Annotated in this window: 87 protein-coding genes, 1 tRNA gene and 4 pseudogenes (2 of these 92 only partly in view); 57 read left to right on the top strand and 35 right to left on the bottom strand. The window is 32.1% G+C overall.

All coding sequences use genetic code 11. The annotated features are described in order from the left end of the window. Positions 1-144, bottom strand: the beginning of a protein-coding gene (locus AAGD36_RS01295) for a hypothetical protein (RefSeq protein WP_341755608.1). 3123 nt of this gene lie to the left of the window's left edge; only the first 144 of its 3267 coding nucleotides appear in the window; the start codon lies at positions 142-144; its stop codon lies off the left edge, out of view. Positions 145-436: 292 nt separating this feature from the next. On the opposite strand from AAGD36_RS01295, the gene AAGD36_RS01300 reads away from it, so the two are divergent. After that, positions 437-652, top strand: a complete 216-nt coding sequence (locus tag AAGD36_RS01300; protein WP_341755609.1) for a hypothetical protein — start codon at positions 437-439, stop codon at positions 650-652. Between the two features lie 134 nt (positions 653-786). On the opposite strand, the gene AAGD36_RS01305 is transcribed toward AAGD36_RS01300, so the two are convergent. From AAGD36_RS01305 to AAGD36_RS01315, 3 genes are all read right to left on the bottom strand, one after another. Beyond that, entirely contained in the window at positions 787-1602 is an 816-nt protein-coding gene (locus AAGD36_RS01305; protein ID WP_341755610.1) for a MobA/MobL family protein, read from the bottom strand. 566 nt (positions 1603-2168) lie between these two features. After that, positions 2169-2879, bottom strand: coding sequence for a hypothetical protein (locus tag AAGD36_RS01310; protein ID WP_341755611.1), 711 nt, complete (start codon positions 2877-2879; stop codon positions 2169-2171). A gap of 266 nt (positions 2880-3145) precedes the next feature. Further along, positions 3146-6154 (bottom strand): hypothetical protein, encoded by a 3009-nt coding sequence (locus AAGD36_RS01315; protein WP_341755612.1) that lies wholly within the window; start codon positions 6152-6154, stop codon positions 3146-3148. A gap of 315 nt (positions 6155-6469) precedes the next feature. Between AAGD36_RS01315 and AAGD36_RS01320 the strand changes: the two genes are divergently transcribed. The 8 genes from AAGD36_RS01320 (at position 6470) to AAGD36_RS01355 (ending at position 27167) form a co-directional block, all read left to right on the top strand. Then, positions 6470-9076, top strand: a complete 2607-nt coding sequence (locus tag AAGD36_RS01320; protein WP_341755613.1) for a hypothetical protein — start codon at positions 6470-6472, stop codon at positions 9074-9076. 142 nt (positions 9077-9218) lie between these two features. Next, complete coding sequence (locus tag AAGD36_RS01325; RefSeq protein WP_341755614.1) at positions 9219-11306, top strand: ankyrin repeat domain-containing protein; 2088 nt, start codon at positions 9219-9221, stop codon at positions 11304-11306. 41 nt (positions 11307-11347) lie between these two features. Beyond that, on the top strand, positions 11348-14326 hold the full coding sequence (locus AAGD36_RS01330; protein ID WP_341755615.1) for a hypothetical protein: 2979 nt from the start codon (positions 11348-11350) through the stop codon (positions 14324-14326). Further along, complete coding sequence (locus AAGD36_RS01335) at positions 14313-14810, top strand: hypothetical protein (RefSeq protein WP_341755616.1); 498 nt, start codon at positions 14313-14315, stop codon at positions 14808-14810. The genes AAGD36_RS01330 and AAGD36_RS01335 overlap by 14 nt, the downstream gene beginning before the upstream one ends. A gap of 20 nt (positions 14811-14830) precedes the next feature. Next, the gene (locus tag AAGD36_RS01340; protein ID WP_341755617.1) at positions 14831-16894 is read left to right on the top strand and encodes a hypothetical protein; all 2064 of its coding nucleotides are present in this window, start codon (positions 14831-14833) and stop codon (positions 16892-16894) included. Between the two features lie 49 nt (positions 16895-16943). Beyond that, positions 16944-24683: a Ulp1 family isopeptidase gene (locus tag AAGD36_RS01345; protein WP_341755618.1), complete on the top strand. Its 7740-nt coding sequence runs from the start codon at positions 16944-16946 to the stop codon at positions 24681-24683. Positions 24684-25015: 332 nt separating this feature from the next. Beyond that, positions 25016-26863, top strand: coding sequence for an AAA family ATPase (locus AAGD36_RS01350; RefSeq protein WP_341755619.1), 1848 nt, complete (start codon positions 25016-25018; stop codon positions 26861-26863). A gap of 142 nt (positions 26864-27005) precedes the next feature. Then, on the top strand, positions 27006-27167 hold the full coding sequence (locus AAGD36_RS01355) for a hypothetical protein (protein ID WP_341755620.1): 162 nt from the start codon (positions 27006-27008) through the stop codon (positions 27165-27167). 55 nt (positions 27168-27222) lie between these two features. Here the strand turns inward: AAGD36_RS01355 and AAGD36_RS01360 are convergent, their stop codons facing one another. The 6 genes from AAGD36_RS01360 to AAGD36_RS01385 all read right to left on the bottom strand — a co-directional run bounded on the left by AAGD36_RS01360 (position 27223) and on the right by AAGD36_RS01385 (position 42320). Then, positions 27223-27618: a hypothetical protein gene (locus AAGD36_RS01360; protein ID WP_341755621.1), complete on the bottom strand. Its 396-nt coding sequence runs from the start codon at positions 27616-27618 to the stop codon at positions 27223-27225. 105 nt (positions 27619-27723) lie between these two features. Continuing rightward, entirely contained in the window at positions 27724-28260 is a 537-nt protein-coding gene (locus AAGD36_RS01365) for an SMI1/KNR4 family protein (protein WP_341755622.1), read from the bottom strand. Continuing rightward, entirely contained in the window at positions 28250-28444 is a 195-nt protein-coding gene (locus AAGD36_RS01370) for an HNH endonuclease (RefSeq protein WP_341755623.1), read from the bottom strand. Before AAGD36_RS01370 ends, AAGD36_RS01365 begins: the two co-directional genes overlap by 11 nt. Positions 28445-28614: 170 nt before the next feature. Then, positions 28615-28926 carry a hypothetical protein gene (locus tag AAGD36_RS01375; protein ID WP_341755624.1) on the bottom strand — a complete coding sequence of 104 codons (312 nt, stop codon included), beginning with the start codon at positions 28924-28926 and terminating at the stop codon, positions 28615-28617. Then, on the bottom strand, positions 28923-40835 hold the full coding sequence (locus tag AAGD36_RS01380; protein WP_341755625.1) for a hypothetical protein: 11913 nt from the start codon (positions 40833-40835) through the stop codon (positions 28923-28925). The genes AAGD36_RS01375 and AAGD36_RS01380 overlap by 4 nt, the downstream gene beginning before the upstream one ends. Positions 40836-42059: 1224 nt before the next feature. Then, positions 42060-42320, bottom strand: a complete 261-nt coding sequence (locus tag AAGD36_RS01385) for a transposase (RefSeq protein WP_341755626.1) — start codon at positions 42318-42320, stop codon at positions 42060-42062. Positions 42321-42346: 26 nt separating this feature from the next. On the opposite strand from AAGD36_RS01385, the gene AAGD36_RS01390 reads away from it, so the two are divergent. After that, positions 42347-42514, top strand: coding sequence for a hypothetical protein (locus tag AAGD36_RS01390; protein WP_341755627.1), 168 nt, complete (start codon positions 42347-42349; stop codon positions 42512-42514). A gap of 551 nt (positions 42515-43065) precedes the next feature. Here AAGD36_RS01390 and AAGD36_RS01400 read toward each other — a convergent pair. The 3 genes from AAGD36_RS01400 to AAGD36_RS06930 all read right to left on the bottom strand — a co-directional run bounded on the left by AAGD36_RS01400 (position 43066) and on the right by AAGD36_RS06930 (position 45771). Continuing rightward, positions 43066-44466, bottom strand: coding sequence for an ankyrin repeat domain-containing protein (locus AAGD36_RS01400; RefSeq protein WP_341755628.1), 1401 nt, complete (start codon positions 44464-44466; stop codon positions 43066-43068). Positions 44467-44663: 197 nt separating this feature from the next. Then, a complete protein-coding gene (locus tag AAGD36_RS01405; RefSeq protein ID WP_341755629.1) occupies positions 44664-44891 on the bottom strand; it encodes a hypothetical protein in 228 nt (75 codons plus the stop codon). Positions 44892-45423: 532 nt separating this feature from the next. Continuing rightward, the gene (locus AAGD36_RS06930) at positions 45424-45771 is read right to left on the bottom strand and encodes an ATP-binding protein (protein ID WP_410521247.1); all 348 of its coding nucleotides are present in this window, start codon (positions 45769-45771) and stop codon (positions 45424-45426) included. Positions 45772-45793: 22 nt separating this feature from the next. Here AAGD36_RS06930 and AAGD36_RS01410 point away from each other — a divergent pair, with 22 nt between their 5' ends. The 3 genes from AAGD36_RS01410 to AAGD36_RS01420 all read left to right on the top strand — a co-directional run bounded on the left by AAGD36_RS01410 (position 45794) and on the right by AAGD36_RS01420 (position 48434). Further along, a complete protein-coding gene (locus AAGD36_RS01410; protein WP_341755630.1) occupies positions 45794-46060 on the top strand; it encodes a hypothetical protein in 267 nt (88 codons plus the stop codon). Continuing rightward, complete coding sequence (locus AAGD36_RS01415) at positions 46050-46520, top strand: hypothetical protein (RefSeq protein WP_341755631.1); 471 nt, start codon at positions 46050-46052, stop codon at positions 46518-46520. The genes AAGD36_RS01410 and AAGD36_RS01415 overlap by 11 nt, the downstream gene beginning before the upstream one ends. A gap of 66 nt (positions 46521-46586) precedes the next feature. Further along, positions 46587-48434 carry an AAA family ATPase gene (locus tag AAGD36_RS01420; RefSeq protein WP_341755632.1) on the top strand — a complete coding sequence of 616 codons (1848 nt, stop codon included), beginning with the start codon at positions 46587-46589 and terminating at the stop codon, positions 48432-48434. Here the strand turns inward: AAGD36_RS01420 and AAGD36_RS01425 are convergent. Continuing rightward, positions 48431-49081 (bottom strand): hypothetical protein, encoded by a 651-nt coding sequence (locus tag AAGD36_RS01425; protein ID WP_341755633.1) that lies wholly within the window; start codon positions 49079-49081, stop codon positions 48431-48433. The two genes, AAGD36_RS01420 and AAGD36_RS01425, sit on opposite strands and share 4 nt — an antisense overlap. 944 nt (positions 49082-50025) lie before the next feature. Further along, positions 50026-50100, bottom strand: a tRNA-Gln gene (locus tag AAGD36_RS01430). A 235-nt stretch (positions 50101-50335) separates the two neighbouring features. On the opposite strand from AAGD36_RS01430, the gene AAGD36_RS01435 reads away from it, so the two are divergent. From AAGD36_RS01435 to AAGD36_RS01480, 10 genes are all read left to right on the top strand, one after another. After that, a complete protein-coding gene (locus tag AAGD36_RS01435; protein WP_341747699.1) occupies positions 50336-51037 on the top strand; it encodes a VirB8/TrbF family protein in 702 nt (233 codons plus the stop codon). Then, on the top strand, positions 51034-51780 hold the full coding sequence (gene virB9 / locus AAGD36_RS01440; protein WP_341751979.1) for a P-type conjugative transfer protein VirB9: 747 nt from the start codon (positions 51034-51036) through the stop codon (positions 51778-51780). The genes AAGD36_RS01435 and virB9 overlap by 4 nt, the downstream gene beginning before the upstream one ends. 36 nt (positions 51781-51816) lie before the next feature. Continuing rightward, complete coding sequence (locus AAGD36_RS01445; RefSeq protein WP_341755978.1) at positions 51817-52173, top strand: Na+/H+ antiporter subunit C; 357 nt, start codon at positions 51817-51819, stop codon at positions 52171-52173. Next, complete coding sequence (locus tag AAGD36_RS01450) at positions 52170-53573, top strand: proton-conducting transporter membrane subunit (RefSeq protein ID WP_341755634.1); 1404 nt, start codon at positions 52170-52172, stop codon at positions 53571-53573. Before AAGD36_RS01445 ends, AAGD36_RS01450 begins: the two co-directional genes overlap by 4 nt. Next, entirely contained in the window at positions 53573-55042 is a 1470-nt protein-coding gene (locus tag AAGD36_RS01455) for a proton-conducting transporter membrane subunit (RefSeq protein WP_341755635.1), read from the top strand. Before AAGD36_RS01450 ends, AAGD36_RS01455 begins: the two co-directional genes overlap by 1 nt. Before the next feature lie 139 nt (positions 55043-55181). After that, positions 55182-56054 carry a type II CAAX endopeptidase family protein gene (locus AAGD36_RS01460; RefSeq protein WP_341755636.1) on the top strand — a complete coding sequence of 291 codons (873 nt, stop codon included), beginning with the start codon at positions 55182-55184 and terminating at the stop codon, positions 56052-56054. Between the two features lie 40 nt (positions 56055-56094). Beyond that, the gene (locus tag AAGD36_RS01465) at positions 56095-57711 is read left to right on the top strand and encodes a proton-conducting transporter membrane subunit (protein ID WP_341755637.1); all 1617 of its coding nucleotides are present in this window, start codon (positions 56095-56097) and stop codon (positions 57709-57711) included. 7 nt (positions 57712-57718) lie between these two features. Beyond that, complete coding sequence (locus AAGD36_RS01470) at positions 57719-59773, top strand: S9 family peptidase (protein WP_341755638.1); 2055 nt, start codon at positions 57719-57721, stop codon at positions 59771-59773. 108 nt (positions 59774-59881) lie between these two features. Beyond that, on the top strand, positions 59882-60325 hold the full coding sequence (locus AAGD36_RS01475) for a phasin family protein (RefSeq protein ID WP_341755639.1): 444 nt from the start codon (positions 59882-59884) through the stop codon (positions 60323-60325). 102 nt (positions 60326-60427) lie between these two features. After that, positions 60428-60682: a hypothetical protein gene (locus tag AAGD36_RS01480; protein ID WP_341755640.1), complete on the top strand. Its 255-nt coding sequence runs from the start codon at positions 60428-60430 to the stop codon at positions 60680-60682. 155 nt (positions 60683-60837) lie between these two features. On the opposite strand, the gene AAGD36_RS01485 is transcribed toward AAGD36_RS01480, so the two are convergent. The 3 genes from AAGD36_RS01485 to hslV are packed head-to-tail and all read right to left on the bottom strand — an operon-like array spanning position 60838 to position 64282. Further along, positions 60838-62358, bottom strand: coding sequence for a YifB family Mg chelatase-like AAA ATPase (locus AAGD36_RS01485; RefSeq protein ID WP_341755641.1), 1521 nt, complete (start codon positions 62356-62358; stop codon positions 60838-60840). A 2-nt stretch (positions 62359-62360) separates the two neighbouring features. After that, positions 62361-63725 (bottom strand): ATP-dependent protease ATPase subunit HslU, encoded by a 1365-nt coding sequence (gene hslU / locus AAGD36_RS01490; protein ID WP_341755642.1) that lies wholly within the window; start codon positions 63723-63725, stop codon positions 62361-62363. Then, positions 63722-64282 carry an ATP-dependent protease subunit HslV gene (gene hslV / locus AAGD36_RS01495; protein WP_341755643.1) on the bottom strand — a complete coding sequence of 187 codons (561 nt, stop codon included), beginning with the start codon at positions 64280-64282 and terminating at the stop codon, positions 63722-63724. The genes hslU and hslV overlap by 4 nt, the downstream gene beginning before the upstream one ends. Positions 64283-64372: 90 nt before the next feature. On the opposite strand from hslV, the gene AAGD36_RS01500 reads away from it, so the two are divergent. The 5 genes from AAGD36_RS01500 to AAGD36_RS01520 all read left to right on the top strand — a co-directional run bounded on the left by AAGD36_RS01500 (position 64373) and on the right by AAGD36_RS01520 (position 69732). Next, positions 64373-64738, top strand: a complete 366-nt coding sequence (locus tag AAGD36_RS01500) for a DUF2628 domain-containing protein (protein ID WP_341747711.1) — start codon at positions 64373-64375, stop codon at positions 64736-64738. 51 nt (positions 64739-64789) lie between these two features. Further along, positions 64790-65140 carry an HIT domain-containing protein gene (locus AAGD36_RS01505; protein ID WP_341747712.1) on the top strand — a complete coding sequence of 117 codons (351 nt, stop codon included), beginning with the start codon at positions 64790-64792 and terminating at the stop codon, positions 65138-65140. Between the two features lie 25 nt (positions 65141-65165). Next, positions 65166-66191 (top strand): aspartate-semialdehyde dehydrogenase, encoded by a 1026-nt coding sequence (gene asd / locus AAGD36_RS01510; protein ID WP_341755644.1) that lies wholly within the window; start codon positions 65166-65168, stop codon positions 66189-66191. A gap of 244 nt (positions 66192-66435) precedes the next feature. After that, on the top strand, positions 66436-68193 hold the full coding sequence (locus tag AAGD36_RS01515; RefSeq protein ID WP_341751967.1) for a type I secretion system permease/ATPase: 1758 nt from the start codon (positions 66436-66438) through the stop codon (positions 68191-68193). A gap of 9 nt (positions 68194-68202) precedes the next feature. Next, positions 68203-69732 (top strand): HlyD family type I secretion periplasmic adaptor subunit, encoded by a 1530-nt coding sequence (locus tag AAGD36_RS01520; RefSeq protein ID WP_341755645.1) that lies wholly within the window; start codon positions 68203-68205, stop codon positions 69730-69732. 375 nt (positions 69733-70107) lie between these two features. Here the strand turns inward: AAGD36_RS01520 and AAGD36_RS01525 are convergent, their stop codons facing one another. Continuing rightward, positions 70108-70950 (bottom strand): DsbA family protein, encoded by an 843-nt coding sequence (locus tag AAGD36_RS01525; RefSeq protein ID WP_341755646.1) that lies wholly within the window; start codon positions 70948-70950, stop codon positions 70108-70110. Between the two features lie 432 nt (positions 70951-71382). Between AAGD36_RS01525 and AAGD36_RS01530 the strand changes: the two genes are divergently transcribed. Continuing rightward, complete coding sequence (locus AAGD36_RS01530; protein WP_341755647.1) at positions 71383-73131, top strand: hypothetical protein; 1749 nt, start codon at positions 71383-71385, stop codon at positions 73129-73131. A gap of 129 nt (positions 73132-73260) precedes the next feature. Here AAGD36_RS01530 and AAGD36_RS01535 read toward each other — a convergent pair whose 3' ends face one another. Further along, entirely contained in the window at positions 73261-74166 is a 906-nt protein-coding gene (locus AAGD36_RS01535) for an aminoglycoside phosphotransferase family protein (RefSeq protein WP_341755648.1), read from the bottom strand. A gap of 261 nt (positions 74167-74427) precedes the next feature. Here AAGD36_RS01535 and AAGD36_RS01540 point away from each other — a divergent pair, with 261 nt between their 5' ends. Continuing rightward, positions 74428-74583, top strand: a complete 156-nt coding sequence (locus tag AAGD36_RS01540) for a Sec-independent protein translocase subunit TatA (RefSeq protein ID WP_341747719.1) — start codon at positions 74428-74430, stop codon at positions 74581-74583. A gap of 371 nt (positions 74584-74954) precedes the next feature. Here AAGD36_RS01540 and AAGD36_RS01545 read toward each other — a convergent pair whose 3' ends face one another. Both AAGD36_RS01545 and AAGD36_RS01550 read right to left on the bottom strand, forming a co-directional pair. Further along, complete coding sequence (locus AAGD36_RS01545; RefSeq protein WP_341755649.1) at positions 74955-76838, bottom strand: DUF3857 domain-containing protein; 1884 nt, start codon at positions 76836-76838, stop codon at positions 74955-74957. A gap of 206 nt (positions 76839-77044) precedes the next feature. Then, complete coding sequence (locus tag AAGD36_RS01550) at positions 77045-77269, bottom strand: DUF2674 domain-containing protein (protein WP_341751960.1); 225 nt, start codon at positions 77267-77269, stop codon at positions 77045-77047. 621 nt (positions 77270-77890) lie between these two features. Between AAGD36_RS01550 and AAGD36_RS01560 the strand changes: the two genes are divergently transcribed. The 8 genes from AAGD36_RS01560 (at position 77891) to AAGD36_RS01595 (ending at position 84696) form a co-directional block, all read left to right on the top strand. Beyond that, positions 77891-78778 (top strand): Rpn family recombination-promoting nuclease/putative transposase, encoded by an 888-nt coding sequence (locus AAGD36_RS01560; protein ID WP_341755651.1) that lies wholly within the window; start codon positions 77891-77893, stop codon positions 78776-78778. A gap of 83 nt (positions 78779-78861) precedes the next feature. Next, entirely contained in the window at positions 78862-79104 is a 243-nt protein-coding gene (locus tag AAGD36_RS01565; RefSeq protein WP_341751957.1) for a Holliday junction ATP-dependent DNA helicase RuvA, read from the top strand. Positions 79105-79107: 3 nt separating this feature from the next. Further along, positions 79108-79710: a Holliday junction branch migration protein RuvA gene (gene ruvA, locus AAGD36_RS01570; protein ID WP_341755652.1), complete on the top strand. Its 603-nt coding sequence runs from the start codon at positions 79108-79110 to the stop codon at positions 79708-79710. Next, positions 79703-80686 (top strand): Holliday junction branch migration DNA helicase RuvB, encoded by a 984-nt coding sequence (gene ruvB / locus AAGD36_RS01575; protein WP_341755653.1) that lies wholly within the window; start codon positions 79703-79705, stop codon positions 80684-80686. Before ruvA ends, ruvB begins: the two co-directional genes overlap by 8 nt. 24 nt (positions 80687-80710) lie before the next feature. After that, the gene (locus AAGD36_RS01580; RefSeq protein ID WP_341755654.1) at positions 80711-81811 is read left to right on the top strand and encodes a tetratricopeptide repeat protein; all 1101 of its coding nucleotides are present in this window, start codon (positions 80711-80713) and stop codon (positions 81809-81811) included. Between the two features lie 239 nt (positions 81812-82050). Continuing rightward, positions 82051-83049, top strand: coding sequence for an FKBP-type peptidyl-prolyl cis-trans isomerase (locus AAGD36_RS01585; RefSeq protein ID WP_341755655.1), 999 nt, complete (start codon positions 82051-82053; stop codon positions 83047-83049). An 11-nt stretch (positions 83050-83060) separates the two neighbouring features. Next, positions 83061-83954 carry an FAD-dependent thymidylate synthase gene (thyX, locus tag AAGD36_RS01590; protein ID WP_341751953.1) on the top strand — a complete coding sequence of 298 codons (894 nt, stop codon included), beginning with the start codon at positions 83061-83063 and terminating at the stop codon, positions 83952-83954. A gap of 10 nt (positions 83955-83964) precedes the next feature. Further along, positions 83965-84696, top strand: coding sequence for an N-acetylmuramoyl-L-alanine amidase (locus tag AAGD36_RS01595; RefSeq protein WP_341755656.1), 732 nt, complete (start codon positions 83965-83967; stop codon positions 84694-84696). Between the two features lie 126 nt (positions 84697-84822). Here the strand turns inward: AAGD36_RS01595 and AAGD36_RS01600 are convergent, their stop codons facing one another. Continuing rightward, positions 84823-86139 (bottom strand): porin, encoded by a 1317-nt coding sequence (locus AAGD36_RS01600; protein WP_341755657.1) that lies wholly within the window; start codon positions 86137-86139, stop codon positions 84823-84825. A gap of 315 nt (positions 86140-86454) precedes the next feature. Here AAGD36_RS01600 and rimP point away from each other — a divergent pair, with 315 nt between their 5' ends. The 5 genes from rimP (at position 86455) to AAGD36_RS01630 (ending at position 92879) form a co-directional block, all read left to right on the top strand. Further along, positions 86455-86943: a ribosome maturation factor RimP gene (rimP, locus tag AAGD36_RS01605; protein WP_341752283.1), complete on the top strand. Its 489-nt coding sequence runs from the start codon at positions 86455-86457 to the stop codon at positions 86941-86943. 486 nt (positions 86944-87429) lie between these two features. Further along, entirely contained in the window at positions 87430-88926 is a 1497-nt protein-coding gene (gene nusA / locus AAGD36_RS01610; protein ID WP_341755658.1) for a transcription termination factor NusA, read from the top strand. Between the two features lie 580 nt (positions 88927-89506). After that, the gene (infB, locus tag AAGD36_RS01620) at positions 89507-92005 is read left to right on the top strand and encodes a translation initiation factor IF-2 (protein ID WP_341755659.1); all 2499 of its coding nucleotides are present in this window, start codon (positions 89507-89509) and stop codon (positions 92003-92005) included. Further along, complete coding sequence (rbfA, locus tag AAGD36_RS01625; RefSeq protein WP_341755660.1) at positions 92006-92401, top strand: 30S ribosome-binding factor RbfA; 396 nt, start codon at positions 92006-92008, stop codon at positions 92399-92401. A 7-nt stretch (positions 92402-92408) separates the two neighbouring features. After that, on the top strand, positions 92409-92879 hold the full coding sequence (locus AAGD36_RS01630) for a GNAT family N-acetyltransferase (RefSeq protein WP_341755661.1): 471 nt from the start codon (positions 92409-92411) through the stop codon (positions 92877-92879). Positions 92880-92900: 21 nt separating this feature from the next. On the opposite strand, the gene AAGD36_RS01635 is transcribed toward AAGD36_RS01630, so the two are convergent. Next, positions 92901-93146 (bottom strand): hypothetical protein, encoded by a 246-nt coding sequence (locus AAGD36_RS01635; RefSeq protein ID WP_341755662.1) that lies wholly within the window; start codon positions 93144-93146, stop codon positions 92901-92903. A 3-nt stretch (positions 93147-93149) separates the two neighbouring features. After that, positions 93150-93206: pseudogene (locus AAGD36_RS01640) on the bottom strand (hypothetical protein); the annotation flags it as partial. A 147-nt stretch (positions 93207-93353) separates the two neighbouring features. On the opposite strand from AAGD36_RS01640, the gene AAGD36_RS01645 reads away from it, so the two are divergent. The 7 genes from AAGD36_RS01645 (at position 93354) to AAGD36_RS01675 (ending at position 101030) form a co-directional block, all read left to right on the top strand. Next, entirely contained in the window at positions 93354-95327 is a 1974-nt protein-coding gene (locus AAGD36_RS01645) for a hypothetical protein (RefSeq protein WP_341755663.1), read from the top strand. Then, positions 95308-97461, top strand: coding sequence for a hemagglutinin repeat-containing protein (locus tag AAGD36_RS01650; protein ID WP_341755664.1), 2154 nt, complete (start codon positions 95308-95310; stop codon positions 97459-97461). Before AAGD36_RS01645 ends, AAGD36_RS01650 begins: the two co-directional genes overlap by 20 nt. 82 nt (positions 97462-97543) lie before the next feature. Then, entirely contained in the window at positions 97544-98290 is a 747-nt protein-coding gene (locus tag AAGD36_RS01655) for a hypothetical protein (protein WP_341755665.1), read from the top strand. A 4-nt stretch (positions 98291-98294) separates the two neighbouring features. Beyond that, entirely contained in the window at positions 98295-98888 is a 594-nt protein-coding gene (locus AAGD36_RS01660; RefSeq protein WP_341755666.1) for a hypothetical protein, read from the top strand. 46 nt (positions 98889-98934) lie between these two features. Further along, positions 98935-99357, top strand: a complete 423-nt coding sequence (locus tag AAGD36_RS01665) for a hypothetical protein (protein WP_341755667.1) — start codon at positions 98935-98937, stop codon at positions 99355-99357. 581 nt (positions 99358-99938) lie between these two features. Further along, a complete protein-coding gene (locus tag AAGD36_RS01670; RefSeq protein WP_341755668.1) occupies positions 99939-100625 on the top strand; it encodes an IS110 family transposase in 687 nt (228 codons plus the stop codon). A 39-nt stretch (positions 100626-100664) separates the two neighbouring features. Then, the gene (locus tag AAGD36_RS01675; protein ID WP_341755669.1) at positions 100665-101030 is read left to right on the top strand and encodes a transposase; all 366 of its coding nucleotides are present in this window, start codon (positions 100665-100667) and stop codon (positions 101028-101030) included. A gap of 55 nt (positions 101031-101085) precedes the next feature. On the opposite strand, the pseudogene AAGD36_RS01680 reads toward AAGD36_RS01675, so the two are convergent. Beyond that, positions 101086-101181, bottom strand: a pseudogene (locus tag AAGD36_RS01680) (IS5/IS1182 family transposase); the annotation flags it as partial. Between the two features lie 81 nt (positions 101182-101262). Beyond that, positions 101263-102432 (bottom strand): FAD-dependent oxidoreductase, encoded by a 1170-nt coding sequence (locus AAGD36_RS01685; RefSeq protein WP_341755670.1) that lies wholly within the window; start codon positions 102430-102432, stop codon positions 101263-101265. Positions 102433-102702: 270 nt separating this feature from the next. Between AAGD36_RS01685 and AAGD36_RS01690 the strand changes: the two genes are divergently transcribed. Further along, positions 102703-103356, top strand: coding sequence for a queuosine precursor transporter (locus AAGD36_RS01690; RefSeq protein WP_341755671.1), 654 nt, complete (start codon positions 102703-102705; stop codon positions 103354-103356). Positions 103357-103366: 10 nt separating this feature from the next. Here AAGD36_RS01690 and AAGD36_RS01695 read toward each other — a convergent pair whose 3' ends face one another. Next, positions 103367-103561 carry a hypothetical protein gene (locus AAGD36_RS01695; protein ID WP_341755672.1) on the bottom strand — a complete coding sequence of 65 codons (195 nt, stop codon included), beginning with the start codon at positions 103559-103561 and terminating at the stop codon, positions 103367-103369. After that, positions 103543-103884, bottom strand: a complete 342-nt coding sequence (locus tag AAGD36_RS06935; protein ID WP_410521239.1) for a helix-turn-helix domain-containing protein — start codon at positions 103882-103884, stop codon at positions 103543-103545. Before AAGD36_RS06935 ends, AAGD36_RS01695 begins: the two co-directional genes overlap by 19 nt. A gap of 128 nt (positions 103885-104012) precedes the next feature. On the opposite strand from AAGD36_RS06935, the gene AAGD36_RS01700 reads away from it, so the two are divergent. Continuing rightward, positions 104013-104519: a pyrimidine dimer DNA glycosylase/endonuclease V gene (locus AAGD36_RS01700; protein ID WP_341755673.1), complete on the top strand. Its 507-nt coding sequence runs from the start codon at positions 104013-104015 to the stop codon at positions 104517-104519. Between the two features lie 119 nt (positions 104520-104638). Here the strand turns inward: AAGD36_RS01700 and AAGD36_RS01705 are convergent, their stop codons facing one another. From AAGD36_RS01705 to AAGD36_RS01720, 4 genes and pseudogenes are all read right to left on the bottom strand, one after another. Continuing rightward, on the bottom strand, positions 104639-104797 hold the full coding sequence (locus AAGD36_RS01705) for a hypothetical protein (protein WP_341755674.1): 159 nt from the start codon (positions 104795-104797) through the stop codon (positions 104639-104641). 13 nt (positions 104798-104810) lie between these two features. Then, a pseudogene (locus AAGD36_RS01710) lies at positions 104811-105197 on the bottom strand (helix-turn-helix domain-containing protein). Positions 105198-105482: 285 nt separating this feature from the next. After that, positions 105483-107726 carry a tetratricopeptide repeat protein gene (locus AAGD36_RS01715; protein ID WP_341755675.1) on the bottom strand — a complete coding sequence of 748 codons (2244 nt, stop codon included), beginning with the start codon at positions 107724-107726 and terminating at the stop codon, positions 105483-105485. A gap of 1019 nt (positions 107727-108745) precedes the next feature. Next, the gene (locus AAGD36_RS01720; RefSeq protein ID WP_341755676.1) at positions 108746-110203 is read right to left on the bottom strand and encodes an alkaline phosphatase family protein; all 1458 of its coding nucleotides are present in this window, start codon (positions 110201-110203) and stop codon (positions 108746-108748) included. Positions 110204-110842: 639 nt separating this feature from the next. Between AAGD36_RS01720 and AAGD36_RS01725 the strand changes: the two genes are divergently transcribed. Beyond that, positions 110843-112303, top strand: coding sequence for an alkaline phosphatase family protein (locus tag AAGD36_RS01725; protein ID WP_341755677.1), 1461 nt, complete (start codon positions 110843-110845; stop codon positions 112301-112303). Between the two features lie 128 nt (positions 112304-112431). Here the strand turns inward: AAGD36_RS01725 and AAGD36_RS01730 are convergent. Together AAGD36_RS01730 and AAGD36_RS01735 are read right to left on the bottom strand one after the other, a co-directional pair. Continuing rightward, a pseudogene (locus AAGD36_RS01730) lies at positions 112432-112671 on the bottom strand (IS481 family transposase); the annotation flags it as partial. 38 nt (positions 112672-112709) lie between these two features. Continuing rightward, positions 112710-112874: a hypothetical protein gene (locus AAGD36_RS01735; protein ID WP_341755678.1), complete on the bottom strand. Its 165-nt coding sequence runs from the start codon at positions 112872-112874 to the stop codon at positions 112710-112712. Positions 112875-113151: 277 nt separating this feature from the next. Here AAGD36_RS01735 and AAGD36_RS01740 point away from each other — a divergent pair, with 277 nt between their 5' ends. The 4 genes from AAGD36_RS01740 to AAGD36_RS01760 form a co-directional block, all read left to right on the top strand. Further along, entirely contained in the window at positions 113152-113670 is a 519-nt protein-coding gene (locus AAGD36_RS01740) for an IS110 family transposase (protein WP_341755679.1), read from the top strand. A gap of 353 nt (positions 113671-114023) precedes the next feature. Further along, the gene (locus AAGD36_RS01750) at positions 114024-114164 is read left to right on the top strand and encodes a hypothetical protein (RefSeq protein WP_341755680.1); all 141 of its coding nucleotides are present in this window, start codon (positions 114024-114026) and stop codon (positions 114162-114164) included. Beyond that, entirely contained in the window at positions 114145-114390 is a 246-nt protein-coding gene (locus tag AAGD36_RS01755; RefSeq protein ID WP_341755681.1) for a hypothetical protein, read from the top strand. Before AAGD36_RS01750 ends, AAGD36_RS01755 begins: the two co-directional genes overlap by 20 nt. 602 nt (positions 114391-114992) lie before the next feature. Continuing rightward, positions 114993-115343, top strand: partial view of an AAA family ATPase gene (locus AAGD36_RS01760; RefSeq protein WP_341755682.1) — the 5' portion only. It continues 1500 nt past the right edge of the window; only the first 351 of its 1851 coding nucleotides appear in the window; its start codon is at positions 114993-114995; the stop codon falls past the right edge of the window.

The raw sequence follows: 115343 nt of genomic DNA on the forward strand, positions 1-115343 counted from the left end.
ATTAAGAGTAGTAATAGAATGATTAATCTTTAGGGCTTCTGCTAGATCCTTTGCCTCAACATCTTCTATCTTCTCATAACTCAGGTCAACAGTAGTAATAGAGTTAGTTGTTATTTGTCGTATAATTGCTTCTAGATGGCTCATTTTCTCCTCTCTTTGTATCTCGATTCAAAGTGACTAGTGCTTTTAATTATCAATAAAGTACTGTTGTTATTTCATTTGTCTCCTCGCAATGACGTTTTTTAGACTTACACAGTCCTGTTCTATTATTAAAGTTATATACTTTGTATAAAATATATAATATATTTTTATATGTAAAGTGTGTTTATAAAGAATTTTTGGGAATATAAAATTTGGTGGGAATAAAATATGATGCAAATTGTGATTTTTTATGATATAATAACTCCCCTACAATACAGATACTACAGGGGATTATATGCGAAGAATTGTTGTCAAATTTAACAAGTCAAAAGATATCGAAAATCTTAAAAAAATCATGCAAAATGTTTACGCAAGTAATAGTAATCATTTACCGGATATCGCTAAATTTCACTTAGGCGAGAAGATTTTTATACCGAATCAGGTAGATAGAACAGAGTTACACATAACAACTGCAAGCGGCACTGAAATTATAATATTTTCTAACTGCTAAAATAGTTAAATTTTGGACAGGACTTTCCTTAATATTTTCTGTTGCTAAATCTTCTGCTACTAATTGTTTACTTATCTCTCTTAAACGTTGCTGAAATCCTTGTTTATCCGCTTGCCCTGACTCAAGATCTACAGCTAACGTATCGGCACTATAGCAATTTCTTCCTTAGTAAAAACTGGCTTGTTAATTGATAATTTCTGAAAAACTAATTCTATATCTTCTCTAATCTTTGCGGCATTTTCTTTTAGTATTTGCACATTTGTTAATTTTAGCTTCGAATCTTTTATATACCACGCTGTTCCTTCATGGATAGTCGGTATTAAATCAATTCCTCTTGCTTTATGTGATAAATGCGATACCTTAGCTAAATGACCATATTTTTCTAAATATTGGTTGATGAAATAGGCTACATTTTCCCGATAATAATATAAAAAATTTCTTCTTCCCCAATCACGTCCTTTCTCACCAAAAATTACTTCGCCATTTTCTAAACGTAATAGTTTTCTAGTAGTCATCTGAATGTGGGCATGAGGATTATTTGGATTGTCATAATGAATGTTTATATCTGCTATCATGCCATGGCTAACTAGGCACTCAGAAGCAAAGTGTTCGGTAAGTTCAGTATTCTGTTGTTGAGTTAATTCTTTTGGTAAGGCTATGGTTAGCTTTCTAGCGGTCTCAGCATTTTTTCTTGTTTCACTACTTTCTGCTCTATTCCATAATTCTTGTCTATCATACACCCAACTAGGAGAACCCTCTAGATCTAGAATTACGCTATGAACAAGTCCTTTCTTGCTGCTAAAATTATAGGTAACAGTACGTTTTTCTCCTGTTTTACGGTCAGTTGTAAAAAACTGCAATTTACTTCTTGAAATATAGCTACTTGCTGCAACTGCATTGTGTCCTTTGCTTCTTTGTACTTCTGATTTGCTACAGTGATATATTGCCATACTATCTAACTAAGCCGTGAGTTTTGGGTAATAGCATGACAAGAACCGAATCTTTGAGCGCAGGCAAACTAGGTTTACCTAGTTTGCCCAAGTGCGGGTAGAGGGATTCTAAAAGCAAATGCTAAAACCTAACTTGTAACTACCTAGTTTATTTTATTGGTAAGCTTCATATAGGCAGCAGAATCTCCCTGATAGGTTTAGGTAGGGTGGGTGGGAATAGAAGAAAGAGTATTAAAAAAAGAAAAATGCTTTATCTAAAAAATAGCTATAGGTAGAAAATATGAGTTAGGTGTAAAAAAAGAACGGTATAAATCTAAACAAAATTTGAAAAGATATAAATTACAAATATACTGGAAATACTTAATGATTTTGTAATAATATAAAACTGCTTTAAAGGCAGATTGAACTAGTAAAAGACTACTTTTGGTGGGTGATTTTTTATCTGAAATTTGCTAAGGTAAGTAAGATCGGTAATAAAACCAATAAATTTAGATTTCAGTTAGTCTTCAGGAAAATAACAATACAAGACTAACTGAAAAAGTAGTGGAATTTTTTCTAGTTTATATTTATTCTATGTAGTTATTATAAGTCTCGGTTAATAACTCTAATAGTTTATGATAATTAGAATTCATATCATATTTTTCGTGGTCATAAAAACTTAACATTATTTTGCTGACAATCTTTTTATTCTTTAAACTTTTTACAAGCTCCTCTGCCTCATTATGATACAACAAAGTGCCATTAAGCGTTATTTCGGTTAGAGTACTATTAAGTTCTAAAGCTTTACAAAGTTTAAAACTCCCACTAGGACCAATATGATTATTATCGAGATGTATTCGCTTGAGAGTCCTATTATTTGCTAAAAATTTGGCTAGTATGTCTGCTCCTTGATCGTTAATATAATTATCTGCAAGGTTCATTTCGTCCAAAGTATTATTACTCTTTAACACTGGGACAAGGTGACTTACTCCTTCACAGCTAATATTGTTGTTGCTTAAATCTATTTTGGTTACTATATTGTTGTTTTGCAAAAACTTCGCAACTATCTTTGCTCCTTCATCGTCAATGTTACTATTACGAAGATTTATGTGAGTTAGCGTTTTATTATTTTCTAAAGCATTTTCCAAAGCTATGTTAAGTAGATTGATATGTGCAAGGTTTATTTTGTCTAAATTATTAATCAGTTTTAACACAGCTTGTTCTAGTTCAAAAGAAATATCACTTGTTAATTTATCTTGTTTATTATTATTTTGTTGATTTTCAGTATCACTCAACATAGAATTAACTCCTATTTTTTGGGTTTCGAAAAGTAGACACTGAGGTTAGAACTAAAAAATTTCCGTTTCTTTGCTTCTAACCTCGGTACTTGAACACCACACCACGTGGGTCACTACTAATATACTACCCTAATCACTAGTAGAGTCCAGAGAAGTTTTAGCACCTAGAGTATTTTTTTTGAAATTCGATAGATCAGCGGTAAAACGGAGACAGTGGGTAAATTTATTGTTATAGTTCGGGGATAAATGGCTATAGTAAAATGTAGTTAACTTTTTTGTAATAACATTTTAATAGTTTTTTCCTTATGATGAATGTGATTTAGTTCTTGTTCAAGATGTAGTTTTTCTGCTTGTTGTTTTGCCTTGTTGCAATAATTCAAGGCTTTATTGTAATCTCCACTGCTAAAATAAGCATCAGAATAAGTTAAATAAAAAAATATTTTTGTGCTATCATCAGCTATTTCCTCAATTAGGTTATTATATTTATTAAACTCTATTATCACTTTATCAGCTTGGTTTGTTAACATAAGTAGTTTCCCATACAATGCTATTGATCGCAAAAAACCTCTAGTGTTATGAGTCTTGTTAAATAGTGTTATTGCTTCTTGAATTGATTTAATGAAAATCTCTATTTCTAGTTTATTCCTATTAGTCTTAGTTGTTGTGTTATTTTTGACTAAACCAAGAGTAGCCTTATTAAACAATAAGTTTGCCTTTAAATTTTTTAGATCATTATCCTTTATTGACTTACTTACTTTTATATTATTATATCTGTTAATTGCTGCATTTATTTTTTCGTCAGCCTTTTGATAATTACCGATTTTACAAAAATATGCTGAGTATAAATATAGAATTTTACATTTTAACATTTCTAAGCCATTAGTTTTCTGCAAATATCTATTGACCTCATCAAGAATCTTTAGAAATTCTTGATATTTTTCTTGATGAAAATAGACAGAAGAAGTCATTAAATCCATTGCCGCAAGATTTTTATTATAGTTATCCTTAAATTTACTTTTAAACTGTTGGTTAGTTTCAATAAGTTGTTGAAAGGAATTGGTAAGTTTAAATTCATGTTCATTATCTATAAAAAACTGCAATAATGACTCAAACCATCTTAAATTTAATGTAGAACAAATATTATTTTTACTATCTATGGTTTGCTGGAGTTGGTGACGTAACACTGCCTGCACTAAGCGATGAATAGCAATATGATCATTATCATTACAATTGATCATGGAATATTGCCACAGTAAAGCAATGTGCTTGTTTAATGTTAGTTGTGGAGATGATAAACTAGGATAAGCGGTTTGAAGCCATGCAAGCAATAATTTACGAGATATTTTATCGGGTGCTAGGTAGGCACATACTGTTAAAAGCTCAATAGCTATTGGTGGTTCATTATTAATCTTAGTCTCTCTAACAATTGCTTCTAAACTAATGTTCCATGTTATGGCAACAGGATGGTTATTTGTACCTTCCGGCAAAATATTGCTTGCTAGTAATTCTGCTTCATGACTCTTATAAATATCTAAATATTCTAGGATAGTTATATGATTTTGCCTAATATAAGCACCAGCTTGTACCAGTGCTAATGGTAAGTATCCTAAAATTTCTACTAATTTTTTTATTTCATTTTGTTCTTCGGCTGTATCTTGCTGTATTAAGAACCTTATTGTTTTTACAGCCTCCTGTTCTGTCATAACATCAATAGGCAGTATTGAAAAATTGGTTGGCCAATTACGTTGACGAGTTGTTAAAATAACATATCCGCCAGCTTTTGGTAAAAATGCTTCAATTTCACGATAGTTGTTGACATTGTCATAAACTAAAAGCCATCCAGGATTGTCAATTAGCCATTGTTTAACATAAGCAATAATGCTTTCTTTGGTATAGTTGACTTCCGCATATCCTAATAATTTGGCAAATTCAACATATTTGTTGTATAAATGATCAACATTCTCTGCAGGAAACCAAACTTTAAGTGTATAAGGATATTTTGTATGAGTAATATATTGCAAGGCTAATTGTGTCTTGCCGATTCCCCCAAGCCCAGCACATGCAGTAATTGCTAAACTACTAACTGTTTGTGGTGTATGATTGTGATGTAATTTATTATATAGATCATCCAATAATTTTTCTCTGCCGATAAAAATATGATCTTGTCTAGGTATATTCCAAGTCGTCAGGTTTTTAGTATATATTGTTGGCTTTTGTGCTGTAAGCGATAGTGATTCTTCTCCTTGACTACTAATAGTTTTATTAACTTTTGCTTTAGGTTCAAGTGTAAAAAAGCAAAGACAAAACATTACCAAAGCAATTATGCTAATTACACTGAATACTAATATATAAATATTTTTTGTGTTACCTTGTACATCTCTATTTACCGGAGGAGGTATAGGATAAATTGAACTAGAGTTTTCTATTATATTACTATATCTTTCCTTAAACTTACGGATAATATTCTCGATATTTGTGTTAGGGAAAAGTCTTGTGATGATTTCAAGAAACAAAAAATGATATTGTTTGTATCGTGAGGGATTAATATATTCAAAATTAGTTTGACTTGTTTGTTTAGATAACATTTTTATACACTGTTCTTCTTTTGCTAAAAGGAAGAACACTTTAGATATCTCTTTATCATCATCTACAATGATAGAACTATGTCCCTCTTGGTCAGGTACATTAGCTTCATTTACAGCTAGAGCATAGATTGTGCATTGTTTTAATTGTAGACCTGTAGCACTGATCTCCTTATGCTTTAAGCATACTACTATAGGAGTATTATTAAAATCTTCTTGAAACTCTGTAGAAACTGTTATGCCTATAAGTCGCAAATCAGTACATAGTTTATTGATCAGCAAGTTTAAGCGATCGTTTCCTAACCTTTGTAAAACAATAAGAAATAATCGCTTATCAGACTTTGTTAATATTAAAATGTCCTTCAAGATTTTCTTAAATTCTTGTTGAATTAACAAACTTAAATAATAATTCCGTAATAATTTATATTTATCTGATTTTTCTATGAAATTAATAATTCCTTCTCGGGCATTTTCTCCTATTTTTCGTTTAATATTAAGAATGTGACTCTCAATAGTTCTAGTTTCAAGAGGGTTATTTTCGCTTGATAGAAAACTAGCTATTCCTTTGGTGTTTTTCCCATGCATAATGCATGCTGTTATATCTATTTCCCTTGGCGTGAATCTTATGCCATCAATAGTCATCAGATATTTTTCATAAATTTCTTGTGGACACAGTATCTCTTTGTCTTCCATAAAATCTAATTTATTTTAACTATTATTATCCTACAAGGTTAAAAATTTCCAATTTAAGATTATAGGTATCTGTTTTAAATGCAAAGATAAATAGAAAGATTTTTAAAATTATCTCTAAGTATTTTTTACTTACGTACAGTACCTACTGATTTTGTGAGCATTGGTAATAATAATTTCCCAATTTAATATTTTGAAAATGGACAAAGTTAAAGCTGTCTATTCAAACTTATAGAGAACTAATGCTTTGAAAAAAACACATTTAAGTAATTTTTTACAAGTGTAATAATTTTAATTATCATTTTATAGGTATAGAACATGAAATCACAGGAACATAAAGAACTAAAGGATTTTAAAACACCAATTTTAAGAAGTAGAGCAAACTCCTTAGAATTACAAAGTCAGGACAAATTAGTAGTAAGAATAGAATTGCCGGATGGTAAAAATTATAGTGAGAAAGAGTTAATAGATTTTGTAGAACATGGCAAAAAGGAAATGGATGAGTTTGCAAAAGCTGATTATCATCTTATCAAAAAAGATAGCGAAGTATTAATAGTGGGTACTAGTGGTGTAGGAAAAAGCACATTAATAAATTATTTAAATGGTAGTGAGTTAGCAGGAGAATATATAGATGGTAAACTAAAAATAAAATTAATAAGCAACAGCTTGCCAGGAGGATTTAATATAGGTCATAGTACTAATATATCGGAAACTTTGTATCCAGAAGTATATTCTCCAGATGGTGCTAATTATAGTTTTGTCGATAGTCCTGGTTTTGGTGATAGCAGGGGAGCAGCTATCGATATTGCAAATTTATTTTTTCGTAAATATGTAACAGAGGGGGTATCAAATATAAAAATATTATTAGTTTGTTCTTATAGTGATTTAACTGATCCTACGGGCAGAGGTGCGAATTTTTTTAAGAGCTATAAAGCTTTAGGTAATTTTTGTGGAGCATTCAAAAATCAAAAAGCACTAGAAGAATTAAGTAAATCTATAGGAATAGTAATAACTCAAGTTACAGATGAACTAGCTAATAAAATAAAAAAGCTTGAAAAAGATATTTTAAAAAATAAAAAATTAATAAAAATTTCAGATTCAGAAGATGATATACAGGACTGTTTGAAAGAATTGCAAGAATACAACAGAGAGCTAGAATCATTAAAAGAAAAGCAAACTAGTCAATCATCAGAAATTCTTGTGAAATCAAAATTAGAGGAATTTATTAAATCTAAGTCTGAAGGATTGTCTAAAAACGAAGTACAAGTCTTAGAGTATATTATTAAGAATAATATATTTGCTACTTTTAAATCTCCAAACAAAGAAGGTCCTATAGATGTTGATCAGAAATCTAATATTTTGGATATTATTAACAATAAACTAGAATTTATGTCTCATGAGACTGCCAATATAAAAATTGTGGTGTCTAAGGAACATAGTGGTCAGTTAGGGGATTATATTAATCATGTGCAACAAAAACTGTATGAAAAATTATCGGATGAAATCAAGAAAGGGATAGATAAATCTATAAGTAAAACACTAAAGGAAACTCATAATGTAGATGAGATAAAAAAAATTCAAAAATCTTTAGAGAAAATTTCTAAAATGGGTACTACTCCAACAAGTTTAATAAAATTTTTAGAGGTAATAGATGATGATATTTTGAGTCCAAAGACTAAAGAGCAATGTGAAAGTACTAATAAGGTGATTGATACTTTTAATACTCTTATGGAAGAAAGTAACAATAAGAGTTTTAGTCCAACACAAAAATATATAGAGGTATTACCTGAATTAGGTACATATTTAGCTAATTCCTTAAAGGAATTGTTTGAGCTTTCTAAAAAGCTAGAACCTGTTTTTGAAAGTGGAACAATTATTTGTAAAGGACATTTTATAGAGATGTCTTCTATAAAGGCTAAGATTGAAAGAGACGAAAGCATAACAGTAGAAAATTTAAAAGCAATAAAAGTTTATTCCTTAAATAGTTTTATTTTAGATGATGACCTTACTTCAGAAAAACTCCAATCATCTAATTTTACTATTGTAGCTCCTAAATGGGTTGTGACTAAAAGTAGTGTAACAATTAATATAAGTGGTTCAAGCCAAGAATCCTACCCTAATGGTGTGGAAAAAGCTTCTAATGGCTCAAATAATGGAGACTGTGGTGAGCATGGACTCAAAGGTTTATTTGGTTTAGCTGGAGGAAATTTTTTTGGTTTAGGAGAAGAATTTGACCAAATTGAGAATTTACAGATAATATCTAATGGTGGCAAGGGAGGAAATGGTCAAAAAGGTGGAGATGGGGCAGAAGGGGCAAAAGGAGTAAATGCAATGCTGGATAATATACAAAATGCGGATCGTTCGTTTGATTTACCAGTAGGCAAAGGAAAAAATACATATTACCTTAAAAGTGGTGCTGTAGGTGGAAAAGGTGGAGATGCAGGTCTTGGAGGAGAAGGTGGAGATGGTGGCATTGGAGGTAGAATTAGAATTTTTGATCTTGCAGGAAAAGATATAGTTATAAAGCAAGAAATAAACGAAGGTACAAAAGGTGATGCTGGTGCTGATGGGCAGGTAGGAATTGGAGGATATTATGGTGATACCGTAGTAGAAGTATTTTATAGTTTTGTACAAAATTTAGCACAAATTTCATTAATAAATTGTGGCCATAAAAGTAGTTATATGATGGCTAGTGAAAAAAGAGCAGAAAATGGTGGTATTAGAAAAAAAGGAGAAATTAAAGAAACTGTAGAAAAAACAAGAGAAAAACTTTCTTTGGATATAGAGGAAATTATTAACGAGTATGTTTCTTTTGAAGAAAATGTTCAGGAAAGCTTTGAAACTTTGAGATTACCATTTTTTGGTAAAATAAATTGTGAATTAGTAGGAAGTATATCACCTGTTTATGGTGAAGATATTATGTAATCAGATTAAGTTTTAGTAATCACAATTAACTATAAATTATGATAGCAAATAGCATACATAAAATCTAGATTTAATCAGTAAATTATATACTAGGTTTTATAAATTTGGAGATTTTAACAATTTTATTGTATAGGAGGATGATATGGGTAATAGATTATATGATGCGGCACACCACGGGGATATTAATTTAGTAAAGTCATTACTGAATCAAGGGTATAATATTAATGAGCAAGATAGTGATGAGGGTATTACTCCTTTACATTTGGCAGCATGGTTTGGACATATTGCCATAGCAGAGTTACTAGTGACTAGGGGGGCTGATATTAATATGAGAAATAACTATGGTAAGACTCCTTTACATGATGCAGCAGAGAAAGGTTACACTAACATAGTAGAGTTACTACTAGATAAGGGGGCTAATGTTAATATGCAAGAATTTCAGTATAGTAATACTCCTGCACATTTGGCAGCATTCTTTGGACATGGTAACATAGTACGGTTACTAGTGGATAAGGGGGCTGATCTTACTATTACAGATATTTATAATCACACTCCTTCACAATGTGCAGCAAAGAATGGCAAGACTCGTATAGTAGAGTTACTAAGAGAACAACAAGAAAAAAAAGAACAAAGAGAGCAGCAAGAAAAAAAAGAACAAAGAGAGCAGCAAGAAAGAATAAAATTAGCAGAAATAGCAGCAAAAGAGCAAAGAGAGCAGCAAGAAAAAAAAGAACAAAGAGAACAGCAAGAAAGAATAAAATTAGCAGAAATAGCAGCAAAAGAGCAAAGAGAGCAGCAAGAAAAAAAAGAACAAAGAGAGCAGCAAGAAAGAATAAAATTAGCAGAAATAGCAGCAAAAGAGCAAAGAGAGCAAAGAGAGCAGCAAGAAAGAATAAAATTAGCAGAAATAGCAGCAAAAGAGCAAAAAGAACAAAGAGAGCAGCAAGAAAGAATAAAATTAGCAGAAATAGCAGCAAAAGAGCAAAGAGAGCAAAGAGAGCAACAAGAAAGAGATAAGCAAGAAAAGATTAAACAGGAAGCTGAGAAATTATATAATAAGTCTATTGCAGAACAAACAAAAGAAAATTACGACCAAGCTTTTGATCTGGCAAACCAAGCTTATGAAGTATTTCCTTCAGAAAAAATAAAAATCTTACAGACTACTCTTACTAAAAGAATTAAAAACGAGAATAATTTTAAAAAATTCATGGATGCTGGTCAGAAGAGTCATGGTGAATACAAATACGAAAACTCTCTTGAAGAATACCAAAAGGCATTAGAAATGAAACGAGATGATCAGCTTTGTAACTTTGGAGTTTGTAGAGCACGGGCTTATATCCATCAAGAACTAGACCCTACGGCTGCAATAACATATTTTGAGCAAGCTCTAGCATTAAAACCACATGATACTGATTGTAGTATACAGATAAGTAAATTATTAATGAAGTCAAATGAGTTTGAGAAGGCATTAAGTTATTTGGAACCATTAAGCTTACGAAATCAAGAAATAGATCAGTTAAAATGCGAACTTTATACAGAGAAAGGCATTAAATCTTATAACAATGAGAATTATAAGGAAGCTGATTCTTTCTTTCAAAAAGCACTTGAGTATAGTGAAGGTGATAATAAGAAGCTAGTATTAATTAATTTAGCTTGGTGTTGTTTAGGTGAAAAAGAATTAGATAAATTAGATAAATCAATCTCATATTTAGAAGCGGCACAAAAACTTAATCCTCAAGACGAAAATATTAAAGATATTATGTCATTAGTTTTTAATAGAAGAGGAGAAGAATATTTAGAACAAGGAAACAATAGGGCTGCAGAAGAAAGTTTCAAGAAAGCAACAGAGTTATTAAAAGATAATATATATCAAAATAATTTATGTACAGCCTATCTAAATCAAAAATCATATAAAGCAGCATTAGAAGCATCACAAAACATCGAGGGTCAAGAGACAGAGTATTTCAAGTATATATCTACTCGTACAAATATACTTGAAATGTTAACACAAAATTTTCATGTAACAAAGGAAGAGAAAGAAAAATACCATGCTCAACTAACTGAACTACATCCTCAAAGCAGTAAATATTTGCATCAACATGCGAAGTTTTTAGTTGATCATAATTATGAACCAACCATCTATGTACCTATAATCAAGCAAGGTCTCGTTATTGATCCTAATAATACGGATCTTATTGGATTAGCGACAGACCAAGGTATGGAGCTTTAATGTTACAATTTATTACAAAAAAGAACAATAAGAGGTAAATTATGACTTTTGAAATAATTGTAAAAAAAAATAGTGCTTGGGCTGGTATTGCAGGGGCTGGTGGTTCTAATCATAAAGGTAAGACTCATTGGAGACACTATGAAAATCCTAGTGATATAAGGTCTAGAATTAATTGGGATTATGGAGTTTATGATCATAAAAAAGGAACAGATGAAGATGGGGTATTTAACCTAGAGTGGTTAGAAGAACCCACACCAGCTGCTAAGGCAGGAGCTATAATTGGAGCTATAGCGGCTGGCTTAGCAGTTGGTGCAGTAGCAATTGCTTTGAGTTTTGGTGCAGCAATACCTATAATTACAGCAACTGCTACTGCAGTAGCAATTGCTGCTCTTAACATGAGAAAAAGAGAATTAAAGACCATATTTATAACAGAATCATTGCATATGGTTAATACGAATGAGGCGAAGAAAATTAAACAACTTAATAAAAGCAAGATTCAAGAAAAACTTTCTGAAATAGCCAATCTTTTGGATGATAAAAAGGCGGAAAGTTTTGATTTAGACAAAGCAATTAATGAATTAAAAAATCTATCTACGGAGAAAATCACTTTTGATGATGGACAAAAATTAGATTTAAAAGATATTTTCTCTAAAAAAAACAAAGCACAGTTTGAAAAATTACAAGAAGAACACGTAAAAAAATTAGAAGAATATACAAATATAACAACTAATAATTTTAATGAAGAATTAGAATCGATAAATAAAATTAAAGTTGATTTAGAGAAGAATTTTAAAAAGTTAAGTGAGGATATGACAACTAATTATCAAGCACAAATGGATAGTTTTAATGATATTTTTGTTAAACTTGATGAAAATGAAGAAATTATAGGAAAATTCCAAGAAGCTTTTGATGATATGAGAGAGAAGTATGATGAACTCATTACAAAAGAAGGGGATATTCAAGATTCTATAGAAAAGTTACAGCAAGAATTTCAAGAAGAATTTAATTTTACGAAAGAAAAAATAACTGAATTAAATGAAAGAATTGCAGAAGAAATGGAAGAATTATGCAATGAAATTGGTACTTCAAGAGAGGCAATGGAAAAGCAGTTTAGCAATATTCAGGAAGCAAGAAATTCTAGATTCGAAATTAGTAAAGCACAATTTAACAACCTAATAGAAAAATATTCTGAACATGCTAAAGGAATGGAAGAAAACTTTGCATTAGCGAAAGATAATAGGCAGAAAATTTACGAAAGTAATCATAAGATTTCAGAACAATTAATTATTGATATCAAACAATATAGACAGGATTTTATAGAAAAGTGTGAATCTGCATCTAAGCAGAGACATGAACAAAATTCCAATCAGGTCAATATTATTAAAGAACTAAAAGTGTCAAGTGGAGAATTATTTGTGCAGGCGATTAATGATTCAGACAAAAAATCAAGAGAGATAGAGAGTGAAATTTTAGAAGCTAGCAAAGAAGCAGATGATGCTTTTGAGGCAGCAGCAAGGGAAAGACAAGAGCAATTTGAAGCTCAAGAAAATAAATTACAGACAATAGAAAATGAAATTTTGCAACAGAGAGAGGAAGCAAATGCGGCTTTTGAGGCAGCAGCAAGGGAAAGACAAGAGCAATCTGAAGCTCAGGAGAAGAAATTACAAACAATAGAAAATGATATTTTGGAACAAAGAAGAGAAGCAGATGCGGCTTTTGAGAAAGCTGCAAAGGAGAGACAAGAGCAATACAAGGAAGGAGAAGAGAAATTAACAGTAGTTTTAGAAGAAGTTTTAGAAGCAAGAAACGAAGTGGAACAAGGATTTTTGGCAGCGAAAGCTCAAAGGGAACAATTTTATGAAGAAAACAAGGGATGCTTAGATAAGTTAGATGAGTGGCAAATAGAGATAAAAGAGAGATTAGACAAAGGTTTTGTGGAAGCAAAAGCAGATAGAGAAAGAATTTATGAAGAGACAAGTGCTAAAATACAAAAAGTTAATGAGAATGTAAATACAGCTAGAGAAGAGATTAATGCAAACTTCAAGCAAGCAGAAGAACATAGAAGTGAGATTTACAATAAGACCTCAGTAGAGCTTAAGTTAGTTAATGAGAAGGTAAACACATCTATAGAGGAGATTAATGCAAATTTTAAACAAGCAGAAGAGCGTAGAAATGAGACTTACAATAAGACCTCAGCAGAGCTTAAGTTAGTTAATGAGAAGGTAAACACAGCTAGAGAAGAGATTAATGTAAACTTTAAGCAAGCAGAAGAGCATAGAAATGAGACTTTTGCAGAAGTAAATAAAAAACTAGAGGAATTGCAATCTACTATTGTGCAAAGAGATGCATGTATAAAGTTATTGCAATCAAGAAAGGAAAACTTTGACTCGCTTGAAGATCAGTTACAAAAGAATACTCATCCAAAAATTTTAGAAATTAAGAGTAAGACAAAAGATGAGAACGGATTAGCTTTATTTAACATGTCTAAGGCAAAAACAGAAATAAGAGAGTTAATCGTTAAAATCAAAAATGTGGAATCCTTAGATCAAGCAGAAAAATTACTGAACCAAGCTCTCGAAATGAGTATTAAAGGTGCTTCACTACTTGGTAGTACATATCAACTAGAAATAGCTGATCCATTAAGAGTCAAAGAGTTGCTTGGTTTAAAGAATAAATTAGATTTTGATAAACATGTTGAAAAAACTTTGCAGAGTATTAATAGTAACTCTTCGGATATACTATCTTTCATCCTTAATCAGGTAGTGGTAGCGGAAGAGCATCGTAATGAATTAAATGATCTACTAGAAAATAAACCAAAAGAGTTAAAGAAGATGATAGAAGTCATGATGTCAGAAAATTCTGAGTTGCAAAAGTTAATTGCTACTTCAGAAATAGATAGAGAAGAGCTTAAAACAGAAATACAAGAGATATTTAAATCATTTTCTGCAAATGAAGGAAATACATACTTAGAGAATATACAAACAAAAATAATGGGAGAGCTGTTACATGAGAGTTCCTGATAATATAGATAGGCTTGAATTTAAAAAAGTAATTAAGGAAATTTTATTAATTAAGAAGGTAGCAGATGATACGTTGGAAATTATTTCTAAGCAAAGGATTAAAGTTTATGAGGAAACAGAAGAAGAAATTAGAAAGACGATGCAAAAGGTTTTTCATTTAAGAGCTGAGGCAGAAAAAAAGTTAGAAAATTTAATATGTGAGAGTAATAGCTATTTAGATAATGATAATATGCTAAAGAGGAAAATTTTAAATAAAAAAATTAAGGATAGCTTATTAGAAAAGAAAAAAATTTATTTAGAAACACAAAATGTATTAGATAAAGTTAACAATAATATAGAGAGTGAAAGAGCTTTTTTGAATGCAAAATTTGAAAGAACATTAGAATATAAAAATAAGGTTTATAAGGAAATTTTGGAAAAAGCTAAAGGAGTAAGTAGCATATTCTATCAGTCTGTAAAAGAAGAGTTAGAGTTTAATTATTAAATTGAAAAAGGTACAAAATAATGAAAAGAATCATAGATAATAATCATACAGAAGTAATGAAAATGCTTGAAGAATTACGAAAAAAAATGGAATCAGAGTTTAAAAAGCTCCTTGAGCAAAACAGTAAAAATCATCAACAGATAATAGAAAAGAATACTACTATTATAAAGAAAATGGCAGATAACCAAACAAAAATAATAGAAAATTTTAATAAGGCCAGTGAAGATCGAAAGGCTAAGTTTGATGCAATGATTGCAAAAGCTAATGTTACGCAAGAAATGCTTAGTAAATTTCAACAGGAAACTAAAAGTAATTTTGAAAAGTTAGAACAGGAAAATAAAAAGAACTTTGACGCAATAAAAGTGGGATTAGAGAAGAATCATCAACAGATTGTAGAATCAAACAATAAGTTTGATATGAGATTTGGAGAATTATTACAAGATATGGCTAATAAGCACCAAGAACTAATGGGAAAAACTAAAATTTTAGATGAAAATATACTGAAGGCCAAAGAAGAAGCAGACCAGCATTTTAAGGAGGCAATTAATCATAGAAAAAAAATTCAGCAAGATTTAGAGAATAAATTGCAAGAAGTTAAAGATGGGGTACAAAGGTTAGGAGAGGAAACTGAAAAAAATTTTCAAGAGGCAATGGAAGACAGGAGGGCAAAGCATGAAGAACAAAAGCAATCCCTTACAGGACTACAAGCATTTCAAGATTTAAAATTTGAAGAAGCAATGCGAGATAGAGAAGGAAGATTTGAACAACAGAAAGCAGAATTATTAAAATCAAGAGAAGAAATCAATACAAGATTTGAACTAGCATCCTCAGAGAGACAAGAATTATATCAAAAAACAGAAGATAAATTAAATAAAATTCAAGATGAAGTAGTAGTGTCAAGAAAGGATGCGGATGAGAAGTTTGCAAAAGCACAAGAACAAAGAGATATTATTTATAAATTACAACAAGAAAAATTAGATAAATTAAATAAAGAAGTTCAGATTTCAAGAGCTGATGCTAAAGCAAAATTTGAGGAGGCATCAATAGATAGAATTGAAAAACACAAGGTAGCTCAGGAATTATTAAACAAAACTCATCAAGAGGTTAAGGAATCAAGAGAAGAGGCTAACAAAGGATTTTTGGAAGCGAAAGCTCAAAGGGAACAATTTTATGAAGAAAATAAACTACGATTAGATGAGTTAGATGAGGGACAAAAGAAGATAAAAGAAGGATTAGATAAGGGGTTTGCGGAAGCAAAAGCAGATAGAAAAAGAATTTACGATAAGACGAGTACTCAGATACAGGAAGTAAGTGCTAATGTAAATCAGTTAAGAGATGAATGTGATACAAACTTCAAAAAAGCTGAAGAACATAGAAATGAAATTCATGCAAAGTGCATGGCAAAGATGGAGGAAATTAATTCAGAATTTGATTTGGGAGCAATAAGGGAAGGATTAGTAGCAAATAAAGAAAAGTTTGATGTAATTCAGGAATCTATAAATAACTATGAGCATCAGGTGTTTAAAGATATTAAAGGTAAGGTAAAAGATGAAAATGGATTAGCTCTATTCAATATGCCTAAGGCAAAAACAGAAATAAGAGAGTTAATCATTAAGATCAATAATGAACAAACCTTAGAGCAAAGAGAAAAATCACTAAATCAGACTCTTGAAATGAGTATTAAAGGTGCTTCTCTACTTGGTAGTACGTATCAGCCAGAGCAAGCAGATCCATTAAGAGTAAAAGAACTGCTTAGTTTAAAGAATAAATTAGATTTTGATAAGGATAATCAGAAAATTTTGACAAAATTATATGGTGGAACAAAAATATCTAGTTTAACCATCTCATCGACATTTTTTGACAAAAATAATGCAACAGGAGAACTAGAAAATAATTATCAAAAATTAGTAAAGGAAAATAAAACACTAAAAGATAAACAAGCTGAGTTAGAAAATAGTAATGCACAGTTAGGTAATATTTTAGATGAGTTATATGCGAGTAATTCAGTTGCTCAAGAAAGCGTACTTGCTGGTGACATTGGAGTAGAAAGTAGATCTAGTGCTGATATATGGTATGGTGAGTAAAAGTTGATAACTTTGCTTTTAAATATTTGTACATATTACAGGTGTTTACATGAAAGAAAAATCAAAAAAGTCAATAAGTTCATTTTTAGTGAAAGCTAAGGAAGATGTAGAATTTATGAGATACTATAATGCTATTCAAAATAATGATAGTATTAGTGAGTTAAAAGAATCTCTTAAAGGCATAAAAAGTAAATCAAAAGACGATTTAGAAAAAATAAAAGAAAAATCAAAAAAATTACAGATAGAATTAGAGGAGTTAAAAGAGAAATATAAAAACAATAACAACGTTCAAGAGTTTAATGAGCTTTTTAAATATGGCAAAGGAGATTTAGATTTTGTTAGTATTGAAAGTATTAAGAACATAAGCATTATTACTAAAGGAATTTTAGACCCTAATAAATCTCAATCTTTACCAAGTGATAGCCTCAAACATTCCGATGCTGTTGAAATAATAAAATGCTTAGCAAAAAAAGGTTTTAAAGAAAATTTATTATCTCAAGAAGAAATTTCAGAGAATGATTTAAATAGTATAAAGCAAATATATAAGTTTTATGAAACATTATTACCTCCACAAAAGCACATTTTTTTCAAAAGAAATTTAGAAAAAATCATTGATAATGAATCTCAATTAAAAAAAATATGTGGAGAAAAAGCAAAGCAAATAAGTGATGATGAGTGGTATAATGATGATCACATGCGGATTATAGGTAAAAAGATACTAGCACCTTATTGTGACGTAGGAACTTATCAATATATAGAAAGATTAACTTATAGTTTAATAGATAATGATTTTATAAAAACTATAAATGTTGGAGTTCAAGAGGTTTTAAGCATACCAAAAGATACTATAGTATTTGAGAGAAAGGAGTCGCTTGAAAGTAAGGAGTCAGATTATAACCACAAAAAAGAATTACAATACAATAATTACTCAAAGATTGAGGCTAATACCAATCAACCTTTTATAAATTCTCCTAAATATATTTCTTTTAATGTTAATAATAATCATTGGATAGCTATATGTATTTTAAATTACAAAGGAAGAGTTAAATTTTTATTCAAGGATTCTCTTGGTAATACACACAAATATGTCGCTGAAAAATTTAAAAGGGAATTTAAGGAAATAGGGATAGATTTAGCAGATACCGATTTTATTCACAGTGAAATAAAGGATCAAAAAGATAGTTATAATTGTGGTCCTATGTGTCTTGAAAACCTTAAGATCATAGCAAGAACTATCCAAGAGAGTGGAGAAGAATACTTAGTTGATAATTTTCAGAGCATTAAATTTTGTACTGCAAAAGATGCTTATTTTGTAAGGAAAAATCACAATGCAATAATTACTCAACAAGTTGAGCAAGGTAAAAAAGAAGCTCAAGACTTATTCAAAAATGTTCAAATTCAATTTGAAGAAGTTGAAAAAGATTTAGTGATTGATGAAGACTTTGACTCTTATAAACAAGAGGCTGAAAAAATATTAAAAGAACTTGATAAGTTAATTAAATTAGATAGATCAAATACTGAGATAAAAACTTATAAATCAGAAGTTTTGTATACTATAGCCCATAAAAGCTTTGAACTAAAAAATTACAAGGAAGCATATCGTTACGTTGAAGAGCTTAGTATACATGGTACACATCCAAATAGTAAAGAATTAAGAGATACAATAAAAAAAGAATTACCTGATTCTTTAGCTGTAGAAGATCAGGATAGATTGACAGAATTAAAACAATTAAATAAAGATGAGAAATTTCATAAACAGCTTGAAGTACTAATAACGAAGCTAAAAATAGTAAAAAATGAAATAACTAAATATAAAAATTTTTCAAAAGATGACATTCTTAAATGGAAAGAAACTGATATTAAAACGAAGTCAATAGAAGAATGTATAGCTGTAGTTAATAGAGCTAATTATATAGATACCTTTGAGCGAGGTGGTAATGGTCATACTTTAAGAGATACACAGATAATATCTGTATTATCATTTTTTGATGCTGAGAAAAATGGAAGACTTGAACAAATAAAAACAGGAGAGGGAAAATCAACCATAGTATCTGTACTTGCAATTATTAAAGCTCTTCAAGGTAAGAAGGTAGATGTTTTAACTAGCTCAGGAATTTTAGCAGAAAGGGACGCTTCAGAAAAGGAAAGTTTATACAAATTATTCGGTTTATCTGTATCTCATAATGGGATGGATTTAACCTATATTAGAGGACCTAAGGAATGTTATGAGGCAGATATTTTATATGGAAGTATTAGTAATTTCCAGTTTGACCTACTAAAACATGAACATCAAGATTTAGAAACAAGAGGAAAGCAAAATAAAGAAAGGGCTTTTGATGTAGTAATAGTAGATGAAGCAGATAGCATGCTAGTTGATAATGGAGGTCATTTAGCAAAATTATCTGGACCTCTCCCTGGAATGGAGTATTTAGAACCATTTTTAGTTTATATATGGCATGAGGTAAAAAAACTATCACCAAATATAATGCTTTTAACTCAACTTATTCAGAAAGATTTAACTCAAATAAAAAGTTATAAGACATTTAAAGAACAAATTGTAACTAAAGTTAAAAAGTTGATTGATGCTGGAAAATTAATATTACCTTCTATTGACGATAAAGGTGTTAAGGGTGAAAAGGAATTTGATATTTTACTGCCAGTACATTTAAAAAAATATCTGTCATTTCAAGCAGATAATTGTTTTAATAAAGAAGTTTTAAATGTACCAAAAAGTACTATAGCACTTGAAAGAAAGAAGCCAGTTAAGAGTAAAGAGAACTCAGAGGATAAAAATAAGGAATCTGAAGATGAATCAAACCTAGAAGAATATACATCATCATCTCAGGTAGATAAGTGGGTTGATAATGCTTTTAAAGCTGCATTTATCTATCAAGTAGATAGAGAATATACGCTAGAAAAAAATGGAGAGGAATTGATCATTGCCCCTGTTGATGCTAGTAATACTGGCACTATCCAAAAGGGAACAATTTGGTCAAATGGATTACAGCAATTTTTACAATTAAAACATGGACTTCGTTTAACAGCAGAAAGTTGTAATACAAGTTATATTTCTAATATAGGTTTTGTAAAAAGATATGTTAAACATTTTGTTGATTCACAAGGAGAAAAAGGTCAAGAACAACCCTCTATTTTTGGTTTAACTGGTACTTTAGGTGGAGATAAAGAAAGAGAATTACTCAGTAAATCTTATAATGGAATTGATTTTTTAGAGATTCCAACATTCAAGAAGAAAATTTTTACAAAAGAGCCAACAATATTAAAAAAATCAGAAGATGAATGGCTTGAATCTATAACAAGCGATACTATTTCTAGAGCTAAGGAAAGAGCGGTACTTATTATATGTGAAACGATTGAAGAAGCAAACTTAATATATAACAGAATTTCTTTGCATCAAAAATTACAGGATAAGCAAGGGGATTTGAAATGTTATTTGAAAGATGATCAATCAAATGTAACAGAAGGAAAAATGGAAGTAGGAGATATTTTAGTAGCAACTAATTTAGCTGGACGAGGTACAGATATAAAAATTTCTCCAACATTAGAAGCTAATAATGGGATGCACCTATGTTTAACTTTTTTACCACCAAATGAAAGAGTAGAAGAACAAGCTTTAGGCAGAACTTCACGGCAAGGAAAACCAGGGACAGGTCAATTAATTTTAAAAGAAAATAAGTTTATAAAGGAATTAAAGGAATATGTGGATGAATGGTTAAGGAAAAATAATAAGGATTGTTCAAAGCAAGATTATATTGAAATGATCGAAGGATGTAGGAACGAAATTGAGAATCAAAGAGTTTCTGAAATTATAGACCTTAGATTAGAATCAATAAATATAGCTGATGAGTTATTTAATAAATTTTCTCAGTTGTGTAAAGACTTAAAAAAAGATAATGAAGGAATTAATTGGTTTTATATAGTAATAAAAGCAATTGAAGAACGCTGGGGTTTTTGGTTAAAAGATTTAAACTTAGATGACAAAGAAACTCTTGATAAAGGATATATAGAGAAAATTAATAAGAAATTTGAGGATTTTCAAGTAGATATAAGAGGATATTTTACGCAAAAAGACGATGAAAATGGTTCTTTAGAAGTAATTGAGAATCCGTTTTATTTAATAGACATAGGTGGTTATTGTATAAATCAAAGAGAGTTTACTCTTGCGAAAAAAGCTTTACAAAAAGCTATAAGTTTAGAAAATAACGAAATGATGATTCCGGGAGCTTACTATCTTTTAGCTTTTACTGAGGTTGAATTGGGTAAAGCAGCTGAAAGTGTGCTGGAAAAGGCAGTAGAATCTATTCTACCATTTTTAAATCTTAAAGATAAAAGTACTAGAGAGTTTGTAATATCAGAGGCAAAAAGAAACCTAGATAAAGCTAAAGAGGGGATAGAAAAAAATAAAGAGTTATATTCCTTGATATTAAATACTGCTTATTTATTACCCCCTGATATACAAAAACAAAAAGATAATGAAAATAATTTTCAAGAAAAGGTTATAGATTTACTTAAACCATTGTTAAATGCTGGGATTGAAGATAAAAAAGCTATAGAAAATAATATAGATAAATATATAGAGTATTTTAATATTGAATCTGAGGAAGATAGTAAAAACATTAGGAATTTATATTCCCCAATACTTAATTTTGATTATACAAAATCTAAGGAAGTAGAAAATGAAACTATTTTTATAAATCAATTAGTAGTTGTTATAGATTCCCTTATAAAATATCAAGAGAATAATTATGAACCTATTAAAATTTTAGAAAAGGAAGGGTCACTTAAAAATTCTTTGTTAATAAATCATTTAAATTCTAAAATAACAGCTCTTACAACATATATCTTATATATTCAAAGTAACAAAACTTCATTAGAGGAATGTGCTAAAAAAGCTGCTGGATATATAGCTGTTAAATCAATAATTAATCTTGACTTAAAGACTATTGATTTTGGTGGGAATACTGATTTAAATAAGATTGAGGATAAAGAAGCCAAGAAAGAGGCTGAAGAAAATGTAAAGAAAGCTAAAGAATTAGAAGAACAATTAAAAAGTATAATAAAAAAACTAGAATTACTAGAACTTTCTTCTATAGGATTAAAATATATTTTTAAAGTAAAAGAAATAGGAGATATTCCACTAGAAAAAGTAATAGCTGCAGATGCACAAATTGCAGCTGGTCTTGCTTTGTATGCTTCAGCAGTCGCTTTTCCCCCAGCGGCTCCTGCTTTGTGTCCAATAGCATCTACATGTGTTTCAGAAGGTATATCAGATATAATCAGTAACCTAATAGATTTATTTGCTGATAAGTGTGAAAGTTTTGATAAAGAGGCTAGGGAATCATATGCTAAACAGAAAGGTATATCTGTGGGTATAACTTTAGTTACTATGGGTATAGGTGCTATAGCAAAGATGCCTAGTGTAATTAATGGTGGTATAACGGCATGCCAAAAAGTGTCTAAAAGTTTAAGGAGTTTTACTGGAACTTTTGGAAAAATATGTAATAAACTAGCTGATAAAGTAGATAAAATTATAGTTAAATTAACAAAAACTTTAGAAAAAGTTAATGAGGCTACACAAAAAACAAAATCATTATTTGATGGTTTGTCAAAGCAAATAATTGATAAAACTATTGAGAAGGCAGATTTTAAAAGTTTAGGATTAGGAGACGTAAAAAAATATATTTCAGTTGCTATATCTTTAAAAAAAGGTCTTGAAACTGGTAGTTTAACGGCAATATTGGAATCAATACCTAATACAGGGATTAAGGAATTAGACGATATTGTAAACGTAGCTAGTAAAGTTAATGGATTCCGTAATGGTATAAAATCCGGTAGTGCTACAAAAATGTTGGAAGCACTGCAAGGCATAGGTGAAATGACAGGCATCCCGGAACTGGATAATATTATTGATGTAGCACAGAAGATTAATCAGATTCGTAACAACTTGCAAAAAGGACTTGTGGCTAATAGTTTAACTCAGTTGCTGCAAGCCGTGCCTAATACTGGCATTGCAGAATTAGACCAGTTTGTTACTACTCTCAAGCAGGTTAATGATATACGCAACAACTTGCAAAAAGGACTTGCGGCTGGTAGTTTAACTCAGTTGCTGCAAACCGTGCCTAATACTGGTATTACAGAATTAGACCAGTTTGTTACTACTGTCAAGCAGGTTAATGATATACGCAACAACTTGCAAAAAGGACTTGTGACTGGTAGTTTAACTCAGCTGCTGCAAGCCGTGCCTAATACTGGCATTGCAGAATTAGACCAGTTTGTTACTACTCTCAAGCAGGTTAATGATATACGCAACAACTTGCAAAAAGGACTTGCGGCTGGTAGTTTAACTCAGTTGCTGCAAACCGTGCCTAATACTGGCATTACAGAATTAGACCAGTTTGTTACTACTGTCAAGCAGGTTAATGATATACGCAACAACTTGCAAAAAGGACTTGCGGCTGGTAGTTTAACTCAGTTGCTGCAAACCGTGCCTAATACTGGCATTACAGAATTAGACCAGTTTGTTACTACTGTCAAGCAGGTTAATGATATACGCAACAACTTGCAAAAAGGACTTGTGACTGGTAGTTTAACTCAGCTGCTGCAAGCCGTGCCTAATACTGGCATTGCAGAATTAGACCAGTTTGTTACTACTGTCAAGCAGGTTAATGATATACGCAACAACTTGCAAAAAGGACTTGTGACTGGTAGTTTAACTCAGTTGCTGCAAACCGTGCCTAATACTGGCATTACAGAATTAGACCAGTTTGTTACTACTGTCAAGCAGGTTAATGATATACGCAACAACTTGCAAAAAGGACTTGTGACTGGTAGTTTAACTCAGCTGCTGCAAGCCGTGCCTAATACTGGCATTGCAGAATTAGACCAGTTTGTTACTACTGTCAAGCAGGTTAATGATATACGCAACAACTTGCAAAAAGGACTTGTGACTGGTAGTTTAACTCAGTTGCTGCAAACCGTGCCTAATACTGGCATTACAGAATTAGACCAGTTTGTTACTACTGTCAAGCAGGTTAATGATATACGCAACAACTTGCAAAAAGGACTTGTGACTGGTAGTTTAACTCAGCTGCTGCAAGCCGTGCCTAATACTGGCATTGCAGAATTAGACCAGTTTGTTACTACTGTCAAGCAGGTTAATGATATACGCAACAACTTGCAAAAAGGACTTGCGGCTGGTAGTTTAACTCAGCTGCTGCAAGCCGTGCCTAATACTGGCATTGCAGAATTAGACCAGTTTGTTACTACTGTCAAGCAGGTTAATGATATACGCAACAACTTGCAAAAAGGACTTGCGGCTGGTAGTTTAACTCAGTTGCTGCAAGCCGTTCCTAATACTGGCATTACAGAATTAGACCAGTTTGTTACTACTGTCAAGCAGGTTAATGATATACGCAATAACTTGCAAAAAGGACTTGCGGCTGGTAGTTTAACTCAGTTGCTGCAAGCCGTTCCTAATACTGCCATTGCAGAACTAGATCAATTTGTTAGTCTTGCACGTCAAATTGATTCTGTGTTTAATAATTTAGAAGGTAGTATTGAAAATGGCAATTTACAAGAAGTTTTAAAAAATATTCTCAAAACCGAATTATATAATATTGTAACTGAACAAATATATCTTACTATTCAAAAAAGCTCAGAAAAATATCATAAAGCATATAACAATATTATTGAGAATTTAGGTGTAAATGAGAATAATGAGCAAAAGATATTACTCGGCGAATGTGAGGATCAATTCGAGTCAACTCTCTAAATCTAATACATATGAATATCCGTAACCGTCTAGTAAAGGCTTAGCTTTACCCACAATCTTAGATTTTTACGATATGCATTATATTACTTAGTGCTTCATAGTTTATGTGTTATACTTTATCGTATAAAATGATTGATATAATTTTATTATCTATATATGGCTATTTCCCGTTTTCTCAATCTAAAAAAATTGAACAAGCTGCAGAAATGAGCAGAGAGGAAAAGAAAAAATTGCTATAGCTAAAAAAAAGAGAATATGACATTTGAGCACATAGCTTTGATTACTAGTTGAAATGTTAAAGAAATCAACAAACTACTAAAATATCAAGTAATATGATTAACAAACTTTCTGATACCAAGACAAATCTCAAGAACATTAATATTATTGAGAGTAGCAAGTCCCCTAGAATGAGGGTAGGTACTGATGACTTTAAAACATTATTATTAAATAGTGACGTATTTGTTGACAAAAGTCTAATGATCAAAGAATTGCTAGAAGATAGTGGAGATGTTATATTAATCACTCGACCAAGACGGTGGGGTAAGAGTCTGAATATGGACATGCTCCGCAAATTCTTTGAAATTGAAGTAGATGAAAAAGGCAAGCCGTTACCACTTGAACAAAAGATAAATAACAAACTATTTCTTGGAGGTACAGTAGATTTAGGTATTAAAGGTAAAAGAACTCTAAAACCTTTAAAGATTAATAGTAATGAATACGCTATGGTTCAACAAGGTAATTATCCGGTTATTTCTATAAGTTTTAAGGATATTAAGGGTAGTAATTACCAAGACATTGAGAACGGTATACGGAATCAGGTTATACAACTATTTGCCAATCATTATTATTTAAAACATTACTCAACTCAAGATATAGGACTATTAAATAGTGTGCAAAAAGCAAAATTAGAACGATATTTTACAGAAGAGCTGACGAAAGAAGATTTAAAGTATAGTTTAAAGTTCCTAAGTGAAATACTTTACAAACATTTTAACCAAAAAGTCTACGTATTGATCGATGAATATGATACTCCAATTAATAGTTCTTATATTAAATTTGGTAAAAAATCAGAAGAATTTGAACAAGTACTTGAACTATTTCGTGGAATATTTGGCAGCAGCCTAAAAGGTAATGCTTGTGTAGAAAAAGGAATAATAACTGGCATATTAAGAATTGCTAAAGCTAATTTATTTTCTGATTTAAATAATGTTAGTGAATATACCTTACTTGATGATGATTTCTCTAAGTTCTATGGCTTCACTCAAACAGAGGTAGATGATTTGCTTACAAAAGTACCGCTCGACACTAATACTGAACAAATTAAGGATTGGTATAATGGTTATACATTTGGTGGAGAGGTAATTTACAATCCGTGGTCAATAATGCAATGTTTAGCACATAAAGGTAGGCTTGATCACTATTGGCTAGATAGTGGTGGAACAGGTTTGATAGATAAAGTATTGTTATCAGATGAAATGCAGGAAAGTTTACAGAGCTTAGCTGCAGGCAAAATTATTATTTCACCTATTACTAAACAAATTAGTTTTGCTGACATCAATAAACCAATAGGACTATTTAGTTTGTTATTATTTAGTGGATATTTAAATCCTACAGTTCAAAATTCAGAAGAAAATATATATGAATTGTCAGCACCGAATAGAGAAGTACGGTACATATATAAAGTAAGAATGCTCCAATGGGTAACTGATCAGTTAAAAATTGATAGTTCTAGATATTACTCGTTTGTTAGCTTGTTACCGGTAGGTAAAATAGAAAAATTTAAAGAACGATTACAAGAATTGTTGCAAAATTCTACTAGTTTTCATCAAGTAGGAGAGAAAAAGGCCGAATTATTTTATAGTGGCTTTATGCTAGGGATTGTTAATATGCTAGCACCGAGCTATATAATATCAAGTGAGCAAGAATCAGGTGATGGACGTCCTGATGTAATCATGATCCCCAAAGTTGGTAAAGGAGATAAGGCAATTATTATTGAGTATAAGATAACTAAAAATGCAGAAGATTTAGCCTCAGTAGCTAAAATAGGATTGAACCAGATTATAGATAAGCAATATGATAGTAAGATAAAAGAACATTCTCATGTCAAAAAAATCATTAAACTTTCCATGGCTTTTTGCGGAAAAAATATGGATTTACAATATCAGGTTACAGAGCTTTAGTAATAAACTGTAAGCGTTTGAATAATCAGTAATTTAGTGTCTGTTGTGGTTCTGAAATTGTCCACTACGCCCCGCCATTTTTGTACAAGTTGTCGTTTTTTCAAAAATATCGAACGGGAAACGTAGGGAGATCTCAAGTTTTTTGCCCCTTTTTTCACTAGGTATAGGGGTGCTTAATATTATTGGCTTATTGGTATCCAAATCTATAATAGCACAAGGGTTAATATTAGTAGGTAATGGTTTGGTAACATCCCAAATTTTTACTGGTTGTGTAGGTGTTAGAGTCGTTGGGTTAAAAAATTGATTCCATAACTCCTTTATATTGTCATCATTTGTAGCTTTAAGAGCAACTGCTGCCGCTAGAGGTAAGCACTAGCTCCAATTACAAAATCTGGGTTTGGTAGTACGGCAGTTGTTGATGCAGAGAATCTTGTAGCAGTTGCTGCCGTAGCCCCAGCTGATTCATTCATAAAAAATGCATTAGCAAAGCGTGATCCACTAAAGATCGATGATCCGCCACCACCTTCAGCTGTGATAGTAGGAAGTAACCGGGCAGTAGCACCAATTTCACCCAATAATCCTACTCCCATTCCTACATATGGTGCGGCTGCCAATGCTAAGGCTGTCCCTGGATTTTCTTCAATGAATTTTTTGTTTCTTGAACCAAAATCAAGTCCTATATCTCCGCTAATAGCAGCAATAGATTCTTGTTCATTTAATGTGAATGCTGTAATATTACCATAAAATCCCAACATGTTAACTCTTAGCTGCTTGCATAATAACCTCTTCTTTAATGTTTATTGGATTATCATAACATATTTATTACTTGCACTAAGTGTTTATGAGAAAATAAATTTATTTCACTTAGGTTTTTGCAATGGTTCTATAGTTACAGTGCCATCTTGATAGCGTCTGATGATATTATTATCCTTTACATTCAATTCATATAAGCCATTGATAAAATCGGTGAAACTATTACTTACAAAATAAAGATAATTTAAATCATCCTCACTCCAAAAACTCCAATTAGTGGTCCAATAATACAAACTTCCGTAATCATCACCCCTTATACCAAGACATAAATCCCCACCATCATCACATGCAATCGGTAAAAATTCATCTGGTATTTTCCCGCGTGACCGTTGAAACTCGAGAACTATATTAGACACTTCTTTATCGTGTAAAGCATAAAACCATTCAACTAATATTCCTGTATTTTTTTTATTAATTGGTTCACTTAGTTCAAAAGCGTCAAATACTGGATGTCCTCCATTATGTTTTAATAGAAACTGTTTATAATCACTAGGAAGTTTAGCTTGTATTAGATGCTCAAATTTTTCTATTTCTTCCAAATTTGTTGATTCGTGAGATTTTATTACTTTAATGTCATTTAGCATTTTTCTTCTCGGCTCTTTTTACTGCTGCCCCTCCAGTATGTTTAATTGCTTTATGTAAATCGGTAGGAATAGCAATCATTGTTCGACCGTCCTCTATATGATGCCATGTATAGCCTTCAGGGTTCTCCTTTATACCCATTATTTCATTAGCTATTTTAAAATCATTCTTATTATCACCAGTCAAATTATCAGACTCTATCCTATGTACTTTCCCTAAATTATCGATGAGAGTATAAGGTAATAACCTCTTCTTTAATGTTTATTGGATTATCATAACATATTTATTACTTGCACTAAGTGTTTATTATAAAAAAATTAATTCCTTCTTTTATCCCAAATTTTGATTTACTCGGTTTACCCATTTTTTACTAAAGGAATATCAAAAAATTTGCTCATTACTTCTAGTAGCCTTTCTTCTGTTACATTATCTTCGCTATCTTGAGCTATATAAACTTCTTCAGGATCATCTACAAGAAGTTCGCATTCATAAAAATACTGATTCTTAGCACAACCTGTAATGGATACGTAAATTAACTTATTATCTTTTTGCAATCCAATAGCACATAAATCTCCTTCCCAATGATCATTGATAACAGGAGCGTCATTTCCAAAAATATCATTGACTAAATTTAGTAATTTTATTATTCCTTCCTCTTTTTTTATCATTTTGAAAACCTACCATCTATTAATAATTTTTTAGCTTTTTTTGCTATACTATCTCCACGGTTTGCACCTTCCATGACTTCTCTTAATGGCACATCTAAATATTCACCAGGAAACTCCCTGAAAATTTTAGCTTTTCGATTCTTAGCAATAAATTCTTCAACTGGTGTATCAAGATTCTCAAGAATCTTCTGATCTGTTGGGTTATTTTTATCAAGTTTTAATTTCTCTGCATCCTTAACAAGTTGCTTATCTACACTAAAGTCATTTGTGTCCTTATACAAAATACTCATATCTACTAGTGAATCGACATGAGCAGGGAAGGACTCAGTATTAGTATCAATTGATTCACTTGGTGCATGGTCGAAGCCCGGCAATGTGCCTAGTTTTTGCAGCAATTCACCTTGATCAGGTGTAGATATTACAGTTATAGGTTTTTCACTAGGTATAGGGGTAGTTAGTATTGTTGGCTTGTTGGTATCCAAATCTATAATAGCACAAGGGTTAACATTAGTAGGAACTGGTTCATTAACGTCCCAAACTTTTACTGGTTGGATAGCGGCTACTTGCGATTGCTGCGGAGCTGGTCTATCTGTATTTGTAGGGGTATAATTCTGACCTAATGAATTATTAGTATCTTCAATAGCCTTGAGGCCATAATGAAATGTCGTAGCAGCTGTGGCTGCATGCAATGCCGTATATAATGGGTTTATAGGAGTTGCAGCAGCGGCAGTACTTCCAATCCTAGCTGCAACATTTGCCCCTGCTCCTGCTGCCTCAGTCATAAGCAATCTTGACCCAGCATTGGCAAGCTGAGATCCGCCACCACCTTCAGCCGCGATAGTAGGCAGTAGACGGGCAGTAGCACCAATTTCACCCAATAATCCTACTCCCATTCCTACATATGGTGCGGCTGCCAATGCTAAGGCTGTCCCTGGATTTTCTTCAATGAATTTTTTGGCTCTTGGATCATAATCAAGTCCTATATCTCCACCAACAGCTGCAATAGTGGCTTGCTCATCTAGTGTAAATTCACCACTCTGCTTATTAACCTCAGTAGAGCTAGCCTGCTGCCAGCCACTTTGCAGAACTACTGAGTTTAAATATTCAGTAGTTTTTTGCGATATTGGTACTGGCAGCGGCTTAGGTTTAGCAAGTGAAAGTAGTGCTATATCTGCACTTGTTAATCCCGCAAACCCTATATCTGCAGATGTAATAGGTTCAGGATGCTGCCCAGCCCCTACTGGTTGGCTTGATGGCTTTGGTTCTTGGCTTAAGGGTGGCTGAGCTGGTGATTTTGTATTATTGACAGTTTTACCATTGATAATATACTGACTATATGGTGTATGAAACTTCAACCTTGGATCTTCTGATTTTTTCAGTAATATCGAGGTGTTAGTTGAAGCAGTCTCGTCATACATCAAATCAAATAATGATCTAGGCGGCTCATTGCTGTTAAGTAGGTTATGTCTTTTCCATCCTTGCCCCATAACATAATCTAAACTAAATCCTTGTGTTCCTTTATATTGAGAGCCAATTATTCTTTGCAATTGTCCATCTTTAAATAAATATACTGGTCGTGCCATTTGATTAGATAATGATTCAAGGTACATGGAGCCTTCAGTATATGGCAGTGATGAAGATTCTTGCATTGAGTTAGTAAATGATGATGAAGACTTACTAGTTGCTGCATTTAAGCTACTTGGTTGTGGGAATGATCCTGGTGAAGCATATTGTGAGAATTGGGAATTATGCCTTTGGGGTTCGTTGTGTTCCGCCTCTGGTGTCAATGTTACTCTATTATAATGCTTACTCATTTCACGTTTAACTCCAGTCTTAGCAGCTTCAGATGCTTGATTTAACTTATTTAGCATAGCATTTGATAACTCACTAATGCCTGACTTAATTGTTGGGCTTAGTATTTCAGCTTTGATTAGATGCATAATTCTATTGGTAATCATATGCTCAACATTAGATGCAACTTTTACCCGTACTTCTTTATTGTCTGCTTCTTGTACATGTTTTAACTTAGTGCAGAAACTCAAAATTCTTGGCTTCAATTTATTATTTTGTCCCAAATCTATATTATTTATTTTAGATAAATCTTCACCTATTATTTTGCCTTCATTATTTAGTATTTTTTCAGTAATTAAAATATTGTAGATAGCAGTCCTATCTTCGGAAGATAGATAAAGCTGCATATAAATATTAAATATTTCCTGATTACTTGGTAACTCGCTAGCAATACTAGATAATTTGCTGGATAATTTATGACAGAATCTATCAGTAACATTCAGGATTTTATCAACGGTTGCAGCTTTTTCTGCTAGAGAAATAAAAGTTGCAATACCTGAATGATATTGTTGAGCAATTGCCTTAATAATACTGCTTGCAGCGTTTATAAAAGCATTTTCTTCCGGACGCAATATCAGTGCCATTTCCTTCATGATATTAGCAGTAAAGCTATTAGTGCCAAGCATAGTATCCACTAACACAGCTCGATCAATAGTATTTGCCGTTAGTGAGTCGTTAATGACATCGTTGATTTTTCCTTTAACGCTGCTAGCTATGTCGTCACGAAACTCCTGAATAATATTGTCAGAAACTCGGTCAGCAACAAAACCGATAGCATGTTGAGCACCAACTGAGAGTATGGCGTTTGGGATTTCTTTTTTAGCTATTTCAAAGGCAGATTTTAATAAACCCTCTTTAACAATTTCTGATGTAGCACTCTTGGTTACTTCTGATATCGCTCCTTGTTTAATAACTTCTCTACCCAATGCTTGCAATGCTATGTTTTTAATGCCAGTAGCTGCAGCTGTAATCCCTTCTTTTACAGCCAGCAGACCTGCTTTGAAGTTGTCCCATCCCATGGTAATAGCACTAATTGTATAGCTTATTGCTTTAGATGAAAAATATTGTTCCCAGCTAAAGCCGTGATCAAAACCACCTGTAACTACTGTATATAGGTCTTTGACTCCTTCTACAATCATCGCTATACCAAGTGATATACCGCCACAAGCCATGGTAACTGCCCCGAATATTATTTGTCCTATGCCTAAAAGACAACCAGCTATTGCACCAATGAAACTATCATCATCTTCCTCTGGCATAATTTCAACTTCGCGTAGGGTAAATAAATGGTCTAGTCCTAAATGTTCTAGTTCTGCAATCTCATCTTCTGGAATCTCTGCTTGCTCAAAAAAATCTTTTAGCTTTTTTGTATCATCAATGGCAATTTTAAATGTACTTGCTTGTTCTTCCGGTATTGTTCCAGCAGCAACAGCATCTTTAGTTACTTTATTTTTATGTTCAACAGTTGCTATTACAACTAGTGCTTTATTGATATGATCTAACTGTAATTTTAATAAATTAATTTTATTGGTAAGTTGTTTAGTAAGATCTGAGTTAGTAGCAATATCTGAGTTCGAGATTAATACCATTTGCGTTGATTCTAGCTGTGGTATTAGATGACCTTCCAGTTGGTCTTTTGCAGCTAGTAAATCACTCTTAGGTTCATCAACTCCACCACCATGATCAGTAACTGCATAAGCTTTATTATAATGAGCAACAAAGCTGTAGATTTTGTCTAATTCTATTGCATTATTATAATGTTCCATTGCTTGATCATAAGAATCTAGCTTTAATAATAGATTAGCTTGTAACGTTTCATAGCTAGGGTTTTTAGCAATTCTGTTAGCATTATATTCAGTTAAAATCTTCTGTTTAAATTGCTCATAAGCAGTTTTTGCTTGTTGTTGTTTCTGCTGACCGTTAATCTTGGCTAGTTTATCCTCTAATACTTTAAAATAGTCCAGTATTGCTGAGCTTTTTAGCTGGATACTCGAAATAGTCTCTAGTTCGGTCTTATTGTCTACAATCGTAGGTACAATGTTTTCTGCCGCCTGAGGAAGGATATCAATCGTATTACTAGAGATACTTGGTTTGCTAACTTGTGCGTCATCAATTTCAACATTAGTTTGAAATGTCGTATCATAGTCATTAGCTAAATCGCTTTTCACTAATGACGAATAATCTCCATCTATTTCATGGGATATATATAGGGTTTCAGTAGCTCCCATTCTTTTGTAATGCTTATAGCTGTTATCATTTGTGATTAATATTATATTAACTTCAAAAATACGAGATATAGACTTTATAAACAAATCATCATTCCACTTCGATGGTTTAAAATAATCATTAGCAAATTTTTCTAAATTATCAGTAACATTACTATATAGAATGGGATTATCTATAATGTGGTTTATTATAGTATGTTTTAATTTATCAATGTTTCTTGCTTTGTTTGTTTCAATATGTAAATATTTCAGCTGATGAATGATACTATGATAAAAACTATCTTCTCCACTAGTAACTCTGTGAGGTTTTAGCTTCATCTCCTTGAGATAGCTGTGAAAAGATACTCTTGAGAGGTTAATTCCTTCATCTTCATCTAAATTAACTTTATGTAGCCAAAATCCCCATAGTTCTTCTAATTGTTTCAACTTAAAAAGCATTTCCTTTGGTTGTTGTTGCTTGATACTTTGGTAAAGATCATTAAAAGAGAGAAATAATTCGTCACTTATTAGAGTTTTATAAAGCCCTAAATATCTTATTTGCTTAAGCCGACTTTGCTCTATTGAATCACGTAATTCCTTTATTGCTGCAATATCATTTACAGAAGTATAGTCGTAGTTTAGCTTATCAAGAGCCATTACTTCATTAATTACTAGCTGACCAGTGCCGCTCTTACCTTGTCTTGAAGTTCTGCCAAATGCTTGATCTTCAACTCTCTGATTATCCGGTAAGAAGGTTAAGCACACATGTAGTCCACCAGCTTTTTCAACTTGGGGAGTAGTTTTTAAATCTGTACCGCGTCCTGCTAAATTTGTTGCTAATATTATTTCACCAGAGTCAATATTCCGACTTACAGCTAAATATTCTTCATTATCATTCCTAGCATAACGGTTAATCTTACTTAAGGGATAATTACTAGTCACTAAAGCACGCTTTATTCTTTCTACCTCATTGATTGTTTCACATATTACTAGTACAGCTCTGCCCTTTTTTGCTTCACAAGTAACACTACCTACTATTTCAGAAAGCCAACTATGGTTATCAGCCGCTACAATCCCGGGTAACTCGATAAATTGTTTATGTTTGTAAGGTGGAATGAAGGAGATTTTAATTGGATATATATTTTCTAATAATTCGTGAGTATCCTTATTACCAAGAGTACCGGTCATACCAAAAATATTCTTACCATATTTATTAAAAAAGCCCATATTTGATATAAAACTAGTAGTAAGATTCTCAGGAGAGACTTTTAAACCGTGTTTTATTTCTAAGAACTGATGTAGCCCATTTGACCATGAGGTTTTAAACTGTAGTATCCCAGTATTAGCAAAATCAACAGGTACTATTTTATTAGATTTATGACTTTCATTTGCTACTAAATAATGTTTCCCTTCCTCAAAAACATGTTTTGCACAAATAGCTGAAGAAATCCATTTATCTATTTGCTCCAAGGCAAAATCGCGTAAATGTGATGGAACAATAAAACACCCATCTAGCTGATTAATATATTGCTTTAAGTATTCATGTAACAAAAAGCGGGTATATTCCAATCTATTATGTACTTTAACCACCTCATCTTCATAACTACCATCAGTATTAGCAAGACGTAATTCACCATTATCAGAAGTAAAATTACACTTTATCCATAGTAATTGATTGCTTTCATATGAGAAGTAAAAGTGTTTCTCGATTTTTTCTAAATGCTGCCAAGTAAGGCTTAGTAAATGCTCAAGATATTCCATTTGGGGTAAAGGACTAGAAAGCTTAGCAATTTTACTACCTTCATCTATTAGCATACTATCAACTTCGTCTATTATCACAATACCAAAAGGTCTACCTTTCCTTATATCTAATCCAGAATGCATATCACGTAATAGATCAAATTGAAAATTTTCTACGCTTCCGTAAACAATATTCTTGGTATAACAATCCTTTTCTTTAGGATTTGCACAACTGTTATCACTATTGTCTTTTACCGTCAATTTGAACATTGAAAAAAAATCAGCCTTTTCTTCTGCATCTCTTTTTGCAAGTACTGATGAGCTTGTTACTACATCGACAACTTCACCGCGTAAAGCTTTGATTACTGCTAACATGGCAACCGTCATAGATTTACCTTCACCAGTAGATATTTGCACTAATCTACCTGTAGCTTCAGTATGTAGCATTAGTAATATAGATAATTGTTGTACTACTCGTGGTTCATGAGTACTATCTAAAATATTAGCTTTTTTGATAACGGCTAATATCTCAGCTTGATGTTCAGGAAGTTTTGCCAAATCTCCTTTGATTAAATTACTCCAATTTTGGATGTCTTCCTTGGACCAAAGTTTAATTGGTTTATTATTAAGTAAAATCGCAGAGGTACTATTATATTTCCGTTCAATATCTTGGACTTCACATTTTAGAACATTATTATCAATTAAGCTTTGGATAAGTTGGTCATCTTTGTTTTTTAAGGCTATTTCGTTTAGTAAGGTCTCAATATCTTTTTCTAAGCTTTGTTGGAAGTTTTGTTCGACAGCTAACTTATGTAAACCAATTTCGATATGGTCTAAATCAAAATCTTTAATGATCTTAAAAACAGTGAGACCATCTTTGCTAATAAAATCCTCAGCAATTTTATAGTGATAAATTATCTGAGTAGCTTTTAGGAGTTTTTGTAAATTTTGAAGATTGTTATTGCTCTTAATAAGTATATTATCACTCAATACTTTGATGCTTTTAATAGACCAACCAACTTCCAGTAACTTAATAATCTCTTGCCCTTCTGTAGTCTGGTCTAGTATTTTAGAAAATTGTTGAGCTATATATATTTCTAAAATATTTTTAGCTAAAACTTCCTGCCATTTATTAAGCAGCTCTCCTCCGTTTTCCTCAAAAGATTCAGTCAATAACTCATTTACTTGCTCAAAAGATATTTCATTTTCTTGGATAAAGCTTAGAAAATTACCTATTTGTGTAACACTAGTATCCTTTGGTAGGTATTGTAGGAATAAATTTACAATACTAGTAGTCCAGTTATTTTGTTCAAAAAACCCCTGATATAATAATTGTAATTCTGCATCCCCTAAATTAGGAAAAAATTTAGATTTTAGCCAAATTAGCCTTAGTTCATATTCTGCATCTTTAGTTTTGTCTAATTTGCTTAAGATATTTGCTGGTAAATCAATTAATAGCTCCAATATTTGGTTTATTTGTCTAAGATTGTAACCTTTCTCTTGTTGCAAATTAATTAAGGATAATAACAGATTGTCTCTTTCTTTGGAAACTACATCATAATTATGTTTTTTTTCTAACTCTATTAAATTTATATCAAAGCTTTCTAAATCATAAGAGTCTGTTGATTTAGTTCTCATTACTAGATCATATGACAATAACTCTCTTATCCAATATTTATAGGAAGGTAACCTACTGAGAACTTCATTATTAAAATATTTAATATCTAATAAAGCAGTAAATATACTTAACTGTTCATTGTCAGTCGCAGCATTTTGTATATCTTTTAAAAATCCTAGATGATCAAACTCTAGACTTTCAGCTAATTTATTCAATACATCTAAACATTTGTCAGATAAACTATATACTCCCTGATCAGCTTGATCTTTAAGTATCTTAAATGCTGTGATTTGTAAAATCCTATTGTCTAAACATTGTTCAATATAATTAATAATTTTCGACGATAATCCAACTTTTTGTTGGGATAAAAACTCAATAGCATCTAAAGCTTCTTGTTGAAATAATAGGTTGTTGCTCTTACCTAAGATAACTTCTAATCGTTCAATAGCATCATTTACTAAAGATGGGTGTTTTTCAAGGTTACTGCTAAATAGTTTTTTTATAAAAGTTAAAAATAGATTGTCTTGGATTATAGGCCATATTAACTGTATAAATGATTCATTGATAGGGATTTCATGCTTTAATAGTAAAAGTTCTAAACACTCATTAGCTTCGCTAGTTATTTTTGAATCATCGTTTTTTAATCCATGGCTCAAGAGTTCATACTGATAAGAATTTGGCTCTTGGTTTAAATTAATTTTTGTCTTTAGGGCTTTGAGGATTTTAAATAACTTCTGCTCATTAGCCATGAGGCTTTTAATATCAGTAGACTCTTTTGCTAGGTAAAATAAATCAATCAATTGTTCATCAAGCTTAAGTTTTATGTTTGCAATTTCTAATATTGATATTACTCTTAACTTAATATCTGAAGTAAGGTCTGACCCTAGATCATCAATTAATCTTATAAGTGTAATTTTAGATAAATACACACATTGTTTTTGGGCTTCTTCAAGCAATATAACAATATGTGCGTTGTCCTTTTGACTATGCAAAAGTGAAGATAGTTTATCAGTCTGCTCAGTTGTTAAAATTATTTGGTTTGTTTTACCAAGTATAATTGCCAATCCCTTAGCACATAAATCTGATATTTGGGAATTTGCATAACATAAATAATATTTTAGTGTTTCAATAACCTTTTTAGAGACAAACTCTACATCATCCAGCAATGTTATAATATGATTAATATTACTTAAGCTATCTGTATTAGTATTTAGGGAGTTTACTGCTTCGTCTAATTCAAGTTCTATAAACTTTTGTTTAGAGTGGGAGCTAATATTTTTAAGTATCTTTAATATATTCTGTTGAGTTTCTACTTTGGTATCTTTTTGTAAGAAGGATTTTATTAATGATAATTCTTGTACAGAAAAATCATACCCGCGACTGCTTATGTCCTTAAAACAACTTATTGCATTACAATAAAGTTCTTCTTTGTCAGACTGGAGACAATACATTAATGCTGTATGTACATTCTTTGTTAAAACCTGACCATTACTAACTATGTTATGTAAGATATAAGAAGAAGCAATTTGAGCTTTATAATCTGAATCATTAAGTAAAGACAAGCTTATATACTCTATTGTATCATGGCTCAGATATTTTCCTCTAGCAGTCAAGGTTTTTAAAACCATACGCATATATTCTTTTGGCAAGGAAGAGCTTTTATCACTTACCAGTAAATTTTCAGCAAGCTTTATTATTTCATCATCACTATAACTAGTTGCATTAACTAGTTTATAAAAAGCTATTATTAAGGCTGACATATCGTCAGTTAAGGATAAGCTATTTTTTAAAGTGATTAAGATATCGTTTGGTATTTCTTGGTTACTATCAACTGCATAAGATATAGTATTTGCAGCTAGTTCTAATAATACTTTATTATCATCTATTAGAAGTTTTCTTAGGTTTTGGAAACAATTTTTAGTTAATTTCACGCCTTGTTTTGCTAGATTCTCTACCTCTTTGGCTGCATCTATTTTCTGATTATCGTCAGAACTTGAAATCATAGTTTGTGATAATTTCTCAATAACTAATATATCATCCATATCTTTTGTGAAAACTTGCTTAGCTTTACATTTTTCTAGTATAGCAAAAGCTTTGTCTCTTATAGATTGATCATTATGATTAAATAATATCCAACCAAATAAATCTAGAGCCTGTTTTGGTAGTGACTCCCCCTTATTTGCCACATAACCTAAGATTTCTAAGGCTGACTGGCTTAATAATTCATTGCTTGAACTATTGCTAGCTAAGCTTTGTACTAATTGTTCTGGCAATTGTTTGGTTTTCTCAAAGTGATATTTTACTAGTTTAATTGCCATGACTTTGATTTTAGGATTTGGGTCATGTAATAGTAGATCTATAGTTTTTAAGCCTAAGTTAATCCTAGAATGCTCAGAAAGATTAGAAACAGATTCTAACGCAAAAAGTCTCAGATTAGTATTAGTACCATTTAAACCTATATCAACTAACTTTTGAAAAATATGGATGGGTAGCTCATATTTATAATTTTTGGATATATTTTTTAGTGCAAAAACTATCTGATTGGTGAAGTGTTCTGAATTGACAAGATCATAAATAGTGTCAACAGCACTTTTAGTAGTTATATTCTTGCCAGCATAATGTCCTATAATATATGCTAAAATATCCCTAGTTTCTGCTATTGTTGTGCTATTAAGGATGTTACTGAGTAAATCTATTTCTTTGGTAGATAAGTTATAGTCATTATTACCACTTTTAAATAAGTATTTAATTATGTCAGTAGCTTTCTTTTTGATAGTATAATCTGAGTCTGATAAAGTCTCGATTAATACTTGTACTAAAGAAGTAGCTATATCTTGACCATGTTCGATAATAGATAATAATATCTCTAAACATTTCACCCTAAAAGAAGGCTCTATTTCTTGGCTTCTAATGATAATTACCAGTTTTTCTAAGGTAGCAGGATGCAAAGTGGCATCCTGCAGTTTAACAACACTTTCTAAAGTCTTCAATATTTCTAGAGTCTTATCTAAAGGGAAGACTGTAAAGGCTGCTTCTAGCCTAACAAGTTCATCTTGAGATAGTTTGTAACCATTTTCTATACCATACTTTATGATCAAACATAATTGACGACGGACATCCGGATTAAGGGTCTTATCACCTACTATACTAATTATTCTATCACTGTATTTAACTAAAGCCTCTGAGTGTTTATAAAAATAATCAGCAAGATTAATAGATCCCTTAAGTACTAGATTATTATCATATATTTTTAGAATAAAATTATTATTTATAAAACTGCTAACTATATCATCTAGTAATTCAGTACCATAAGCTAAACTACTGGCAATAGTTTGATTAGCTATAGTCCATACCAAAATAGAATAACTTTTGTTACCAGCTATACAAGATAATTTATTTAATGTAGTATCTGGTAATAGTTGCTTATTTTCTACGCTCTTGAATAAAATTGTAGCTGCTAGTTCAGCATGTTGCCTATCATCCAATAAATTTTCTAATTTTTTAAAAATTGCTAGTGATAATTTACTACCGTTAATCGTACTGCTCAAAAGTATGGGTATAATAGTATCATGTATTTTATTACACCGTGGATCTTCTATTAAGGAGAATAATTTCTCTAAATGATCAGTTGGTAGAGCGTAATTCTTAGCATGAATATCAGTTAATAGCTTATCAAGTTGATTTTTATGAATTATAGTTTCCCTTTTTCCAGAACCATTTATAAATTGCTCAAAAGTTTTACTATCGTGGCTAATAGTTTGATTTGCTATGTCATTAATTGATTTATTATAAAGGGCATTAATGCTGTTGTGCAGAGAATTTAACCATGTTTTATTGTAGTTTTCTATTGCGGTTACATCGATATTATAACCTTCCTTTTCCAATTTGATAAGTTCATCAGTTAAGCTACTTAGTTTTGACTTAACAATGGATGACACATAATCGTTTTTCTGATTTAAAACTTTTTGAGCAGTATTGGTAATTGTATTTACTTGATTTTTAGCATCTTGAATAACGGTAGTTACATGACTTTGAAGAAGGTTACTAATTTGCTGAACATACGATGTTTGGAACGATTGGAACTCCGCTTGTTTTGCTGCAAATGTACTATCTGCAGCTGCCTGACTAGTAAATGTCATGGATTTAAGAGATTGGTTTATTGCCAACATTCTAGCATTTATTTCTTGATCGCATTGATTTTTTAGAGCTGTTTGCTTTTGTTCAATCTGTAAATTTACTTGGTTATTAAGTGTAGTTGTTTCGTATGTTGCCCTGTCTTGCACTATTCTTAAGAGATTTTGTGTTAGTTGGTTAAGTTCTTGCTGTATGGTATCTGTTATTTTTGAGTAAATTTCTTGGAAGTTTTTAAGAGTTAAAATCTTACCAGTTTCTGCATTGATAAAATCTTGAATTATAATATCAATATTAAACTCATTAGCATGTTGTGAAGATGCATCATCTAATTTTAATAATCCTTGATCTGTATCTGTTATCATACCACTAATCAATTATATGCTTCTGTATCTACTGATTTAATTTAATATTAAGTTCTTTTAGATGTTGTTGATGAGATATGCATCAACTATGTCGTCTAATTTTCTTATTTGTTCTCTCTACGTTTCCTTCTTATATTTTATCAACTTACTCGACGAACTTCTTGGACTTGCAAACCTTAAATTCAATGGTAGAATTAGGAAAACCCTTTATTTATAATAATAAATATACTTTGTATATGATGTCAAATATATTTTTGATATAAAGTGTATTAATAAAAAAATAGTGGGGATATTAAGTTTTAGTGGCAATATGCACACCAATTTACGTTATAATTGTTGAATAAAGTAGAGACCTTTGTTGCGTGGATCATGATATCCCCTAAATCGAAGTTGGTACGGAGGAAAGATGGAATGCAGTGCTTATAGGAGATACAGGAGTTTAAAAATCTTTTGCATGGTACTACAGATTGAATTTTTTAGTACAAAGTAATAGTGTTTTTTATAAGTGATGAAGACAGCTTGTATGACTGATGAATTAGCAATTGTTTATGGTTGGCAACAGGATGGTTATTGAGTCTGTAATAGAATTTGTGTGTGCGTCAAGATAAGGTGCATTAATCTTACGGGTGAAAGTCCCGTTATGGAAGGAGCAGCTAGCTCCACCATATAGCGAGTCTTGTGCTGCTGAAGGTAACGACAGTAGTAAAGCGTAGACAGCGAAACATCCGAGCCGAAACCAAATGGTGAACGTGATAGTCCCGAAATTTTATTTGTAGTGGAAGTTGATGTGCTACACAACACAGTAGACAACAGAAAACTAGAGGTCAAACTAGCGAAAAGCCGAAAGTTTTCAACCGCCGGGATCTCAGGCGTCAGCGAGTTTGTAGAGATTAATGACGCAACTTGGGAAGTCCTTATAACTCTTACTAAAGTTAAGTAAGTATTCAAAGTATAAGTGCTGAAACATAAGGCTTTGGAGATGGTATAAGGATGGCTGAGTCAGTTGTAGTAGTAATGAAGCTTCGTAATGGAAGTGGAGCGAAGGGCTGGCAGAAAGGTAAGAACGTAAGAGGGAAACAATGACCGTACACAGCATAGACGGAAATACATGGTCAACGAAACTTGAGCGTATAAAGTTGCTATCATCACAAAATCAAGACATAAAGTTTAATAATCTTGGATATGTTATTGATATAAAGATGCTAGGTTCTGTTGACAAAAATTTTAACGTAACCATATTAAAGTTCCAACGAAATTTAGAAAAGCTAAGAAAGTGGCTGGAGCCTTATCAAATTTAGAAAATATACGCCTAAAATGTTTGATTTTACCAAATAAGCACTCAATTAAATATCGTTCCTTATAAGTATGTTTATCATATTCACGTTGTACTTTACGGTTAGATTTTGGTGGTATAACAATCTCACACCCCTTATTTTCTAAACTTTCTACAAATGCACTACTATCGTATCCTTTATCGGCTATCACAGACAGAACCTAGAGATGCTTTATACATGCCAGTATTAGCTGGTAAGAATGGTTTCCAATATTTAAAAATTTTATATGATAGGCTTGTTAATAATTTTAAACCTAAGAAAGTTGCGATAGTTGCTTGTATGCGTAAGTTACTTGAAGTGTGCCATAAACTTATTCAACAAAAACGTGTTTTTGTTATTAAATAATATTTATCTATTTTTATAAAATTTAGATAAAAGATAATTGCTCTTTCGAAACTCGCTTGTGCTGAGGGATTTGAAGGAGACGCTTCACCTCGAACCGCAGCGTATTCTAATTCCGTTACGGATTCGAGTACCGCATCATTGTCCAAATCACCAGCAGAAGTAGAGTTTCGAAAGAGGTCTATTATAATTATGAACGACCTCATTCAGGCAAGTACTGCTACGGTAAGACTCCTATGCAGACTTTTGAAGATAGTAAGAAATTAGCTATTGAAATAATTCCTCTCTTGATGGTAATTCTTTATAATATACACCATTATACCCGGGACTAAACATCTAATATCTTTCTCTTACTTTCCATCATTAACATCTCTGATTTTATACTTCTATTATTTATTCTGAAAATAATAGAAGTATATGTTGATAATAATGGATTAATAACGTACTATTCTTTCCACTTCTTAGGTGGGGCATTTTTCAACGCACATTAACCCATTTACGGGTCATTATTGCATGCTTTTTAACAAAAGTAGAGAGTATACTATTAGGGTTAGCTATAGACTATCCCCGACAAGAACAACAGTAGAAAAATTAGGATCAGAAAAATCCACTGGTCTAGGAGGTGGAAGGTAATCATAAATACTACTATCATTGCCCCCTACAGTAGGACTACTCACTTCTACAGTGCTACTATTCCCCTCTTTTATAGTATTACTACTTCCATCCTGTATACTTTTAGGATGATACCCACCTAAATATTGGATAGTATTATGAAAAATCTCTGACAAAAATACACTAAGTGGTCTACTATTCTCTGAAGATACCACTACACATACTGTCTTAGTGTTATCTATATCTATGATGGTGACGGGTTTACCCATGAATTCAATTAAATTAGATTCAGGATTTTGATAATTATAATAAGAGCCATCATTATTTGTTGCTTCATTCTTGTGTTGCTTTTTATTTAATAAATAACATGCTACCACACCCCCAAAAGTAATAACACTAGCTACCCCAGCAGCAAGATAATAATACAAAGGAGTTAATGCATCATTGTCTTGATTTTGTGAATCTTTGACAAATGTTTTATTATAAGTATCTATACTATCTGTAACTGTAGTAAACTCTATATCTGACTCTTCTAGATATTTATCAGTAGTACTATCAACATGCTCATCTTGTTCATTGATATCAGCAGCTTTATCTATAAGCAATTCAGCACTATCAGTATGTTTTTCACTTATTGCAATGTCTAAAGGAGTATTACCATGCTCATCCTGTGCATTGATATCAGCCCCTTTATCTATAAGCAATTTAATAATATCGTTTTGTCCAAACCTAGCTGCATCGTGTAAAGGACTATTACCATAACCATCCTGCACATTGATATCAGCACCTTCCTTAACAAGGAATTTTATAGCACTTACTGCTACATTTCGCTGAGCCGCAATATGTAAAACGGAAAAACCTTCATTATTTTTTATTGTTACATCAGCACCTTTCTCAACAAGAAATTTCATACCCTCTAAATTACCTGTCAGTGCTACTATAAGTAAAGGAGTATCACCGTTATCACTTTTAACATCTATATCAATACCTTGTTCAAGAAGAAACTCCATAATATCAAGGTAACCATAATAAGCTGCTGCATGCAAAGGATTATAGGAGTTAGGTATATTGTCTATTAATTGATGGATTATCTTCTGAGTTTCGTACCCACGATAAGGTCGGGATTTAATGTATTCTATTAAAGTCGGAGGTTCTATAATCGTACTGTCACCATAATTGTTTTTTTTCCCAAATCGCTTAATACTATCATTAAATAAATTAAGTGATGTATCTATATAATCATTAGAATTTGTATTAACATAAGCCTTGGGAATACTTAACGTATTTGTTACATTACTATTATGAACACCAACGCTATTAATACTTAATCCGGTATTAGTCATATCTCCTCCCATGAGATTAATTAAAAAAATCTATCTATTTTTTTTAGGTTATCTGATACATCCCAAATATAAATGCCCACTTAATTAAAGTGGGCATTATTGGTAATGTATATGCTCAAATAATTTGAAGAATTGGATTTGAAAACAAAAGACAAGCAAGCGCAGCGTATATGAGGTCACACTACTGGACAAAAAGGTTAGGTTGGTTGCACAAAGTGTAACTTAAACAATTTTATGATTAAGGAATCAAAAAATTGCTTAGAACGACTATAAGCTTGTTTAATTGATCTTATACCTAACTGTAGTACAGAATAACTCCTACATCCTAGCGTTTTCTTCATTTTTATCGGTTGCTCTTGCTCTCCAATTGCTCCTATTTTTATTGCCATTGCATAATAAAGTATCACAGATTTTTTTGTGTTCAATCTAAAATACTCTATTTACTAGCTCTTGCAACCACACCATCTCTTTTATCCAGTAGTGTGACATGAGGTACATGGATTTCAAGAAACAATCCTTCAAATCACTTGGGTATATAACAAGAACATTAAGTTTTATTAATGTTCTATTGATAAATACCTTAAAGCAGGAGAACATATAGAGCATTTTTATTTAATGCAAGAACTTTATTATATAATTCAACTAGGGTAATTTAAAAGTCAGTGTGCCAAGAATCAATAACTTCATCGTAGTAAGTTATTGAATGCTAAGTAATAGATGGTGGTATGTCCACCGATATCGGCTAGCACGAGCAGATATCAAACGACCCCACGGTGCTATTTCTGTCAAGGAGATGGTATTGATGTAAATTGTAATCATCTTTTGACCCCCTATTGTAATAAACTATTGACCCCTCTAACCACATAAAAAAATTAGTTAATTTTGGTTGAAATTCAGATAGAATTTTCTAAAATCATTGTAATTTTTAATTCATACCATAGTCTATTATTTTAATCTTTAATCTACATCTTTGCCTCCTCTAAAACTTTTATTACCAATTTCTATGATTTGACAATGATGCCTTATCCTATCAATAATTGCCTTTGTTGCCTTAGGATTACCAAATATATCCCCCCATTCTTCAAACCTTAAATGGGTCGTTACAATGAACGAAGATTGTTCATATAATTTAGCAAACAGCTTAAATAATAAGAATCTAGCCTCGGCTTTTATTGGTATATAGCTCAGTTCATCTATCCAATAACATTTACAAGATTCAACAAATGAGGTTTTGTCGTATGTTGTAAATAGTAAAAGAATTAGGTATAATAAAATAAAAAATATAGCTATTAGAAATAGACCTATTAATTAACGTACTTATTTTTATATGATGAAAATTAACCAAATAATACCATTAATTAAAAACTTAGAAGAAGATTACACATTACTATTTCATGACGTTATTGGCAGTTTTATTAGCGAGATAACCGATCCGGATAATTTTGATGAAAATTCAGCAGAAGTTAATCTTCTAGAGTTAAGTAATAAATTAGGCGAGAATATTACCAATTATATGATTTATCGTGCAACAGAGTTTTTTCTGAGTAACGAATATCCACATAGGATTACTAAAACACATTGGAATGTGTATTGATCACTTGTTAAAAACTCAAGGGGATTCTTTTACTGATATGGACAAAAAGTATTTGCTAGGGTTACGAGATTCTTACATGTGTATTTATAAAGTAGCAGATGTATATAGAGGAAAGAATCTGACTTTGACTAACATGATTGAGAGCAAGCACAAGCCAATTACCATACAAGGCATAGACAGTAACCAAGATATAGAGATAGGAGATATTATAGGGTGTCGTGTAGTGAAGGTAAATCAGGAGTATTTACTATCATCAGTTTGTTTAGTATTAACTTCTAAAGCAGCAAGCAATGCCATCAAGATGATAAAACAAATATCTAAGATGGCGTTAACCAAAGAAAGCCTTAAATTATACATGAAAATTTATAAAGACCCTGAATTAATGTTTAAAAAGATGTGGGCTAAAGAAATCATGGAACAATGGTTCTTATATGCTAGAGAACCTTACACATTAAATTGATTAATACCATAAAGGTTTCGTTATAAAAACTAAACCTTCATACAACCAAGTAAATTATCAAATAATATGACCTTTAACCCTTTGAGTAATACAACAACTGAAAGCATTAATAGGATTTTAGATGAGCAAAAACTACCTAGAATGAGGGTAGGTACTGATGACTTTAAAACATTATTGTTAAATAGTGATGTATTTGTTGATAAAAGCTTAATGATCAAAGAATTACTAGAAGACAGTGGAGAAGTAATTCTAATCACTCGACCAAGACGTTGGGGGAAGAGTATTAATATGGATATGGTCAGGCGTTTTCTAGAAATAGAGCTAGACAATGAGGGCAATCCTTTGCCGACAGAAAAGCAGGTAAATTATAAATTATTTGCTGGGGGAGAAGTAGATTTGGGGTTTGACGAAGCAAAAGAATTGCAACCTTTAAAGATAGCGTCTTGTGAAAATGTAATGAAACGCCAAGGGCAATTCCCCGTAATATTCATCACCTTTAAAAGCGTAGAAGGCTCAAGCTATTACGATATTGAACAAGGTGTAAAAAGCCAGTTGCGGAAGTTGTTTCAAGCTCATAGCTATTTAAGTGACAGTAACAAACTGAAAACAAGTGAGATAGCTGATTTTAACCAATATTTATCTTCTGATGTAACTCTAGACAACATCAAAAATAGTTTAGCTATTTTAAGCCGATTGCTGTACAAACATTATAATAAAAAGCCTTGGGTATTAATTGATGAATATGATACGCCCATTAATAGTGCTTACAGGTGGTTTGGTACTAATGAGGTAGAATTTCAGAAAGTGTTAGAAATTTTTCGTGGAATCATGAAGTCTACCTTTAAAAAAGAAACTGGCGATCAAGAATTGCCAGTTGAACGTGGAGTTATTACAGGAATTTTGCGGATTGCCAAAGCTGAATTATTTTCCGGTTTGAATAATGTTAAAGAATATAGTTTATTAGATAAAAAATTTGCAGGTAGCTATGGATTTTCTCAAACAGAAGTGGATGAGTTATTAACTAAAGTACCACTTACTACCAGTCCAGCAGAAATTAAGGATTGGTATAATGGCTATAATTTTGGGGGAGAAGTCATCTATAACCCTTGGTCAATTATGATGTGTTTATCAAGTGAAGGGAAGCTAGATTATTATTGGGTTGACAGTGGAGGAACTGGTTGGGTTGATAATGTTTTATTGTCAGATGAGATGCAGCAGGATATTCAAGTATTGGCTGCTGGTAAAGCTATTATTGCTCCTATTATGAAACAGATAAGTTTTGCTGATATTAGTTCACGTTCAGGTTTGTTTAGCTTATTATTATTTAGTGGTTATTTGAATCCTACCGCTGTTGAGCCAACAAGAAATATTTTTGCATTAAGTGCACCAAATGAAGAAGTAAAATTTATTTATGAAACTCGATTACTGCAATGGCTTGGCAAACAATTACAAATGGATAGCTCATTATATTATCCGCTAATGAGCCTACTACCAGCTGGCAAAATAGAGGAGTTTAAACAAAGAATGCAGGAGTTGCTGCACAGTAGCACTAGTTTTCATAAGGTGGGGGAGAAAAAGGCAGAGTTATTTTATAGTGGCTTTATGCTAGGGATTGTTAATATGCTAGCACCGAGCTATATAATATCAAGTGAGCAAGAATCAGGCGATGGACGCCCTGATGTAATTATGGTCCCTAAAGTTGGCAAAGGAGATAAGGCCATGGTGATTGAGTATAAAATCGCTAAATCTTCAGAAGATTTAACGACTATAGCAGGGTCTGGTTTACAACAAATTATTGATAGGAAATATGATACTAAAATAAAAGAGCATCAACATGTTAAACAAATACTAAAAATCTGCATGGCTTTTTGCGGGAAAAATATGGATTTACAATATCAGGTGACAATACTTTAATAATAGACTGTAAGTGTTTGAATAACCAGTAATTTTATGTCTATCGTGGTTCTGAAATTGTCTACTACGCCCCGCCATTTTTGTACAAGTTGTCGTTTTTCAAAAATATCGAACGGGAAACGTAGAGAGGTCTCAAGTTTTTTGCCCCTTAGTTTGAGGTTCTGAAATACGAAATTTATCATTTTGCGTTTTTGAGGGCTTTCAGAACCTTTAAAAGTTTCATAGGCTTCAGATGCTAGAGTTATTAGCGTTTTAGCGGTATCAGTAAATTTATCGTCTACTTCCTCATAAACTTTAATTAAACGAGCAATTTCATATTGGCGATCTTTTAATTGTTGTTTTTTTCTTTGAAATTCTTCTGTGCTAAGTTCTCCATTGAGTCGCAAATCTATTAATGAATTTAATCTATTCTCATTTTCGGTATGCTCTTTCTTTAAAGCAGCTGTTGCTTGCCCATGCTCATCTTTCTTTAGCTCATTTGTGTTTTTTAAATAGGCAAGGGTCTCTTTTAGCATTTCCGGGTCTCCCCTTATACCTATTCTTTTAAAAACCTCTTCTATTTGCTTTAAAACCTCATCTTCTCTTACATAAATCTTTTTGTTTGGATTCTTTGTATCCCATGTACCTAAATAAGTCCATTCGTCCACTTTGCCATCTGAATATGTTTTGCTGTGAGTTTCAGCTGTTACAACTTTACCAGTTACTGCACAATTATTGATTTTGTTGCTTTGTCTGGCATATTTTTTCCTTAGATAATAAATTTTGCTTTAATTAGAAAGTAGTATCTACTCAAAGAGCAGAGATATATCAAGCACCGCACAAGTCAAGTTGAATTATTATTAAATTACCCCATCTCCTTCAGTATTAGAGCCAAGTGTCACATTTTTTTAGCATTAATAATTTTTGGTTATTGTAAAAATAATTGTTTTAACTCGTAGCAAGAGTAACTTGATCAAGTTGTTTATCATAGATACCCTTATTTATCTATTTTAAGGCTATTACACGGCTTTTTAGTATCATTATGGTATAGGACCTAGTTTTTGAATTATTAGGATGGCATCCTGATAACCCTAATAAAAGGATATACGTGAAAGAAGAAATAATACTACAAGAAGTTGAGAAAGTACTAGCAACACTCCATTTAGAGCCTGAATTGTTAGCTGAAGTAATTGGTTATATTAAAAACTCAGCAAAAATAGAGCAAGGTTTTTATAAAATGCGTATAGGAGAGCTACATACTGAGCATACTAAGATCAAAACTCGTATGGATAGGTTAACTGATTTATTTTTAGATGGTAATATTAGCAAGGAAGATCATGAAGGAAAACGTCAGCAATTAATACAAAAACGTGAAGATATCGTGAGAGAAATAGAAAGCCATGATTATGCTGATGATAAATTTTCAGAATGCTTGGTTAACCTAGTAGAACTGGCTTCCGGAGCATTAGAAACCTTTAAAGGTTCGAATATTGGAAAAAAACGCAAATTGTTAAATCTTGTCTTTTCGAACCTAAAATTAAAAGACGGAAAGCTAGACTTTATGCTACGTCCACCGTTTGATGCATTCGTAAAATGCACTAAAATCGGAAAATGGCTGGGGCGGATGGATTCGAACCACCGAATGACGATACCAAAAACCGTTGCCTTACCACTTGGCTACGCCCCATCATTAAATACTAGTGTATAAGTGTACACTTAATATACACAGAGCTTATAACAACAAACATTTCTTGAGTCAAATATTCTTTTTAATTTGACTATTCTTAATACGATTTTTATTGGTATTGTAGACACAAAATTAGCTTTTTGAACAGGCTAAAAGAATAATTTTTATAAAAAATTATAACATCTTTTCTAATATGTGTTAGAATCCGATATAGGTAAGCAATTATTTAAAACTAATGGATAAGCTATTAAATTCTGTTCAAGAATATATTAAGTCTGGTGAATATTTTGTTGATGCGAAAAGATGGTATAATTTTGAATATATATATCCACTTGTACACAGAACATTTTTGTTGATATTTAGTGTAGTTCTTTTTGTATTATTTCTAAGTGTGGTGATTAATTTTGAGACTTTATTACCAGTAAAGCGTCAGGTGAGATACGCAATTAGTGCTAAATCCCTTAAAAGTGCAACAATAACTAACGCTAATCATATTAAGCATAATGCAATTAATTCTATTGCAGATATTATGATTAGAAATTACGTTATACATAGAGAATCATATGACTATGACTTACTTCGTCCTCAGTATATATTTATGCAAAATAATTCTACGCGTATAATATTTAGACAATTTGCCAATTTTATGAATATTGACAATCCATTGTCTCCAGTTATGCGTTACCAAAAGTCCTTAAAGCGTTCTGTTAATATATCATCAGTGGTTTATCATAAAAATAATAAGGCTGAAGTTACATTTACATCTTTGGCAAAAAACGCTTCTAATGATATTTTAGAAAATATGGTGTGGCAAGCTACAATAAATTTTGAAATAGATGCAATTAATATACATCTACCGCCTAACTCAAGATTTAATTTTGCTGTCACTGGTTACAAACTTAAGTTAATAGAAGATAAAAGTAAAAAAATAAGATGAAGCAACTAATAATATTTTTTGTAGCAGTATTTTTTGTAAATACTGCGTTAGCCGTTAGGGAATCTAGACCAATGCCGATTGATAGTAGAATCAGGGTAATGGTTTATAGTCCTGATGATGTATTTAAGTTTACTGGATATTATGGTTATCAGGCTAGTATAGAGCTAGCAAAAGATGAAGAAATAGTTAGTATTTCCATGGGAGATACCACTTCTTGGCAAATAGTACCAGCGGGGCATAGGATATTCATTAAACCGATGGAACAAGATGCTACAACTAATATGACGCTTATTACTAATAAGCGAACTTACTTTTTTGAACTATATGCTACAGAAGCCTTAGATATGAGAGATCCAGATATGGTTTTTAATTTAAGGTTTATTTATCCTGATGATGAAAATTCTGGAGATCACTTACAAAATTACGTTACATCTTCAGCTAACCTTGATTTATCGCATCCTGAAAAATATAATTTTAATTATTCCATAAGTGGTAATGAATCGATTGCACCAATTAAAATTTTTGATGATGGAGTGTATACTTACCTACAATTCAGAGATAAAAATGCTGAGTTACCAGCTATTTTTGCAGTTGATGAAGCTCTTAGAGAGTCGATGGTAAATTATAGACTCTCACAAGATAATGCTAATATGGTGATTATTGAACAAGTATTTCACAAGCTGTCAATACGTCATGGTAAAAAAATAGTATGTGTGTTTAATGAAGCATTTAAGCCGTATTAATTAAGTTAAGTAACAATGTTTTTAGAAACTATATATATCTCAAAAATTTTATATTTTTTTACACTACTAGTGTTAGTTAGTGGTTTGTTTATAATGCTAACCAGTGATAATTATGTTCGTAAAATTATTGGGCTTAGTGTAATGCAAAGTTCGGTGCTAATTTTTTACCTTATGCTTGGTAAGGTAAGTGAAGGTATTGTACCAATTGAACGTACAACACTACATAGCTATTCAAGTCCACTCCCTCAGGTGTTAATGCTCACGGCTATTGTTGTTGGATTTGCTACTTTATCATTGGGTCTTAGCTTGATTTACCGTATTTCTAAGCAATTTAATACTATATCAGAAAGTGAGATTAATTTTAGTGAAACGACTAATGATCGAAGTGAATGACATTAATTAAACATTTTCCTGCTTTGCAAGTATTGCTGCCATTTTTTGGAGCGTTATTCTCAATACTCACTTTTCGCTATAGGCTTGCCACTCGAATTATAGCAGTTATTTCGATTGCACTAAGTTTATTTTTAAGTATTTGTGGTTTATCAGCAATTAATAAAGGTGCTGTGTCATATGATTTTGGTGATTGGCATGCCCCTATAGGTATTGAATATAAGCTAGATTATCTGAACCAACCTATAATCATCTATATTAATTGCGTATTATTATTTTTTCTAATTTTTTGTAACAAATTGCTTACAACTACCGTACTTAAATTTATTGATAACAAAAGGCAATCGTTATTTTACGCAGTTCTATTATTTGCCCATAGCGGCTATCTTGGTATATTAAGTACTAATGACCTCTTTAATCTTTATGTATTCATTGAAATATCTTCATTAAGTACCTATGCACTAATGGCACAGGGTAATAACCCCAAGGCTGTCATCGGTGCTTTTGATTATCTGATGCTCGGTACGGTTGGGGCAACTTTGATATTAATAGGCATTGGATTTTTATTAAGCATTACTGGCAGCCTTAATATGTTAGACGTTTCAATGCTTCTTAAGACGCATTATGATTCCAAAATAGTGATAGGTATTAGTTTTTTTCTGATTGGCTCTATACTAAAAACAGCTTTTTTCCCTATGCATTTTTGGATGATCAGAGCCTATAGTGCAGCTGCTCCGGTTATTCTGACATATCTTGCTAGTATATCCAGTATAATTGGTATTTATATAATCTTGAGGTTCATTCATTTTACTATTGATTACAATGTGATCATTAAGTATCTATCAAATTTTATCAGCTTAATCGCTTTGATAACTATTACTTTATGTACATATTTTGCTTACAGAAGTCAAAAAGTTAGAAATATTGTTATATATTCTTCGGCGGTGCAAATTGGTTATATGTTTTTGCTTTTAGTTATTCCTAGAGGTGAATCACTGTTATTTCCCTTTTTGTTTGCTGATAGCATTAACAAGATTGCTTTATTTCTGATCATTGCTTATTCTGATATTTCGAAACCGTTTAATATGTTATGGCGGGTCTTGGTAGTTTTTAGCCTAATTTGCAGTTGTGGTTTGCCAATAAGTAGTATGTTTTTCATTAAGCTTAGTATTTTTGAGTTGTTGGTTGTGGAAGATATGTGGCTAGAGTTTGTTATTATTGTCATAAGTTCTGCTATGTCGTTACTTTATCATTATAAAATTGCCAAAAAACTATGTTGGGATCACTATGATTATACACAATTAAAATCGAACACTAAGTATTGTGGACTAATTTTTATTAGTATAATGCAATTTTTTCTACCAATATTCTTAAACCAATTACAAATATTAGGGGGACAGTAATGTACCCTTCTATTACCCCTAGTTTTTTGATTTTATCAACTTTACTGCTAGCTATGCTAAATTTAGTTACTCCCTTTATTAGTAATAGTGATAATAATACGCGTAACTCCTTATTAATTACTATTAGCAGCTTCTTTTTTGTCAATATTTTAATTATTGATTGGTTATTTCTGAAAGGTGTAAAAGCAAATCTGTCAATAAACATATATGGTAATTTTTCTATAGGGTTGCATTTAGAAGCCCTAAGCCTCATTTTCTTAACTTTACTGAGTTTCTTATGGATTTGTGCGTTAATTTACACCACCAAATATTTGGCAATTAATAATATTGATAATTCCAGTCGTTTTCTATTCTTCATTAATCTAAGTGTGTTATCTGGTGGGATGGTAGCATTATCTTCAAATCTTTTTACTATGTTTATTTTTTATGAAATATTAACATTATCAACTGCTCCATTAATTGGTCATAGTGGTGGAGATAAAGTTATGGTCGGGGTCTATAAATATTTAAAAATATTGATGATCTCGGGGATATTACTATTCTTGCCAGCCCTAATAATTATTTATGCTAAAGCAGGGCATGGTGATTTTACATCACAAGGTTTTATCGAACATTATTTTTCCAGGAGTCAAATAATAATTTTATTATTAATGTTTATTTTTGGCATATCGAAGGCAGCCTTATACCCTTTGCATCAATGGTTACCAGCAGCAATGGTAGCACATTACCCAGTAAGTGCCTTACTACATGCGGTGGTAGTGGTTAAAACTGGGCTTTTTTGTATCTATAAGATTCTGATATATATTTTTGGTCTTAAATATTTACAATCTATTTTTGCTGAATTTAATTGGATTCTTTTCTTTCCTATTATCACCATATTTTATAGTTCCTTTAAAGCCTTAACTAGTGATAATATTAAGAAGATTCTAGCCTATTCTACGATTAACCAGTTAGGGATAGCTTTATTGAGTAGCTTCATGTTTACTTCAAAATCTATAGGAGCAGCTATCCTACATTTATCCTCACATTCATTCACTAAAATCTGTTTGTTTTATGGGATGGGAAGTATTTATAGCTTAAAGAAAACTAACCAAGTCTCTGACCTGATCAATGCTGGTAGAGAAATGCCAAAAACTAGCCTTATGGTACTTATTGCCAGTTTATCCTTAATAGGCATTCCTCCTTTTGGTGGTTTTATTAGTAAATTTTATATTATGTTAGCTGCTGCCGAACAAAATCAAATATTAGTTATGGGGGTACTAGCTTTAAGTACGCTGTTCTCTGCACTGTATTTAGCAAAGCTGATAATATTTATTTATAAGCCTATTGATAATAATTCTAAAATATTTTCTATAGAAAATAAATTACCTAATTCTATGCTATTGAGTTTAGTTATATGCTCGTGCATGGTGGTATTATTTTATTTTATACAAATTTTTATTAAGAAGTTTTTTGTATTTATAACTTGAATTCGTGGTGATAGAATTGATGTCATTCTCGCATATGCGGGAATCTAAAGAAATAGACAGGAAGGGTGTTTTAGACATTCTATATCTAGCACCAAAACAGGGGTGCTAAAATAACTTAACACAAATATAAAGGAATCAGATGAACATAACTTATATTTTATTAATTATTACAGTAATTATTGCATTGTTTCATAGAGATAAAAAGTTTTTATACATAAGCATCATTATAACAAATATTGTAGGATTATCTCAGGGCGTAATAAATATCGTTGGACTAACTTTGTTGTGTTGCTTTAGTATAATGACATACTTATATTTCCACCTTAATAATGTCAATAAAGTTTTAAAAATTCTATTCTTTATAGGAGTATTCTCTTTCATAGCTGGATTTGCTTTTCATTTAATACCAGGCTTCTTTAATATATTAGTTTTAAATAAAGTCCAGCTTTCTGAGTTGTCACGTCCATTTTCTATGTTTTTAAATTTTGACAAGACTATGTCTGCACTAATACTCTATTCTATAAGTAATTTTTATATTTTAGAGAAAACTATAGATGTAAAATCTTTAAAACAAACAGCTTGTTTTCTTTTACTTTGTATTGCAGGAGTTTTAATCCCTGCTTTTATTAGTGGATATGTAAAATTCGATCCGAAGATACCAAATGTGTTATTGATTTGGGCAATTAATAACTTATTCTTTGTATGTATGGCAGAGGAAGTAATTTTTCGTGGATTCTTACAGAATACCTTAAAAACTTTATTAGAACCACTTGCAGGATTTAATATTTTAGGGATAGGAGGTAAAAATGCTCATATTATTATTGCATCTTTTATATTTGGTTTAGCTCATTTTCAAGGGGGTAGCATTTATATAATATTAGCCACGATTTGTGCTTTATGTTACGGATATACTTACGATAAAACAAATAGGATCATATGTGCAATGATGGTGCATTTTGGATTAAATTTATTCCACTTAATGTTATTTAGCTATCCTGCTGCAAATATATAAGTCAGGTTAACCTATCTCTTCATCAAATTGAGGCTAAATAATGAGAAATGCATTTTATAAAATATTTTATATTATTGCAATAATCTATCCTATAGTTGCTGGCATATTATTAATTAACAACAAAGATGAGATGGTAGTTAATCTATACAATAATAGTTTTGTTATTAATTTTAGTAGTGAAAATAAGTTAATAGCACTTGCTTTTATTGTTGTAACGCTGGCTACTAACTTATATGCCATAAGTAAAAACAGAAAATTTGAGGTAGTTATAGGTAGCATATATTCAGCTAGTTCTTTGGTCTGTTTATTTGCTGGGGATTTTGTTTCGATGTTTGCTTCTCTAGAAATGATGATGATATTTGCTGCTTTGTTGATTTTTTATGGCAATTACAAAAATAGTGTTAGAGCAGCAAGACAATATTTGCTTACCCATCTTATAAGTGGGAGTCTTATTTTAATAGGGATTAGTTATATAATTACTCACACCTCTAGTTCACAAATTATTTCTCTTACCTCATTGACAGAAAATCAAGAGGCTGGTTTTATATTTTATGCTCTAATACTTTGTGGTTGTTTGATTAATGTAGCTAGCATACCTTTTTCTGGATGGATTGTTAATTGCTATCCATTTGCTTCAAGCTCAGGGATGATATATTTAACTAGCTTTACTAGTAAAATATCGATAATTATACTCCTTAAACTATTTAGTGGCTTAGAAATACTTAAATTCTTTGGATTATTAATGATTATATATGGCGGGGTTTATGCTTGCCTAGAAGATAACATCAAAAGATTAGTAGGTTATCTTACTGTTTCTCAGCTTGGATTCATGCTAATTGCTATTGGCACAAAATCTCAACAAGCAAATTTAGGAATCATAGTTTTTCTTTTTGTCCATATACTGTATAAAGCTTTATTTTGTTTATACGTTGCTATATTAATAGACAAAGAAAATATAGAAAATTGTTCTGAAATAAAAGGAATTTACTCGCCCAAAAGTCATTTGTTGTTTGTTAGTTTAATAGTTAGTGTATTGTTCATTATAGCCTTGCCTCCTTTTGCTAGTTTTGTTACCAAAATTGTTGTAACCAATGCTTTGGAGCAAGATATTAATTATTATGCTATTTTCCTACTCAAGATTGTCACATGCATTGCTTTATTTTCTGCGGTTAAATACAAATCTTTGATTAGTGGTTTTTACCTTAAGTTAAATATTCTAACTAAAGTTAGTTTATTTGTCATGCTATCGTTTTTATTAGCAACTAGCTTTTGTTTAGAAGAAGGTTTGAAACTAGTATGGTCATCTTATCCTATTGAAATAATTGATACAAATTGGTTGGATTTAGTAAAACAAATGGTAATAATAGTAATAGGTATAATATTCGCCTTAGTTCTTAGTAAAACGATTTCTAGGCGTTCAACTGCCAACATAAATTTAGACTTATTTCAGTTTATTGAAAATAATATTCGTCGTATTTATTCTAAATATCACTTAGTGGGGCAGGGGTTTCATGATAGACTAGGGGCGGAGTACCCTGTTTTTAAGAGAGTAGAAAAAAATACTTTACGTAAGATGAAATCTTGGCATAATCAGTCAACAGCTCTATTAGTAGTAATGATATCATTAATTACTTTTATAATAATCAGCACTAGATGAGGATAAAATGAAGCCACCCATAGCTAATAAGATCGATTATAGCTTTACATTGCACGGCCAGAAAATTACAGATGAATATCACTGGCTTAGAGATATCAAATGGCCTAATGTTAACGATAAAGAAATCATAGAATATTTACAGGCAGAAAATAAATATTCCGAGCAATTTTTTCAGCCGTTACAAGAAGAAAAAGATAAAATCTTTGAAGAATTAAAAGGCAGGATTAAGCTTGCTGATCAGTCAACTTATGTAAAAAAAGATAATAATTATTATTATATTATAACTGAAGAAAATACCGAATATCCGATATATTGCCGAAAGATAGGGTCAGTGGATGCTTCGGAAGAAATTATATTAGATATCAATGTTCTTGCCAAAGATAATAAATTTACTGATGTAGGTCTAGTAGCCGTTTCTCCTGATCATACGTTACTAGCTTATAGTGTTGATTTTACCGGTGATGAGAAATATACAATTAAAGTCTATAATTTAAAGACCAAACAATATCTACCAGATGAAATACATAACGTTAGTCGCAATATAATTTGGCATGAAGATTTGAAAGGATTCTTTTATATGCCGATTAATGAGAATTCTCGTTGTGATAAATTAATGTTCCACTCTTTAGGGGATGTAATTTCCAATGATAAGTTAGTACATCATATAACAAATCCATTATATCAGTTGAATGCAGGCAAGTCATCTAGTCGACAATATATTTTTATTGATATTTCTGGTCATAATGAAAATGAAATATATGCTATAGAAATGAGTGATCATAGCTTCCAGCCTAAACTTATTAGAGCTGCAAAGGATGGGATTTTTTATAATGTTAAGCATAATGGTGATAATTTTTATATTAATACCAACGAGGGGGCAAAGAACTTTCGTATAGTATTAGTAAATGTACATAATTTTCAAAATGATTTATGGAAAAATGATTATATACCGGAAGACTCGGGTAAATATTTGTCAAGCTTTGCCATCACTAGAAATTATTTGATAGTTAATTATCGTGATCAAGGATTACCAGTTATTAAAATAAAACATCTTAAAGAACAGGATGAGAAAATTATCCACTTCCCGGATGCTGCTTTTACTGCCTCAGCCATGTCTACTAATTTTGATGAAGATGATATTCGAGTAAATTATTCTTCACTTGCTAGACCAAACACCACTTATAGTTATGATTTTGATAGTGACCAATTGTCAATATTGAAAGTACAAGAAATCCCAAGTGGTTTCAATCCTGAAGAATATATGGTAGAAAGGATATTTGCTGATAATGATGGGGTTAAAGTACCAGTTACCTTATTATATAAAAAATCGTTATTTAACAAGGATGGAAAGAATCCTTTATATTTATACGGTTATGGTTCATATGGTGTTAGCATACCAGTATCCTTCCGGAATACAGCTATTTCTCTTGTAAATCGTGGATTTGTCTATGCTCTTGCCCATATTAGAGGGGGAGATGATCTCGGGCATGATTGGTATGAGGCTGCCAAGTTCCTCAATAAAAAAAGAACTTTCGATGACTTTATTGCGGTTAGTAAAGAGCTAATTAAAGAAAAATATACTAGCCAAGGTAATATAGTAATCTGTGGCAGAAGTGCAGGGGGGATGTTAATTGGTGCGGTCATTAATAAACAGCCAGAATTATTTAAAGCAGCACTTGCCCATGTACCTTTTGTTGATGTATTAAATACTATGCTCGATGAACAATTGCCATTAACCCCTAGTGAATTTAAGGAATGGGGTAATCCTAAAGAATTAGAGTATTTTAACTATATTAAGTCTTATTCTCCGTACGATAATATAAAGCCACAAAATTATCCAAGTCTATTTATCACTGCTGGAATCTCTGACCCTAGAGTTGGCTATTGGGAAGCGGCTAAATGGGTAGCAAAGATTCGAGCAACAAAACTCGACGATAATATATTATTGCTAAAAACTAATATGGATTCAGGGCATAAAGGTTCTTCTGGTCGTTTCGATTATCTAAAAGAAGCAGCTGATGATATAATATTTATATTTAGGGTTTTTGGTATAATCAATTGACTATATTAAGATTATTATTAACCAGCTATTGACTCGTATTTTTATAAATGGTAACATGAGATTTATGATTTACACAATAAATAGATCACTTAATTTAGAGGATTTACAATGACTAATAGTACTGCCCAATTTGTAGATTTTATGAAATCTTTTATGAATCCAGAAGTTTACATAAATTCCGTAAAAAACTTACCTGTTATGGATTTTTCTGCCATGTCAGATACTATCAAGAAAAGTACTAAAATACTTACTACAACAAATCAGATTGTTACTGAATCACTGCAGTCTATGATCCAAAAAAATTCAGAGGATTTTCAAAACAATGCTATGAATATGCTGAATTCTACAAAAGATGCAATAACTTCTGGAGATTTAAACCAAATAGCCGAATGTCAGCAAAAATACCTTAAGTCGACTTGCGAAACTTCAATCAATAACATTAAAGAGTTTGTCAGTATGGTATCTGATACTTCAATGAAAATGTTTGATGCCATAAATAGTATGACAGGAGAGATGACTAAGACTTGTGATAACATAAAAAACAAAGCTTAAGAATTATTAATGGGTATATTTTATAACTTAAATACGCATAAATTAAAGAGCTAACTAAAGATAGCATTACAATACAACTAACGAGAACCTTAGATTATAGAAATGTCAAAAGATAATTTAGATACTGACAGAAATACCGATAATAAATTTGTTGAAACAGAAGAAGAAAGAGAAAAACGACTGGATCGTGAAGAATCAGCTAGGAAACTAAAGGCAATTCTCTTTGTATTTATACCGCTTTTAGTTGGTTTCCTAACCTTCACTTATTTCTTTCTTAATTCAATAGAAGAAAAAAGTAAACTACTAAAAGAACAAACAAGTCAAAATATATCAACAGCAAATAGCTCAGCAAAATAGGTAGATTTGGCTAAAGAAATTAGTTTATTAGTTGAAAGGACAACATAAGGCTGTTTTAAGAAGTGATACAGGTTTCACGGCATCTAAAGAGCCTTGCTATGACGATTATAGAAAAATTTAGGGTACTTGATACAGAAGTACGACTAATGGTTAATTCAAAAGCTACCCCCTATTCTTCTATAGTTTAGTGCTTCAGCAATGTGTATCCTGTAGACGTTGGAAGAAGCGTCTAGATCCGCTATAGTTCTTGCAACCCGTAAGATACGGTTATAAGCACGCATGGATATACGAAATTTTGTCGCGGCTTCATTAAGTAAATCCTTACCGTCATCTACTGGCAATGCATGTTCGATAAGCAACTGTCCGTCCAAACGGTTATTTGTTTTGATATTATATCCTTCATATCTAGTTTGTTGAATATTACGAGCCATTTCGACCCTGTATGCTATCTGCCCCGACTCTTCTTCTGTATCATCTTCTATTAAATCATAGTTATATGAGTCGATAGATCCTACCTCTATATGTAGATCAAATCGATCCATGATAGGACCAGAAATTCGCATCTGATAATCGCTCCCACATTTTGGGGCTTTAGAACATGCTTTGTGAGGATCGCTTAAATAACCACATTTACAAGGATTCATTGCTGCTATTAACTGAAAGTTAGCAGGATATTTTATATGCGAATTTGCTCTAGCAATTAGTATTTCTCCGGTTTCAATTGGCTGCCTTAAAGATTCGATAACGTTAGGTGGAAATTCTGGTAATTCATCTAAAAACAACACTCCGTTATGTGCTAACGAGATCTCTCCAGGTTTTACTCTTTTACCAACCCCACCGCCGACCATCGCTGCTATCGAGCATGAGTGGTGGGGGGTACGAAAAGGTCTAGCTCTTGATAGTTTTCCGTTTGCTAGCTTGCCTGCAACGCTTGCTATAGTACTGCACTCCAATATTTCTTCGGGTCGCATTTTGGGTAATATACCAGGTATACATTGTGCCAACATAGATTTGCCAGTACCAGGTGGACCAAGCATTAATAGATTGTGACCACCAGAGGCTGCTATTTCTAAAGCTCGCTTAGCGGCTTTTTGTCCTTTGATATCTTTAAAATTAGGGTAATTTATTATAGTAGTGTCAATTTCTAATTCAGGTGATGATAATATTTGTGAGCCTTTAAAATGGTTAACTAACTCTATTAAATTTCCTGCTACCAAAATATTATTATTGCCAGACCATGCAGCTTCCTGACCATTAGATTTTGAACAAATTAGCCCTTTATTTCTAGCCAAAGCACCAATAGCAGCAGGCAAAGCCCCGCTGACAGGTAGAATAGAACCATCTAGAGATAATTCGCCTATTACTAGATATTCTTGTATTTCCTCAGCTGGTAAAATTTTCATGCTGCTAAGTATAGCACAAGCAATAGCAAGGTCAAAATGACTACCTTCTTTAACCAAATCAGCTGGAGCTAAATTTATCAGTATTTTTTGAGCAGGCAAGGCAAGACCTATTGAAGAAAGTGCTGCTCTAACTCGTTCTTTAGACTCGCCAATAGTTTTATCAGCAAGTCCTACTATAGTAAAATTAGGTATCCCTGGTGATATCTGTACTTGCACATCAACATCGATAATATCTATACCGCTAAAAGTTAAACTACCAAGGTGAACTATCATTTTTATAAAATAAATTTTACTAGATCAAGATTCTTGATAATTTTTGATAATTGCTGGTCGACAAAATGTTCGTCAATAACTATCTCTTTTTCTTTCGTATCACTTGCATTGAAGCTTATCTCCTCCAATAAATTTTCTAGAATAGTATGTAACCTTCTTGCTCCAATATCTTCAACTTCTAAATTAACATTTGCTGCATAAGTAGCAATTTTATCTATTGCATTATCAGTAAATTTTAATTTTACCCCTTCGGTTGCAATTAAGGCTGAATATTGTTTTATTAAACTTGATTCTGGTTCAATTAAAATTTTTATCATATCGTCCTTAGTAAGTGAGCTTAACTCTACTCTAATAGGTAGCCTTCCTTGCAATTCAGGTAACAAATCAGATGGTTTTGATAAATGAAAAGCACCTGATGCTATAAATAATATATGTGCAGTTTCTATAGGTCCATGTTTTGTATTAACAGTTGTACCCTCAATAATAGGTAATAAATCTCTTTGCACTCCTTCTCTACTAATTTCTGAACTTTTCCCCTCAGCTCTTGAGGTGATTTTATCTATTTCATCCAAAAATACTATACCATCATTTTGTACTAGCACTAAGGCATCTTGAATAATTTTTTCTTGATCGATCAATTTTTCTGACTCTTCGGCAGAAATAATTAAACGAGCATCTTTAACCAGCATTTTCTTAGTTTTTGTTTTGTTAGTACCAATAGCTTTGCCGATCATATCAGAAATATTTAATACGCCCATGGCAGCTCCTGGCATACCAGGAATCTCAAAATTACTACTACCAAATAAGCCACCTGAATCTGTTATACTTATTTCAATTTCAGTATTGTCAAGTTCACCTTTTTCAAGCTTGCGACAAAATTTTTCTCTAGTTTCAGTTGATGCTGATTTGCCGACTAAAGCATCCAAAATCCTCTCTACAGTTTTTAAATGTGCATTAGCAATCACTGCTTTTTTAGCATTAGCTTTTTGTGTGTTAACAGCTATTTCCACTAAGTCTCGTATTATTGACTCAACATCTCGTCCAACATATCCTACTTCAGTGAATTTTGTTGCTTCTACTTTAAGAAATGGTGAGCCGCTAAGCTTAGCAAGTCGCCTAGCGATTTCAGTCTTACCTACGCCAGTTGGTCCTATCATTAAAATATTTTTTGGCACTATTTCTTGACGAAGTGGTTCGTCTACATTTCTACGTCTACAGCGATTCCGCAACGCTATCGCAACAGCTTTTTTAGCTTTATATTGCCCAACAATGAATCTATCAAGTTCAGCTACGATTTTAGCGGGAGTTAATCCCATAGATTTAGCGGGAGTTAATCCCACTGATTTTTTCTTAATATTAGTACTCATATAACTTTTTCTAAAATAATATTATGATTGGAGAAAACACAGATGTCGGCTGCAATATTCATTGATTTTAAAGCAATCTCTTCTGCAGTTAGGTCATTGTCAAAAGACATTAAACCTCTAGCAGCAGACAGTGCATATAATCCACCAGAGCCAATGGCAGCAACGTCACCATCAGGTTCAACTACATCGCCATTACCAGTTAAAATTAATATATTTTTTTGATCTGCAACGATCATCATTGCTTCAAGTTTACGTAAATATTTATCGCTACGCCAATCTTTTGCCAGTTCTACAGCACTTCTCAGTAACTGATACGAATATTTCTCCAACTTTAATTCTAATTTTTCAAATAAAGTTAGAGCATCTGCCGTAGACCCAGCGAAGCCAGCAATAATACTATTATTGAACATGACTCTTAATTTTCTTGCTGTAGATTTTAAAATTGTATTACCATGGGAGACCTGACCATCCGCTGCGATTACAACATTCCCACCTTTTCTTAAGCAAAGTATAGTAGTCCCGTGTAATGTGACAGGACCGGGCGAGTTATCTGACATAAAGAATCTTTTAAATATTGATGTTTGGCTATTTGTTTATTATTATGCTATTTAAGTAATCATTTAATATCGTAATTACAAGACTTTCCTATGAATATTTATTCAATATATGTTAATCCTCAAAAAAAAGATAATGATTTTATTCTTATCAAGCAAGGTTTTTCATTATTTGCTGCGTTTTTAAGCGTGTTTTGGGCATTCTATCATAGAATGTGGTTACCACTAATAACTACTTTGATATTAAGTATTTTTATATCAAGTTTAGGTTGTACTAATTTTATTTCTGTAAGTCAACTCGCCATTATGTTGATATTTGGTTTTTTCAGCGATGATATGAGAGAATATGATTTGCAAAAAAAGAAATACCAACTTACAGACATAATATTAGCAAAATCTGAGATAGAAGCTGAATTAAAATTTTTAGAACGCTTAGTGGATGAAAAAAATGTGTTATAGTAATCTCAAATATTGACATTTGGGAGTAGATAATAAAAATGAGAGTATAATATGTATGACAAGAATAATGTTTTTGTAAAAATTATTGGTAAAGATATTCCAGCAGAGATAATATATGAAGATGATAATCTAATAGCATTTAATGATATAAATCCTGTAGCTCCAGTACATATAATAATTATACCAAAAAAAGAGTATATTGACTATAGTGATTTTATCCTTAAAGCTTCTAGCGATGAAATTAAAGATTATTTCACCAAACTAGCCTATATTGCATCGCTAGTTGGTTTAGATCAAGATGGCTATCGTTTGATTACTAATAAAGGGGTAAAGTCTGGACAGAGTGTGTTCCATTTTCATTTCCATATTATAGGGGGAAAAACTATTTCTAAGCTGATATAGTCAATTGATAAAAAGATAAATGTAGATGACAAAACAATATAATATTGCGGTAATTGGTGCGTCGGGTAATGTTGGGCGAGAAACTTTAGAAATTTTGTTTGAGAGAAATTTTCCAATTAATAATATCCACGCTATAGCTTCGAGTGAGTCTAATGGTAAAGAGGTTAGCTTTGGAGATGGCACTATAAAAATATCTGACATAGACAGTGTAGATTTTAGTAAAATCGATATTGCTTTTTTCTCAGCTGGTTCAGAAATATCAAAGAAATATGTACCCAAGGTTGCAGAACAAGGTTGCATAGTTATCGATAAATCGTCATTTTTCAGACTTGATTCTGATGTTCCTTTGATAGTTCCAGAAGCTAATCTAGCCAGCCTAAAAGATTATACTATTAAAAATATTATAGCTAATCCGAATTGTTGTACTGCTCCTATAGCTACTGTATTAAAGCCTTTGGATAATGCAGTAAAGATTAAGAGAATGGTTATATCAACCTATCAGTCAGCTTCAGGAGCGGGCAAAAAAGGAATGGATGAGCTTTATGAGCAAACCAAGGCAAAATATGTTTTTAAGGACATCGAGCCTAAAGTTTTCCCGCAACAAATAGCTTTTAATTTATTCCCACATATAGGTGATTTTAATAAAGACGGTTCTACTAGTGAAGAATCGAAGATTTCCTTGGAATTAGAAAAAATTATAGGATCACATGCTAAATTTAGTGTAACTTGCGTAAGAGTGCCAGTGTTTGTTGGTCATTCTATTTCAGTGAATGTTGGGTTTAGCGGAGAGATAGATGCTAAAGAAATAGAAGAAATACTAAAAGAATCAGACTCTATTGTAGTTAATTCTCATTTGGATAAAACACAATATGTTTCTCCCATAGATGTTGTTGGTAAAGATCTTGTTTATGTTTCGCGAATTAGAAATGATCATAGTCAAAAAAATACCATTAATTTATGGATTACAGTAGATAATTTACGTAAAGGAGCAGCTTTAAACGCTGTACAAATTGCTGAGGAGTTGATAAAAGGATATTTGTCGAAAAAGTAATTAGGTTATATTTTAGGCTCTAAGTCTAATAAAGAGGTTGCCATATTATTTATTTTGCGTATAGTGTAGAGTCAAATAAAAAATATTACAAATAGTATAATTTTTACCAATTAGCAGTAAAAAATATAATAGAGCTAGGAAGCCATCAGGTTCGGATAACTACTATTATCAGGACAGGCTAATTTAATTTGTGTTAGATGATATAGATTATTAATTCAGAAAAATATAATATGACAATGGTAATATGAGAAATAATAGTGCATTAGTATCTCAAGTAATAAATCCCCTAACTACTGCTCTTGAGAAATGCAAAATTGCGTTTTGGATAGTTTTTAGTTTTGCGTTTGTTATTAACTTGTTAATGTTGATAACACCTCTTTACTCCTTGCAAGTTCTTGATCGGGTTATAGGAAGTGGTAACTTATTTACATTAATGTGGTTGTCTATTATTATTGGTACGATCTATTTTATTTATGGGTTATTGCAAATTGCTAGATCATTCACCCTAATTAAAGTTGGTGAATGGTTGGATAAAACAATTGCTCCTGTAATTTTTGGTCACTCTATTTCAGCCTCTGCAACTCGTACTAATATGGGTGCTAGTCAGTTACTTCGTGATTTCCAAACAGTAAAAACCTTTCTAACTAGCACTGGTATTAATACTTTATTTGATGCTCCTTGGAGTGTTGTCTATATAATAGTAATTTTCTTAATTCATCCATATATTGGAATCCTTACATTAGCTGGGGCTATTATTATTGTATCTACGGCTTTCTTTAATGCAGCTGCAACTAATAAAACTCTCGGTGAAGCTACTGAATTTTCTATAAAGGGTATGACGCAAGCTGACATCGCCAATAGAAATTCAGAAGTTGTAGAAGCTATGGGCATGATGAAAAATGTTACGGCAAATTGGCATCAATTTAATATTGCTTCTTTGGAGAAGCAATCAACTGCTAGCTACCGTAATGGTGCTATTTCTAATTTTTCAAGATTTATCCGTAATGTTATGCAGATGCTGGTAACTGGGATTGGGGCTTATGTTGTTGTTAGTACTTCAGGAAGAGAGATGACTACTGGTGGTATGATTATGAGTTCCATTATAGTTGGTAGAGCTTTAGCCCCTTTTGATAACGCTATTGAGTTATGGAAAAGTATGAGCGGAGCTATAAAATCTTATAAAAATATCAATCAATTATTTGCTTCGTATAAATCAAGAGAAGAAGCAATGCCAATTCCAAATGTTGAAGGACATTTAACTGTGGAAAATATTTATTATTCGATACCAATTCCTCCACATATACCACAACCGCCAGTACCAAGATATATTTTAAAAGGAGTGTCCTTTGCGGTGCAGCCTGGTGAGATATTAGCAATTATAGGACCTTCTGCAGCAGGTAAGTCAACTTTAGCAAAAGTTTTAGTTGGGGTATGGAAAGCATCGTCAGGGACTGTTAGGCTTGATAGTGGAGAAATTTATCGTTGGAACAGGGAAGATTTTGGTAAACATGTAGGATATTTGCCGCAAGGAATAGAGTTATTTAGTGGTAGTATAAAGCAGAATATAGCTAGGATGGCTGAAAATGCTGATCCGGAAAAAGTAATTGAGGCAGCTAAAATTGCTGGAGCTCATGAAATGATCTTAAGATTACCAGATGGCTATGATTCAGATATTGGAACAGCAGGCTCTAATCTTTCTGGTGGACAAAAACAACGGGTTGGTCTTGCTAGAGCATTTTATGGTAATCCTAAACTACTTATTTTAGATGAACCTAATGCAAATCTTGACGAAGCGGGTGAAATAGCCCTATCAAATTGCTTAAAGCAAGCAAAATCTAAGGGTATTGCTGTAGTTGTTATCTCTCATAGACCTTCTGTATTATCGGTGGTAGATAAGATTTTGGTATTACAAGAGGGGGCGGTAGCTCTTTATGGCACTCAAGAAGAAATGCAAAATCGAGTTAAACTGTTACAAAATGGTGTAATCCACATTAATGAATAAGTTTTAAATATGGAAGAAAAGTCAAATAACAATAAGCCGGCATTTACAGCGGAGCAACTTAAACAGCTTTTGTCGCTACAAAATGATTTAACACACACAAAAAAAACAAAGGGAGCTATTGTATCACAAAAGGTAATAGTAAAGATTTCTAATGCCATTAAAAATACATTATATTATCTTGATCGTTTCGTCAATTTTGTTACTAAAAATAATGATGTTGATCGCAATGATGTAGTGCAAATTGCTAGATCCCCAATTCTTTTTGGGGTATATGTAATAATCTTTTTTGTATTAGTTGGAGGGGTATGGGGCAGTTTTGCTCCTCTTGATAGTGCTGCTACAGCATTGGGTGTTGTTATAACGAGTGGTAATAAGAAGACAATTAATCACCAAGAAGGTGGAATTATAGCTAATATTTTTGTTAAACAAGGTGATCAAGTTAAAGAAGGAGATAAATTAATAGAGCTAGAAGATACAAGAATTAAGTCAGCATATGAAAGTAATTTAAGTCAATATAGACATGCTTTAGCAACGGAAAGTCGTTTAATTGCCGAGAGAGATAATCAAGCTCAGATTGAATTTCCAGAATTATTAACCAAAGATATCAATTTACCTGAAGTAGCAAGGATTATACATACCCAAGAAAATTTATTTCAGTCTAAAAAAGAAGTATATAAAAGTGAAAAAAATGCCTTACATCAAAGGATCGAGCAATTAAATAAAAAAATCGAAGGTACGCAGGCTAAAAAAGTTGCAAATGTAAAAACTCTAGAGGTTGTTAAGGATCGTTTAAAGGCAATGGGTACATTGCATGGAAAAGGTTTTGCCAATAAAGCCGCTTTATTAGACTTAGAAGCTAAGGAAGCACAGTACAAAAGTGAGATAGCTATGGCAGAAGCTGAGATTGCGTCTATTAAGCATTCGATTACAGAGTGTGAGATTAGCATTATTAACTTACAGAATAAATATACAGAGAAAACTCTGACTGAACTAAAAGAGGCACAAGAGCTAGTAGCTCGTTTTAAAGAAGCATTTAATGCACATCAGGACTCTTTAAATCGAGTGGTTATTAAATCACCAGTTGATGGTATTATAAATGTATTGCACTATCATACAATAGGACAGGTGATTTCACCAAGTTATCCGATTCTAGAGATTTCTCCAACTGATGATAATTTGATAATAGAAGCAAAAGTTCCAAGCAAGAATATAGATTCAGTGCATGAAGGCTTGGTAGCAAAAATTCGCTTCAGTGCTTTTAAATCTAGAACAACGCCGTTATTTACTGGCAAAGTTGTTAAAATATCTCCTGATATTGTACAAGACAGAAATACTCCAACTCAAGATCCTACCACTTATTATATCGCTAGAATTGAGATTGATATGGATGAGTTTAATAAGATTGCAAAAGCTAGAAAGTTAGAGTTACATCCTGGTATGCAAGCGGAAGTTCAAATTGTTACTGGCACAAGGACTCTCCTGAAATATTTACTTGATCCTATTACTGATACGATGTTTAGAGCATTTAAAGAGAAATGATATAGCTAACTAGAGAAGGTTTTAGCCAAAAAGTTATCCTAGTACTATAACTATAGTACTAACGTCAAAACGCTGTCATTCTAAGCAATGGCGGGAATCTAAAAAAATAACATAGAAGGTATGTTATCATAATACCCTACTTTTTTATATAACCACCATTAAAATGGCTGCTGATCGTCTATTAGCGAGGAGTCGCGAAAAAGCGGCGACGCAACAATCCAAGATCAGGATACGCGAAGCGTTACTCTAAAAAAACAGCTTCGCTGTTTACCTAGATCGCCACGGCATCTAAAGAGCCTTGCTACGACGATTATAGAAAAATGTAGGGTACTATGGTTAACTTGTTACATCGATAGTTGAGATTAAGTAAGTGTATTAATTTTCGGATTTGATACTAGAGTTTTCTAACGTTTTATCAATTACCCTAGAAAGGATTTCTAAACTATATCCATTTGTTAGTATGCCATTAACAAAAAATGCGGGTGTACCAACAAAACCTTGTGAACTAGCAGCAAGGTTAGTATTAGCAAGTAATGTTTCGACAATTTTATTATCATTAAGACATTTAGCATAAGTTTCTGCGGATACTCCACCAATTTGAGCTATATTTGTTAGTAATTCACGATATCTATTGCTACTACCCCATTTATCTTGTTGTGCTAGTATTACACTTTGGAATTTAAGAAAACTATCTAGATCATTTGGACAACGTGCCAAAATTGCTGCATCTAAATCTTGCTTATTACCGATAAATTCACGAATTATGTAAGCAATTTTATTGGTATCAATATATTTCTTTTTAAGCTCAGGTAGAATTTTTTTATGATAATAAGCACAATGTGGACAAGTTGGAGAAAAATACTCAACTACCACTACAGTTGCCTTAACATTACCAACAACTATATCATTTTGGCTAACATTGAAAGTTGGTTTATAAGGCATCTGTTTCAAGCTAACATTATCAGTAGAGTTAGTAGCAGAATCCTCTACCGTATCTAGAGGTTCTTCTGTATTAGTTGAAGCCGTACTGTCTTGAGGATTTACTATTGTATTCCATTTATCATTGGCAAGGTTGTCATTATTTTCTTCTTGTGGAGCTTTTTCCTGCGTCACTTCAACCTTATTATCAGGTTGTTCGTTTTTATTATTAGATTTATCACTTTCTTCCGAACATGATATTAACAATAATGAAATTATAATGATAAGGATATTATGCATAAGTTTTGATATAGTTTTAAGTTAAATTAAATACTTTACTCTTCAGGATTTTATATTCCTTATGAGAAGTCCTTATAAAAATAAGGTTTTACTGATATTTAAGCAATAAAAATTTTTACTTATTCGTAACAAAATAATTAATTTATATACTATAAATATTTTTTCTAATAAATACAAAAATACTATTAGTTAAAATAAAAATACTGTTATAATGATTTGAATCCCTTCGTAACTTTCGTGATAATTAAGTCTTATTTGCAAATAAGGTAACACAACCCAAGAAGAAGTGAAAAATATATTGGGATACCATGATGATACTGATATAATGCTTGATGGAAGCATGAAATGGGTATACATCCGTATAATTTATGTTCTGATTAGTTAATTGATTCTCCTCCCTAGATACTGAATAACACGATAAGAAAATTAATTATGAAAGATTTTAATACTAAGGTTATTAGTAAGTATGAAGAAAGATTAAAAGGCTGTTTTGTCTCTTTAAGCTTTGAATGCATCGTGTCTTGTAAATATCCTAGTACTTTAAAAAGGTCTTTACGTACTTTTAATATTATAAAGATTCTACAACAGAATAGTGACTTGCTTGATTATCTTAGTCTAGATAGTCAAAAGAACTTGCTCTCTGTTCTTGAGCATTACGGACCTCTCTCTATTGAAACGTTAAAGCAACAAAAATATCAAATGGAAGAGGTAACAAATTTTGTTACCTCTCTTAATCAGTTGGTTGATTGCTTAAAAAGTTCTTTCACTTTATATCATGAAGAAAATAATAAGGCACTAAAACCTGTAATGGATTTAGCTAGAAACTTTGTACAACATTGTTGTATATTAATAACTGAAGATGTTAAAAATCAAGATGTTATAAATAATCTACAGGCAACTGCAATTGTTTTGAATTTAGATAATTTATCGCTTGAGCAACAAAATCTACTTTTAGATCAATTGTTGCTCATTAAAGAATTATGGCAGATTGATTCTACTATTGACATAAAGAAAGAATCTGTTCCATTGTTATTTCATGCCAATATATTATTAACACTGAAAGAAGAAAACACTGTAGATTACACATACATTTTAAAAAAAATTACTAATTTTTTAATAGATGATCACAATGTATTGATGGAGTTAACCAATGCTAAGTTAATTTGCTTATATAATAGGCTAAAAGATTTATCTATTAAATCTCAGACCATAAACCATATTTTGCTAAGAATACATGATGAATCAAAATTTAGGAATAGTTTCAGTAAACTTAATAATTCAGGATATGAGCTTTCAGTATTATTTGAAAATTATAATGCAATAATACATCAGATAGAAAATGCAGAGTTCGCTATAATAGAAAGGTTTTTACTCCGGCAAAATGTCTTTATGCATGAAATTTTAATTAATATTACAAAGCATATAGATGCTATCAGGATGCTCAATATAACAGAAGATTCTGATCTGAATTATATACTAGCTCAGATTAGAAAAAGGTTAACTCAAAATATCCAAAGTGGTCATACTATTTCTTTAATGATTTCTTCTATTGAATCTAAATTTTCTGCAAAACTTGAAGTTAAAATTATTAAACGATATGCTTCTTTAGATAGTTTTACTAAAAATGCTTTAAAAACTAGGTATCAGTTGTTATTTAAAAATATTACTTCATTATTAAAAAAAGAGCTAAATTATGCAGAGTTTGTACAACAGGTAATAACATGTAAAATCGCAGCTGATTATAAGATAAATAGCAATGTTACTTCAGTTAAAACGTTAAGACTAATTGAACAAGAAAGGTTAGAAGTAAAAAAACAATTATGTGAAATAAATTTTGTAGAAATTTTTAGTGACAAATATTTAAATAAAACATCTAGTTTAAGTTTTAAAAAACATGTCAGGAGAACTAGTATAACAACTCCTTCGGGTTATGTTACGGTAATTATTAGAATATTACTAACAAATTTTAGTGTTGAACAGCTTCAACTTTTATCACAATTTTTAATTAATGGTAATCTAATGACAATTCGAACAATCGTTCAACAAGAGTTGGTTATGCAAGTTAAAAAACGCACCACTATAAGTAAAGTAATATATTGTGTATTTACTAGAAAGAAAAATGAACTTACCATGCTCAATAATATCAAGAGAATTCTAAATGAATATACTAACCTCAATTAGATATAAGAACCCTTTTTTAGGGGGCATTTCTCCTTATATTAAAGCCAATTCAGAAGAATTTGATGCTAGGATGGAGCGAAGCCTATAGATAATAGGCGAGCGATCGAAGACGACGTTACCAAATTCTCATCAATTGATTATATCAAAAATTTTTGTAAGCTTTGCTAACATACGTACGTCAGAACCATCTTCTAAAGCCCAAACCCAAGAAAGTACAGATTGGACAAAACACCAATCGCTAATTCGCTCCGTATCTAAATCCAAGAGAGTTGCAAACTTAATGATGCGATTTGCAATAATACTTTCAACATCTTCTAAAGCAAGGAGTTCAGGGAGAGGATTACGAATAAATGCTGCTACCTCATATGCTTTTTCACCGATAACTCCTTTGGGATCAATAACCACCCAATTATCACCACTTTGCAGAATATTATCATGATGTAAATCACCATGAAGTAAAACTAACATTGACGATGTGCCTAGTAATTTATCTCGCAATTGTCTAGCTTTTTCTAAGTAGTAATTTGGCACATCCCATTCTTTATCTAATACTGCCAACCAATCTGTGACATAAGGAAAACCTTCTGATGGCAAAGGTGCATAGTGTAATCTTTTCATTACATTACATGCTATTTTAATAGCCTCGTAATCTTTTACAGGAAAATAGGATTTTAATGATATATTAGAAATAGCCTGTTCAACTAGCAGTAAGCCGGTGCTTTCACCTAAAACCTTCACACCTCCAAATTTAGAAAAAACTTTTAAAGCTGTTGATTCTCTCTTAAGATCATCAATGTCTAGCCCTAACTTTAAGATAATTGGCTGATAACCTTGGAAGCCTGCTAGGACATAATGGTAACTCAAGTTCTTAACTGGATTTAAGCTAGATAAACCGTACTCCTTAGCCAATTTATGGACAATTTTTGGCAAATCATCTAACCAAACCTTACCTTGAACACCATAGATATTAGTAATGTTAGTTTCAAATGTTTTCATGATGACCTCAGAAAGATGCATTCTTGAAGCGGCTGGCATAAATGCATTTTAATCTATTATCGCTAATAATCTTATTTTTATTGGTATAAAAATAAGATTATTAGCAAATGAAATATTTAACAATTATGCGTCAAACCGCTTTAAGCCTGATTGTTTACATTCTCATTCCAATTTCGGATTAATTTGATTAATCCGAAATTGATGTTGATGATAAATTTGTATTTTTTTATGCTAGATCAAATTAACTATTTGCTATAATATTATAGGTAATTCTAACTTAAAACTTATAAAATTGATATTATGGGAATGAGCTTCAGCCACTTATTAGTGATCTTATTAATCATCTTAGTGTTGTTTGGAGCTGGTAAGTTGCCTCAAGTGATGTCAGATCTTGCAAAAGGTCTTAAAGCTTTCAAGGAAGGAATGAAAGACATTGATAAGAAAAAAGATGAATAACCTGTTTTGCTAGGTGATGTGAAGATTTCTATCTAATGGTCTTATCGAACGTTATTTTTGTTCTCGAATCCGTAACACCCCAATACGACAATTTGAAATCTAGAGAATCCCAGTTCGAGCATTCACATCGAAGGGGTTCATTTGCCTAAGAGATGACGTCTACTTAAACCAAGCACTAGTATACTGAAGCGAGAATGCCCTTACCTTGACAGCAAGGGATAATTATCACAACTGTTGAAAGTTAAAAAACCGTCTATTAGCGAGGAGACTGTAGGTCGACGCAATCGACAAGCCTCATAGATTGCCACGCTCACGTACGTTCGCTCGCAATGACGGTTTTTTAACTTTCAACAGTTGTGGGATAATGATATTCATTCAATAATTATCGCTGCTCGCTCAAATTTATTTTCTAAGTTGCTTTTAAGGTTTTTATATTGAGGAGTTTTTAACTCTTTATTGGTAATCAAACTTTTTCTTATGGAGATTATATCTGTAAATTCAGTATCTTTATTTTGATATTTACATGATCTATTGACATATACCCACGGAGTATCAACTTCAAAGTTTAATTTTTTACAATCTTTAATTGTAATATTTTTTATAATTACATGTCTTGTGTTAGTGTTAGGTATACCTATAAAAAGGTCTGATACTTGGTCAAAAGCTGTATTTGTAATATCCTCCATTCCATATAATCTTAACCTTAAACCAAACCCCTTATTGGTTTTAAAAATTCGGTTTTTTTGCTGATATGCGTACTTAATTGTAAGATCCTTAACAATACGAGAAGTAAGATCAGGTAATTCTAACAATTTCTTGTCTTCTTTATCAAGATATACTCCTGTTAACATGTGGAAAGTAAAATCCCTTAGCTGTTCATTTGATTGATATAACCCAGCACCTGTTATATTTACTGCTACTTCTCCTTTCAAATCAAGCTGACCATGCACATCTACAATATTATCTCTTATTACCAACTCATTATGTATTATAGCTTGTGAATTTTGATGATCTATTTCAGGAATTTTGGTATAACCTGCTTGTTGAAGATCTAATACCAAGGCTAACTTACCCGCAACATCCGGAAAAATTCCTTGTGCCATACTGACAAAGTTTGTTGGGTCAATCCAATATATTTTTCCATTTTTATTAGCTACTTTAAGCATCACATGATTAAAATTTCCTATAGTAGGTAGTGCTTTTGGATTAGAAAAATTAGTAATACCTCGCATTACTAAAATGGGTTGAACCTTAAACCCAAGCTTTTGCAAGATAGCAGCAGTACTTGCAGAAAAATCTTTGCAATCACCAATTTGAGAAGTAGCAATCTTTTCTAAATCTCTAGGAAAATACCGACCTGATACTGTTCGCCAATCACCCATATATTGGATTTTTTCAGCTAATGAAGAAGTAACAAAATTAATTTTTTCTTCATCGGTATTTTTATTTAGAGCAGATTCTGCTATACTCATGAGAGTTGTAGGAAGTGGTTGATTGATTACCTTAGAATAGTCAGGAGCTAGTTGCTTGGCAAAATCTTGCCATTTAGTTAAGCTTGATAAAGATACCCAAGTTTTTTGCTTAACATTTAATATCCCCTCACTTGATTCATTAGTCAATTGATTATAAACAGGTTTCTCTAGGATAATCTCTGCCGAATGAAAGTCACTTTCAGCATCAGTAATAACTTTTAATACACCTTTTGGGTCGTTTACTTTGATATTTAGGGGCAATTTAGAATTGATCTTAGTACTACTTGCTTGCAAGTAACCTTCCCTACCATAGAATATGGTATCACCATAAAAATTGTCTATGGCAACTTTTGTTTCAACATACTTATATTTTAAGTATATTTCTGCACCAAGTTCCACTTTAGGGAATGAGATAGTTATCTGATTTAGTTGATCAAAACCTTGTCCAAAACTAGCTAGTGGTTTATCCTCAATCATATCTTTAGAAACTACATATTCTTGCCCATTATAAATAGTCTTGGCTTCTAATATAGAGATTTGGGAACTATAGTTATTATAAGTTAATCTATATTGAGAGAAATCACTACGTCCTGATTCTTTTAGTATTTTTGCGTGCATTTCCGTTATTTCTTCAGAAGTGCCATCTTGATTAATACTAATATCGTTGTTATAAAATTTAATTTCAACAGGAGCATCTTCGTACTTACTCCATCTAGCTTGAGCGGAATGGTTTATTAAAAATACCAATAATATTAAACGAATACAAAATTTTAAATAAGTCATTATAAATAATCCTAAAAATAAAAAAATACCACTTAGTTATACTCAAATGATTTGAAGAATTGGATTTGAAAATGAATGGTAAGCATGCTAGGTGTACATATAGTATAATTACGCATGCGAATCCATGATATTTTCAAAAAACAATTCTTTAAAGCAGAAGAATATACCAACATTATAAGATTTTATACACTAAAAAATAGAGACCACTAAGTAAAAATGATCTTTTTTCTTGGAGGAATATAAACAATTTTTTCTTGGTCATTTATATTATTGTCATAATTCATTTTTTCCATGACACCAATAAAATAATTACCATGTGGCATTAGTTTTACTATTGCCCAACCGTCCATAATAAATTGAGTAATTTTATCTAAATCAGATTTGTTTTCAGCGAAAGATATAATTTTTTGATGGGGTTTTACCCTTGTCATAATCTTATTTTTTATTAATTTTAATTTCTTATATTTATTATTACTAAATCTTTTGATTTTGAAAATGAATGGTGAGAAGGCGTAGCGTACATATAGTATAGTTACGCATACGAATCCATGATATTTTCAAAAAACAATTCGTAGGAGCAGAAGAGTATATGTATTTTTATCTGTTCCTAGAATTCACAGTTCGGCATCACGGTGTCAGTATCTTTTAACACCAATTTATCCTAGATAACTAATTATTGCAACATTTTCTTTTATTTTAAATACATAATAATTGACAAATTCTTATCCCGAATTCGCGTATAATATGTATACATTGCTTTTCAGTACTTCAAGTGGCGGCAAAACAACTCATTCTTAATACTAGCACAATTTCTGCATTAGATATCTTTCGAAATTCGCTTATGTGCAAGGATTTAAAGAAGCCACGAAACCTCGATCCACAGTGGACGATGATGTACGTGAGGAGCAGAGTACCGGTAGCACGAATAAATTACCAGCAGAAGTAGAGTTTGCCCAAGATATCTATTATATTTTCCACATTATATTACTTAGTGCTTTATAATTTCTGTGCTATACTAACTTTATAATTGATAACTACTAATAGCAGCATATATGGATAAAATAACTCCTCGAGTCGATTTGGCATTTAAGAAAATCTTTGGTGTAGAAGAGAATAAGGACTTGCTGATATCCTTGATTAATTCTATCGTTGGACAAGAGGATCAAGTGGCAGAGGTAACGCTGCTTAATCCATATAATCCAAAGAACTTTAAGAATGATAAACTCTCAATATTAGATGTTAAAGCCAAATCCGTTGATGGCAAAAGGTTCAATATTGAAATTCAAATTAGCGACGAAGCTGATTATGATAAGCGAGCTTTATATTATTGGGCTAAATTATATACCGAGCAATTAAAGGTAGCTCAGGACTATTCTACCCTAAGCAAAGCCATTGGTATTCATATTCTAAACTTTACTTCTATTCCGAATGTGACTAAATATCACAATGTTTTCCATATAGTCGAAAAAGATAGTGGATTGTTGTATTTCAAGGATCTAGAATTACATACTATTGAGCTTAATAAGTTTACTGATAATTCCCATGAAGAATTACCTGATATACTGAAAAAAGTAAAAAACTCTTTAGATATGTGGACAGCTTTTCTAACAAGGCATGATCTACTGAATAAAGATAATTTACCTAAAGAATTAGACAATGTTGCCTTAAAAAAAGCTCTAACAGTGCTAGATGTTATGAACTTTACTGACGAAGAAAGAGAAGCCTATGAAGATCATCTTAAATGGCTGCGTATCGAAGCTAATACTCTAAAGAAACAACTGGAAAAAGGTATAGCGAAAGGTAGAGAGGAAGGTATAGCGAAAGGTAGATATGAAGAAAGAATATCTATGGCAAAAGAAATGCTATTAAACGATGAGTCGATGGAAAAAATTATTAAATACACTAAGTTAAGTAAATCTCAAATAGAGAATCTAAAATAATAACTTACGATCCTCAAATTTATGATTTACTAACATATTCCATTATTGTTATATAATGGTTAGCTATAGCAGAAGAGGAAATTATGATTAAGAGTATTTGGGCAAAGGTTAAATATGTAGTATACTTGCTTATATATATAGTGATTACTTGGATTGCTGCGAAAATTATACTTATATCAACATTTTCTGATGATGGTCAATGCCATTGCACTGAAACTCCAACGTTACTGCATTATATTTTAGCTTCGATAGTAACTATATTACCAGTAATAGCACATATATGTACAAAAAATCGTAAACCAAAAGTAAAATCTGATACTAAATAAATTATGATTGGTAAATTAAAAGGTAAAATAGATGCATGTTTTAATGATTATGTCATTATTGATGTTAGTGGTGTTGGATATTTAGTGTATTGTAGTAGTAAAACTCTAAATAAACTAGTCGTTAATGAGTTTTGTCAATTATTTATTGAAACGCATGTAAGAGAAGATCATATTAATCTTTACGGATTTTTATCTCTCGAAGAGAAGGCTTTTTTTAATTTATTACAATCGGTAAACGGTATTGGTACAAGAATGGCTTTAGCTATTTTATCAAATTTATCACCTGAGCAAATCCAATCAGCGATAGCCAGACGAGACAAAGAAGCTTTTAAAGCCGTTTCCGGTGTTGGACTAAAATTAGCTGAACGAATTATCATAGAGTTAAAGGATAAAGCCTTAACTAATTTTACTAACAACCTTACCATGGATAACAATGATACTGACTTAGCTAAGATATCATCTGATGCCACATTAGTGTTAACCTCGCTTGGTATTGGTAAAACTGAAGCACAAAATTTAGTACAGGGAATTATTGCAGAAAATTCTAATCTCTCTATTAATGAACTAATTAAACTTGCATTAAAAGCACGTGGATCCAATGTCTAAAAATATTTTGTCAGCTGATATACTTCCGAGTGAGCAAGAATTTTCTCTACGACCTAGCTATTTAAGAGAATTTGTCGGACAACAACAAATTAAGGAGAATTTATCCATTTTTATCCAAGCAGCTAAAAATAGGTCTGAACATTTAGATCATACATTATTTTACGGTCCTCCTGGACTTGGTAAAACCACTCTTGCACAAATTATTTCTAAGGAAATGGGAGTAAATTTTAAATCCACCTCAGGACCTGCTATATCAAAAGCAGCTGACCTAGCTGCTATACTTACTAATTTGCAAGATAATGATGTGTTATTTATTGATGAAATTCACCGTCTTAGTACAAATATTGAAGAAGTATTGTACCAAGCAATGGAAGATTTTGCTTTAGACATAGTTATTGGTGAAGGACCTTCAGCAAGGTCAGTAAAAATCAATCTACCCAATTTCACTTTAGTTGGAGCAACTACTAGGCTCGGTTTACTCAGCAACCCTTTGAGAGATAGATTTGGTATACCATTGCGTTTACATTTTTATAACGTGGCTGAATTAAAACTTGTTTTGAGTAGAGCTAGTAAATTGCTAGCAATTAATTTAACCGATGAAGCATTAGAAGAGATAGCGGGGCGTAGTAGAGGAACTCCAAGAATTGCCCTTAGGCTAGTTAGACGGGTAAGAGATTTTGCTTCTGTCGATGATAAGCTAGAAATTGATAAAAATATTGCCAATATCTCCCTAAATCGATTAGAAGTTGACAAAATAGGTTTAGATAGTAATGATTATAGATACTTAAAATTTATAGCTGATAATTATGCTGGTGGTCCGGTTGGTATAGAGACAATTGCAGCAGCTCTATCAGAACAACGTGATGCTGTTGAAGAGACTATAGAACCATATTTAATACAAATAGGGTTATTACAACGTACCCCAAGAGGCAGGGTTATTACTAAAAATGCTTTTGATCATCTTGGAATATCGTAATTTACAATTACAAAGAGGTAGTTTATGAAAATAATTAACATAAAACAACTACCAATCCTGCTTGCTTTAATGTTACTCCCCTTTAGCAAAGTGATTGCCAATAGCCAACAATATCTTGAAAAAGCAAATGCTTTACTAATAGATGGTAAATATCAGGAAGCGATTGACTACTATGATTTAGCAATTAAATATAAACCTGATTATACTGATGCTTATAATAACAAAGGCGTTGTTTTGGAAAAGCTAGGTAAATACCAAGAGGCAATTAACTCCTATGATTCAGCAATCAAACATAAGCCTGATTTTGCTGCAGCTTACTATAACAAAGGAATTGCTTTGGATGAGTTAGGGAAATTGCAGGAGGCAATTAATTCCTATAATTTAGCAATCAAATATAAACCTGATTATACTGCTGCTTATTATAACAAAGGTGTAACTTTAGATAAGTTAGGCAAATACCAAGAGGCAATTGACTCCTATGATTTAGCAATCAAATATAAACCTGATCTTACTGAGGCTTACCATAACAAAGGTGTTATCTTGAGCAAGTTAGGCAAATACCAGGAGGCAATTACAGCCTATGATTTGGCAATTAAATATAAACCTGATTTTGCCGAAGCTTACAATAATAAAAGTTTTGCTTTAAATAAGTTAGGTAAATATCAGGAAGCATTTATTTCCTGTGATTTGGCAATTAAATATAAACCTGATTTTGCTGAACCTTACTATAATAAAGGTGCTACTTTAAATGAGTTAGGGAAATTGCAAGAGGCTATTACATCCTATGATTTGGCAATTAAATATAAACCTGATTATGTTGAAGCTTACAGCGACAAAGGTGCAACTTTAAGCAAAATAGGCAAATACCAGGAAGCTATTATTGTTTATGATTTAGCAATCAAATATAAACCTGAGTTTGCTGAAGCTTACTATAACAAAGGTATAACTTTGTATAATTTAGGCAAATCAGAGGAAGCAATTATAGTTTTTGATTTGGCAATCAAATATAAGCCTGATTTTGCTGAGGCTTACAATAACAAAGCTATTGCCTTGAACAAGTTAGGTAAATACTCACAAGCAGAAGAAGCATTTAGCAAGGCAGAGCAACTTAGGGCAAAACATTAAAAATTAGAGAATATATAGCTAACCCGAGTAACATTACTCCGGCTATTAGCGAGGAGCTACTTTAGTGGCGACGAAGCAATCCAAAAAAGTGATTAGAAATGGATTGCTTCGTCGGTTCACGCCTCCTCGCAATGACACTAGGATTTATGTACTCCTCGATAATAGTCGGAGTAATGCTAGTCAAGGTTAGCTATGTATTTTAAAAACAAACTAAGAAATACTTAAGAAAGAAATATTATATGCAAAAAGCTTTAAGTCTTATAATTGCTGCAGCAATTATTTACTCTATTGTCCAAATGAAGATGCTCTCTCCTCCCGAGGACAAAGACCCTAAAGTTCAGACAACTAATGATGCTGAAAATAATAAAAATACTACCGCTGCTCCTGAACAAGCAAATATACCATTAACTGGTAATTTTCTTGAAAAAACTGTTTCAAAGGTTTTGATAAATGCTCTTAAGACAGAAGAAGGTCGACTATTTTTTGAGCATTTACTACAACCAACAAACAAACCTATTACTGATGGTAAATATACTATAGAGGTTAATAGAGACTTAATACAACCAATGTTTAAGATTAATAGCTTTGGTAACGGGACTGTTGGACCAGCTACTTGTGGTCACGTAGTCACATTACGTTATCAATTATTGGATATTAACAATAATTTACTTAGCGAAAATACCAAAACCTTTACACTTGGTTCTAGAGCGATCATGCTAGGTCTTGATGCTGTGGTAGTAGGTATGATGGTTGGACAAACAAGACAAGCGGTGCTTCCTGCAAAATATGCATATTATAACCAGCAATATAAAGAAGAAGATAGAGAGCATGATGCACCTTATAGAGTTAATATTGTCTTAAATTCAATATTACCTAATAATTTTGTTGATAGTAATGAAGTAAAGATATTTGATGATGAAATAGCTTATAGAATGCCATTATTATGCGGAGATAAAGTAGGGGTTGACGTAAAGATTACTAAATTATCGAATGGACAGGTAATTTATGATTCAGTACAGAAAGGTAAGAAATTAGATATAAAAATTGGTGATATTAATTATCCATTAATTGTTTCATATGCTCTACATGGTAAAGTGCCAGTTGGCACTAGAACAGTAATTGCCAAAGGTAAGTCATTTAAGGCACTTGGTTCTAATATCAACAAAATGCTTAATCAAGATAAGATTCCTATGGATGAATATTTGATGCTGGAATTAACAAATTTTCAAACAGAATAATAGAGAAAAGAATGCACGACAATAATTACAAGACAAAAAGAGCTACAGTACCAGCTCTAGAAGAATTATTATTTGAACCTATAAAAATACTAGATCATGGTTTTATCAGAATTATTGATTATATGGGTGATGATAGTAGCATCGTCCAAGCAGCACGAGTATCATATGGTAAAGGTACAAAACAACTAAGCCAAGATAAAGGTTTAATCAATTACCTAATGCGTCACCACCATACAACACCATTTGAAATGTGTGATATCAAATTTCATATTAAACTGCCTATTTTCGTTGCAAGACAATGGATACGTCACAGAACTGCTAGTGTTAATGAATATTCAGCTAGATATTCTATATTAGGAAATGAATTTTATTTACCAGAAAAACAGAATCTTGCTGCTCAATCCACAATAAATAAACAAGGAAGAAGTGATGAAGAAATCCCAAAAGAAATTGCAGATAAAGTCTTAGTGCTACTAGAAAAAGATGCTAAACTATGTTATCAGCATTATACCGAAATGATGAACCAGGATGAACATGGCAATATTATCGATGAAAATACCATAGGTATTACTAGGGAACTTGCGAGAATGAATTTAACCTTAAACTATTATACAGAATGGTATTGGAAGATTAATTTGCATAATCTATTACATTTTCTACTGTTACGTGGGGATTCTCATGCCCAGTATGAAATCAGAGTATATGCAGAGAAGATGCTAGAAATAGTAAAAGCTTGGGTACCTTTTACTTATGATGCTTTTAAGGAATATAGGATAGAAGGTAGTAATATTTCTAAAAAAGGACTGGCTGTTATAAAAAAACTACTCAATAATGAAGAAATTACTCAAGAATCTAGTGGCATAAATAAAAGAGAATGGGATGAATTAATGCAACTTATAAAATAGGTATTATAAAATGATTACAATTGATAGAACAACCTACCGAGCCCCATCTTTTAATGAGAGAGTTAGATTTTTGGTGCTGCATTACACTAACGAAAACTTAGAAGAATCCCTAAGAGACCTACTAGGTCCAAAAGTTAGTGTACACTATCTAGTTTCTGACTCTAATCCGAATCATATATTCCAATTAGTGGAAGAGTCTAGACGAGCTTGGGATGTTGGTGTTAGTGGTTGGCAGGGGCGTCAGAATCTCAATGATACTTCTATAGGTATTGAAATAGTAAATCTTGGTGGTACTACAGATGCTCAAGGAAAGATTCATTGGTATCCTTATCCCGAAGACCAAATTATAGCAGTAATGGAGCTTTGTCAGAATATTATAGCTCGCTATGATATTGACCCCACTTGTGTAATCGGTCATTCTGATGCTGCTCCGGGAAGGAAACAAGACCCAGGCCCTCTATTTCCATGGAAACAATTATATGATAATAATATCGGAGCTTGGTATGATCAAGATACTGTTAATGCTCTAATACCTAAGGTAGATATGTCTAATGTAAAGTTAATCCAAGAACAATTTAGCAAATATGGTTATGTGTTGCAGCCGACAGGAATAATTGATCAACAGACAACGGATGTTGTAGTATCGTTCCAAATGCATTTCCGCCCAAAGAATTTTTCTGGAATATTAGATATCGAGACCGTGGCAATTTTAGAAGCATTATTACAAAAATATCTTATGTAAAAAAGCTGTCCCTGCGAAACCTTTGCCCGTGTGGAGCAAAAAACCAACGTAAGTAATGGTACTTACATAACCAAAAACGTTGTCATCCCAGCTTTTAGCTGAATGACAACGAAGGCTTATTAAAGGTTAAAATTTAAGCTTTGCACCAATAAGAGCAACTGTACCTTTGGTTTTTTTCTTAGGTGCTTCAATAAGGTAAACTGGCTTACCCTTAGCTTGGAAATAAGAGATTTCAGCATAAGGCAACAAGCCTGGTGTTATCTTATATTCAGTACCTAAGCTTACTGTATCCACCGTATTTTTATACTTTAGTGATTTAAAATAAGAAAGACTTGTTTTTATAGGACCTTGCCCATAAGCAATTGTGCCATTATAATATTTCGTATCACGACCAACTTTATGGTAAGTTTTTGAAGTCAAACTTTTACCTAAACTACCATAAGAACCAGCACAAGAAATATTACCATAGGTTAAGACTGCACCTAAATTGTAAGCATTTAGATCTGATAGCTTGTTGCTAGATAGTATCTTTCCATTAGGATCTAATACTATAAGTTTGCGAGCTGGCTTAGCATGTTCTCCTGTAACACCAAATTCTACTGCCATACCATCTAAAATCTCATACTTATAGGATATCCCTGCAGAAATCGCATCTTTGACATTGTAATTATAAATTACTGTATCACCTTTACCACCATCTATACCAGGTAGTTCTACTTCAGTTATACCAGTCTTTAATGTACTACGACCTGTTTTACTATCTAAATTTTTTATATTACGATGACCACCAGTATTTGCTGAATCAGGAATATAAGAAATACCAAACTGAAAACCTTGCATCTCTGGTGTATAATAAGATACTTTTCTAGCTGGCTCTGTTCCTTTATTTATGTCGTCGAAGCCATTGGTAAATGAGTCTATGACAGAGGGTGGGACTACCTCAAATTGTGGCTTCATACCTTTATATTGCATACTGCTATCGTCTAGTGAGACATACTTACTCCAACCAAAACCACAACTAGCTGCTGCAACTTTAGCACCACTAACACCCATCTTATTTGCAGCATCATAAGGAGAGCCTAGCTCTACTTTACCATAATCTGTCTCTAAGAATATGAAAGAGCCATTGACACTTGCAGAACCCTTTGGTTTAGTTGTTGGTAGTAAAACCATTTTAACTCCAGCTATTACATCATTAAATTCTTGCTTAGCAGTGGCAGAGAAAGATGCTTCACTATAAAATCCAAGCTTTTTCTTATTATCAGTAATATATTTACTTTGTTCTGACGACAATTTGCCTTGAGTACTATAACCAGCTTGGAAACCAAAAAATCCTTCTAATTTTATTTCAGTATCTGAAGCAGCTTCAGCTGAAGGAGTAGAACTGCTAAAGGCTGTGCTAGACAAACAAGAGACACAAAGCAACATTATTAATTTTTTCATAGTAATACCAAAACTCTTTATTCATTATTATGTAGTCGAGTTCATTAAACATAATACATTTCTATTTAAGTATTTATAGCAGAAGATAAACCATAATGTAACAAATTTTCGTAAATAACTATGATTAGTCAGACAAATTTTATTATTTTAATGGTAAAATTACAACTAAATATAACATTTTTTTAATTGTTGCTAATATCATAAAAATATTGTATTCTAGCTTTGCGGGTTGAAATTTTTGTAAATAAAGTTGGAAAAACAAAGGTGGGGTTAACCCCACCTTTTTTATTAAAATCTTTAAATATTTATGTTGTAATGCAAACTATAGAGCAACAAATTATTGATACGGTGCAAGATAACCTGAAAGATATTGGTTTCGACTTAGTAAAAGTAACTTTAAAGGGTTCAACCCATAAAGTACTTGAAATACTAATAGATAGGTTGGATGGTAAAAAGGTTACTATAATAGATTGTCGGAATAGCAGTAGAATTATCTCAGCCCTTTTAGATGTTGAAGATATAATTAGTGATAAATATTTTTTAGAAGTTTCTTCAGCAGGTATTGAACGCCCATTAATAAAATTTGAAGATTATACTAGATTCCTTGGTAGAGAGGCTACCATAAAATTAAAAGAATTATTAAATGGTCAAACTCGATATCAGGGAAAGATAGTTAAAGCTGAAGATAATAAAATTCATCTGAATAACCATGGTGAAGACATAGTGTTTTCATTTGATATGATAAAAAAAGCCTCTTTGGTATTAACAGATGAAATGTTTAGGAATTTAATGAATAAAAAATAGACTTCTTGGATAATTTGCTTCTGCTAGGGAATTTGTAGGAGGATCAAAACCCACAACTGTCGAAAGTTTGAAGGTAGAGCGGGTTTTAGGCAGGGCAGTTTAAAAGTTGTATATGGTCAACGTCATTGCGAGAAGACCGTAGGTCGACGAAGCAATCCATAAAAGTAACCAGAAATGGATTGCTTCGTCGGCTTATACCTCCTCGCAATGACCTTGGTTATTTTTCTGCAACTTTTAAACTGCCATTATGACTTCTAAAACCGCTTCCTCTTCTAACTTTCGACAGCTGTGGAACAAAACCTCAACCCACAGAAGAATTGGATTTGGAAATGAATGGTGAGAAGGCGTAGTGTACATATAGTACATGAGCATGCGAATCCATGATATTTTCAAAAAATAATTTGTAGGAGCAGAAGAGTATACCGACGCACAAATTATCAGTAGCAAGTAGATGCAAGAAGTTTAATATTAAAAGGCAGTGAATTTATGATTAATATTGGTAACATAGAAATTCTGCAGATCATAGATTCTGTAGCTAGAGAAAAGAATCTTCCTAAGGAAGCACTACTTTCGGCAATGGAACAGGCTGTACAGATTGCAGGACGCAGAAAATATGGAAATGAACATAATATAAAAGCTGAGATTGATAGGAAAAATGGTAATATTAATCTTTTTAGAATCCTTGATGTAGTGGATGATGTGGAGAATTATTTTACTCAAATTTCTTTAAAGGATGCTGTTGAAAAGAAAGTCGATGCTAAAATTGGTGATGAGATTTATGAATTCTTACCGCCTATTGATCTTGGACGTGTTGCAGCTCAGGCAGCTAAGCAAATAATAATACAACGCGTTGGTGAAGTGGAAAGAGAAAAACAATATGAAGATTTTAAAGATAAGAAAGGTGAGATTTTAAACGGCACTGTTAAGAGAGTAGAGTTTAATAATATCATAGTTGACCTTGGTGGTCGTGCTGAAGCAATGATTAAAAAGGAGCAGCTCATTAGAGGAGAAAGCTTTAAGGTTAATGATCGTATTAAAGCTTATGTACAAGACGTAAGATTATCGTCTAAAGGACCACAAATTTTTCTATCTAGAACTGACGACCAAATGCTAATAAAATTATTTGAATTAGAGATTCCAGAGATTTATGATAATATAATTGAATTACGAGCTATAGCTCGTGATCCTGGATCAAAGGCAAAAGTTGCAGTCTTTGCTTCTGACTCTAGTGTTGATCCTATAGGTTCATGTGTAGGAATTAGAGGCAATAGGATTAAGGCTATTACTAATGAGCTTAATGGCGAAAAAATAGATGTAATATTATGGAGCAAGAATATTGCCCAATTTATTATGAATGCACTTGCTCCTGCAGAAATTGCAAAAATTGTTATTGATGAAGATAAGAATATAGTTGATGTAGTTGTGTTTCAAGATAATTTGAGTCTTGCAATTGGTAGAAGAGGTCAAAATGTTCGTTTAGCCTCTAAACTTACTGGCTGGAATATTAATGTAATGACGGAAGATCAAGAATCCAAACGGAGAAATGATGAGTTTTGCTCTGCTACTGAGTTATTTATGGAGACCTTAGATGTTGAAGAAGTGATAGCACAACTGTTATCTGCACAAAGTTTTACCTCTCTAGAACAGTTAGCTTCCAGTAAAATTGAAACTTTAATGAATATTGAAGGCTTTGAAGAAGAATTAGCAACTGAGATAAGAGAACGAGCAATAAATTATGTAAATGCTAAAAATGAAAAAATTATTATTAAACTCGAAGCTTTAGGTGTTGAACAAGAATTAATTGATGTATTGGATTTACAACCAGAATTCATATTAAAATTAGCTGAGTATGGTGTAAAGACTATAGAAGATTTGGGAGAGTTGACAGTTAATGAATTTAAATCATTAGCTCCTAATTCTAACATGGTAGATGATGATATAGAATTACTGATTCGTACAGCTCGTACTCGTGAAGATGAATAAATTTAAGCAACCTCAGTATCAATCCTGACAGGGAATGCTACCTAAACTACTTAAGTTGACACCCATGTGCGTAGACGGAGTTCAAAAATGTTTAATTAGTTGTCAGTCAAAGCAAGAAAATTTTAAAAAATTTAGCATTAAGTATTAGTGCTAAGAATTTTATTGGTATTATAGTGTAAGCATGAGATGCAAGTCAAGTGCAAGAGAAAATCTAATAGACCTCTTGCATAATTCTACTTCTACTGGTAATTTGTGTGTGATACTGGTACTCTGCTCCTCACGTACTTTAGAGTACGTTGCGGGTCGAGGTTTCGTGTCTCCTACAAATTCCCTAGCAGGGGTGAATTCTACAGAAGGTCTAACGGTAAATTAGAAATTTGTAAATTATTCGATATACTCAAATGATTTGAAGAATGGAGACAATAAACAAGGGGTGAGTGTACCTTACTATTCCCCACAAATATTTGCAGAAGCCAATTCTTTAAAGCAGAAGAGTATATCTGTTAATCATTAATCACATAGCAAAATTATTTAAAAAACTTTATCACAAATATAATTGCTATTTAAAGGTTTAATATTTATGACGAATAACCAAGAACCTAAACCAAAGAAACTAACACTTGGTGGTCCTAAACTATCGCTTAGTAAGCCAGCCCAACCCACCAATGTTACTAGAGGTTTTGTTAGTTCTGCAAAAACAATTGTAGAAGTTAGGAAGAGTAGCACTCCAGCTAATACTTTGTCTTTTAACAAACTTTGGTCTAGTGGTTCTACTTCTCAAGGCGGCGAATCTACTGCTGGAGAAGAATTTAACAGACGCTTAACTATTTTAAAAAAAGCAGCAGAAGATGCAAAATCTCAGAGTACTGATAGTAAGATTAGCACTCTGAGTAAACTTGCAACTATCAATCAACCTGTGAAAAAAGACTATATAGACGATATTGAAGAAAATGTTCAGGATGAGTTACAAGATATTGAAAATGATTCTGAAATACCACCTACTAAATTAGCACCTACATCTTCGCAGGATAACAACCCATCCAAGCCATTTGTTAGATCACCTGTGATTGGTTCTCAGAGCCATTTTGGTGTTGCACTTGAAGATATTTCTTCAATAGACAAAGCTGGTGATAATAAAGCAGTAGTGCCAAAGGTTAAAATTGAAGAACCTAAAAAATTAAAAAAGGCAGATATCTTCAATATGCTTGATGCAGATGGAAGCGATAATACTGGTAGAACTAGAAGCCTTGCATCAATAAAAAGAGCTAGAGAAAAAGAAAAGCGTAAAGCCGAGCAACAAACACCAAATAAAGTATATAGGGAAGTTATTATTCCGGAAGCTATTTCTGTAGGAGATCTAGCCAATAAAATGTCTGAGCGAGCCACAGATGTTATAAAAGAATTGATGAAGCTCGGTATCATGGCTACGACCGTCCAAACAATTGATGCAGATACAGCAGAGCTTGTTGCTACGACCTTAGGGCATACAGTAAAAAGGGTTCAAGAGTCCGATGTTGAAAATATATTGATTAGTGAAGCTGATAAAGAAGAAGATTTAAAGCATAGGGCTCCTATTGTAACGATTATGGGACATGTCGACCACGGTAAAACTTCGTTACTTGATGCTTTAAAGTCAACTGATTTGGCAAGTCAGGAAACAGGTGGGATCACCCAGCATATTGGTGCTTATCGAGTAACCTTGGCTGATGGTAGGGCGATTACTTTCATTGATACTCCAGGACATGAAGCGTTTTCAGATATGAGAACTAGAGGGGCAAAGGTAACAGATATAGTGGTTATAATAGTTGCTGCAGATGATGGAATAAAGCCGCAAACGATTGAAGCAATTAATCACGCTAAAGCGGCAAATGTTCCTATAATCGTTGCAATAAATAAGATAGATAAACCGGATATTAATCTTGACCGAATTAAAAATGATCTATTAGTTTATGGTTTAGTTAGTGAAGAGTTAGGAGGTGATACTATAGTTGTACCAATTTCAGCTTTAAAGAAAACTAATTTAGATAAATTAGAAGAGGCTATATTATTGGTTGCAGAAATGCAGGATCTTAAGGCTAACTTTAGCGGACTCACTGCTGGGGTAGTCATAGAGGCAAGAGTTGATAAAGGTAAAGGAGCGGTGGCTACTATATTGGTACAACGTGGTATTTTACAAATTGGAGACATAGTAGTTGCCGGAACGAAATATGGCAGAATTAAAAGAATGAATAATGATAAAGGCGTGGATCTCACCGAAGCAGAACCAACTTTACCCGTAGAGATTTACGGCTTAAATGAAGCTCCGCGTGCAGGAGATCAGTTTAATGTAGTGCAGAATGAAAAACAGGCTAGAGATATTGTAGAGTATCGTGAACGCCTTGCAAAAGAAAAGAAAATTTCTGTTACCCAAAGATCAAGTCTAGAAGAATTATTCCTAAAAGCCTTTGGTAATACTGGTATGGTAAAAGAGCTACCGATAATTGTTAAAGGCGATGTACAAGGTTCAGTTGAAGCAATTATCACTAGTCTGTTAAAGTTGCCAAATGATGAAGTTCGTTTAAGAATTTTACATCACGCAGTAGGTGGAATATTGGAGTCAGATGTTACTTTAGCTAAAGCATCCAACGCTATTATTGTTGGTTTTAACGTTAGAACCAATAATAATGCTTTGACTATGGCAGAAAGAGAAAAAGTGGATATTAGATATTATTCCATTATCTATAATTTGTTAGATGATATTAAATCAATAATGAGTGGTATGCTTTCACCAATTATTCGTGAACAATATATCGGTACAGTAGAGATTAGACAGGTATTCATTGTCTCAAAAGTTGGTAAAGTTGCAGGTAGTCATGTTACCAAGGGTACTATTAAAAGAGGTGCTGGAGTTCGCTTGTTACGAGATAATATTGTTATTCACGAAGGAAAACTTAAGACTCTAAAACGTTTTAAAGATGATGTCAAAGAAGTTCACGAGAATTTTGAATGTGGTATCGCTTTTGAAAATTATGATGATATAAAAGAAGGCGATATAGTAGAAGTCTTTGAAATTATTGAAGAAAAAAAACAGTTATTGTAAATGCAAAAACTTTCTGATAAAGACAAGTCACAAAATAGGTCACAAAGGCAAAAAAAAGTGGCAATATTAATAAATGAAGCATTAGTGGAAGTACTAAGGCGTGGTAAGATGTTAGATGAACGTCTGATTAATTGTCCAGTAACTATTACTAAAGTCTTAGTTACCTCTGATTTAAAAATAGCAGATTGTTACTTTTTACCATTTAATACTACTTTTAATGAGATACAACTTACTGAGTCTTTAAATAATTCAAAATATGCTATAAGAAACTTTATAACTGCTAAAATTAATTTAAAATATTCACCAGAAATTCGTTTTCATTATGATCACGGATTTGATAATGCTTACAAAGTTGAGGAATTATTGAAGCAAGTTGAAACTAATCGAGTGAACTAGGATTACAATGAATCAAAACCTTACTCATCGCAAAGCCACAATTGCTGACTTAAGAACAATTGTTAACCTTCTTTTAGAAGATGAACTTGGACAAACAAGAGAACAGTTTTCAGCAGAATTGGATCAAGCTTATATTGATGCGTTCTACAAGATAGATAGTGATCCACATCAATATTTGATGATAGTTGAAATGAATAAAGAAATAGTTGGCACTTGCCACCTGACTATCATGCCATCGCTAACTTTCATAGGTTCAACTAGGATGCAAATTGAAGCTGTTCGTATCTCAGAAAAGTATAGAGGAAAACATTTCGGTGAATGGATGATGAGTATTGCAATGAAATATGGCAAATCAAAAGGTGTCTCCATTGTTCAACTTACAACTAATAAAAAACGTCCAAGAGCTAAAGAGTTCTATGAAAGACTTGGTTTTGAAGCAACACATGAAGGAATGAAATTATATAACTCTAATGAATAATAGTGTTATTATTTTAAATATTCACTTAAAAATCTCATGATTCCATAATTTTTTAAAAAATTCTTCTATTGGTAATATATTTATTTCTCGATTATCTAGGCATATTTTCCTTAAATTATCTTCTAAACAAACTACATATCCTTGATCCACTTGATGCTCTTCCATAAAAGATTTTATACTTTTTAGTTCAGTCTTATGGACATTCGAAGATATTTTTACTTCAATTGGTAATGACTTACCAGTAATAGTGCTAATTATAAAATCCACTTCTACGCCTGTTTTAGTACGCCAATAATTTATACGATGATCTAAATCATTCAGCTTTATATATGCTTGTAACTCAGTAAATACGTAATGTTCTAAAGCCCTTCCTGCTTCTGATCTTTGGTATTATTAAAATAGGGCCTCTTTCGAAACTCGCTTGTGCACAAGGGTGTGAAGGAGACGCTTCACCTCGAATTGCCCCAAAAAGACATGCAATTTTTTTGGCACAGTACTACTGTACTTACTGGTCCTGCGGCAGATTTAGTAATTCTCACCCAAAACCTTAATCAAAAAGATATATCTATTGAGGATGTAGATTTTAGGCAATTTCGTAGTGTTATAGTTAGTGATAATAAGTTTTATCGAGATGGCGATAGGTTTTTAGTAATTCAAGAAGATGAACATAAAAGTCATTCTATTACTTTTAAAAATTGTCAGGCTTTAAGTGCTGATTTTTTCTGTAATAAACTTACATGGATAGGCGGTAGGGTAAAAAACAATTTATCCGTTGAATTACATGGTTTAAATACCGAACTAATAATAAAAGGTAATGATGATATAATACAAGGTACTGATAATACAAGAGCGGTCATCGGCACTTTAATTATAGCAGAGAATATTAAGCCACTAAGAGTTTGTTTAGAAAATGTTGCGATTATAACTAACTTCTCTTGCGAAGGTGTAAAGTCCTTATCGCTTAGAAACGTTAAATCTGGTAGCGGGATTTGCAAATTAATTGCTGAAGAAATAGAAGTATTATCTAATTTTCAGAATCTAAGTACTGAATTTATTGTTAAATCAGAAATAGCTAATATTGGATCATTTATCTCACCAATAGGCAAGGTTTATATTGATGTTTGTTCGTTCATTGAATTTACTACTGATGGTGACGGTAGATTTCAAGGTTTAGACCTAAATATTGATGTAAGCCAAGCAATTGAGAAAAAGATTCAAATGCCATATGGTATCGTTAAATTTGATAAGATCCTTATTAAAGGAGCAAGCAATATAGATATTCCAGGCAGTTTAATAGCGGAGCAAGTGGAAATCATTAATTGCCTGCAATTGAACCTTGATGAATCAAGAATAGGACATTTAAAATATCAAACAGCTAAAGGGGAGGTATTTTTTGGTAAACATTCAGCCAAACCCACCAAAATTGATAGTCTATGGCTAATAGGTAATATAAAAGCTAATTTCCAAGGACCTACGGACTTATTTGATCTAGATAGTGAAGGTAGATGCCATATAACTATTTTTGATAATTATCAAGGAAAAATTATCAAACTAAATCTTAACCTTGATGCTCAGCGAGATAATATTAATGCTGAGAGAGACGGCTATTTTGGTTTACATATTCAGAATGCTGGTAATAAAAAAGTCGATATAGAAGCTATTTTAGCCAAGCTAAACAGCTTTAATGTCAGCGGTAGTGTAAAACTTGGTCAGGTTATTTGCCAGCCCATTGATCGGCGATACAATTTAATTCAGATTAATGTTAAGTACTTAAGTAATATTAGCATTGATGGTTTCTTTGCTGGTTTTGACCATAATATAGTTATTGAAAAAGCTACTGGGAAAATTAGTTTGGTTCAATCAATGGACAGGGCTTTAACTACTAGTCAAATTTTTGCTAGTGTTAATTGTGCTATGCAAGATTTTTTAACTATCCGAGCTGGTCAAGGTTTAAGCTTTCATGGCAATATTAGAATTGTTGATGGTGACATTGAATTATATACCCTATTTGGTGTGTTATCAGCTAGAGGCTCGCTAACAGCTAAACAAATTAAACTTTTATCTATTGCAGGAAGTCTTGACATTAGTGCTACTCTTGATGCTTATAGTCTTGTTACTTATGCTAAGACAGAATCTTATATACATGATACTATCATTAATGCTATTCAATTTTTAGCCCAAACAGTAGGTCATTACATTCAAGCTAGGAGTAATGTTAATACATCTAAAACTGTGATCATCAGTGAAAGTAGTGATGTTATGCTAATAGCTTCACGGATGCAATCAACAATATTAGAGGTTACTAGTGCTAGAGATATTAGAGTAGATGAATCTAGCATGCGGGCAACTGCTCAAGCCTATAGAGGTGATAATGTTTATGTAACTGATAGTAATATTTCCGGACAAAGTAGTAGTTTGCAATCTCAATGTGACCAACTCGTTAGATAAAATCAAGATGTTGGTTAACAAAAAAGGATCGCATATCATAGATCAGCTTGATCGGGCGTTTAAACCCTATGACATCTACAAATCATTAGCTGCTTTACCAACTAACGCAGTAACTGGGGGGCTATACGCCTATTTAGAGGCAAGTCAGCTAGAACAAATGTCCTCTACTAGTATAGCTGTAGATAACACTATTAGCGGTGAAGTAATCATGGCTCATGTTACCAATGATATTCGCTTTCAAGGCGTACAGATGACAGCAAGAGATGTCGATTTTACTGCAGCTAATTTTACCTTTGAAACCAGTAGAGATCAATGTGATTATCAATATGATTTTAGCTCTGTTAATATTGAGATTGATTTAAATAATGCAATAAATAGTAATTTAGCAGCATCTACACGAAGTGTCGAGTCAAGTAGTACTATCCACCATGCTAATTATATCAAAGCCAGTGGTAATTTAAAAATCACTTTGTCAGGTGATGGTAAATTTAAAGGCGTGAGTCTAGAAGGAACAAATGTCGATATCCAAGCTAATAATTTAATTCTCGAATCAGTACAAGATATAATATCACAAAAGCTAAGCGGAGCTAATCTACATGTTGGTTTTGACCAAAAATATGGCATAACAGGATTTGGCGGTGGGGTAGAAGATGGTTTTAAGGACAAAGCTTGGACTAATCAAGTAGCACGCATTATCGGCTCACAGCTAGTAAACATCATCGTCAAAGAAACCTTAGAAATTGCTGGGGGACTGATTGCCAACGCTGAAGAAGATAAGAACGGCAAGTTGACTGATAAAGGTAATTTAAGTGTCAATTGTGGTAGGATATTGGTTAAAACTATCCATGATTATGACGAAGGCGTAACCCTAGGCATTGGGGCAAGCTTCCAAGTTAATCAAACTGACCAAGGTAAAAAAGATATATCTTTTTCTCATACCCCCGTAAAAGTTGAGTTTAAAGACCACCGTCGTGAAGTAGCTGGTACAATAGGTCAGGGGAAAATTACTAGCGGTGAAATCAAGGGTGATCAGCTAAACCGTGATATATCACAACAAGCACAAGTTACCAAAGAACAACAAGCTAGTTTTGATAGTGTGCTGCATGCCGATATGCTAAAAACCTTACTTGGCTCAAAGGAAGAATCAAAGCGTCCTCCAAATATTAAGACATTAACAAGAACGGTATGTGGACAAACTTTACCGGAAATGATTCGTGATTATTTCTTTGATATAGCAGATACTGCTAAACAAGCTGCTAAGGATGTAATAACAAGTGGGGCAAAGGCAGCCAATATCTTTGGAGCTAAGGTAAATCCTGACCAGTTAGCCGATAACCTCGATAAAGGTTTTGACTGGCATCTTGGCTTAAAACTAAGTAGTGAGGAGGTTCGGAAATTTAATGAGAAATATGCTGACACCAAGCAAAAACTAGAAGAAAAAGCAGCTGACGGTGATGAGGAAGAGAAACATCATCTGATTTTCCAACAAAACTTGCAGCAACAAGTAGCACAGGCGGATAGCGATGGTAGTAGCAATAAAGCGGCTCTTCAAACACTTTTACATATTTATCAAGTGCTATATCACAAGGAACAGAGTGCTGCCGAGAAAGAAGGTCGTCCTGTAAAAAGTTTTGAGGAATTTGCAGCTTACGTCAACAAAAACTATATTTACAAAAGTCCAGTTTTTGCTGCAAAAGTGCATAATAATCTAGTCAGTGCCTTGTTAGAAACGCAATTAATGCTAGATGCTAGATTGCAAAGTAGCGTTGAGAAAGTCAACGGTAGAAATCATGCTGACCAACATAGCAATTACCCTGAAGATAAAACCGCCCATCATCCTAAATTTATTTCAGGAGGTGAAAATAGTATAAAATCAAGCAAAGTAGATGGTAAACCAGTCTCAGGAGCTGGTCAGAACAAAGAAGATGAGCCAAAAGCAACAACAATTGTCGATGATAAGCCATTTGATTATTTGATGTTATTCCTTGCAAAACCTGAATCTAAAGAACTAAAATTATCCCCGGACACTGCTGCATTATTAAAAGCTATCTTGCCCTTCCAACAAGTACCTAGCTCTAGCACTACTGCTGGTGGTTCTGATTGGGCAACCCAAAACTTTTACCGATATTTTTAGGAATATCTATGATGATTGTATAGATTTGCGTAACATAGGTTCTGCACATTTTTTAAATCCCCAATCAATCTATTACTCCCTAATGGGTGAAACATATGAATATTTAGGGGAGAATGTTATTTTTGCCATTAGTAAAATACCCGATGGTAAATATGCACTTGAGGCAATAGGTTTTGTTGTAGGTAGTGTGATTAATACGGCTCATTCTGCTATTACTAAAGGGGCTAAAATAATATTAGATCAAGAGAAAATTGATGGATTAGTTGCAGAATATAAAAAACTACCACATGGTATGCGAGTACTAGGAGATGATATTGCCGATGGTTCAATATTATTCACTGTTGGTAAATTAAGGAGTATTGCGGTCAAAGGTGCAAAGATACTTAAAATGGGTGACTTTGGTAAAATAGTCCCTGAGATTGTAGAAAATGCTCTTACCAAACAAACAGTCGAGATACCTAAATTTTCGGCAGCCGAAAAAATATCTGAAGTTGAACCATGGATGTCGCAGAAATCTAATATAAGTGCCAAGCAGTTAAAATTACTGGATGGAGTTGAAACATATGGTAAAAACCCTGGAAATATTTATCCACATAAAAAAACAGGGGCATTACATGTGGATACAGAGTTGCCGGGAGGTAAACAAGCCGCACGGGATATGTTTACAACAAAACTAACAGGGCAAGAACCATCTCAATTGCCTATTGAATTGCCTGATGGGACTAGGGTAATATTCCGTGAACTTGGTGACTCAGGTCATCCAAAATTAGAAATTGATGGTAGATCTACAAAAGCAAATACTTATGAAAAAATTACATTTAAAGAGTAAAATTATGGTTAATAAATTATGGTATGAAGATATAGATAAAGATGTCTTGCTTATTTCACGTAATTATCTCCAATCTTATATAGATATTTATTGTTTTGATTCAGAGCAATTTAGAGTAGTAGAAGATATTGTTACAGAGAATGTAGGTGAGTTTTTAGAAATTATACTTAAGAATTATCAACAATATCATTTTCATCTATGGAATCTCTCTGATATTGGTCAGGCATTAGAATTATATTTTCATCGTGCTTATATAGATGAATTTAATACATGTTATCCTGATTATCCTGAAAATGATAGACGTAGTTTAGGACTATATGTAATTTATTATATTCAAATTGGCCCTGGTTATACAATTCTTCCAGAAGATGTACCATATTTAATTGCATATTTACATACAGATGCTGATGAAATCGTTGGATCTGATAAAAAAATTGATGCTTATTTAGATCAATTTGATCATATAAAAAGATGTAACGAGGGTGACAAACGTTGGAATGCAATAACCAAGGAACGTCAAGAGGCAATAAAAGAAGGGAAACCCTTACCAATAAGACCTATGAGTATAAAATTATCAAGCTGCTGGAAAAAACCATAAGTCATTCAAGTTTAGGAATACCAAAAATACAAAATAGAGAAAAAAAATGCAAGATTTACTACCAAAAGAATGCCAGCAAATAGCTATAAAGGTTTGTAACAAATGGGCTAATGGTCATTTAACTGCTCAAGATATAAAAGAGACTATTGATATTTTGAATTGGGCTGTTGAAGATGTATTACCACCCATAAAAGGTGGTTATATTAGCTCAGATGTAAGTATATTAAAAGATGACATTTTAGAAATGGATTCAATAACTGACGAAGAAAAGGATCAAGCTATATTAGAACTATTAGATAATGGCTATGAAGAAGAGCTACAATCTTTGGCTAAAAGAGTCATTGCACAAATAGAGATTAATACACGAGAATATCTGGAGTGGTATCAGAAAGAAGCAGAGGAGCGTGGTTTTTACCGTAAATTAACGGAAGAGCTAATAGAAAGCAATATCGATAAAGAAGATGGGTGATTGTAGTAAGATGATTAAAAATAATTTCCTCTAAATTATTATATTTTTTCATTCTGAATACTTAGTGCTAGTGATTTTATGGTGTATATTATAGCAAGTTCAGAAAATTAGTTGCTATGTTAAATCTTACTCATACAAATTCACAAACGTCATTGCGAGGAGGCGTAAGCCAACGAAGCAATCCATTTTTAATCACTTCTCTGGATTGCTTCGTCGCTACTAAAGTAGCTCCTCGCAATGACGCAAGAGCCAAAAAATTCATTGAAGAAAATCCAGGAACAGCCTTAGCATTGGCAGTTGCGCCATATGTAGGAATGGGGGCAGGACTTTGGGTGAAATTGGATTTGGTGCTGCTACCCGTCTACTGCCTACTATGAAGTAGTGTCAATAACATTAGACCTTATATCTTAATATCTTAAGAATGTGTTATAAGTAATTAAAGAGGGTGACTTGAATAGACCTTGACTAAAATAGTCGCTAAGAGAATAAGTACCCTCTTTTTGGTAGTTTACCTTGAACAAATTGCAGAAGGTGGTCTTAAAAAGAGCAGCCTTGCACAATAAGAAGAAGGAGATTATATCATGAATAAAATAATAGGTCTAGACGTAAGTAAAAACTGGCTTGATATATGTGTATATAATACAAGAGATAAACCTAAATATCATCGTTTTGCCAATGATGCAGCTGGTCATGAAGAGATGATTAAATTAGCAAAAGAGCAAGAGATTAAGCTAATAATATGTGAACCTACTGGAGGATACGAAGCTGAGATTTGTCAAAAGCTGGATAATAATAACCAACAAATACATAAGGTCAATACATATAGTTTTAATTCTTTTAGTAAATCGGTGAATTTGTGTAAAACTGATAGGAAGGATGCATTTAAATTAGCATATTATGCGGATAAGATGCAACTTTCAGCGAATTATATATATCAAGTTGAATCAGAGACTTTGAAGAGATGTCAGCAAAGACGAGAAGATTTAGTATTAATGCTTAGCAATGAAAAGAAGAGGCTACATCATAGTATTGATGGCATTGATAAAGAGAGTATAGAAAAACTCATTAAATTTTTACAGAATGAAATAACTGAGCTTGATAAAAAATTAGATGAGGTAATAGATGAATCAGAAGAGTTGAAAGAGAAGGTAAAAATATTAGAGACTGTACCTGGTATACTGCTCGTAAATGAAGAGTTGGTAGACGATAGTATAACTTCAAGAAGAGCTAGGAGTGTCAAAGTCGAGCAGCAGAGCGTACATGAGTAACGGAGCAGCGGAGATCTTTAGACACGACGATGCCAATTCTTGAAGTTCACCGAGTATATTGGTAAATGTTTAGCTACAAAACTAATTAGTTTTGTACCTGAATTAGGGGATAAAAATTATAGTAGCAATGAATTGTCATCAATTGTTGGTATAGCTCCATATGCTCGTGATAGTGGTAATAAGCAAGGACGAAGATTTATTCGAGGAGGCAGGAAAATACCTAGAGATGCTTTATACATGGCAGTATTAGCTGGTAAGAATGGTTTCCAATATTTAAAAATTTTATATGATAGGCTTGTTAATAATTTTAAACCTAAGAAAGTTGCGATAGTTGCTTGTATGCGTAAGTTACTTGAAGTGTGCCATAAACTTATTCAACAAAAACACGTTTTTGTTATTAAATAATATTTATCTATTTTTATAAAATTTAGATAAAAGATAATTGCTCTTTCGAAACCGGTTAACGTAGTTCAAAATTATAAATGCCAGAGATCAAATTAAATCTAAGACCGAATCTTTTACGTCTATTTCGATATTTGTCAGCAATAATTTTAAATTACGTTAACCAGTTTCGAAGGAGGTCTATTTTAAAAAACAAACTTTTCTATCATTAGTTACAACTTTTAAATGACCCTAATTATGGGACTTGTTTAATCCCATAAAATTCTTTAGCATTTTGTAGTATAATACCAAATTCCTCGTCATTAGGTGTTGCAGGTGTTGCACCTTCAATAAAAGTACCACCAATGACTCCTAAATCATTAACACCAGTATTTGGCATATGTTTTGGGAAAATATAAAAATCACGCTCTATTTTCTGTCCAGACTTAGTTTTGCCTTCATCCCAACGAGTCAAAATCATATATTGTATATCTTTAGGATTTTGATCTTTAAGCATAATCAAGTGACCTTGGACTGACACCAATTTTTCATCATTATTAAGCTTACTAGCACCAAGTCCAGTACAATTGAAGATAAATTTTCCATCAAGTTCAGCAAATGAGTTAACTTTTTTCTGTACAAACTTAATATTTTTACTTCTTAAATATTCGTTAAGTTCTGCCATAAGTATGCCTGTATCCATAAAAATACCGTCATCATATACAATCATCTTCCTTGTCGTACCATTATCAAAGTCAACTGTCACATCTTTTGCTGGTTTCATGACCTTACCAACATAAGGCTCTAAACCAGATTCTTCCCGAGTTCTAAAATAAGTTGGAACAATGATAGCTCCTTCCTTAAAGTGTGGATGCTGTTTCTTAGCGATTGATGCATAAAATTTATAAGCATCAATTTCTATTTTCTGAAGAATTGTCTGTATTTCTTGATCATTATCCATAGATACTGGAGCAAGTAAGCCACCCGCATTATTAGAAGCCAGTCCATCAAATTTTTCTGCAACAATCGTAATATTCTTAAAACCTTTTTGTTCTAAATCATAAGCTGTAAACAATCCCAAGACGCCTGCTCCAATAATGGTAATTGGCGTATCTTTTGTAAGATCAGTTGCATATTTTGAGTTTATAAGTAAGTTATTAACGTACTCAGCAGAACCAGGTCCAAGAGTCCAGCCACTACCACCATGCCCATAGTTATTAGCGATTATTTTACTATCTTTTTCCTCTACACTCATTTTAGGAGAACCATGTCTCATTGGACGATAACAAAGTATTTTTTGTCCCAAATATGCAGTGTCTAATTTTGGTGGAGTAATTTTTCTAACCTCACCACTAATTGCCATTGTTAAAGTTGGTGTTATAACCATCAGAGTAGCCATGCAAAGTACCTTAATTTTCTTGAGCACAATTGTAACCTTTAAAAAAATTTAATTTAGAGTTAATATAGATATTGGTGCATTTTAGTAAAGAATAATTGTATTATTCTACATACAAGAAAAGTAAAATTTTTGTATTAATGTCACAATATTAATTATATGGTGAAACCGTGGTGGATGATGATGTAATATAACAAGCTTTACCATATATAAATAATTTTATAAGTTGAATTCTAGGTAGACTTATTTATTTTAATATAGTTTTTACCCAAAATATTCATAATTTATGATTCCAAAAACATGACCATAGATGAAAAAATTTATATTACTATATGCGTATTATTTGCAATTCTCATTGTAACAGGTAATTTAATATATCAAAAGTTTGTTTTCTTACCAATATTACCTTTTTATACTTTTGAACTTTCTGTAGGTGCAATAACATACCCATTAACATTTTTACTTACTGATTTAATTGCTGAATTTTATGGGAAAATCAAAGCTAATTTCTGTGTTAAACTTGCACTAGCTATGAATATAATTGTTGTATTAATTATAGCAATAATGGATAGGTTAAATGCCACAGAATGGTCTAAAATCGATAATATAACTTTTCATAAGGTTTTTGGGTTATATAGTATTGCTTTCATAGGTTCAATTATTGCCTGTTACACTGCTCAACTCATTGATATTACAATTTATTTATGGATACGTAAAGTTACTCATGCTAGATGGCTATGGCTTAGGAACAATGGCAGTACAGCAATTTCGCTATTTGTAGATACTTGTATTGTTATTAGCTTCATGAGTATATTTGGAGTGCTACCAATAGATCGTATGTGGTCACTTATAGTGAACAGCTATTCATTTAAACTTTTCTTCACAATATGTAGTACTCCTTTATTTTACATAGGAGTTAGCATAATAAAATATGTTACTAAATATAAAAGTTAATTTTATATTTTTATTCCCCTATAAATTGTTCTCGTATCTCACACAAGTTATTTTGCAAACTATGCCAAAGAATTTCAATTTCCTGCTCATAAGCCATTAGTTCAAGCATAGTCCAATTAAAATCATTAAGATATTCGTATAACATAAAAGGCATATCATTATTAGACTTCTTTCGAAACTCTACTTCTACTGGTGATTTGAACAATGATGCGGTACTCGAATCCGTAACGGAATTAGAGTACGCTGCGGTTCGAGGTGAAGCGTCTCCTTCACACCCTTGCGCATAAGCGAGTTTCGAAAGAGGTCTAGTATAAGATTTTCATCAACTTCACTTCTTTTTTGAAAAGGAAAGTTTTTGGGCTTACTACTAATATCACACAAACCATTTTTACCTAATACTTCATAGCGTTTGTACCACTTGCGTAATGTAAAGCGTGAAATACCATAATGTTCGCATACCTTTCCTGCATGCTCTAACTGTTTATATAACTTAATCCAACTCAAACGCAACTTAATCTTAGCATCCATTACAAATGACCTTGTAAGTCCCTAACTTAATTCCTATTATAACAAGCTGTAGTAATCAAGTTTTTTAATAATTAGATACTATTTTATCTTACGTTTCTGTTGTAACAAGGTCTATAAATCACACATATATGAACATTTTTATTACTAATATTTGTCCAATATTATCAGCACAGGCACTTGATAATAAACGAGTCCTAAAAATGATAGTTGAGTCTGCTCAATTACTTAGTACTGCTATTTTCTGCAATAGTCAAATTGTATATCCTGATATTTATAAACCTACCCATTTGAAACACCCTTGTACTATTTGGGCATCTTCAAATAGAAATAACTGGTTTTGGCTTTCTGAACATCTTATAGCTCTTTGTCATGAATATACACATCGTTATCATAAGAAACATAAAACTCAACAATTAATCAGCAACTTACTTAAATATTCTTCGCATTTAATCGACGATAATAATATGACACCATTCGTCAATTGCACTAAATCAGACTATTTACAAATTGATTTTTCTAATCACTCTAATATTTTTAAAGCATATCAGCAATACTTAACTGTAAAATGGAATAACGATATAATAAAACCAAAATGGACAAATCGTTCTATTCCAAAGTGGTATACTCAGAAATAAATTATTAACTGATGTTACGCAGCTAACCATGCCTTTACACTGCCTAATTTTATAAAAATACTTAGTTGTTGTAAATCTTGTGTCTGTTTATCGCTTTCTCTTATACCATATCTTGTTTTTCAAGCACTATTACTAATTAGACTTACTGCATAAGTCAATCTAGTTGGTGATTTTGTCGTCGAAACTCGCCTCCGCTCCTCACGTACGTCTGTGTACGCGAAGGTAGCCGGCTTCGTTTCTCCTAAAAATCCCTCAACTATCTTTGATTTATGCAGCAAGTCTATTATAAATTTATGATGTTTCAACTTCTTTAGTAATTAAAGATCGTATCAATACATTAACCGCTTGCTGCTGCTCTGAACTACGAATTTTCATAAAATTCTTTGAAACCTCTATGTACATATGCTGATTTTCAACAAATACTGGCTGTACAGTATCAGCATCTTCTAAATCTTTATAAAAATACTCTATATTTTTATCTAGTGCTTTAGCAATAAGAACTAGTCTACCTATTGATATTCTATTAATGCCTCTTTCGTATTTTTATAACTGCTGCCCCGTTACTTCTAGTATATCCGCTAGTTGTTGTCGTGACACCCCTTTAGCAAGTCTTAGAGAATAAATCTTTTCTCCAATAAGTTGATCGATCTTCTGTAAACAATCATTTCTTCTTGCTATCATTTTGTTAACATTGATGGCATCATATCTTAAAAGCCTTCATTATACTCTTCAAGTTTTCTAAGATTATGCTACGATAAGTTACTTAGCGTGTCAATAATTTAATTTATTATTATAAAAAGTAACCTTATTTTTTTCTTTGATATATAACTAATTTGTTGTTTGTCATAATTCTTTCAAATTTATAATCGTAATTGTGGTAAGGCTAAAAATAGCAACCCATCTTTAGTAAGTTATTTAAAATCTAATCCTTAGTCCTATATAAATCACACAGCTTAGATATCCTTAATGATTTTTGCTCCACAAATCCATGTCATATTGTTTGCAATATTCAAACATATCAACTGTATTAGGGTGGTGTATGCCAAACTCATTAATTTGTGGCTTGCCAAAAAATTTATAATTATATAAATCTTTGCTTTTACAAGCTGCTTTTGCTGCATGATTATACAAATCACTTACTTGAACAATATTTTTACTGTTATCTTTATATAAACAATGATATATGGCATAAGATCTTTTATAAGATTCTATTGCTTCTTTAATATTATCTTGAGCAAACAAAATATCTCCTTGTAGTGCATAGCCTCCCGCTAAATTTAGATCTTGAGAATATTCTGTATTCTTAGGATTTCCATGTTCATCTGTTAAAAATATTGTAATAGCTTTGTTAATATGATCCAAGGCTTCATCTATCTTACCTAACCCTAATTCACTTCTTGCCATTGTCCTGTAGATATAACCAAATGTCCTATGGTCTTCACTTTTTATAGGTTTATGCATGTCATATAATTGCTTAGCTTGAGCATAAGCTTCTTGATATCTGCCAAGATAGCTTAGTATCTCTGCCCTAGATACATAAGGTGCAGCAAGGTGTAGATGATTAATATTTAATCCACTTTTTATAAATACCTTAACATATTTATCTATGTAACCTAAAGCATCATTATATTTGCCTTGGATAAAAAATAAACGTGCCTTTAAATAATAGATTCTAAATATATCAGTTTCTTGTAGCCCTTGTTTAAATAATTCTTCCATTTTCTTAAGGATTTCTTTGGCAGTTTGTACATTGCCCAAAGATATTTGAGATACAGCGATGTGTGAGTTAAGATTAAATTTTAAAAAAGCATAATCACCATTAAGACTATCTAAAATCTTTAATGCTTTAGTAGGATAAGAAATGGCTATTTCAAAATTTGCTAATGACAACATACTATGCTCTCCTATTAACCCCAAATATCTAGCATAACAATATTTTTGATATTCAGACATCTTCCACAGTTTGAATGCTCCGTCCTTATCTTTGTGTTCAAACCAATCCATCATTTGTTTTGCTTTATATAGATTATGATCCCTTACATATATAGCAAACAACTCGGCTCTTAAATCAAGCATTACATATATGTCAATATTATATTCTTCAGAATTCCGTAGAATAACCTCTAGGTTGTCAGGTATAGTCTTTGACGTCCTACACAATTGTCCCGACTGTATTCCTTTGGGTTTAGGGAGTTTAGAAATAATATTTTCTAATATTTTATTGTTTTTATTGCCATTGTTCTCCATTATTTTATTACTAACAACATCATGCATTTCAAAAATAGGGTTATCCTCGTTAGGATTAATATTACTAATTAACATAAATTTAGATAATTGATATATATCGTCATTAAGGGTATCCGGATTATCAGTGATGGCAGTAAGTAATTGTTTTGAAAAACTTTGATTGTTCAATAAAGCTACTTTATTAAGCAACTGCACCGCACTAGGTTTTAACTCTTGAATAACCATATTAATATTTGTTGCTATTTTATCAGTCGCTTGATAAATTTTCTTTTTATATTCCTCTTTATCTAAACCTTTAATTTTATTAAGCAATTGAGTTCCTTGCACTATCAATATTGGGTAACCACTAAAAGATTGCGTTAAAAATTCGATACTATTATTATCCTTGTTGTCTAATAAGTTATTAGCTAAAGCTACAATAGTAGGCCTATCAAGTAGGGTCATTGCTATAATATTAGGTAACTTTTCATTATCTTGCGAACAAAACGCAACATGACCATTATGTTCCCAATCAATTAAATCCTGTACTTTTTTATTTTCATTAACTTTTAAATTATCAAACACCAATAACCACTTATTAGTAGAAGTTAAATATGATATTACTTCTTTTTTTGCTAAAGCAACTTCTTCAGATATATTAGTTTGTTTGATAGTATTGAGTTGTTTGGCTAACTTAACAAATTGTTCGTTCAAATCAAGGTTACAATCAAAAAACCAAATTAGATCATAATTATTTTTATTCTCATAACCATACATCCTGGATAGCTGAGTCTTACCTATTCCGCTAGTACCTACTAAACTTGTTTGTTTATATTTACTTAAATTGTCCTTAATAATCTTAAGTTGTTGTTCATGATTGACAAAATAACTAACTGGGGTGATTAAATTAGATACTTGTTCTTGAGCAAAAGTATTACTATAAATAATTAGTAATATGAATAATGTTAAAAATTTTTTCATACACTGAGCTTCTGCATAATTATTCCGTAATTATTCTTTAATAATTGTAAATGCTTAGTATACTATATTTTAATAGAACCACTAATAGATATACTATAATTTTATAGCAAAAATTCTACTATTCTCCGCATAAATTAAGATATTTTTTATTCACATGGTTAAAACAACAGGAAATAGAGGACTCTTTAATACATCCATATTCAGGAAATGAAAGTAGGTGATTTTTAGAAATATATCTAATTTAACGCGAGTTGCCAATTAATTATACAGGTAAGCTCTTATTTAAAGCGTTTTACAAGTAGGAGTCGTAGTTAAAATGTTTATTATAATTAGCTATATTTCAAAATATAGCTAATTTTGAACATTTTAATGCTATAAGTTAGCTTCAAAGGTTTGATGAAATTCAGCTTTGTGCTTAGCAATTAATTGGCAACTTGCGTTAATTTAAGAATTTTGTCAGTTATAATATGAATTGAATACAGATATATTTATATTGCATTTTAATAGCAGCAATTTTGTTTATAATTTTTAATGGATAGACTTAACTAAGTGTTTAGTTTTAGGATATGAGGGTTAGGTGGATGATTCATTAGACTTCTTTCGAAACTAGACAATGATGTAGAATGCTGTTATAAATATCTGATTTGGAGTAGTAATGAAATTCGATCAGATTAAAGAGTTAGAAGATGATGGTGCTAGGCAAAGCGGGTAAATTACAGTTGGTGGGAATCCAATCTACGCAAAGTTTAGCCAACAGTGTAGAACCAAATTTCACACATAGGGAGGTAACGAATTATGTGAAGCTGAGAGGAGGGATGTAGTGGGTTGTAACGCAAGTGAAGGATATAAGCTCTTTAACTCGGCTAACTGCAACTTTAACACAGAATAATCGCAAATGCTATACCCTAAGGTTGAAGCTTACCACCAAAGTGTGTTTATGTTATTACATAATGCGTAGTATTTTGTTTGGTGCTAATTTCCTCAATTTGATTATCCAATTTAGGGCATATAAGATTTTATTATTTTTGTTGTTCTACTAATAATTTAAGACATTTTTGTATATACTCCTTATAATCGGCTTTAGTTTTTAATCCTAATTTAGAATAATCATCAAGATTCAAGCCTTGATTAGATGTTAATTCAGAATGTAAAGATTTAGCTAATGCATTTTGTAAATCATATGACAAATTACTAGATTTGTCCTGCTCAATAATTGGTACATTAACATTAGATAAAGCATCATCTGTACGTGGAATCTCTAAAGACAGTATATCACCAATATCTTCTGCATCAGCATCACGCTTTGTTAACGACGGTAGGTTCCATCTTTTTTGAATAGTTTTTAAAATGCTAGTATGATCAAATGGTATATTTCCTTTAGCTCGACATACTGTACCAGGTTGAATTCTAGGAGAAATGGCAATAGTTGGTACTCGTACCCCGAATCTATTAAAACCAAAGCTATACTCTGCTTTATCTCCTACATATTGATCTGGAGGAGTAGCATTATCTAGTGGAGATACATGATCATAACACCCGCCATGTTCATCATATGTGATGATTAATAAAGTATCATTCCAAATTGGGCTATTACGTAGCGTATAATAAACATCATACATTAATTTTTCTCCTCGAGAGACATCCAAAGTACCAGGATGTTGACTATTAGACGCTGTTCCAAATCCTAAGTCTGGTTCTAACCACACGTAAGATGCTAAGGTTCCATTATTCACAGCTTGCTGAAAATCTTCAAAAACTCCAAAATGGTTTGGTGATGCATTTATGGTATCAGGATACATTACTCTAGCAAACGGGTAATTAGAATCATACCCATATATACTCCAACTAATGTTGTGCTTTGACAATAATCCAAAAATACTAGGAGCGTGCAATAGGGCATGTGTATTCTCTAGACAACCGTTACTAGTAGCTGCACAAGCAAAATTTCTATTAGGGAAGGTCTGAGATGGAACAGAAGAAAACCAACGATCAAAAACTACATATTGTCTTGCAAGACTAGACATTACTGGTAGTGCTTCAGGAGCAAACATGCCCATAATATTTCCTTCAACTGTTCCAGGTATAGATGGATAACCATCCAATGAATATTCTAACATCGCAACAGCAAAATCTTTAACAAACCCACCATTGTTAGCAATAACAGGAGTATCAGCAGTAGGATGAGGAGGAAATTCTGTGTTAAACAATTGCATATTGGTATGAAAGTATCCTTCTCCTGGATCAGCCCCAGGCATAGTATACCATTGATGACGATCAGGTGTAATTTTAAATACATTTACCTTATTACCTTTTGTGTCATAGTTAAACTCATTACCAGTTAATCCTTCAAATGCTTGACCACTAGGAGATTTATTTCCTTGATCAGTATAGAGAAAACCTAACATATGATCAAAAGAACGATTTTCCATCATTAAAACGATAATGTGTTTTATTTCATTTAAAAAATTATTGCTCATAATAACTCTTAATATTATTTAGTATATTTATTACTCCCAAAGTAGTATAGATTGTCATAGATACAGTTATTTTCTACTGTGATAGCTTACATATTACTGATTGATATTAAGGTTTATGCATATTCTACTTTTTGTCAACTAATTATTTTGGTATTTGTCACTAGGGCAGTTTAAAAGTCATAACTAATGATAGAAAAGTTTGTTTTTTAAATGCATAAATGTCATTGCAAGAAGTCGAAAAGCAGCAACGTGGCAATCCAAAAATTGCAGTGGCAAAAAATAAAACAGCAAGCTGTTTATTTGGATCGTCACGCCACTTTGTGGCTCGCAATGACAACTAATTTATTTATGCATCAAGTTAATTCTTGAAATAATATTTGGGGCATTATATTATTCCCCAAATATCAACCTTATACTACTTCACTATGCCTTTTACAGCTTATTCCCCTCTCTCTTTAAAAAGTTATAGGACGCTATGAGTAAAAAATAAAACTATTGAAATAGCCAAAAAAATGTTAGCTAGTGGGTCAGACTTGCCTTTATCTCTACTATTACAGGCATTGACAAGGATTTTATTATTTTTTCAAAATAATTCTTGATCTTAAGTAAGAAATATAAATTAAACAATATAGGATTACTATGAGTAATAATTTTTTAAATGAAATAAAACACATTATAGTTTTAATGATGGAAAATCGTTCTTTTGATCATATGTTAGGTTTTCTCTATACTGATCAAGGAAATAAATCTCCTAGTGGTCAAGCATTTGAAGGATTAACTGGTAATGAGTTTAACTATGATACAAAAGGTAATAAAGTAAATGTATTTAAAATTACTCCTGACCGTAATCAATGGCATACTATGCCTGGATCTGATCCGGGAGAAGGATATTGGCATACAAATGTACAATTATTTGGTAAATCTTCTACTAGGAATATAAATATCAACAATAGTGGCTTTGTTAAGGATTTTGGTGTTGCTATCTTAGAATCTGCAGTAGATGGCTATTCGCATATAGCTGGAACAGTTGAAGCAAATATTATGGGCATGTTTACCCCTGAAACTCTACCAGTTATCTCTACTCTTGCAACAAAATATGTAGTTTTTGATCATTGGTTTGCTTCTGCTCCATCTCAGACCTTTCCTAATAGGAACTTTGCTTGTGCTGGTACTACTAACGGTTATTTAGATAATACCAAGTTTATACTTAATGCTCCTACTATTTTTGGATTATTATCAAAGAATAACATTAGTTGGAGTATATACGGGTATGATTCTGATTATCCACTTGCAAGGTCCATGTATCCTGATACTAAAAGTGCTTCACTAGATCATTTTGGAGTTTTTGAAGATTTTCAACAAGCTGTTAATAATGGGACTTTAGCATCTTATGTATGGTTGGAACCAGATCTAGGTTTTGGAAAATCAGCTAATGATCAGCATCCTGGTACTTTTGATGTATCTCGAGGAGAAAAATTAATGTATGATGTTTATTATACGCTACGTAATAGCCCAATTTGGAATGATACTTTATTAATCATCACATATGATGAACATGGCGGGTGTTATGATCATGTAGCTCCACCAAATAATGCTACTCCTCCAGATCATTATATAGGTTATAATGCGGAATTTAATTTTCATTTTAACAGATTTGGAGTGCGAGTACCGACTATTGCAATTTCTCCTAGAATTCAACCTGGTACAGTATGTCGAGCTAAAGGAAATATACCATTTGATCATACTAGCATTTTAAAAACTATTCAAAAAAGATGGAACTTACCGTCGTTAACAAAGCGTGATGCTGATGCAGAAGATATTGGTGATATACTGTCTTTAGAGATTCCACGTACAGATGATGCTCTTGCTGGTATTACTCCACTTGTTTCTCAGGACTATTCTGATAATTTACCTGATGTGCCTTACGATCTGCAAGTCACACTAGCTCAATCTTTACATTCTGAGTTAATATCTAATCAAGATTTGAAGCTTAATGGTTACTCTAAATTAGGATTAAAAACTAAAGATGATTATAAGCAATATATACAAAAATGTCTTAAGTTGTTAGTAGAACAAGAAAAATCTAAAATATCAAATTAAAAATAAAACGGTTCACATCAGTTGTAAATGTTAGAAAAATTAGGTATAGTCAAAAAAGATATAGCTATGTCATTTATTGTGTGATTTATAGACCTTGTTACAAGCTAATTGTCAGATAAAATTACGACTTATCTTTTAGTACTTAATATATTTTTTTGTTTAATAGCAGATTTAAATTCTTGGTCATATTTGTAATTCTGTATAGCAAAAGTTTCTTTTGAAGAATCATAACTTTTATGTACTTCTTCTATAGAAGGAATAGTATGTCCGAGTTCTTTATATTTCTCCCATGGAGTTCTACCATGCAGAGAACTATGCAAGCGATGCTTATTATAATACTCTTCCCAAATCATAAGCTTACTCTGAAGCTCTTGATCCTTAGGATCAGTGCTACTATAAAATTCGTCTAAATCTGTTCTTTGTGATCTTTATATTGGTATAAATTATTAGCGATTTTACAAACGTCCATTTGCAGCACCCTTTCTCCTGGAATCTTAGAACTATAACGTTTAATTTGTTTACGATAATGACGTTTTAAATTCAACGGAGCTACATTATGTTTTTTAAGCACTTTATGTATAGTAGCTGTAGAAAATGAGATACCATATAAACGCTTTAATTCACTATGAATGCGTCGTGATCCTAGATTCCTTCTTTCCTTAACTTAAATAGACCTTATATCTTAAGAATGTGTTATAAGTAATTAAAGAGGGTGACTTGAATAGACCTTGACTAAAATAGTCGCTAAGAGAATAAGTACCCTCTTTTTGGTAGTTTACCTTGAACAAATTGCAGAAGGTGGTCTTAAAAAGAGCAGCCTTGCACAATAAGAAGAAGGAGATTATATCATGAATAAAATAATAGGTCTAGACGTAAGTAAAAACTGGCTTGATATATGTGTATATAATACAAGAGATAAACCTAAATATCATCGTTTTGCCAATGATGCAGCTGGTCATGAAGAGATGATTAAATTAGCAAAAGAGCAAGAGATTAAGCTAATAATATGTGAACCTACTGGAGGATACGAAGCTGAGATTTGTCAAAAGCTGGATAATAATAACCAACAAATACATAAGGTCAATACATATAGTTTTAATTCTTTTAGTAAATCGGTGAATTTGTGTAAAACTGATAGGAAGGACGCATTTAAATTAGCATATTATGCGGATAAGATGCAGCTTTCAGCGAATTATATATATCAAGTTGAATCAGAGACTTTGAAGAGATGTCAGCAAAGACAAGAAGATTTAGTATTAATGCTTAGCAATGAAAAGAAAAGACTACATCATAGCATTGATGGTATTGATAAAGAGAGTATAGAAAAACACATTAGATATCTTTCGAAGCTCTACTTCTGCTGGTAATTTATGCGTCGATCCGGTACTCGAATCCTCACGTACATTTAGTACGCTGCGGTTCTGCGTTCCGTGTCTCCTACAAATTCCCTAGCATAAGCGAGTTTCGAAAGATATCTATTAAATTTTTACAAAATGAAATAGCTGAGCTTGATAAAAAGTTAAACAAAACAATAGATGAGTCAGAAGAGTTAAAAGAGAAGGTAAAAATATTAGAGACTGTACCTGGTATACTGCTCGTAAATGAAGAGTTGGTAGACGATAGTATAACTTCAAGAAGAGCTAGGAGTGTCAAAGTCGAGCAGCAGAGCGTACATGAGTAACGGAGCAGCGGATATCTTTAGACACGACGATGCCAATTCTTGAAGTTCACCGAGTATATTGGTAAATGTTTAGCTACAAAACTAATTAGTTTTGTACCTGAATTAGGGGATAAAAATTATAGTAGCAATGAATTGTCATCAATTGTTGGTATAGCTCCATATGCTCGTGATAGTGGTTAATAAGCAAGGACGAAGATTTATTCGAGGAGGCAGGAAAATACCTAGAGATGCTTTATACATGGCAGTATTAGCTGGTAAGAATGGTTTCCAATATTTAAAAAATTTATATGATAGGCTTGTTAATAATTTTAAACCTAAGAAAGTTGCGATAGTTGCTTGTATGCGTAAGTTACTTGAAGTGTGCCATAAACTTATTCAACAAAAACGTGTTTTTGTTATTAAATAATATTTATCTATTTTTATAAAATTTAGATAAAAGATAATTGCTATCGAAGCCAATAGCCATTTACCAAACATATATGAAAAACTGGGACAGCTATTTTTTAACAAGGGGGAATATGCTAAGGCAATTGACTGTTATAAAGTAGTTAATGACGAATTTAGTATAGAAGAGTGCTGTAAATCATGGTTAAAACAAGAGCAAAGGAACATGATTTTTACAATTATGAGCTGGTAACTGAAGAATTTACCAACAATTTACTTAACGACTTAAAATGTGATTTATACTGCTAAAAGATTGCAAGGCAGTTTTGCTGCAAATATACGTTTTACCAAGTCCGTTGGGATTTTTAATTAATATCTGTTAAAACCCTAGTTTAAAAAAAGACCTTAATTAGTTATCCAATATTTTTTTAAATGAACACAATTATGATAATTAGGCGATGTTGTCACGAGATATAATTCTATATTGAATCAAACTTATCTATACTATATCATATTTTTATCAAAATAGCATATTACCACATTTTATTAAACTTAATCGGTAAAATAATTTATTAAAATTTAACTAAAAACTTTGGTATCAGAATATAAATATAATTGAATAATATGATAGTTGAACTTTCAAACACTAATACACATCTCAAGGGAGCTGATACTGTTAAGGAGAGTAATAAGCTGCCTAAAATGCTAGTAGGTACGGATGAATTCTATGACTTAGTAGTTAATAGTGATGTATTTGTTGATAAAAGTCTAATGATCAAAGAATTATTAGAAGATAGCGGTAAGGTTATTCTAATCACTCGACCAAGACGTTGGGGTAAGAGCTTGAACATTGATATGATTAGGAGGTTCTTTGAAATTGAAGTAGATGAAAAAGGCAAGCCTTTACCACTAGAACAAAAGATAAATAACAAACTATTCCTTGGAGGTACAGTAGATTTAGGCTTTGATGAAACT

The sequence above is a fragment of the Candidatus Tisiphia endosymbiont of Ptychoptera albimana genome (assembly GCF_964026605.1).
In the GTDB taxonomy this organism is placed as follows: domain Bacteria; phylum Pseudomonadota; class Alphaproteobacteria; order Rickettsiales; family Rickettsiaceae; genus Tisiphia.

Excerpts from the sequence above, each read along its gene's own strand:
- AAGD36_RS01300 (WP_341755609.1), top strand. The coding sequence starts at position 437 with ATGCGAAGAATTGTTGTCAAATTTAACAAGTCAAAAGATATCGAAAAT.
- AAGD36_RS01305 (WP_341755610.1), bottom strand. The coding sequence starts at position 1,602 with ATGGCAATATATCACTGTAGCAAATCAGAAGTACAAAGAAGCAAAGGA.
- AAGD36_RS01310 (WP_341755611.1), bottom strand. The coding sequence starts at position 2,879 with ATGTTGAGTGATACTGAAAATCAACAAAATAATAATAAACAAGATAAA.
- AAGD36_RS01315 (WP_341755612.1), bottom strand. The coding sequence starts at position 6,154 with ATGGAAGACAAAGAGATACTGTGTCCACAAGAAATTTATGAAAAATAT.
- AAGD36_RS01320 (WP_341755613.1), top strand. The coding sequence starts at position 6,470 with ATGAAATCACAGGAACATAAAGAACTAAAGGATTTTAAAACACCAATT.
- AAGD36_RS01325 (WP_341755614.1), top strand. The coding sequence starts at position 9,219 with ATGGGTAATAGATTATATGATGCGGCACACCACGGGGATATTAATTTA.
- AAGD36_RS01330 (WP_341755615.1), top strand. The coding sequence starts at position 11,348 with ATGACTTTTGAAATAATTGTAAAAAAAAATAGTGCTTGGGCTGGTATT.
- AAGD36_RS01335 (WP_341755616.1), top strand. The coding sequence starts at position 14,313 with ATGAGAGTTCCTGATAATATAGATAGGCTTGAATTTAAAAAAGTAATT.
- AAGD36_RS01340 (WP_341755617.1), top strand. The coding sequence starts at position 14,831 with ATGAAAAGAATCATAGATAATAATCATACAGAAGTAATGAAAATGCTT.
- AAGD36_RS01345 (WP_341755618.1), top strand. The coding sequence starts at position 16,944 with ATGAAAGAAAAATCAAAAAAGTCAATAAGTTCATTTTTAGTGAAAGCT.
- AAGD36_RS01350 (WP_341755619.1), top strand. The coding sequence starts at position 25,016 with ATGATTAACAAACTTTCTGATACCAAGACAAATCTCAAGAACATTAAT.
- AAGD36_RS01360 (WP_341755621.1), bottom strand. The coding sequence starts at position 27,618 with ATGTTGGGATTTTATGGTAATATTACAGCATTCACATTAAATGAACAA.
- AAGD36_RS01365 (WP_341755622.1), bottom strand. The coding sequence starts at position 28,260 with ATGCTAAATGACATTAAAGTAATAAAATCTCACGAATCAACAAATTTG.
- AAGD36_RS01375 (WP_341755624.1), bottom strand. The coding sequence starts at position 28,926 with ATGATAAAAAAAGAGGAAGGAATAATAAAATTACTAAATTTAGTCAAT.
- AAGD36_RS01380 (WP_341755625.1), bottom strand. The coding sequence starts at position 40,835 with ATGATAACAGATACAGATCAAGGATTATTAAAATTAGATGATGCATCT.
- AAGD36_RS01390 (WP_341755627.1), top strand. The coding sequence starts at position 42,347 with ATGCCAGTATTAGCTGGTAAGAATGGTTTCCAATATTTAAAAATTTTA.
- AAGD36_RS01400 (WP_341755628.1), bottom strand. The coding sequence starts at position 44,466 with ATGACTAATACCGGATTAAGTATTAATAGCGTTGGTGTTCATAATAGT.
- AAGD36_RS01410 (WP_341755630.1), top strand. The coding sequence starts at position 45,794 with ATGATGAAAATTAACCAAATAATACCATTAATTAAAAACTTAGAAGAA.
- AAGD36_RS01415 (WP_341755631.1), top strand. The coding sequence starts at position 46,050 with ATGTGTATTGATCACTTGTTAAAAACTCAAGGGGATTCTTTTACTGAT.
- AAGD36_RS01420 (WP_341755632.1), top strand. The coding sequence starts at position 46,587 with ATGACCTTTAACCCTTTGAGTAATACAACAACTGAAAGCATTAATAGG.
- AAGD36_RS01435 (WP_341747699.1), top strand. The coding sequence starts at position 50,336 with ATGGATAAGCTATTAAATTCTGTTCAAGAATATATTAAGTCTGGTGAA.
- virB9 (WP_341751979.1), top strand. The coding sequence starts at position 51,034 with ATGAAGCAACTAATAATATTTTTTGTAGCAGTATTTTTTGTAAATACT.
- AAGD36_RS01450 (WP_341755634.1), top strand. The coding sequence starts at position 52,170 with ATGACATTAATTAAACATTTTCCTGCTTTGCAAGTATTGCTGCCATTT.
- AAGD36_RS01455 (WP_341755635.1), top strand. The coding sequence starts at position 53,573 with ATGTACCCTTCTATTACCCCTAGTTTTTTGATTTTATCAACTTTACTG.
- AAGD36_RS01460 (WP_341755636.1), top strand. The coding sequence starts at position 55,182 with ATGAACATAACTTATATTTTATTAATTATTACAGTAATTATTGCATTG.
- AAGD36_RS01465 (WP_341755637.1), top strand. The coding sequence starts at position 56,095 with ATGAGAAATGCATTTTATAAAATATTTTATATTATTGCAATAATCTAT.
- AAGD36_RS01470 (WP_341755638.1), top strand. The coding sequence starts at position 57,719 with ATGAAGCCACCCATAGCTAATAAGATCGATTATAGCTTTACATTGCAC.
- AAGD36_RS01475 (WP_341755639.1), top strand. The coding sequence starts at position 59,882 with ATGACTAATAGTACTGCCCAATTTGTAGATTTTATGAAATCTTTTATG.
- AAGD36_RS01480 (WP_341755640.1), top strand. The coding sequence starts at position 60,428 with ATGTCAAAAGATAATTTAGATACTGACAGAAATACCGATAATAAATTT.
- AAGD36_RS01485 (WP_341755641.1), bottom strand. The coding sequence starts at position 62,358 with ATGATAGTTCACCTTGGTAGTTTAACTTTTAGCGGTATAGATATTATC.
- hslU (WP_341755642.1), bottom strand. The coding sequence starts at position 63,725 with ATGAGTACTAATATTAAGAAAAAATCAGTGGGATTAACTCCCGCTAAA.
- hslV (WP_341755643.1), bottom strand. The coding sequence starts at position 64,282 with ATGTCAGATAACTCGCCCGGTCCTGTCACATTACACGGGACTACTATA.
- AAGD36_RS01500 (WP_341747711.1), top strand. The coding sequence starts at position 64,373 with ATGAATATTTATTCAATATATGTTAATCCTCAAAAAAAAGATAATGAT.
- AAGD36_RS01505 (WP_341747712.1), top strand. The coding sequence starts at position 64,790 with ATGTATGACAAGAATAATGTTTTTGTAAAAATTATTGGTAAAGATATT.
- asd (WP_341755644.1), top strand. The coding sequence starts at position 65,166 with ATGACAAAACAATATAATATTGCGGTAATTGGTGCGTCGGGTAATGTT.
- AAGD36_RS01515 (WP_341751967.1), top strand. The coding sequence starts at position 66,436 with ATGAGAAATAATAGTGCATTAGTATCTCAAGTAATAAATCCCCTAACT.
- AAGD36_RS01520 (WP_341755645.1), top strand. The coding sequence starts at position 68,203 with ATGGAAGAAAAGTCAAATAACAATAAGCCGGCATTTACAGCGGAGCAA.
- AAGD36_RS01525 (WP_341755646.1), bottom strand. The coding sequence starts at position 70,950 with ATGCATAATATCCTTATCATTATAATTTCATTATTGTTAATATCATGT.
- AAGD36_RS01530 (WP_341755647.1), top strand. The coding sequence starts at position 71,383 with ATGAAAGATTTTAATACTAAGGTTATTAGTAAGTATGAAGAAAGATTA.
- AAGD36_RS01535 (WP_341755648.1), bottom strand. The coding sequence starts at position 74,166 with ATGCCAGCCGCTTCAAGAATGCATCTTTCTGAGGTCATCATGAAAACA.
- AAGD36_RS01540 (WP_341747719.1), top strand. The coding sequence starts at position 74,428 with ATGGGAATGAGCTTCAGCCACTTATTAGTGATCTTATTAATCATCTTA.
- AAGD36_RS01545 (WP_341755649.1), bottom strand. The coding sequence starts at position 76,838 with ATGACTTATTTAAAATTTTGTATTCGTTTAATATTATTGGTATTTTTA.
- AAGD36_RS01550 (WP_341751960.1), bottom strand. The coding sequence starts at position 77,269 with ATGACAAGGGTAAAACCCCATCAAAAAATTATATCTTTCGCTGAAAAC.
- AAGD36_RS01560 (WP_341755651.1), top strand. The coding sequence starts at position 77,891 with ATGGATAAAATAACTCCTCGAGTCGATTTGGCATTTAAGAAAATCTTT.
- AAGD36_RS01565 (WP_341751957.1), top strand. The coding sequence starts at position 78,862 with ATGATTAAGAGTATTTGGGCAAAGGTTAAATATGTAGTATACTTGCTT.
- ruvA (WP_341755652.1), top strand. The coding sequence starts at position 79,108 with ATGATTGGTAAATTAAAAGGTAAAATAGATGCATGTTTTAATGATTAT.
- ruvB (WP_341755653.1), top strand. The coding sequence starts at position 79,703 with ATGTCTAAAAATATTTTGTCAGCTGATATACTTCCGAGTGAGCAAGAA.
- AAGD36_RS01580 (WP_341755654.1), top strand. The coding sequence starts at position 80,711 with ATGAAAATAATTAACATAAAACAACTACCAATCCTGCTTGCTTTAATG.
- AAGD36_RS01585 (WP_341755655.1), top strand. The coding sequence starts at position 82,051 with ATGCAAAAAGCTTTAAGTCTTATAATTGCTGCAGCAATTATTTACTCT.
- thyX (WP_341751953.1), top strand. The coding sequence starts at position 83,061 with ATGCACGACAATAATTACAAGACAAAAAGAGCTACAGTACCAGCTCTA.
- AAGD36_RS01595 (WP_341755656.1), top strand. The coding sequence starts at position 83,965 with ATGATTACAATTGATAGAACAACCTACCGAGCCCCATCTTTTAATGAG.
- AAGD36_RS01600 (WP_341755657.1), bottom strand. The coding sequence starts at position 86,139 with ATGAAAAAATTAATAATGTTGCTTTGTGTCTCTTGTTTGTCTAGCACA.
- rimP (WP_341752283.1), top strand. The coding sequence starts at position 86,455 with ATGCAAACTATAGAGCAACAAATTATTGATACGGTGCAAGATAACCTG.
- nusA (WP_341755658.1), top strand. The coding sequence starts at position 87,430 with ATGATTAATATTGGTAACATAGAAATTCTGCAGATCATAGATTCTGTA.
- infB (WP_341755659.1), top strand. The coding sequence starts at position 89,507 with ATGACGAATAACCAAGAACCTAAACCAAAGAAACTAACACTTGGTGGT.
- rbfA (WP_341755660.1), top strand. The coding sequence starts at position 92,006 with ATGCAAAAACTTTCTGATAAAGACAAGTCACAAAATAGGTCACAAAGG.
- AAGD36_RS01630 (WP_341755661.1), top strand. The coding sequence starts at position 92,409 with ATGAATCAAAACCTTACTCATCGCAAAGCCACAATTGCTGACTTAAGA.
- AAGD36_RS01645 (WP_341755663.1), top strand. The coding sequence starts at position 93,354 with ATGCAATTTTTTTGGCACAGTACTACTGTACTTACTGGTCCTGCGGCA.
- AAGD36_RS01655 (WP_341755665.1), top strand. The coding sequence starts at position 97,544 with ATGGGTGAAACATATGAATATTTAGGGGAGAATGTTATTTTTGCCATT.
- AAGD36_RS01660 (WP_341755666.1), top strand. The coding sequence starts at position 98,295 with ATGGTTAATAAATTATGGTATGAAGATATAGATAAAGATGTCTTGCTT.
- AAGD36_RS01665 (WP_341755667.1), top strand. The coding sequence starts at position 98,935 with ATGCAAGATTTACTACCAAAAGAATGCCAGCAAATAGCTATAAAGGTT.
- AAGD36_RS01670 (WP_341755668.1), top strand. The coding sequence starts at position 99,939 with ATGAATAAAATAATAGGTCTAGACGTAAGTAAAAACTGGCTTGATATA.
- AAGD36_RS01690 (WP_341755671.1), top strand. The coding sequence starts at position 102,703 with ATGACCATAGATGAAAAAATTTATATTACTATATGCGTATTATTTGCA.
- AAGD36_RS06935 (WP_410521239.1), bottom strand. The coding sequence starts at position 103,884 with ATGGATGCTAAGATTAAGTTGCGTTTGAGTTGGATTAAGTTATATAAA.
- AAGD36_RS01700 (WP_341755673.1), top strand. The coding sequence starts at position 104,013 with ATGAACATTTTTATTACTAATATTTGTCCAATATTATCAGCACAGGCA.
- AAGD36_RS01715 (WP_341755675.1), bottom strand. The coding sequence starts at position 107,726 with ATGAAAAAATTTTTAACATTATTCATATTACTAATTATTTATAGTAAT.
- AAGD36_RS01720 (WP_341755676.1), bottom strand. The coding sequence starts at position 110,203 with ATGAGCAATAATTTTTTAAATGAAATAAAACACATTATCGTTTTAATG.
- AAGD36_RS01725 (WP_341755677.1), top strand. The coding sequence starts at position 110,843 with ATGAGTAATAATTTTTTAAATGAAATAAAACACATTATAGTTTTAATG.
- AAGD36_RS01740 (WP_341755679.1), top strand. The coding sequence starts at position 113,152 with ATGAATAAAATAATAGGTCTAGACGTAAGTAAAAACTGGCTTGATATA.
- AAGD36_RS01755 (WP_341755681.1), top strand. The coding sequence starts at position 114,145 with ATGCTCGTGATAGTGGTTAATAAGCAAGGACGAAGATTTATTCGAGGA.